This is a genomic window from Gluconobacter sp. NFX36 (assembly GCF_049887835.1).
Lineage (GTDB): Bacteria > Pseudomonadota > Alphaproteobacteria > Acetobacterales > Acetobacteraceae > Gluconobacter > Gluconobacter japonicus_A.
In genome coordinates this window covers 57,672-173,014 of the sequence record NZ_JAGEKJ010000007.1, presented here as the reverse complement: position 1 = coordinate 173,014, position 115,343 = coordinate 57,672, and the positions used below count along the sequence as shown (strand labels likewise).

105 protein-coding genes, 2 tRNA genes and 3 pseudogenes (2 of these 110 cut by a window edge) are annotated in these 115,343 nt (G+C 54.5%); 53 read left to right on the top strand and 57 right to left on the bottom strand.

The annotated features are described in order from the left end of the window. From J4P41_RS09425 to J4P41_RS09415, 3 genes are all read right to left on the bottom strand, one after another. Positions 1-73, bottom strand: partial view of a hypothetical protein gene (locus tag J4P41_RS09425; RefSeq protein ID WP_007283870.1) — the beginning only. 146 nt of this gene lie to the left of the window's left edge; only the first 73 of its 219 coding nucleotides appear in the window; its start codon is at positions 71-73; its stop codon lies off the left edge, out of view. A gap of 72 nt (positions 74-145) precedes the next feature. Then, on the bottom strand, positions 146-928 hold the full coding sequence (locus tag J4P41_RS09420) for an ABC transporter ATP-binding protein (RefSeq protein WP_426066899.1): 783 nt from the start codon (positions 926-928) through the stop codon (positions 146-148). A gap of 2 nt (positions 929-930) precedes the next feature. Then, positions 931-1,812 (bottom strand): ABC transporter permease, encoded by an 882-nt coding sequence (locus J4P41_RS09415; protein ID WP_023943556.1) that lies wholly within the window; start codon positions 1,810-1,812, stop codon positions 931-933. Positions 1,813-2,024: 212 nt separating this feature from the next. Here J4P41_RS09415 and J4P41_RS09410 point away from each other — a divergent pair, with 212 nt between their 5' ends. The 3 genes from J4P41_RS09410 to J4P41_RS09400 are packed head-to-tail and all read left to right on the top strand — an operon-like array spanning position 2,025 to position 4,616. Further along, a complete protein-coding gene (locus J4P41_RS09410; RefSeq protein ID WP_426066898.1) occupies positions 2,025-3,401 on the top strand; it encodes a transglycosylase SLT domain-containing protein in 1,377 nt (458 codons plus the stop codon). A 28-nt stretch (positions 3,402-3,429) separates the two neighbouring features. Continuing rightward, positions 3,430-3,975: a peroxiredoxin gene (locus J4P41_RS09405; RefSeq protein ID WP_061929549.1), complete on the top strand. Its 546-nt coding sequence runs from the start codon at positions 3,430-3,432 to the stop codon at positions 3,973-3,975. A gap of 32 nt (positions 3,976-4,007) precedes the next feature. Beyond that, entirely contained in the window at positions 4,008-4,616 is a 609-nt protein-coding gene (locus J4P41_RS09400) for a DUF1643 domain-containing protein (RefSeq protein WP_426066897.1), read from the top strand. Between the two features lie 12 nt (positions 4,617-4,628). Here the strand turns inward: J4P41_RS09400 and J4P41_RS09395 are convergent, their stop codons facing one another. Next, positions 4,629-5,276 carry a POTRA domain-containing protein gene (locus J4P41_RS09395; protein ID WP_426066896.1) on the bottom strand — a complete coding sequence of 216 codons (648 nt, stop codon included), beginning with the start codon at positions 5,274-5,276 and terminating at the stop codon, positions 4,629-4,631. A 301-nt stretch (positions 5,277-5,577) separates the two neighbouring features. Here J4P41_RS09395 and J4P41_RS09390 point away from each other — a divergent pair, with 301 nt between their 5' ends. Then, complete coding sequence (locus J4P41_RS09390) at positions 5,578-7,146, top strand: carbohydrate porin (RefSeq protein WP_426066895.1); 1,569 nt, start codon at positions 5,578-5,580, stop codon at positions 7,144-7,146. A gap of 173 nt (positions 7,147-7,319) precedes the next feature. Further along, on the top strand, positions 7,320-9,560 hold the full coding sequence (locus tag J4P41_RS09385) for a TonB-dependent receptor (protein WP_426066894.1): 2,241 nt from the start codon (positions 7,320-7,322) through the stop codon (positions 9,558-9,560). Positions 9,561-9,640: 80 nt separating this feature from the next. On the opposite strand, the gene J4P41_RS09380 is transcribed toward J4P41_RS09385, so the two are convergent. The 11 genes from J4P41_RS09380 to J4P41_RS09330 all read right to left on the bottom strand — a co-directional run bounded on the left by J4P41_RS09380 (position 9,641) and on the right by J4P41_RS09330 (position 18,823). Beyond that, entirely contained in the window at positions 9,641-11,188 is a 1,548-nt protein-coding gene (locus J4P41_RS09380; protein WP_062016756.1) for a carbohydrate porin, read from the bottom strand. A 192-nt stretch (positions 11,189-11,380) separates the two neighbouring features. Beyond that, a complete protein-coding gene (locus J4P41_RS09375; protein WP_426066893.1) occupies positions 11,381-12,892 on the bottom strand; it encodes a peptide MFS transporter in 1,512 nt (503 codons plus the stop codon). A 34-nt stretch (positions 12,893-12,926) separates the two neighbouring features. Further along, positions 12,927-13,076 carry a hypothetical protein gene (locus J4P41_RS09370; protein ID WP_169925623.1) on the bottom strand — a complete coding sequence of 50 codons (150 nt, stop codon included), beginning with the start codon at positions 13,074-13,076 and terminating at the stop codon, positions 12,927-12,929. A 2-nt stretch (positions 13,077-13,078) separates the two neighbouring features. Continuing rightward, a complete protein-coding gene (locus J4P41_RS09365; RefSeq protein ID WP_426066892.1) occupies positions 13,079-13,987 on the bottom strand; it encodes a DnaJ C-terminal domain-containing protein in 909 nt (302 codons plus the stop codon). Then, on the bottom strand, positions 13,984-14,142 hold the full coding sequence (locus tag J4P41_RS09360; RefSeq protein ID WP_426066891.1) for a hypothetical protein: 159 nt from the start codon (positions 14,140-14,142) through the stop codon (positions 13,984-13,986). The genes J4P41_RS09365 and J4P41_RS09360 overlap by 4 nt, the downstream gene beginning before the upstream one ends. 50 nt (positions 14,143-14,192) lie before the next feature. Beyond that, positions 14,193-15,158 carry an alpha/beta hydrolase gene (locus tag J4P41_RS09355; protein ID WP_426066890.1) on the bottom strand — a complete coding sequence of 322 codons (966 nt, stop codon included), beginning with the start codon at positions 15,156-15,158 and terminating at the stop codon, positions 14,193-14,195. Positions 15,159-15,225: 67 nt separating this feature from the next. Then, positions 15,226-16,731 (bottom strand): efflux transporter outer membrane subunit, encoded by a 1,506-nt coding sequence (locus J4P41_RS09350; protein WP_023943584.1) that lies wholly within the window; start codon positions 16,729-16,731, stop codon positions 15,226-15,228. Between the two features lie 2 nt (positions 16,732-16,733). Then, a complete protein-coding gene (locus tag J4P41_RS09345; protein WP_023942144.1) occupies positions 16,734-17,645 on the bottom strand; it encodes an HlyD family secretion protein in 912 nt (303 codons plus the stop codon). Between the two features lie 12 nt (positions 17,646-17,657). Beyond that, positions 17,658-17,852, bottom strand: coding sequence for a DUF1656 domain-containing protein (locus J4P41_RS09340; protein ID WP_007284708.1), 195 nt, complete (start codon positions 17,850-17,852; stop codon positions 17,658-17,660). 171 nt (positions 17,853-18,023) lie between these two features. Next, on the bottom strand, positions 18,024-18,458 hold the full coding sequence (locus J4P41_RS09335; protein WP_426066889.1) for a hypothetical protein: 435 nt from the start codon (positions 18,456-18,458) through the stop codon (positions 18,024-18,026). A gap of 86 nt (positions 18,459-18,544) precedes the next feature. After that, positions 18,545-18,823: a hypothetical protein gene (locus J4P41_RS09330; RefSeq protein WP_426066888.1), complete on the bottom strand. Its 279-nt coding sequence runs from the start codon at positions 18,821-18,823 to the stop codon at positions 18,545-18,547. An 86-nt stretch (positions 18,824-18,909) separates the two neighbouring features. Between J4P41_RS09330 and J4P41_RS09325 the strand changes: the two genes are divergently transcribed. The 7 genes from J4P41_RS09325 to J4P41_RS09295 all read left to right on the top strand — a co-directional run bounded on the left by J4P41_RS09325 (position 18,910) and on the right by J4P41_RS09295 (position 24,470). Beyond that, positions 18,910-20,067, top strand: coding sequence for an ABC transporter ATP-binding protein (locus J4P41_RS09325; RefSeq protein WP_426066887.1), 1,158 nt, complete (start codon positions 18,910-18,912; stop codon positions 20,065-20,067). A 242-nt stretch (positions 20,068-20,309) separates the two neighbouring features. Continuing rightward, positions 20,310-21,305 carry an extracellular solute-binding protein gene (locus J4P41_RS09320; protein ID WP_010505721.1) on the top strand — a complete coding sequence of 332 codons (996 nt, stop codon included), beginning with the start codon at positions 20,310-20,312 and terminating at the stop codon, positions 21,303-21,305. Beyond that, on the top strand, positions 21,302-21,733 hold the full coding sequence (locus tag J4P41_RS09315; RefSeq protein ID WP_426066886.1) for a hypothetical protein: 432 nt from the start codon (positions 21,302-21,304) through the stop codon (positions 21,731-21,733). Before J4P41_RS09320 ends, J4P41_RS09315 begins: the two co-directional genes overlap by 4 nt. Further along, positions 21,730-22,218, top strand: a complete 489-nt coding sequence (locus J4P41_RS09310; protein ID WP_062021331.1) for a YcgN family cysteine cluster protein — start codon at positions 21,730-21,732, stop codon at positions 22,216-22,218. The genes J4P41_RS09315 and J4P41_RS09310 overlap by 4 nt, the downstream gene beginning before the upstream one ends. 10 nt (positions 22,219-22,228) lie before the next feature. Next, the gene (locus J4P41_RS09305; RefSeq protein WP_426066885.1) at positions 22,229-22,912 is read left to right on the top strand and encodes a M48 family metallopeptidase; all 684 of its coding nucleotides are present in this window, start codon (positions 22,229-22,231) and stop codon (positions 22,910-22,912) included. A gap of 7 nt (positions 22,913-22,919) precedes the next feature. Next, positions 22,920-23,005: transfer RNA gene (locus tag J4P41_RS09300), tRNA-Leu, on the top strand. An 88-nt stretch (positions 23,006-23,093) separates the two neighbouring features. Further along, positions 23,094-24,470 (top strand): DUF6538 domain-containing protein, encoded by a 1,377-nt coding sequence (locus J4P41_RS09295; protein WP_426066884.1) that lies wholly within the window; start codon positions 23,094-23,096, stop codon positions 24,468-24,470. Positions 24,471-24,579: 109 nt separating this feature from the next. On the opposite strand, the gene J4P41_RS09290 is transcribed toward J4P41_RS09295, so the two are convergent. The 5 genes from J4P41_RS09290 to J4P41_RS09270 form a co-directional block, all read right to left on the bottom strand. Then, positions 24,580-25,284, bottom strand: coding sequence for a LemA family protein (locus tag J4P41_RS09290; RefSeq protein WP_426066883.1), 705 nt, complete (start codon positions 25,282-25,284; stop codon positions 24,580-24,582). A gap of 108 nt (positions 25,285-25,392) precedes the next feature. Beyond that, positions 25,393-25,926: a DUF5384 family protein gene (locus tag J4P41_RS09285; RefSeq protein WP_426066882.1), complete on the bottom strand. Its 534-nt coding sequence runs from the start codon at positions 25,924-25,926 to the stop codon at positions 25,393-25,395. 24 nt (positions 25,927-25,950) lie between these two features. After that, positions 25,951-26,457, bottom strand: a complete 507-nt coding sequence (locus J4P41_RS09280; protein WP_426066881.1) for a hypothetical protein — start codon at positions 26,455-26,457, stop codon at positions 25,951-25,953. A gap of 302 nt (positions 26,458-26,759) precedes the next feature. Next, positions 26,760-27,104 (bottom strand): endoribonuclease MazF, encoded by a 345-nt coding sequence (mazF, locus tag J4P41_RS09275; protein ID WP_426066880.1) that lies wholly within the window; start codon positions 27,102-27,104, stop codon positions 26,760-26,762. After that, positions 27,101-27,343 (bottom strand): AbrB/MazE/SpoVT family DNA-binding domain-containing protein, encoded by a 243-nt coding sequence (locus J4P41_RS09270; protein WP_426066879.1) that lies wholly within the window; start codon positions 27,341-27,343, stop codon positions 27,101-27,103. Before J4P41_RS09270 ends, mazF begins: the two co-directional genes overlap by 4 nt. A 313-nt stretch (positions 27,344-27,656) precedes the next feature. Between J4P41_RS09270 and J4P41_RS09265 the strand changes: the two are divergent. From J4P41_RS09265 to J4P41_RS09245, 5 genes and pseudogenes are all read left to right on the top strand, one after another. Then, positions 27,657-27,824, top strand: a pseudogene (locus J4P41_RS09265) (DUF6538 domain-containing protein); the annotation flags it as partial. Positions 27,825-27,836: 12 nt separating this feature from the next. Further along, the gene (locus J4P41_RS09260; protein WP_426066928.1) at positions 27,837-29,306 is read left to right on the top strand and encodes a tyrosine-type recombinase/integrase; all 1,470 of its coding nucleotides are present in this window, start codon (positions 27,837-27,839) and stop codon (positions 29,304-29,306) included. A gap of 350 nt (positions 29,307-29,656) precedes the next feature. After that, positions 29,657-30,730: a PP2C family protein-serine/threonine phosphatase gene (locus J4P41_RS09255; protein ID WP_426066878.1), complete on the top strand. Its 1,074-nt coding sequence runs from the start codon at positions 29,657-29,659 to the stop codon at positions 30,728-30,730. Beyond that, positions 30,727-31,797, top strand: coding sequence for a serine/threonine-protein kinase (locus J4P41_RS09250; protein WP_426066877.1), 1,071 nt, complete (start codon positions 30,727-30,729; stop codon positions 31,795-31,797). Before J4P41_RS09255 ends, J4P41_RS09250 begins: the two co-directional genes overlap by 4 nt. After that, positions 31,794-32,867: a serine/threonine-protein kinase gene (locus J4P41_RS09245; protein WP_426066876.1), complete on the top strand. Its 1,074-nt coding sequence runs from the start codon at positions 31,794-31,796 to the stop codon at positions 32,865-32,867. Before J4P41_RS09250 ends, J4P41_RS09245 begins: the two co-directional genes overlap by 4 nt. 250 nt (positions 32,868-33,117) lie before the next feature. Here the strand turns inward: J4P41_RS09245 and J4P41_RS09240 are convergent, their stop codons facing one another. The 4 genes from J4P41_RS09240 to J4P41_RS09225 all read right to left on the bottom strand — a co-directional run bounded on the left by J4P41_RS09240 (position 33,118) and on the right by J4P41_RS09225 (position 36,391). Next, positions 33,118-34,989, bottom strand: a complete 1,872-nt coding sequence (locus J4P41_RS09240) for a hypothetical protein (RefSeq protein WP_426066875.1) — start codon at positions 34,987-34,989, stop codon at positions 33,118-33,120. 32 nt (positions 34,990-35,021) lie between these two features. After that, positions 35,022-35,417, bottom strand: coding sequence for a plasmid mobilization protein (locus J4P41_RS09235; RefSeq protein WP_426066874.1), 396 nt, complete (start codon positions 35,415-35,417; stop codon positions 35,022-35,024). A 224-nt stretch (positions 35,418-35,641) separates the two neighbouring features. Next, positions 35,642-36,076, bottom strand: coding sequence for a tautomerase family protein (locus J4P41_RS09230; RefSeq protein ID WP_426066873.1), 435 nt, complete (start codon positions 36,074-36,076; stop codon positions 35,642-35,644). Between the two features lie 123 nt (positions 36,077-36,199). Then, on the bottom strand, positions 36,200-36,391 hold the full coding sequence (locus J4P41_RS09225; protein ID WP_426066872.1) for a hypothetical protein: 192 nt from the start codon (positions 36,389-36,391) through the stop codon (positions 36,200-36,202). Between the two features lie 194 nt (positions 36,392-36,585). Between J4P41_RS09225 and J4P41_RS09220 the strand changes: the two are divergent. The 9 genes and pseudogenes from J4P41_RS09220 to J4P41_RS09180 all read left to right on the top strand — a co-directional run. Then, positions 36,586-36,762, top strand: a pseudogene (locus tag J4P41_RS09220) (DUF6538 domain-containing protein); the annotation flags it as partial. 63 nt (positions 36,763-36,825) lie between these two features. Beyond that, entirely contained in the window at positions 36,826-38,337 is a 1,512-nt protein-coding gene (locus J4P41_RS09215) for a tyrosine-type recombinase/integrase (protein WP_426066927.1), read from the top strand. 222 nt (positions 38,338-38,559) lie between these two features. Next, positions 38,560-38,979 carry a plasmid mobilization protein gene (locus tag J4P41_RS09210; RefSeq protein WP_064274737.1) on the top strand — a complete coding sequence of 140 codons (420 nt, stop codon included), beginning with the start codon at positions 38,560-38,562 and terminating at the stop codon, positions 38,977-38,979. Positions 38,980-39,000: 21 nt separating this feature from the next. Beyond that, complete coding sequence (locus J4P41_RS09205) at positions 39,001-40,839, top strand: hypothetical protein (RefSeq protein WP_064274736.1); 1,839 nt, start codon at positions 39,001-39,003, stop codon at positions 40,837-40,839. Between the two features lie 228 nt (positions 40,840-41,067). Next, the gene (locus J4P41_RS09200; protein ID WP_064274735.1) at positions 41,068-41,253 is read left to right on the top strand and encodes a type II toxin-antitoxin system prevent-host-death family antitoxin; all 186 of its coding nucleotides are present in this window, start codon (positions 41,068-41,070) and stop codon (positions 41,251-41,253) included. Between the two features lie 46 nt (positions 41,254-41,299). Further along, the gene (gene hsdR / locus J4P41_RS09195; protein WP_064274734.1) at positions 41,300-43,651 is read left to right on the top strand and encodes an EcoAI/FtnUII family type I restriction enzme subunit R; all 2,352 of its coding nucleotides are present in this window, start codon (positions 41,300-41,302) and stop codon (positions 43,649-43,651) included. After that, entirely contained in the window at positions 43,648-45,117 is a 1,470-nt protein-coding gene (locus tag J4P41_RS09190) for a type I restriction-modification system subunit M (RefSeq protein ID WP_064274733.1), read from the top strand. Before hsdR ends, J4P41_RS09190 begins: the two co-directional genes overlap by 4 nt. After that, complete coding sequence (locus tag J4P41_RS09185; RefSeq protein ID WP_064274732.1) at positions 45,114-46,766, top strand: restriction endonuclease subunit S; 1,653 nt, start codon at positions 45,114-45,116, stop codon at positions 46,764-46,766. Before J4P41_RS09190 ends, J4P41_RS09185 begins: the two co-directional genes overlap by 4 nt. Further along, a complete protein-coding gene (locus J4P41_RS09180) occupies positions 46,766-48,610 on the top strand; it encodes an AAA family ATPase (protein ID WP_426066871.1) in 1,845 nt (614 codons plus the stop codon). The genes J4P41_RS09185 and J4P41_RS09180 overlap by 1 nt, the downstream gene beginning before the upstream one ends. Positions 48,611-48,958: 348 nt before the next feature. On the opposite strand, the gene J4P41_RS09175 is transcribed toward J4P41_RS09180, so the two are convergent. The 3 genes from J4P41_RS09175 to J4P41_RS09165 all read right to left on the bottom strand — a co-directional run bounded on the left by J4P41_RS09175 (position 48,959) and on the right by J4P41_RS09165 (position 52,914). Continuing rightward, positions 48,959-50,275, bottom strand: a complete 1,317-nt coding sequence (locus J4P41_RS09175; protein WP_064274731.1) for a glycoside hydrolase family 28 protein — start codon at positions 50,273-50,275, stop codon at positions 48,959-48,961. A 113-nt stretch (positions 50,276-50,388) separates the two neighbouring features. After that, complete coding sequence (locus J4P41_RS09170) at positions 50,389-51,759, bottom strand: hypothetical protein (RefSeq protein WP_426066870.1); 1,371 nt, start codon at positions 51,757-51,759, stop codon at positions 50,389-50,391. Positions 51,760-51,810: 51 nt separating this feature from the next. Beyond that, positions 51,811-52,914, bottom strand: coding sequence for a Fic family protein (locus tag J4P41_RS09165; protein WP_426066869.1), 1,104 nt, complete (start codon positions 52,912-52,914; stop codon positions 51,811-51,813). A gap of 428 nt (positions 52,915-53,342) precedes the next feature. Here J4P41_RS09165 and J4P41_RS09160 point away from each other — a divergent pair. Beyond that, positions 53,343-53,462 (top strand): annotated as a pseudogene (locus J4P41_RS09160) (DUF6538 domain-containing protein); the annotation flags it as partial. A 247-nt stretch (positions 53,463-53,709) separates the two neighbouring features. On the opposite strand, the gene J4P41_RS09155 reads toward J4P41_RS09160, so the two are convergent. The 4 genes from J4P41_RS09155 to J4P41_RS09140 form a co-directional block, all read right to left on the bottom strand. Next, positions 53,710-54,984, bottom strand: a complete 1,275-nt coding sequence (locus J4P41_RS09155; RefSeq protein ID WP_426066868.1) for an LLM class flavin-dependent oxidoreductase — start codon at positions 54,982-54,984, stop codon at positions 53,710-53,712. Between the two features lie 56 nt (positions 54,985-55,040). Beyond that, positions 55,041-56,021: an ABC transporter substrate-binding protein gene (locus tag J4P41_RS09150; protein WP_426066867.1), complete on the bottom strand. Its 981-nt coding sequence runs from the start codon at positions 56,019-56,021 to the stop codon at positions 55,041-55,043. Then, the gene (locus tag J4P41_RS09145) at positions 55,996-58,554 is read right to left on the bottom strand and encodes a TonB-dependent receptor plug domain-containing protein (RefSeq protein WP_426066866.1); all 2,559 of its coding nucleotides are present in this window, start codon (positions 58,552-58,554) and stop codon (positions 55,996-55,998) included. Before J4P41_RS09145 ends, J4P41_RS09150 begins: the two co-directional genes overlap by 26 nt. 490 nt (positions 58,555-59,044) lie before the next feature. Further along, positions 59,045-59,130: transfer RNA gene (locus J4P41_RS09140), tRNA-Tyr, on the bottom strand. A 70-nt stretch (positions 59,131-59,200) separates the two neighbouring features. On the opposite strand from J4P41_RS09140, the gene rlmB reads away from it, so the two are divergent. Continuing rightward, positions 59,201-60,007, top strand: a complete 807-nt coding sequence (gene rlmB, locus J4P41_RS09135) for a 23S rRNA (guanosine(2251)-2'-O)-methyltransferase RlmB (RefSeq protein ID WP_426066865.1) — start codon at positions 59,201-59,203, stop codon at positions 60,005-60,007. A 591-nt stretch (positions 60,008-60,598) separates the two neighbouring features. Next, positions 60,599-62,347, top strand: a complete 1,749-nt coding sequence (locus J4P41_RS09130) for a Hint domain-containing protein (protein WP_426066864.1) — start codon at positions 60,599-60,601, stop codon at positions 62,345-62,347. Between the two features lie 56 nt (positions 62,348-62,403). On the opposite strand, the gene J4P41_RS09125 is transcribed toward J4P41_RS09130, so the two are convergent. After that, positions 62,404-63,477 carry an alkene reductase gene (locus tag J4P41_RS09125; protein WP_426066863.1) on the bottom strand — a complete coding sequence of 358 codons (1,074 nt, stop codon included), beginning with the start codon at positions 63,475-63,477 and terminating at the stop codon, positions 62,404-62,406. 95 nt (positions 63,478-63,572) lie between these two features. Between J4P41_RS09125 and J4P41_RS09120 the strand changes: the two genes are divergently transcribed. Further along, entirely contained in the window at positions 63,573-63,905 is a 333-nt protein-coding gene (locus J4P41_RS09120) for an ArsR/SmtB family transcription factor (RefSeq protein WP_062015885.1), read from the top strand. Here the strand turns inward: J4P41_RS09120 and J4P41_RS09115 are convergent. Together J4P41_RS09115 and J4P41_RS09110 are read right to left on the bottom strand one after the other, a co-directional pair. Continuing rightward, positions 63,878-64,354, bottom strand: coding sequence for a TspO/MBR family protein (locus tag J4P41_RS09115; RefSeq protein WP_415516317.1), 477 nt, complete (start codon positions 64,352-64,354; stop codon positions 63,878-63,880). The two genes, J4P41_RS09120 and J4P41_RS09115, sit on opposite strands and share 28 nt — an antisense overlap. 55 nt (positions 64,355-64,409) lie before the next feature. Then, on the bottom strand, positions 64,410-64,778 hold the full coding sequence (locus J4P41_RS09110) for a hypothetical protein (protein ID WP_211568210.1): 369 nt from the start codon (positions 64,776-64,778) through the stop codon (positions 64,410-64,412). On the opposite strand from J4P41_RS09110, the gene J4P41_RS09105 reads away from it, so the two are divergent. The 3 genes from J4P41_RS09105 to J4P41_RS09095 all read left to right on the top strand — a co-directional run bounded on the left by J4P41_RS09105 (position 64,777) and on the right by J4P41_RS09095 (position 68,522). Further along, positions 64,777-65,763 carry an RluA family pseudouridine synthase gene (locus tag J4P41_RS09105; protein WP_426066862.1) on the top strand — a complete coding sequence of 329 codons (987 nt, stop codon included), beginning with the start codon at positions 64,777-64,779 and terminating at the stop codon, positions 65,761-65,763. The genes J4P41_RS09110 and J4P41_RS09105 overlap by 2 nt on opposite strands. A 223-nt stretch (positions 65,764-65,986) precedes the next feature. After that, positions 65,987-66,880 (top strand): RNA polymerase sigma factor RpoH, encoded by an 894-nt coding sequence (gene rpoH / locus J4P41_RS09100; RefSeq protein WP_010504308.1) that lies wholly within the window; start codon positions 65,987-65,989, stop codon positions 66,878-66,880. A 463-nt stretch (positions 66,881-67,343) separates the two neighbouring features. After that, entirely contained in the window at positions 67,344-68,522 is a 1,179-nt protein-coding gene (locus tag J4P41_RS09095; RefSeq protein WP_426066861.1) for a hypothetical protein, read from the top strand. A 13-nt stretch (positions 68,523-68,535) separates the two neighbouring features. On the opposite strand, the gene J4P41_RS09090 is transcribed toward J4P41_RS09095, so the two are convergent. Beyond that, positions 68,536-68,988: a hypothetical protein gene (locus J4P41_RS09090; protein WP_426066860.1), complete on the bottom strand. Its 453-nt coding sequence runs from the start codon at positions 68,986-68,988 to the stop codon at positions 68,536-68,538. Positions 68,989-69,325: 337 nt separating this feature from the next. On the opposite strand from J4P41_RS09090, the gene J4P41_RS09085 reads away from it, so the two are divergent. Both J4P41_RS09085 and J4P41_RS09080 read left to right on the top strand, forming a co-directional pair. Then, entirely contained in the window at positions 69,326-69,568 is a 243-nt protein-coding gene (locus J4P41_RS09085) for a hypothetical protein (protein ID WP_426066859.1), read from the top strand. Further along, positions 69,565-69,753 carry a helix-turn-helix transcriptional regulator gene (locus tag J4P41_RS09080; RefSeq protein ID WP_426066858.1) on the top strand — a complete coding sequence of 63 codons (189 nt, stop codon included), beginning with the start codon at positions 69,565-69,567 and terminating at the stop codon, positions 69,751-69,753. Before J4P41_RS09085 ends, J4P41_RS09080 begins: the two co-directional genes overlap by 4 nt. A gap of 49 nt (positions 69,754-69,802) precedes the next feature. Here the strand turns inward: J4P41_RS09080 and J4P41_RS09075 are convergent, their stop codons facing one another. Then, a complete protein-coding gene (locus J4P41_RS09075; protein WP_426066857.1) occupies positions 69,803-71,017 on the bottom strand; it encodes a phosphoglycerate kinase in 1,215 nt (404 codons plus the stop codon). 3 nt (positions 71,018-71,020) lie between these two features. Then, complete coding sequence (gene gap / locus J4P41_RS09070) at positions 71,021-72,040, bottom strand: type I glyceraldehyde-3-phosphate dehydrogenase (protein ID WP_426066856.1); 1,020 nt, start codon at positions 72,038-72,040, stop codon at positions 71,021-71,023. A gap of 186 nt (positions 72,041-72,226) precedes the next feature. On the opposite strand from gap, the gene J4P41_RS09065 reads away from it, so the two are divergent. After that, positions 72,227-72,682 carry a hypothetical protein gene (locus J4P41_RS09065; protein ID WP_426066926.1) on the top strand — a complete coding sequence of 152 codons (456 nt, stop codon included), beginning with the start codon at positions 72,227-72,229 and terminating at the stop codon, positions 72,680-72,682. Between the two features lie 108 nt (positions 72,683-72,790). Here J4P41_RS09065 and J4P41_RS09060 read toward each other — a convergent pair whose 3' ends face one another. After that, positions 72,791-73,780: an exodeoxyribonuclease VII large subunit gene (locus tag J4P41_RS09060; protein WP_426066855.1), complete on the bottom strand. Its 990-nt coding sequence runs from the start codon at positions 73,778-73,780 to the stop codon at positions 72,791-72,793. Between the two features lie 142 nt (positions 73,781-73,922). Between J4P41_RS09060 and J4P41_RS09055 the strand changes: the two genes are divergently transcribed. Further along, entirely contained in the window at positions 73,923-74,321 is a 399-nt protein-coding gene (locus tag J4P41_RS09055; protein WP_023943663.1) for a DUF4186 domain-containing protein, read from the top strand. On the opposite strand, the gene J4P41_RS09050 is transcribed toward J4P41_RS09055, so the two are convergent. Together J4P41_RS09050 and J4P41_RS09045 are read right to left on the bottom strand one after the other, a co-directional pair. Next, a complete protein-coding gene (locus J4P41_RS09050; protein ID WP_426066854.1) occupies positions 74,303-75,616 on the bottom strand; it encodes an amino acid permease in 1,314 nt (437 codons plus the stop codon). The two genes, J4P41_RS09055 and J4P41_RS09050, sit on opposite strands and share 19 nt — an antisense overlap. A 23-nt stretch (positions 75,617-75,639) precedes the next feature. Beyond that, on the bottom strand, positions 75,640-76,101 hold the full coding sequence (locus tag J4P41_RS09045; RefSeq protein WP_010504285.1) for an Lrp/AsnC family transcriptional regulator: 462 nt from the start codon (positions 76,099-76,101) through the stop codon (positions 75,640-75,642). A 110-nt stretch (positions 76,102-76,211) separates the two neighbouring features. On the opposite strand from J4P41_RS09045, the gene J4P41_RS09040 reads away from it, so the two are divergent. After that, the gene (locus tag J4P41_RS09040) at positions 76,212-77,687 is read left to right on the top strand and encodes an aminotransferase class V-fold PLP-dependent enzyme (RefSeq protein WP_426066853.1); all 1,476 of its coding nucleotides are present in this window, start codon (positions 76,212-76,214) and stop codon (positions 77,685-77,687) included. Positions 77,688-77,765: 78 nt separating this feature from the next. Further along, positions 77,766-78,668 (top strand): delta(1)-pyrroline-2-carboxylate reductase family protein, encoded by a 903-nt coding sequence (locus J4P41_RS09035; protein ID WP_426066852.1) that lies wholly within the window; start codon positions 77,766-77,768, stop codon positions 78,666-78,668. A 44-nt stretch (positions 78,669-78,712) separates the two neighbouring features. Here the strand turns inward: J4P41_RS09035 and J4P41_RS09030 are convergent, their stop codons facing one another. Beyond that, complete coding sequence (locus J4P41_RS09030) at positions 78,713-79,603, bottom strand: transporter (protein ID WP_023943672.1); 891 nt, start codon at positions 79,601-79,603, stop codon at positions 78,713-78,715. Between the two features lie 79 nt (positions 79,604-79,682). Next, positions 79,683-82,154, bottom strand: coding sequence for a membrane-bound PQQ-dependent dehydrogenase, glucose/quinate/shikimate family (locus tag J4P41_RS09025; RefSeq protein ID WP_026017647.1), 2,472 nt, complete (start codon positions 82,152-82,154; stop codon positions 79,683-79,685). 407 nt (positions 82,155-82,561) lie between these two features. Here J4P41_RS09025 and J4P41_RS09020 point away from each other — a divergent pair, with 407 nt between their 5' ends. Next, entirely contained in the window at positions 82,562-83,467 is a 906-nt protein-coding gene (locus J4P41_RS09020) for a helix-turn-helix domain-containing protein (protein WP_023943676.1), read from the top strand. An 11-nt stretch (positions 83,468-83,478) separates the two neighbouring features. Here the strand turns inward: J4P41_RS09020 and J4P41_RS09015 are convergent, their stop codons facing one another. Next, entirely contained in the window at positions 83,479-83,838 is a 360-nt protein-coding gene (locus J4P41_RS09015; RefSeq protein ID WP_426066851.1) for an ArsC family reductase, read from the bottom strand. A 126-nt stretch (positions 83,839-83,964) separates the two neighbouring features. Here J4P41_RS09015 and J4P41_RS09010 point away from each other — a divergent pair, with 126 nt between their 5' ends. After that, the gene (locus tag J4P41_RS09010) at positions 83,965-84,807 is read left to right on the top strand and encodes a glycerophosphodiester phosphodiesterase family protein (RefSeq protein WP_426066850.1); all 843 of its coding nucleotides are present in this window, start codon (positions 83,965-83,967) and stop codon (positions 84,805-84,807) included. A 5-nt stretch (positions 84,808-84,812) separates the two neighbouring features. Here the strand turns inward: J4P41_RS09010 and J4P41_RS09005 are convergent, their stop codons facing one another. From J4P41_RS09005 to ggt, 3 genes are read right to left on the bottom strand one after another with little or no spacing between them, the layout of a single operon-like run. Continuing rightward, a complete protein-coding gene (locus tag J4P41_RS09005; RefSeq protein WP_426066849.1) occupies positions 84,813-85,547 on the bottom strand; it encodes a copper homeostasis protein CutC in 735 nt (244 codons plus the stop codon). A 47-nt stretch (positions 85,548-85,594) separates the two neighbouring features. After that, positions 85,595-86,902: a lipase family protein gene (locus J4P41_RS09000; RefSeq protein ID WP_426066848.1), complete on the bottom strand. Its 1,308-nt coding sequence runs from the start codon at positions 86,900-86,902 to the stop codon at positions 85,595-85,597. A gap of 28 nt (positions 86,903-86,930) precedes the next feature. After that, a complete protein-coding gene (gene ggt / locus J4P41_RS08995) occupies positions 86,931-88,688 on the bottom strand; it encodes a gamma-glutamyltransferase (RefSeq protein WP_426066847.1) in 1,758 nt (585 codons plus the stop codon). A gap of 134 nt (positions 88,689-88,822) precedes the next feature. Between ggt and J4P41_RS08990 the strand changes: the two genes are divergently transcribed. From J4P41_RS08990 to J4P41_RS08980, 3 genes are all read left to right on the top strand, one after another. After that, positions 88,823-89,719, top strand: a complete 897-nt coding sequence (locus J4P41_RS08990; RefSeq protein WP_426066846.1) for a LysR family transcriptional regulator — start codon at positions 88,823-88,825, stop codon at positions 89,717-89,719. Continuing rightward, the gene (locus J4P41_RS08985) at positions 89,716-90,984 is read left to right on the top strand and encodes an MFS transporter (protein WP_426066845.1); all 1,269 of its coding nucleotides are present in this window, start codon (positions 89,716-89,718) and stop codon (positions 90,982-90,984) included. Before J4P41_RS08990 ends, J4P41_RS08985 begins: the two co-directional genes overlap by 4 nt. Positions 90,985-91,121: 137 nt before the next feature. Continuing rightward, a complete protein-coding gene (locus J4P41_RS08980) occupies positions 91,122-93,593 on the top strand; it encodes a TonB-dependent receptor (protein ID WP_426066844.1) in 2,472 nt (823 codons plus the stop codon). 77 nt (positions 93,594-93,670) lie between these two features. Here J4P41_RS08980 and J4P41_RS08975 read toward each other — a convergent pair whose 3' ends face one another. Beyond that, a complete protein-coding gene (locus J4P41_RS08975) occupies positions 93,671-94,873 on the bottom strand; it encodes an MFS transporter (protein ID WP_426066843.1) in 1,203 nt (400 codons plus the stop codon). 328 nt (positions 94,874-95,201) lie between these two features. On the opposite strand from J4P41_RS08975, the gene sodC reads away from it, so the two are divergent. From sodC to J4P41_RS08950, 5 genes are all read left to right on the top strand, one after another. Next, positions 95,202-95,729 (top strand): superoxide dismutase[Cu-Zn], encoded by a 528-nt coding sequence (gene sodC / locus J4P41_RS08970; RefSeq protein ID WP_426066842.1) that lies wholly within the window; start codon positions 95,202-95,204, stop codon positions 95,727-95,729. A gap of 182 nt (positions 95,730-95,911) precedes the next feature. Further along, positions 95,912-96,208, top strand: coding sequence for a transposase (locus tag J4P41_RS08965; RefSeq protein WP_426066841.1), 297 nt, complete (start codon positions 95,912-95,914; stop codon positions 96,206-96,208). Between the two features lie 550 nt (positions 96,209-96,758). Further along, positions 96,759-97,928: a glycosyltransferase family 2 protein gene (locus J4P41_RS08960; protein WP_426066840.1), complete on the top strand. Its 1,170-nt coding sequence runs from the start codon at positions 96,759-96,761 to the stop codon at positions 97,926-97,928. Beyond that, on the top strand, positions 97,921-99,300 hold the full coding sequence (locus J4P41_RS08955; RefSeq protein ID WP_211568187.1) for a hypothetical protein: 1,380 nt from the start codon (positions 97,921-97,923) through the stop codon (positions 99,298-99,300). Before J4P41_RS08960 ends, J4P41_RS08955 begins: the two co-directional genes overlap by 8 nt. Positions 99,301-99,302: 2 nt before the next feature. Further along, positions 99,303-101,111: a glycosyltransferase family 2 protein gene (locus tag J4P41_RS08950; protein ID WP_426066839.1), complete on the top strand. Its 1,809-nt coding sequence runs from the start codon at positions 99,303-99,305 to the stop codon at positions 101,109-101,111. Positions 101,112-101,594: 483 nt separating this feature from the next. On the opposite strand, the gene J4P41_RS08945 is transcribed toward J4P41_RS08950, so the two are convergent. From J4P41_RS08945 to J4P41_RS08935, 3 genes are read right to left on the bottom strand one after another with little or no spacing between them, the layout of a single operon-like run. Continuing rightward, the gene (locus J4P41_RS08945; RefSeq protein ID WP_426066838.1) at positions 101,595-101,753 is read right to left on the bottom strand and encodes a hypothetical protein; all 159 of its coding nucleotides are present in this window, start codon (positions 101,751-101,753) and stop codon (positions 101,595-101,597) included. Further along, on the bottom strand, positions 101,743-102,276 hold the full coding sequence (locus tag J4P41_RS08940) for a hypothetical protein (RefSeq protein ID WP_426066837.1): 534 nt from the start codon (positions 102,274-102,276) through the stop codon (positions 101,743-101,745). The genes J4P41_RS08945 and J4P41_RS08940 overlap by 11 nt, the downstream gene beginning before the upstream one ends. Positions 102,277-102,312: 36 nt before the next feature. Further along, on the bottom strand, positions 102,313-102,828 hold the full coding sequence (locus J4P41_RS08935) for a DUF1826 domain-containing protein (protein ID WP_426066836.1): 516 nt from the start codon (positions 102,826-102,828) through the stop codon (positions 102,313-102,315). A gap of 180 nt (positions 102,829-103,008) precedes the next feature. On the opposite strand from J4P41_RS08935, the gene zigA reads away from it, so the two are divergent. After that, the gene (zigA, locus tag J4P41_RS08930) at positions 103,009-104,211 is read left to right on the top strand and encodes a zinc metallochaperone GTPase ZigA (protein WP_426066835.1); all 1,203 of its coding nucleotides are present in this window, start codon (positions 103,009-103,011) and stop codon (positions 104,209-104,211) included. 334 nt (positions 104,212-104,545) lie between these two features. Here the strand turns inward: zigA and J4P41_RS08925 are convergent, their stop codons facing one another. Continuing rightward, positions 104,546-105,478 (bottom strand): LysR family transcriptional regulator, encoded by a 933-nt coding sequence (locus J4P41_RS08925; protein ID WP_426066834.1) that lies wholly within the window; start codon positions 105,476-105,478, stop codon positions 104,546-104,548. Positions 105,479-105,583: 105 nt separating this feature from the next. Between J4P41_RS08925 and J4P41_RS08920 the strand changes: the two genes are divergently transcribed. Next, positions 105,584-106,606 (top strand): isocitrate/isopropylmalate dehydrogenase family protein, encoded by a 1,023-nt coding sequence (locus J4P41_RS08920; RefSeq protein ID WP_062504768.1) that lies wholly within the window; start codon positions 105,584-105,586, stop codon positions 106,604-106,606. Positions 106,607-106,640: 34 nt separating this feature from the next. Then, positions 106,641-109,331: an aconitate hydratase AcnA gene (gene acnA, locus J4P41_RS08915; protein WP_426066833.1), complete on the top strand. Its 2,691-nt coding sequence runs from the start codon at positions 106,641-106,643 to the stop codon at positions 109,329-109,331. 62 nt (positions 109,332-109,393) lie between these two features. On the opposite strand, the gene J4P41_RS08910 is transcribed toward acnA, so the two are convergent. The 6 genes from J4P41_RS08910 to J4P41_RS08885 all read right to left on the bottom strand — a co-directional run bounded on the left by J4P41_RS08910 (position 109,394) and on the right by J4P41_RS08885 (position 114,902). After that, complete coding sequence (locus tag J4P41_RS08910; protein ID WP_010504230.1) at positions 109,394-109,729, bottom strand: YegP family protein; 336 nt, start codon at positions 109,727-109,729, stop codon at positions 109,394-109,396. 106 nt (positions 109,730-109,835) lie between these two features. Further along, a complete protein-coding gene (locus J4P41_RS08905) occupies positions 109,836-110,501 on the bottom strand; it encodes a LysE family translocator (RefSeq protein ID WP_426066832.1) in 666 nt (221 codons plus the stop codon). 27 nt (positions 110,502-110,528) lie between these two features. Beyond that, complete coding sequence (gene ahpF / locus J4P41_RS08900; protein WP_010504226.1) at positions 110,529-112,109, bottom strand: alkyl hydroperoxide reductase subunit F; 1,581 nt, start codon at positions 112,107-112,109, stop codon at positions 110,529-110,531. Between the two features lie 101 nt (positions 112,110-112,210). After that, complete coding sequence (gene ahpC, locus J4P41_RS08895) at positions 112,211-112,774, bottom strand: alkyl hydroperoxide reductase subunit C (protein ID WP_023943720.1); 564 nt, start codon at positions 112,772-112,774, stop codon at positions 112,211-112,213. Between the two features lie 167 nt (positions 112,775-112,941). Continuing rightward, the gene (add, locus tag J4P41_RS08890) at positions 112,942-114,060 is read right to left on the bottom strand and encodes an adenosine deaminase (RefSeq protein WP_426066831.1); all 1,119 of its coding nucleotides are present in this window, start codon (positions 114,058-114,060) and stop codon (positions 112,942-112,944) included. A 113-nt stretch (positions 114,061-114,173) separates the two neighbouring features. Continuing rightward, a complete protein-coding gene (locus J4P41_RS08885; RefSeq protein ID WP_426066830.1) occupies positions 114,174-114,902 on the bottom strand; it encodes an SDR family oxidoreductase in 729 nt (242 codons plus the stop codon). Positions 114,903-115,048: 146 nt separating this feature from the next. Between J4P41_RS08885 and J4P41_RS08880 the strand changes: the two genes are divergently transcribed. Then, a protein-coding gene (locus J4P41_RS08880) for a hydrogen peroxide-inducible genes activator (RefSeq protein WP_426066829.1) crosses the window boundary here: on the top strand, positions 115,049-115,343 show its 5' end (the start). It continues 638 nt past the right edge of the window; 295 of the gene's 933 nt are visible here — the first part of the coding sequence; its start codon is at positions 115,049-115,051; its stop codon lies beyond the right edge, outside the window.

The following is a 115,343-nucleotide window of genomic DNA, read 5'->3' as shown; positions in this document are numbered from 1 at the left end:
CCGTGGAGAGCGTCTGCAGGGCAGACTTGGCGGCCTTGGCAACGCGGGCTGCATCAATTGCGGCATAAGACATGGTCTGTCTCCATGAGGGTGATAAACTCGCCCAAGACTACCGCACCCTTCGGGTCAGACCAAATCGCAGAACTCAGGCCAGAGACGCCTCATACGCATCCAGAACCGTCTGGGTCGGCCCATCCATGCGAACCTGCCCGCCCTCCATCCACAGAATCCGTGTGCACCATTTCCGCAGAACCGGAAGGGAATGCGACGTGACGATAAGGATTTCGGCAGCATCCACCATGCCTTCCAGCCGGTTCTTTGCCTTGTCCTGAAAGCGCTGATCACCGGCCATGAACCATTCGTCCATCAGAAGAATGCTTGGACGGGGCACCGTCGCCAGTGCAAAACCTAACCGGATTCCCATGCCAGACGAGTAAAGCCGAACAGGCAGATCGAAAAACGGTCCCAGTTCGGCAAAAGCTTCAACATCCGCTTCAAGCCCGGCGATATGCTCCTTGGCCACCCCCATCCGACATGCAAACAGATGAAGGTTTTCACGGCCTGTCAGTTCAGGGTTCATGCCGGACTGCGGATCAATCAGGGCATGGCTGTCCCCTTCAATGTCCAGCACACCGTCTGTCGTTTCATAAATTCCGGCCAGAACGCGAAGCAGCGTGGACTTCCCCGCCCCGTTATGACCGATCAGGCCAACACGCTCACCGCCTTCAACCTTAAACGTCAGACCGGAAAGCGCCTGAACCAGAACAGCATCAGAAGCAGCAGCACCAAGGCGCATCCGACCGCCCACACTGGCAGGCTTCGTAACGGTCGCTTTTGCGCGCGCCAATAGCGTCTTTTTCAGCGACCGCGAGGCGCCATGCAGAACGGGAAATGACAGGGACAGATTTTCAAGACGGATATGGGTCATGCTCAGATCCAGAACACCAGACGCGCCCGGACACGCACAAAAACCCAAACTGCCAGAGCGCAGAACACCGCACTCGTTCCAACGGCCACACCCCATACACCCGCTGACGGAACGTGCCCCAACAAGGGTGCACGAACGATTTCCAGCAAGGCATAGAACGGATTGTAAAGCAGGAACCTGGCCTTGCCCGCGAGTTGTTCCGGCTGCCAGATGACCGGGGTGACGTAAAATACGATCTGCATCAGGGCACCGACGATCGGCGGAATATCCCTGAAACGTGCACAGAGCGCACCAAGCAGCATTGAAGCCGCGAAACCGTCGATTCCCCACAACACCAGCGAGGGAATAGCGAGCAATGCCGAAGCACCTGGCCAAACATGGTAGAGGGCAAAAACGCCAATCGGCACGATGATGTTATGCCCGAACACGATGGCATTGCGGACCACAACCCGAACAGCCTGAAGCAGGAGAGGCAAACGGCTGGACCGGATCATACTGTCCGCATCCAGAAAGCTCGTACAGGATTCCTGTACAAGACTGGCCAGCCCGGTTTGCCAGAGCGTCAGGGACAGTGCCAGAAACGGCAGATAAACCTTGAGATCCTGATGAAACAACCGCCCGTACAGAACACCCATGGACGCCACCATAAGGACGGACGTAATGGTCAGCCAGAAGGGACCGAGCGCTGACCCGCGATAGCGCAGTTTGATATCCAGCCAACCCAGCATGACACCCAGCCGCCAGAGCTGCCGCGTTTCGCAGAAATCATTCCAGGCGCGCGCGGCAGGGCTGCCCCGACGCTGATCGAACTTCATCAAGCCGGAAGCAGGCGTCGACAGACTGTCAACGTGAGGTTCGGTCGGGGCCGGAGACAATGCGCTCATATGGTCCGCCTAACCCATGGACCCTTTTCCCGCAAGCTGGCAGCCCCTTGATGGCTCCCTGCGGTTTCCCCATGTAACGGTGCACATACCCTCAAGGTAGAGAGGGTTCCCGGAAAACGTCTGGTTTTCGTCATTTTTCCTAGTTTTGCCGCAATCCCTGTGTATGCTTTGCAGGTTGCGACAGTTCTTCCCTTGTCAGGTACCCTGCCCCGATGCCCAGCTCCGCCGTGCCGCCCCAGACTACTCCACGTTTCAAGACCGTCCTCCGTTCCGGTCTGGCACTTGGTCTGATCGGCCTGCTCGCGGCGTGCGCTGACACAGCCGACATGAGCTCGACCTCGCGCCTGCCCGTAACGCAGGAAGCTGCAAAATACCGGGCTCACGCCAAGTCATATTACGCGCCTCCAGGGCCGCCGGATGATCCGTGGGGTCCCTATATTGAAGAGGCATCCGCACGTTTCGACGTGCCGGGACAGTGGATTCGGGCCGTCATGCAGCAGGAATCCGGTGGCCATCTTTTTGATCACAACGGCAACTTCATAACCTCGACGCCCGGCGCCATGGGTCTTCTCCAGTTGATGCCACCGACTTATGACGACATGCGTCAGCAATACGGCCTCGGGGACGACCCTTTCGATCCGCACGACAATATCCTCGCCGGGACAGCCTATCTCCGGCAGATGTACGATATTTATGGTTCTCCCGGATTTCTGGCCGCTTATAACGATGGCCCGGGAAGTCTAGACAGCTACCTCCGCCGGGGACGTCCGTTACCGCGTGAAACACGCCGGTATGTTGCCTCCATCGGACCACGGATTGCTGGCATAACGCCTCATAACCGTTCGGCAGCAGATCTTCTGGTCGCCCAGCATGATCCGAACGCCCAGATCCAGATTGCGGAAAACAGTGCTCCGGCCTCTCCGACCAGTCAGGCTGTCAGTGCCGCCTGGTCGCACAAAGACACTGCTGATACGAGCGCGTCTTCTGCCGCTCCAGTAGAAGTTGCCGAAGTTCCAGAGACGCCTGTTGCCGTGGCTTCCGCAGCGACACCTGCCGCAGGACCGAGCAGCGTCAGCGCCGCATGGGCAGCACGCGGCATCACCTCCCCCACACCAACGGTTCAGGCAGCAGCCTATCGACCAGCCGTTGCAAACAGCATGGATACCGAACTGGCTGATAGTCAGGTGACCGCGCAGGAAATCCCCATTGGGCATCGCCTGAAGCCACAGCCGATCATGGCCATCATGCCTGCCACCAACCAGCAGCAATATCGCCTGTCGCCAGGTCCCGCGCCCATTGCCCGGCGTGCGGCACCCGTTCAGCAGGATACATCGGGGCCGCGCACATGGGCGATCCAGGTCGGCGCGTTCGCCAATGCCAGTCAGGCCAATACGGCCGCCTCTCAGGCACACAGCCGCGCCGGTGCCGCCGTTGCTTCTGCACGAACACAGGTTGCCAGCGTCAAAACGGGCAAGGGCCATCTGTATCGCGCACGTTTGACCGGTCTGACGCATGAAAGTGCTCTTGCAGCCTGCCAGCATCTGCCGCACGGTTCACCCTGTGTCGTGGTCCCCCCCGGCACATTCTGACACTCATTCAGGAAACAGAACTGACCCTATGCGCCTTCTGCTGCCAATCTCCGCTTTCTGCGCCCTCGCTTCGATTGGCACTCTTGCCTCCCCGGCCCATGCCGCACTGGAAACCGGAGCCCACGCTCCTGATTTCACGGCTCAGGCCAGCATGGGAGGACATCAGTTCAGCTATCATCTTGCCGATGCCCTGAAGACAGGCCCGGTTGTCCTGTATTTCTATCCTGCAGCCTTCACCAAGGGATGCACGATCGAAGCACATGATTTCGCGGAGGCCATTCCGCAGTTCAAGGAAATGGGCGCAACCGTTATTGGCATCTCCATGGATCCGATCGACAAGCTGACAAAATTCTCTGTCAGCGAATGCCGCAGCGCCTTTCCTGTTGCAGCAGACCCAAACGGTACCGTAACGAACTCTTATAAGGCCAAGATGCCCGCAAAGCATCTGGCCAGCCGTACGTCCTATGTGATTGCTCCGGACGGACATATCGTTCTGTCCTATGCCTCCATGTCACCGGATGAACATGTCGAACGGGCACTGGCTGCCGTGAAAGCCCTTAAAGCCGGCCACTAACGCCGTCACACCATCCTCCGGATTTCCCTGCCATGTCCCGTTCTTCCCACCCCGCTCCTGAAAAGGAGCTGGCTGGTTCTGCCGACCTGTTTGGTCAACATCATGTTGGACACGCACGCCCCCTTCGCCTGTCAGAAGACGTGCGCAGCACAGCCCTCTATGCAGGTCCCGGCGACTGCTACCGTTACACACTTGAGCGCGTGTGGGACGACAGCAAACCGATGATGATGTGGCTGATGATGAACCCATCTGTCGCCACAGAGATCGGAGACGACCGAACGGTCGCCAAATGCCAGCGCTATGCTCGTGCATGGGGGTATGGCGGCATTTTTGTTGGAAACAGCTTTGCCTATCGCTGTACGGATCAGAAACGTCTTCTGGAAGTTGACGATCCGGTCGGGCCAGACAATGACACCCATCTTCTGACCATGGCGAAAAAAGCAGATCTGGTCGTTCTAGCCTACGGGGCCCCACAGGCCAAAGCCCTCAGGCCCCGTGGAACCGAAGTGGCCCGAATGCTGGGCCATCATGGCATCAAAGTCACTGCGCTACGGCTTAGCAAGAGCGGCAGACCGGAGCATCCGCTCTACCTGCCTTCTGTTCTAACCCCACAGCCACTCGACCCAGAAACCCTGTCCTGACACGAAGCCTGATCAGTACGGGGTCCTCTCTCCCTCACGTTCCTTGATCTGCCAGACCAGAACCAAATGGTTGTCATGATTGGGGTAGACAACCTGAGGCTGGATTTCAGCACCCAGCTTCTTCTCCTGATAAACCTTCTGGATCGCCGCTTCGTCAGCAGCCAGCGTCTCGTCTGAAATAGTCGCACCTTCCTGCAGATGCGTTGCCGCCGCCAAAGCCGGTGTTGGAACGCTGCTGTTTCCGTCAAAGGCGACCTTGTCGAGAATGAGTTGCCGCGCCTCGCGATTCCGTGGAACTTCCTCCCGAAGAACAAGCTTAACGTCCACCTTGTCAGCGGAAATATGCATCTGCTCGCCAAGATCAGTCCCTATGCCCCGGGACTGATACAGATCTGCAACGCGCTTTTGCGCCGCAGAAAGCTGAGCACGGGTCACGCTCTGGCCGGACTGATAACCAAACGTCTTGAGGATATCCTCTGATGGAACACTCTTATTGCCCTGCACAGAAACCGTTCCAAGCTGCAAAGGAGCGTCCATTGCGGGAACAGGAGGCGGAGCCGGTGGTGTAGCCGTATCGGCCGCAGCCGATCCCACCAATAATATCGCTCCCAGGCCAAGCCCTGAAGCTGCCTGTTTCAGCATGGAACGAGAAAACATCATGCTGCCTCCTGTGTCTTGAAAAAAATAAGAGACCCTCCTTTACGCTATAGAAACCCCGAGGTTGCCAATTATTCAGACCCGACAAGTCTCCATCCACACAACGTCACAATCCAACAGATCCCATCATCCCAACCCGGCTTAATCCCTTCGACGCATTGACACTGGGGGGACCGTTCTGCGACACACCATGTCTCCCTCCCTAAATTGGAATTCATTTTCTTCGTCCCATCACGGGAACAACAACGAAGAAAACATGTTTTCCACCCCACCATCATCAGACAGAAGAGAGACCTGCTGCCTCATGGTCGTGCTGCCTATTTCCGCTCGCGTTCCTCGTTCCGGATCTTTTCGTTCGGCCCTGCTCGGCGTCCTATCCGCCACGACACTGGCCTTCCTGCCCGGACACGCCTTCGGACAGGCGGCTTCTCCTTCCGGTTCTACACCCACAGCAGGTCCTTCTGCGGAACCGTCTGCTGGCGACAGCAAATCCGAACTCACGCCTCACCCCATGGACACGGGCCGCCGCGTTCCCCTTTTGCAAAAAAACATGCGTGGTGTTCGCAGTGCAGGAGCCTCCGACGATATCGCAGACCCCGGCTCCTTCTTTGCAGCCCCTATGGGCTCACAGCATTTCTTTGGGGACTGGGGCGGCATCCAGCCCTGGCTGATGGATCACGGCATTCACCTTCTCGCTTCCATCAACGAAGAATTCGCCGGAAACATCACTGGCGGAAAGCAGCGCGCCTATTCCGATACAGGTCAGGTCGGCGTTGAGCTGGACGTCGACTGGAACAAGCTGGCAGGCATTCCGAATTTCTGGACCCACACCCTGATCGTCAACGGTCACGGTCAGAACGTGTCGCGCATGTTCGGAGATTCCATCGCGCCTGTTCAGGAGATTTATGGCGCCCGCGGGAACGTGGTTGCCCATCTGGTCTCGATGTATGGCGAGACGTCCTTTTACCATAACCGCATCGACATCAGCGCTGGCTGGATTCCTGTAGGCTCCTTCTTTGCAGCGTCTCCCCTGTTCTGCGACTTCATGAACGTGGCGGTATGCGGCAACCCGGCACCGAACAAATATACGGAAGGTAACCGTGACTGGCCGTCCGGTAATCTGGCAGCCATCGTTCGCGTCATGCCAACCGTCGATACCTACATCATGGGCGGTCTGTTTGCGGTCAGCCCTCATGCCTATAACGGCGGCATCTCCGGTTGGTCATGGGCCCAGTCCGGGTTGGGCAAGTTCTCCACACCGATTGAGATTGGATGGGTGCCACATTTCGGGAAAAACCGCCTCGTTGGCCACTACGAACTTGGTTATTCCTACGACAACTCACGCTATCCCAATCTTTACGAAGACATTCACGGCAACTCCTGGCAGCAGACCGGCCTGCCTCGCCGCTACGAAGCGGGCCGAAACAGTGCATGGCTCATCATGGACCAGATGCTCATGCGCAATGGCCCAGGCGATACCAATGGTCTGATCCTCATGGCAGGCGCCATGTATAGTGACGGCCAGACGGTTTCCATGCGCGATCACACATGGGTTGGAATGCTGGATACAGGCAAAGCGTGGGGGCGGCCTCTCGATACCGTCGGCGCAATGTGGCAGCATTTCGACATGAGTACGACTGCCGCCCTCCAGCAGGAATCTTCCAAAAACCTCAATCTTCCTTATCAGGATACACAATGGGGCGCGGTTTATGGTCCGCAGAGTCATGAGAACGTGTACGAACTGTTCTACAGCGCCCATGTCGCCCGTGCGATGGCGATTCAGCCTGACTTTCAGTATATCCAGCGCCCAAGTGCCACGACGACATTCCATGATGCGGCGGTACTGGGAGTCCAGTTCACAGTCGTGCTCTGACGCAGTCCACTTTGCATCTGACGATATAGCAGAGCCTCTTTTAGGCTCCGCTTGTTTTATGGCGCAAAAGCCACGCTGAACCCGAAATCATATTACGTTACATCAATCTATTTGAGATTAATTCTCATTCCCGTATGTAGCGCTCACCTTCTCCTCCAATCGAGGCTTCCATCGTGCGCGTACATCCGATCTTCCACACCAGACCTGCCCGATCCCGTAGCCGCCTGGCCTGCATCCTCCTAGCCGGCACCACCTTCCCTATCCTTGCGACAGCCGCGACCAGCTCTTCCGTTGCATCGCAGCAGGCTACCCAGGACACAGCCCCCGCTTCAAAAACGTCGACTCCGAATGATGAAGAAATCGTCGTCAAGGCGAAGCGCCGGAACCAGATGGAAGTCACAAACGGTGGTCAGCTTGGTGTTCTGGGAAACAAGAAAGGTCTGGACGTGCCTTTCAACATCCGCAGCTATTCTTCCAGCATGATTCTAAACCAGCAGTCCCAGACGCTCGGACAGGTTCTGGAAAACGATCCCTCTGTCCGCACCACGTATGGATACGGCAATTTCTCGGAGATGTTCGTCATTCGTGGCTTCGCCGTGAACGGAGACGACGTCGCCATCAACGGCCTGTACGGCATCACCCCCCGCCAGCTCGTCTCTCCACAGCTTTATGACAGCGTGCAGGTTCTCAATGGAGCCAGCGCATTTCTGAATGGGGCTGCACCGGGCGGGTCAGCCATCGGCGGCAACATCAACCTCATGTTCAAACACGCCACGGATGCACCGATTACACGCCTGAGCGCAGGGTATACCAGCAGCGCCATGGGAGACGGCAGCATCGACGTCGGGCGGCGCTTCGGAACGGAAAAACAGTTTGGCGTCCGCCTGAATGTCGCAGGACAATCGGGCGAAGATTCCATCAATAACGAATATCGCCATTCGACGGCTCTGGGTGCAGATTTTGACTGGCACAGCCGGGATAACAGCACCCGTATCTCAATGGACATGAATTATCAGAACCAGGGCGTCGATGGCGGCAGACCCGCAATCTTCCTGGGTAGCGCAGTCACGTCCGTGCCGCGTGCCGTTTCGCCATCCCATAATTACGGGCAAAAATGGGCTTATAACGATCTGAACTACATTTTCGGGATGCTCAATATCGAGCACGACCTCTCGAAAAATGTCACGCTATACGGCGCATTTGGTGCCCTTCACGGCGATGAAAAAGGCAACTACTCCACCCCGACCATCACAAATCCCACGACAGGCGACGGAACAGCCGGAGCCATGTATGTGCCGTATTCTCAGACAAACGAAAGCACGCGCGCAGGCGTTCGCGCGCATTTCCGCACAGGCTTCATCAAACATGAAGTCAACGCCGGTGGATCGGCCCTTTGGGAAGATACCGGTGCAGCTTATGCGATGTCCCTGACCCCTCTCACCACCAATCTTTACAACACGACGCAGAAAGCCGCCCCGGCTGAGACATTTGTTGGCGGCGTACTGGATAACCCACAGACAACAAGCTGGACGCGGCTTTACAGCCTGTTCTTTTCAGACACGATGACGTTTCTGAACGGTCGCGTCGCGCTGACCGGTGGGTTCCGCTACCAGAACATGCTGATCAACGGATACGCCTACAGCAAGACCGGTCGCGGCGCGCAGTCCAGTCATTACGACCAGGACGCCATCACACCGGTTGTGGGGCTGGTCATTCACCCAACGCGCCAGACATCCATATATTTCAACCGGATCGAAGGTCTGACCAAAGGAGCAGTGGCCTCAGGAAATGTCATCAATCTTGGGGAAGTCTTTCCGCCTTACAAATCCACCCAGTACGAAATCGGTGCGAAATACGACATCGGGCGGTTCAGTGCGGGTCTGGCCTTCTATCAAATCGCACAGCCCAATGCGTATTCTGAAGCGCTGGGAACAACCGGAAACTACATCTATCGTGTCAACGGGCTCCAGCGAAACCGCGGTATGGAACTGACCGTCAACGGCCAGATCCTTCCCGGACTACGCTTCAATGGTGGCGGGACTCTCATCCAGGCCGCTCTACGCCGCACAGCCGGCGGGACTTATAATGACAACACGGCGATCGGCGTGCCCAACTACACGATCAACGGCAATCTGGAATATGACCTGCCTTTCCTGAAGGGTGCAACGGTGGTCGGACGCGTCGTCAACACGGGTAAGCAATGGGTCAATCAAGCCAACACTCTTCATATCCCGGTCTGGACACGCTTTGATCTGGGCGCACGCTACACGTTCACAACCTATCACAAGCCCGTCACGCTGCGCTTCGGCATCGATAACATCGCCAATACCCGTTACTGGTCTTCAGCGTTCAACGGCTATCTGCTTCAGGGCCTGCCTCGGACGTTCAAGTTCTCTTTCACAACCGATCTCTGATTTCCAATCAGACATCAGGCACAAAAAAACGCCCCCCCATTAAGAGGGGCGCGTTTTTCATATCTGCTCCGAGCCGGAACTTAGAACGTAATACCTGTCTCGAAATCCATCAGCAGCGCATTCTTGTACCGGTTGGTACCACCCGGATGCATGATGTACTGCGCACCAGGCCGGATCACGAGCCACGGCGTCGGGCGCCAGCCGTAATTCAGTTCGATGGCATGTTCTTCAGAAGGCTTGTACAGCCCTGTTGCCCCCGCCGCCTGCATCTGGCGCGCCCAGATGGTCAGCTTCGGGTTCACCCACAGCATTTTCATGCCAAGGCTGATCGTATCGTTCGGACGATCCTTGAAGGTGCCCTTGCGCGTAATACCCCATGTGATGAAATAAGGCGCAATCGCCGTACGCGGATCACCCCAGGTAAAAGAGCCGAAGAACGATGTTCCACGGTTCGGATCCGCCTTGTCACGCTCCAGCATCCGGTCAAACTGGAACCAGCCACCAAAGCGACCACGCACCTGCTGGACTGGCGCCGAAATCAGATATTCCGTCGGAACGCCGAATGTTCCAAGCTGACCATAGACATTCTTGACCTGAGAAGAGTCCCAGTAGCCGCCAATCTTGATATTGGTCTGAAGCGGGCCGCTGTAATCATCCTTGCCGCCCTGATGCCAACCAAGCTGGAACGGAACGTACGTGCCCGTTGCGCCATGAAGGTTCATCTTCCAGCCGTTATGCGTATTGGCAATCGTCGGATCGACCGAATACGCACCAAACTGGATCAGATAATGATTGTTCCCGGCGGGGTAGAACTTCACCCATGCACCCGGATGTGCTGTCGGGTAATATCCATAACCCGAGTTCATCGCGACAGACTGCGGCATACCGCAGATGGCGTTGGACTCGAATTGGCAGTACTGGCTCATGCCCCAGTACATGGAGGACTGTTCGAAATCGTTCTCGGTATTGATTTCACCCACTTCCGTAGAGACATACCGGTTCCACGGCATTTCCCATGACAGACGGGTCAGACGGACGGTTTCACCCGATCCAAAGATCTGCTGGGGACTATCCAGGGCCGGAAGCTTGGCCCCAATGCCCAACCCCTGTCGGGCCGTACTCAGGAAGTGGAAGAGACCAAGGTTCCAGCCCGTCAGCCGCTTCAGATCAAGGTCAATATTCAGGCCAAACTCATCCGCATACCGAACGGTCTTGGCCTTGCCCCCCATAGGGTTGCCAGCACTGTCCTGCAGGAAGTGCCCGCCGATATTGATACCTTTTTCCGTCAGCCAGGTCCGATAGCCGCCCCAGTCCCCTGTCATGGTGCTCTGGGTCAACCAATCGTGGAAGCTGGCAGGGAAGAAACGGCTTTCCGTTGTATCCGAAGGCTGCGCGGCTGCCAGATGTGAGGGCGTCGGCGCAGGCTTGACCAGCAGAGGGCTGGGCTGGATGGATTTCGTGCGTAGAACCGGGTGACCCGCACTGTTATGGGCACGAGGCTGCTCTGCCGATCCTTGAGAAGATGCAGAAGCCGTTTCGGCGTGTGCAATCTGGAATGTGGACAGAGCCGTACTCAAAAGACAGGCCGTCCCCAGAGCCTTCGTCAAACCGCTTCTAAACCTCTGCATTTCTTTTCGCGTGTCCCTCTCGCGTGGCCTGTAGCTGGAAAATCGTGAACGACTGTCCAATACAGGCCGATACCGGTCCGGAATAGAGAGAGGAAGACGCTTGTTTTCCTAATCGGCACCCTCGGGAGATTTAAGACAAATGATGTCCAATCATTTTCCTAGGTTTTCTCCCGAATTACAAAAGTTTCACGTTCAAGAAATCGTAGAAAGTTTCTTGTTCACAGTTATGTGTTGTCGATCCCAACGTCGCGTCAAAGGCTCGATACAAGCCAGAATCACGACAATCGCAACAGCGATCTCACAAAGCGTCCGGAACAAACCCGCATAAAGAACATTGCCAGCAGACGTCGCCACATCGGCCGGCATGGCAGCCTCATTCGCAATAACGCTGCCCACATACATGGCAATGCCCCAGAGCAGATAAAGACCGCCCATCATGAAACCACCAAGCCTTGCCGGAGCGTAGCGGGCGATAATGGCCAGGCCCAGACCATTGGTCAGCAATTCCGCAAAGGACAGCAGCCCGTAGCCCACAACCATGATCCATGGAGAAACAAGGCCCGTCGTTGCCGTCGTCGCAAACCACCAGACACCAAAGGCCAGTGCGACCATCGCATATCCGATCAACATCTTGCGGGCGATAGACAGATCCCGGCCCTGTGCACCGAAGCGATTGTACACGGTGGCCAGTATCGGGCTGAGCGCCATGATCCAGAGCGAGTTGAGAGCCTGAAACTGTCCGGCAGACATGTGCAGGATCGTGACGCCAGCAATTTTGAAATCACCGGACACATCCCGCAAGGCATAGAGCGTGAGGGACGTAATCATCTGCTGATAATAAATCAGATAGATCGTTCCCTGCAGGGAAAGCAGATAGGTCAGTTTCAGCCCGGGCCGTTCTTCTGCCGGCGCGCGGCCGTATAATACCGCCCAGATGACAGCCAGGCCAATCCCCGCAACAATGACGCAAATTCTTGCAAGCCCATCACTGCTCAAGATCCACGCGTTGAAAAGCGTCAGGAGCAGCAACCCCAGTCCCACCAGCCCAAAGCGACTGAGCGGGATACCTTTCTGCTCGATCGGACTCGCCGTATAATCCAGCCAGTTGGACCGCCACAGATAATAGAGCAGCCCAACAACAAGCCCTCCGGAGCATGTGGCAAACGCAACTGGTGCCCCATAATGGACCTGTAACCACGGCGTCAGCAGCATCGAAACGGTCGAGCCGACATTTACGGACATGTAATAGAGCGTAAATGCGGCATCCAGCGCCGCATCATCCCCTTCATAAATCCGCCTGACCAGATTACCCGCATTGGGCTTGAACAGACCATTCCCCGTAGAAATCAGAGCCATAGCCAGCAACAGAAGAGTCGTGGAATTCAGGGACGCTGCAAGACAGGCATAACCAAGGGCCAGCGACACGGTCCCCATGACGACGGTCCGCCGCGTTCCCAGAACACGGTCTCCCAGAACGCCACCCAATGCTGGCGTGATATATGTCAGAGCGGAAAAAGCGCCCATCATCAGATTGGCCGCTGTGTCTGCCATCCGAAGCTGTTGCACCATAAACAGCGTCAGAACGGCCTGCATCCCGTAATAGCCGAACCGTTCCCACAGCTCGATTGCCAGTACGACAGTAAAGGCCCGGCGGCGTTGCGCCCCGGTATCCTGAACAGCGGGAGAAGAAGAAAAGGACGCCATGAAATACCCGTCAAAAGCAAAGACGGGCCTTACTTTAGGGCAAATGCCACTCCCCGGCGAGGATGAGCGCATGCGCCCCCATGATGCTTAGAGCCACGACAAAAATAATCGCGAAAATACCGCCAATGATCTGCCGCCATGGCCAGTCTGGCAGACGCGCTTTCGCGCGCCGGACCATGCCCATTTTCAGACCTCCTGAGCAGCAAAAAAGGCTTCAAGCTCAGGCGAGACAGTCCCGATATGCACTTGAAGGGTCACGAACAGATCACCTGCCGGATGCTTTTTGTCTGCACCAACGCCACGCCCCGCCAGCCGGAGAACCTTCCCGCTGTCAGAATGCTTGGGCACCTTGACCGCAACATCCCCCTTCGGCGTCGACACCGTCACCTTACCGCCCAGAACCGCTGTTCGCAGGTCCACATTCTGGGTGATGCGCAGATTACGCCCGTCGCGGGTGTAACGCTTGTCAGGTGTGACACTGATGGTCAAAAGCGCATCGCCCGGAACACCCGGCTGTCCATCCATCCCCGGACGACCGAGAGCCCCCTTGCCACGAACACGCAAGGTCTGGCCGTCTTCCACTCCGGGAGGCACTCGCACTTCCGTATGCCCTCCTTCTCCCAAAGCAAGATCAAGAGATGTGCCCAGAACAGCCTGTTCAAAACTGATGGTTACGGAAAACCGCCGATCCGATCCTTTTGAGGCCCGCCGTCCGGCAGCGCCACCGGGACGAAAATCCCCACTGAAGCCACCGCCCCCGAACATATCGGAGAAGAACGACCCCAGGTCTTCCTGACTGAAATTGCCCTGGAAGCCATGCGCGCCGCCGCCCGGCCCACCACCGAACCCTGCGCCACCAAATGGCCCGCGTTCCTGTCCCTCAGCATCAATCTCGCCACGGTCAAAACGCTCGCGCTTTTCCTTGTCTCCGATGATGTTGTAGGCCTGTCCGACAGCCTTGAACTTTTCCTCGGCATCCTTGCTGTCAGGATTGTGGTCAGGGTGATACTGCTTGGCCAGCTTCCGGTACGCGCTGCGGATTTCCTTGTCCGTCGCTGTCTTGGCAACACCGAGAACCGAATAAGGGTCTTTCATCTCACCTCCGCATCATCTGCCGGGCCATCATCCAGCAGGTCAATCAGGACTGCGATCACGACGTCACGCGCAAAACCCGCCTTCACGCCGTCTGCAATCAGGCTTTCCAACCTGGGGTTGAGGTAGTCCTCAGCCGGATGTCCATCCTGTGCCATATGTGTTGTTCCTCCGTTATCCCCAGATGTGTGACGCCCGTCGCTCCGGGTCAATGACTGAGGACAAACTCTGCAATATGCGGGACAAGTTTTGGGTCCAAAAGCACAGTTGAGTCTGTATAGGCCTTCATAAAATCCGCTTTGCCAGTACCTTGCACATCCTTCAGCATATGATTGGCCTCTGGCAGATACTGTACGTCCGCTTTTGGCGCAGCGGCTTTGAGGAGATCAAAATCGGCCGTCGGACTGATCTGCGTGTCCCGTCCACCCTGAACCAGCATCGTGGGACCTTGATAGGCAGCCACCAATTTTGCCGGGTCATAACGCATTTCATCCATCAGATAATGCTGAACATTAGACCGGAAAAGGGTGCGCAGGCCCGGATGCAGCGTCTGGGGATCAACAGTTTTCCCTGCTTCAAGATCATTCAACGCTCCATCAATCTGAGGCAGAAGGCTTTGTGTGCCGGGGGCCGCATGGAGCTGACTCCGAAGAATTTCTCCTATTGATCGCCCTGGCGCAGACAGCAGGATCAATCCGCATAGAGGCTTCACCGAGGACGCCGAAGCAAGGGCGACAAGCGCACCTTCACTATGACCTGCGACCCACATACAGGAAATGCCAGTTTGATGCTGGATCGTGTTTATCCAGCTTTGCACATCCGTGACGTACTCATGGATTGTGACGTTATTGGCATCAGGAATAGCCCGCGCGCTTCCGAACATACCCCGCTTGTCGATACGGACAGAAGAAATCCCATGCTCTGCCAGCCCTTCTGCAAGCAGACGAAGCGTCGCAGGTTTTATGGAGGTCAGGCTGTCTCCGTTGCGATCAGTTGCGCCAGAACCGGGAATGAGAAGAACAACCGGCCTTTTCGCTCCCGCATTCAGGAAGGTTCCTGCCAAGACACCCTGCGGACCCGGCGCTTCAACAAGACTTTCCGTCGCAGCCAGCGCAGTCGAAGGCGGGAGGGCAAGCACCCCCAGAAGAAACAGGTAGCGGCGGAAACGATACATCTCAGTCCCCTTGCGTGACACACCCCGAAACCTGCCACGGACAACAACGCACCGCCACGTTTTTCACTCAGCGCGTAAAGGCGCGCGCCAGAGCGTTCTGCTTCCCGATTTCAACTGGCAGACGCGTATCCGTGAGCTGACGTCCCTGCCAGCCAGCGCCCATGGCTGTATAAAGTGCAATAGCATCGCGCAGGCGCGCCGTGCGCCCGACAACGGCCTGATCCTGCGCGGTCAGAGCCGTCTGCTCGGTGGTCAGGACATTCAGATATCCTGTCAGACCAGCACCAAACAGCTTCTGAGCCCTGTCACGGGCCAGACCGGAATCCCGGGCAGCATCTTCAAGCTGACTGACCAGTTCATCGTCATGCCGCCAGTCGCCCAGTGAGTCTTCAACTTCCTCGAATGCCTTGAGCACTGTCTTGCGATAGACCAACCGGCTGGCTTCTGCTTCTGCACGGGCCTGAGCAATCTCGGCGGTATAGCGACCACCATGAATGACCGGCAAAGACGCCATCATCATAAAACTCCAGGCCATACCACCCATCTGGAACGCCTGATAAGCCGCCGAGGCATTCGGGTTGAACGTCAGTGGGATCATGAACTTCGGATAGAGGTTCGCGACCGCTACACCCACCTGCGCGGTATCAGCAGCATAATGCGCCTCAGCCGCCCGAATATCCGGGCGATTGGCCAGAACAATCGACGGCAGGGATGCAGGGAACGTCGGCACTGTTGGCAGCGGTTTGCGAACATCCAGCTCCTCTTCCAGCTTGCCGGGCATTTCACCCAGCAGCACGGAAATCGCATGGATCAGTCGCTCTTCCTGAGAATGAAGAGGGGCAAGCCGTGAGCGTTCGAGATGCTCTTCGGTCTGCGCCTGCGCTACAGCCAGTGTATTGCCAAGACCGTGCGTATAAAGCTTTTCCGTTAATTCACGAGAGCGCTGTGCCACATCAATGCTGCGCTCCGTAACGGCCAACCGCTCCTGCACGCCGCGAAGCGATACATAATCCGATGCCAATTCAGACAGCAGCGAAACCAGAATGGCGCGACGGTTTTCAATGGACTCTTCAACCAGCCGCTTGCGCTCTTCCACCTGACGGGAAATATGCCCGAACAGGTCAATTTCCCAGCTCGCACGCGCACCATAGGTTAGGACAGATGCCTGAGGACGGTTTGCAGGATTACCAGGACGGAGCGGCCAGTTGTCCACATTGATGGAATACCGATCATCACCGCCGCCCATGGCCGCATCAAGCTGCGGATACCAGGCTGCCTGCGCCTGTCGACGGACAGCACGCTCGGACACGATATGCTGGGACGCAATCTGAAGGTCGTAATTCCCTTTGATCGCCTGCTCGACCAGTTCGTTCAGCATGGGATCGTGGAATTGCGCCCACCAGTCCTTCATGTCCGCTTCCGTTCGGGCAATCTCCTCTGCCGTCACCGAGTGAGGCTGCTCAACGAAAGAGTCAGGCACCTTGATCCTGTCTGGCTTGAAATTCGGCCCGACGGTGCAGGCCGTAAGCGACAGACAGGTGCTGAGAGCGAGGGTAAGGAGTTTGCGGGACATGATCAGAGATGATTCTGCAGCCAGGTGGTCAGCTTGCCACGGGCGCCGGGCGTTTCGCGGCCAATCGTGACAGTCGCGGTCATACCGGCCGCAAGGGTGATTTCCGGCGGAACGTTATCCAGTTCCAGACGAACCGGAATACGCTGCGCCAGTCGGACCCAGGTAAAGATCGGATTCACGTCCGGCAGACCCAGACGGTCAGACACACCGTTACGATCATTAATACCACGACCAATACTGACGACGTGCGCAGGAAGGATTTGTTTGTATCCCATCAGCTTCACACGGGCTTCGTCACCGACATGCACGCCGTGCATCTTGGTTTCTTCAAAATATCCGTTGATCCAGTAACTGTGCGCGTCAATGACAGCCAGACCGGGCTGACCAGCATGGGCATAGTCACCAACCCGAAGATTCAGGTTGGTAATGTAACCGTCAACGGGTGAATAAACCGTCGAACGCTGAAGATTGAGCAGAGCCGTATTCAGTTCAGCTTTCGCCGCATTAACCTTGGCCCGCTGCGTCTCGACATTCGAGTTGAAGTCTTCCTGCTCTTCAGCAGAAACAATGCCACCCAGTCCCATACGGCGCTTGGCGTCGGAGGAGCGAAGCTTCAGGTCTTCTTCCGCACCAGCAAGACGGGCACGGGCCGCATCAATATCAAGGCGGAAACGCACAGGATCGAGCACGAACAACGGATCGCCACGATGTACGAACTGGTTATCCACAACGGGAACCGACACAACCGTCCCGGACACTTCGGGAGCGGCATCGACCACATACACACGGACGCGTCCATCACGCGTCCATGGTGCAAGAACGTAAATGTCCCACATGGTCCGGCCGAGGCCAATGGCCATCGCCAGTACGATGAGAGTCAGCAGAACGCGGATCACACTGCGGGTCCAGTTCATAGCCGACCCCTCCTAGACGTAAAGGATGAGCAGACAGAGAACACAGACATAGAGCGCTATTTCAAATAGAGCGACGTGCCAGAACCAGCTTAAGGCGCCGGTCCGCCACAGAATGCTTCTCAACAACAATGTTACGAACACTGCTGCAACGGCATAGATTGAAAGGGGTGCGACAAAGACGCCGAAGAGATTAACTTCCGTAAGCATCAGGTTGTGACCTTACTGCCAACTAACGGACTGTTCGACGAACTTTCCACGGGACTCCTCGCAAGTCCGTGACGACTCCCACAAGGGCGTGATCACGGCACAGGCGAAGTCCTTACGCCATTAACCCACGGGTGGCCAGATGGCTTTGACAAAAATCAGTCATAAAATGTCTTATTTGGAATAACTGAAAAAACTTCTGATGAGTGAAAAGAGTTTCCGGCCTGTAAAACGTCCTGCCGGTCCAAGCAAAAGCCCCGTCACGGCGGTGACTGCAATAGACTGCTTCAGTTCGACGAGCTTACGGTCACGGCGGATACGAGCCTCGATTTCAACCACATCGGGGATGGACCAAGCCGCCAGCGCAGCGAAGATCACCACAAAAAGCATATCCACACCAATGACACAGAGACTGGCTTTAACATAGCTCAGTCCTGCAACACTGATAAAGAAAGCCCAAAGGAAACCGTGAAAAGAAATGGCGGCGAACAGCAGGAAGACGACTGCAACAAGAGCACAAGCCACCCGACGGCCGATTCGCATCGCGGAACGTGAGAGGATCTGGCCTTGGGCGGACAGGACTTCCTGACCGAGTTCGATAGGCTTCATGGAGGATCGTTCGCCTTTATTCTAAACAGGACGGGTGCAGGCCTGCGCAAATCGCCTGCTTCCCGCCTGAAAAGGTTACGTGCCGATTATTTGGAAAAACGGCCCGCCAGGAAACCGACCACAGCCGAGATCAGAATAGCGGCGATAGGCCGCGACTGCACACGCGTCGATACATTTTCGATTTCATGATCCGTGATTTTACGGGCATTTGCAACGGCGTGCTCCGTGCGATCAGCAGCCTGTAGCAGCACAGGACTGACATAGTCGTTCAGGATCTGCTCAACCTGCTTGCGAAGACTGTCAATCTGCTCCTGCGTGGTTTCTGCAGCGACTTCGATGTTCTTCTTGACGGTATCACGGCTCATGTTCAAACCCTCATTGCAATATAGTAGGGGCTTGGGAATCAAGCCCTGTATCTCACTTCAAACGCAAAACCATTATCAGAGGTTGCATGCCCCGCCCACCCGGCGCTCCACTTACCAACCCCAGAGGTCAGGCCGCTCCCCGTGTGACGATGGCCCTTCAACTGGAAGCACTTCGTCCCGGTTTACAGGCGGAAGCCTTCGATCTGTCTGTTCCTCAAGGCGAGACTGTGACAGCGTATGGTACAGACATAGCCGTGCTGTCCGGTATTCTGGATCTGATCGCCGGGTTTTCTCCTTCAATGGGCGGCCGCATTCTTGTACGTGGCACCGACATCACATCACGCCCGGCTGGTCAGCGCGGTGTGGCGTTGATCAGCACACGGGACCCGCTGTTTCCCCACCTGGATGTGCAGAGCAACATCGTTTTCGCACTCCGCGCCCAAGGGCAAAAACACGCAGAAGCTGACGCCGGTGCAGGTAGAATGATGTCCCTTCTCGGGTTGGATGGCCTGGGGAAAGCAGCACCTCGCACCCTTTCACCAGAACAAACACTTCGGGTCATGCTTGCAAGAGCACTCGTTACATCCCCCGCCGTCCTCCTGCTCGACAATCCGTTCGCCGCACTGGATCCACAGGCAGCACGTCGAATGGCATCCCTGCTTTCAAAACTGACGCGCGCCCGTGATCTCAGCATCCTTCAGAGTGTTCCCAGCAAAGAAGACGCCTTACGGGCAGGAGGCTCTATTGCGTTTTTCCAAAGTCAGATGCTCCTTCAGTCTGGTTCTGCCGCAGACCTCTACGACCGTCCGGCAAGCGTCGAGGTCGCTACACTTTTCGGGGAGGCTAACTGCCTGACCGGGCAGGTGCTCGATATCGGGGATGATATTGCGCGCATCCACCTTGCGTGCGGCGGAGTTGTTGAAGCCCTTGCCTCCGAGAGCGAATTGGCTGAAGGACAAGCCTGTCTGGTCTGTGTCCGGCCTGACCGGATTTCTCCTTTCTTCGGCACACAGTCTCTTGGACTGGAAGATGAGGATATGCCGCCTGTACGCGGTACCCTGACAGAGACCGTGCATCTCGGGGACCATATAAGAATGCGAGTCCGTTGCCCGGACGGCACCGAAATCGAGCTTCGTCGCCCTCCCCTTCAAACACAGAAACTCCCCCGCCCCGGCTCCCCCGTCCAACTAGCCTGGCCAGCGGGACATGCGACGGCCTTTCCGCTTCGGCCCGACCTGTATTAAAGTGCCGCCGCTTTATGGTGGGTTTCTGGCCCGCTCTCGTTTCTCCCTGAACTAAGGATCGTCATCTGTCCCGGCCCGCCTCCCTTTTGCGACAAACGCTCCCGGTCTGTATCCGGGCGGGTCTCGGTCGTGCCTTACGTCCTTCACGCCTGCTGACGGGTCTTCTGCTTTTTCAGTGCCTTCCGCTGAATATGCCTGCCCATGCCACTACATCCAGCTCCTCGCAGAGTGCATCCGCGAGTGTGGAAAGATTCTTTTCGCATATTGGCCAAAGCGTCACGTCTGTTTTTTCAACGCCCGAAGCCTCGGCTCATGCGCATAAACATTCCAGAACACACTCCGTCGCGAAACACCGGAAAAATACAAAACCAGCCGCCCCACCTGCACCCGGCTGGGGTGTCCCGGAAGGAACTGTCGCTGCCAACGCTTTGGCAGGAGCAGACAGCACAATACGACTGATTGAGTGGGATGGTCAGAAGACAACTCTGGATGTTGGCGTCCATGCTGCAAGAGCGGACTGGGCGGCAGTCCTGTTGAACGGAAGCCAGCTTTCAGAAGCCTGCCAGAAGAACTGGGTTCGCCCTATTGAGAACAACACATCATGCGGCGTTCCTGGAGGCCAGAGCACACTTGCCCTCGCCTGGGACAGGTCCCGCCTGCCGTCCGCTCCTGGCTGGAAAGATTTCTGGGATGTTGCCCGCCATCCTGGCAGACGCGGCCTTCGCCTGAGTGCACGTACAACCCTTGAAATCGCGCTTCTTGCTGATGGTATCGATCCAAGAGATATCTACACAGCACTCTCCACGCATGCTGGTGTGGATCGTGCCTTCCATAAGCTGGATCTGCTGCGCCCCTATATCGTGTGGTGGAAAACGCCAGACGATGCCGCACGCATCATGGAACAAAGCAGCGCGTTGATGACCAGCGCTCCCATGGCAGAAATTTCCAGCGTCAGCACAAAAGTGAAGGCTGGTCCGGCATCCTCGCTGTTTGTTGCCCAACCAGACGTCGTCCTTCGTACTCCCCTTTACTGGGCGATTCCTGCCAACACGCCAAACGAAGTAGCCACAAAGACGCTTGAGCACCTCAACAAAACGTCCCTTCATCTGGATGACACCCCTGACAGCGCAGTAGCGCCTAACGGGATAATATTACCCGTCAACGAAGCATTCTGGACAAAATACGGGGATCAACTGGAACAGAGATTCCAGGATTGGTATGGCAGCAAGCAGCCATGATGGCCCTCTCCCTCCGCCTTCATCTGGCTCCCATTCTTTCAGGACTGCTTCTGGGGTGCACCGTCATCACACTGTTGATGCGCCTGCTTCCCGCCAGATATGTACGATTATTAGGTCTTCTGGTTCTTTTGCCAGGGCCCGCGCTCGCCTTCGCCCTTCCTGAGTTACATAAGGCAGGCGTGATATTCACCGGGCGATATTATGATGTGCTTCAGGGCGGCTTAATCTCTCCTGCCGTTATGCTTCCATTCGGAGCTACACTTTTAGGTATGCCTGCTGGCACAACGCGCGCAGCAATAGGGCTAGGCGCCAAATTCTCAACGCGTGTACGACTGATCTGGCTGCCCCTTCTGCTCCCAGCCGCACTTCTGTCCTGCACAATGGCAGTTCTCCTGACAGTCGGGTGTGTGATATTGGATCGTCCATGACGTCCGTACCTTTTTTCTGGCAGACCACGCCTCTGGACCAGATGACACCTGAACAATGGGAATCCCTGTGTGATGGATGCGGTCGCTGCTGCCTGAACAAGCTACGCGATGAAGACACGGAAGAGGTCGTCTATACAACGGTCGCCTGCCGCCTTCTGGATACGCAGACCTGCCGGTGCACGAGTTATCTCAAGCGCCATCGCAAAGTTCCAGACTGCATCACACTGACACCGGAACTCCTTGCGGACATCGACTGGCTTCCCCCAAGCTGCGCATACCGATTACTGCGTGACGGCTTTGACCTGCCTGAATGGCACCCCCTTCGCAGCGGCACCCGTGACAGCGTCCACACGTCCGGTGCATCTGCTGGCGGTCGTTGCATCAGCGAACGGCAAGCGGGCTCATTGGAAAATTACATTGTTGACTGGCCTGGAGAGTGGCCTGAAAACTCGCCCCCCTGCATGTCCTTGAAGCAGTCCGGCTAGAACACCTTTCATGCTTCCTCCGACCGTCCCCCTTGTCTGGCGACGTTCGAAACGTGCCCGCCGCATGACCCTGCGGATTGATGCCATGCAAGGCAGCGTCATTGTAACAATGCCTGATCGTATAAGTCGCAAACAGGGATTGGCGTTCGTCCAGCAACATATGGACTGGATTTCGACGTCTCTAACGTCCTTGCCTGAACAGCCGGTTCTGGCGCATGGGCATGACATCATGATCGAAGGCAACCTCGTCCCCATTCTCCATGAACCGACTGCACGTCGCGGTACATGGTTGGACGATGACGGACTTCATGTGAGCGGAGATGCCGAGCATACCGAACGCAGAGTGCGGGACTTTTTGCTTAAACTTGCAAAAGACCGTCTGGATACCGCTGTAAAACGCCACAGCGAAAGAATGCAACTTGTTCCTTCCCGTCTGGATTTACGAGACGTTCGAACACGATGGGGCAGTTGTACCCGTCAGGGTCGCATCATGCTGAGCTGGCGCCTGCTAATGACCCCGGTTGAAATCCGGGACTACGTCATCATTCATGAGCTCGCCCATCTCAGACATTTTGACCATAGTTCCGATTTTTGGGCTCTTGTTGATCATTTTTGCTTAAATGGTCGCCCAGGACGCCTTGCAGCGGAGCGCTGGTTGCGCGAAAACGGGACCGCCCTGCTGCGCGCAGCATGAGGCGTGTGCGAGCTTGGCGGAATGGTAGACGCACGAGACTTAAAATCTCGAGTCCGTAAGGGCGTGCGGGTTCGAGTCCCGCAGCTCGCACCACAGACTTCCCGGAAATGAACGGTTTTTCGGCTTAAATGGGGCAAAGGTATCCTTTGCTCCACCGTCCTTCCCCACTGAAGGACGTCTCATGCTCCGTATTCGCGGCACCACTTATCACTTCCGCCGAATCGTCCCCCCTGCCCTTCGCTCGACGCTGAATCAGCGGGAAATCTGGGTTTCTTTAAAAACCGGCTATCAGAACGAAGCCCGTAAACGGGCCTCTTTGCTTCATGCGAGGACAACAGAACTGCTTGAGGAGACTTCTCGGGCGTTGGCTGAGGGACAGGAGCGACAAGCTGTCCCGCACGTGCGGGACGCACTGAGTGACCTGCATCGCCTCGTCGACAGTGCGGCAGGCATTGAAGCGGTTCCTTTGCCCGCCTCAAGACGGAGACCACGACCGCAGAACATGCGGAAAACCCAAAAGAGGCAGAGCAAGCCACAGCCCTTGCTCCTGTCTGAAGCTCTGACGCGGTTTGTGCTCAAAAACCCACATGCCAGCGCCGATACCAAAAAAGCCACCCAACGAGCCGTAGAGCTGTTTCTGCAAGCCTTTGGAGACGCGCCTGTCTCTATCATTGGCGGCGAGAAGGCCGGAGCCTTCCGGGACTTGCTCTTTTCCCTACCTGCGTCTCTGGGAAAGCGGAAAAGCCGTCTCACACTCACAGAAGAAGCAAACCGTGCCAGAGAGGACGGACGCCCTACTCTAAGCGGCAAGAGCGTGAAGAACCATATGATGCGGCTGTCAGCCCTGTGGAAGCAGTTATTGCAGCGAGAACTGGTAAAGAAAAACCCCTGGACCGGATGGAGCTTTGAGATTGGGTCCAAGACCATCCGCAGGGGGTGGAGCAATCAGGAGCTGCACACCTTGGTGACAGGCGACTGGCCCAGTAGTTCTGTCCCTGAAAGCACATTCCGCATCATCACAATGATAGGGGCCTACTCCGGCATGAGGCTGGGGGAAATCTGTCATCTGAGAAAAGAAGACCTGAAAACGGTTGACGGTATTCCGTGCTTTGTCATCCAGCCTCATTCAGAAGACGGATGGTCCCCCAAGACAGACGCCGGAACACGAATTGTTCCTGTGCACTCCAAACTCATTGAGGCAGGACTCCTCACCCCGAAAGACACCCCGGACGGCCCGTATCTCATTCCTGACCTCAATACGTCGAAGGACGGTGTTCGAGGAACAGTCTTCGGGCGGTCGTTCTCGACCATGAAAACCCGCCTCGGGCTTCCTGCAGAAATTACGTTCCATTCGTTTCGGCATAGCGTTTCCACGCAACTCCGAAACGCTTCGGCTGACATTCGGGAAATCTGGATTGATAGGCTTTTGGGACATGAAGCAACGCATAAGAGCCAAGGCACTTCGACCTATCTCAGTGGCATCACAACGTCCAATCTCAAACAGACCGTTGAGGCCATTGTCTATCCCGACGACCTTTTCAGGAAAGGCTGGAGTTAGGCGGGAGCCAGCAGTGCTCAATGGCTACCCATTAAGCATCTGGCAAGGGGGATTGCATCCCCCGTTGACCCCCTCAAAGAGCCAAAATATTCAACAAAAAATATTAATTCTACTTTGAATTCTCATCATCTTTATCTTGGTCGTTTTCATGAAAATTAGACGCGTTTTTTACTTCTCTAAAATTTTCAATTTGCGCTCCAGCACGCTGCGCCAGAAGCTTTCCACGCTCCGTCGCATTGTCTCCAATACGCTTCATCGTCTCTCGGAGAATAGCACCATCGTCAGTTTTGAATTCAATTTTTGCGTCTAAACCGTCCTCATTTGTTTGATAATATGGTGCCTCTGGGAATCCTAGTGTATCGGAGAAGAGCACTGCAGGGAACGTTGCGCGCTGCGTATTATACAATTCAACCGTTCTATTGTATAATTCTCTTTTTTCTTGGATTTCTCCTTCTATAGAATGAAGTTGGTCCATTAATTTCTCATAAGTACGATTTGCTTTTAAATCAGGAAAATTTGATGCTATTGCGGTTACTCTATCAATAACAGTATTTGCAGCACGTGCTATGCTCGCGCTTTCAGCAACGTTAGTGGCACCTTCAGAAACCGTGATATGAGTTAATTTCTCATGCTCACCATAACCTTTACAAATATCTATCAACTGGTTCACCAACGTAACGCGTTTACGCAACATTCCGATTAAATCAGAGTTAGACCGCTTCACTCCTTCAGATCGGAAGCGCAAACCATTATATGTTTTGATAGCGTATCCGAAAATTCCACCCAACAGTAGTAAAACCAGAAGCCCGAACATCAAAATTTATCCTTCTTGAGACTTGATATCCCAAATTTATGCCCGTTTTTTTAAATGGAAACATATCAAAAAATAAAAAAGGGAGATTACTCCCTTTGGAAAACACCCTTAATGTCCGAACCAACCAGATTCTTTTTTGACGGCAGCCTGACCTTCAAGCGCAGCTTTATCACCATTTTTTTCGAGTAAAGTTTTTTCACCAGTACTTATGTTTCTATTAACATCGGCATTAGATTTAATAACGTCTGTTTCGGCATCTTCTTTATGTAGATCGCGATCAATAAATTCATTTTCGCGAGCAACGCGCGCCTTTTCAGCCTGAAGGCGCAGCTGTCTTTCTTCTAAATCCAAATCACGATTTTTATCTTCAAAATCTTGATCTCGTTTCTTATCAGCTGCGGCTGCAGCCGCACGAGCACGCACGTTAGCATTGACTATCGCTTGTTGGCGCTCGACAGCGCGCTCCCTCGCAGCTGCAGCTCTTTGATAGGCCTCTTGTTGCGCTTGATACTGGGCACGCTCTGAAGATTCCTCCTGTGCCTGAGCATTAGCTACAGCATTAATCTGATCGCTTAACGCCGGCTGAGCAATTGCTACAGCAGGAAAGGCCAAAAAAACGGTAGCAACAAATAAAGTGCGCATCAAGAAAACCCTAAATATAATAAATTAAGACTTCTGAACAGGGCAAGAGGCATTGGCTTGAATGCGGGTTACATTCGCATTAGTCATAACCATAATAGCCTGACCCGGCTTATACTCACAAATTTTTCCAACTTGAGCAGAATTATAAGTATGCCCATCTTGAGTATAAGTTAGAGAGACACCATCGACCATAACTTTCCCCGGCACCAAAGAACCAGCACCAGCACCAGCAGCAGTCCCGCCAACTCCACCCAAAGCACCCAAGCCTGCGGAATGGCCTACTCCTACTCCAAGCCCTACACCCAATCCTGCCCCCAGAAGAGCACCACCGATCTGAGCTGCTCTTTGGTTCTGCGCATTGCTCACTTGAACTCGTGCGGGCAATACAGCCAAAATATTGACGACCTTAGCTTCCTGGCGAGAATTTACCTGATCCGCAGTATACGAATTCGCCCGATCCTCTTCCCCTGGCGTTGCGCATGCAGACAAAGCAAAAAGAGAGAAGATGGCAAATGTAGATTTCTTAATCATATTACGATTCCATATCACTCCACACAAAACAATGTGGACACAAAAATGCCATTATCTCAAAAATAATAGCCTCACAATACCAATAAATTATGTACTATATTGGTACTATTTTTGCGGCATAATCAATTCAATAATTATACAAAATCTCCAAGTTTCAATATAGATCTCTAATAAATAAAGGGGGTCAACGGGGGAAAAATTCCCCCTTGTCTGCTGCTCAATGGGTAGCCATTGAGCACTGCTGGCTCCCGCGTTCTCCCGCGTTCTTTCGCCTTCAAAACCCTTGAAAAACTCTCGACTTTTCAGCCGACCAGAAGCCGAACGCGTTGACGGATGGCTTCCAGCTCTTCTGACGTTACCTTCCCCTTGAGTTTTGCCTTCCGAACACGCCAATCCAGACTTCTCACCTGGTCAGACAAAGCGACACTCGCCGTCTTGCCCGCAATAGCTACTTCAAACGGATAGGCTTTGATTTTCGTAGTCGTCGGACAACACAGCATCATGCCTGCCTTGGCGTTGTAGCTGGCAGGACTGAGCACAACAGCAGGACGGTGCCCCGCCTGCTCTCTTCCCGCCTGTGGGTCAAACTCCAACCAGACAATCTCCCCGCAATCTGGAACCCACGAGGCCTTACTCTTTCCACTCACCAGACTTCACCACCCACAGCAGGTCCGTAGCTGGCTTCTTCGTGTCGATTGCTGTCTGTAATGCCAGACACCAAGGCATCCAGACTGAGGGCCGCAGCACGAACAGGCTCGATGATAATCCGTCCGTCTTCTTCACGGACGTCCACAGCCTGATCAACCTTCAGACTGACTGCCTCCAGCACAGAGGCAGGAAGACGGACAGCAGCACTGTTTCCCCATTTTCTGACGATACCATGCATAGGAGCCTCCAAAGGAAAAGTTTATACGATGTATCTACTTTATTCTTCAACCTGAGAGCAATTCCTTTCGCAAAGCTTGACTGCTCCACCGGGTTGCCCGCAGGTTGTGCGGGATTACCAACCTTGAAGGACGGTAACGGCTGAAATTGTCGTTCGTTTTCAGTGTGTTGTCTGCTTGGTATTTTGCAGAGCGTGAGGGTTCGAGTCCCGCAGCTCGCACCACTAACCTATTGAAAATGCATATAAAAACGCGCCTCGGCGTTAAAAAGGGCGTTTGTCCCACAGTCTTTCCCAGAATGGGGAAACTGACGGCATGCTGCGAATCGTCGGGTCGCAATATTATTTCAGGCGTTCTGTCCCTCTGGACCTACGGAGTTGGCTAAGCCGAAGCGAGGTCTCGCACCCGCTCAAAACGTCCAGTAAGTTGCTGGCACGACAGAAAGCAGCTCTGCTCTATGCTCGTACCGGCCAGTGCTTTGAGGAGATTCGGCGGATGACGACAGAGCCAGCACAAAAAGCCCTAACCGCTGTCGATATCATTCGCTTCTACGAGCAGTTCGTGAAGGATTGGGAAAACTATCACAACGTTCGCCTGCAAGAAGAACAGACCAAACATGAGGTCGAAATGGCCCAACAGGCGCTCCAGATGGCGGCGTACCTGCAGCAGGTCGACACTTTTCTGGACATCATCGCAGGACATTTCGAACAGACCGATGCTTTCCTCAACGGCTTAAAGCAGACACAGGCTGTGGGTACGGCCGTCGCGAAGACCCGTGAGGCTATGCTGCGCGATGAGATTGCGGGGCTTCGCAAACTGGTCGTCGATATCAAAGCTTCAAGCGGCGCTTTAACGCCGGTGCCTGCCCTCTCTGCTGAGAAGAGAGCAGAAGACGAACCGCTTCAAGCCTTGCCGTCTCCGGCTCAAGAGAACCGTAAGAAGGCCAAGGCCCGAACTATCAGCGCGATGACTCAACGCTTTATCCTGAATGACGCAAGCAAAAGCGCAGACACGATAAAGGGAACGAAAACAACGCTCGACCTGTTCATCGAAGCGTTCGGGGATCTGCCTGTCAGCCAAGTGACAGGCACAACGGCCGGAGACTTTCACGATTTGCTCCTCGGGCTGCCTGCAACACATGGAAAATCCAAGAACCGCCTGCCCATTCGAAAAGCGGTAGAGGCAGCAAAGGAGCAAGGGTTGGAGACGGTCAGCGGCAAGACCGTGAAGAACCACTTCTCCCGCTTGTCTTCACTCTGGTCCGTACTCATGCAACGCGAAATTGTCGCCAAGAACCCTTGGGCGCAGTGGTCCTTCAATACGGCCAAGAAGACAGAACGACGCTGTTGGACCGATGAAGAGCTGTCAGTGCTGACACAGGCACCATGGGAGCATCGCGGCATTTCCCGTCGAACCTATGCAGGGATGGTGAATGTGGCCCTCTATACGGGCCTCAGATTGGGAGAAATCTGCAATCTGCGCTGCCAGGATATCGAGAATGTGCAGGGGGTGGCGTGCTTCCACGTTCGCCCCCATCCAAAGGACGGGTGGTCTCCGAAATCTGCCGCAGGAACGAGACTGGTTCCAATTCACTCCCAGCTTATCAAAGCGGGCATCATGAGCTTTTTGAAACCGGAGCAGCATTTCCTGTTTCCCGACCTGCTGACATCAAGTGAAGGCGTCAGGGGCGCTGCTTTTGGCCAGGCGTTCTCAAAACTCAAAACCAAGCTCGACCTTCCAGCGGAAATTACGTTTCACAGCTTTCGGCACACAGTCTCAACGAAACTTCGCAATCAGCATGCGAGCTTCCGAGAACTATGGATTGACCGGGTGCTAGGACACGAAGCCTCACACCGAAGTCAAGGGACGATGAACTACACCAGTTCCATTGATGTGCAGAACCTGAAAAATGTCATCGAAGCGCTGGAATTCCCAACGTTCAAATTAGACATTCCGGAGAGCTGACGGCGGTTATGGGGGGGAAAGCAGTAGGTCGGCTGTTGGACGCATGACAACCTGAGAGGACATTTACATCGAAGGTCTTTACGACGACTATGTGCTAATTTATGCCATATCTTTGGTTAAACTTGGATTCTGAAAGCCGCCGCATCGGCTTTAGGTTCATCTGCCAAGCGACGTCACTCCGTCGGGGCTTGTATCTTCTTGCCGGAACAATAGACTATTATTCTAGGATGCGGAGCGCAGGGTTGATAGAGCGGATACGAAACAGACTGGCGAGAGCATTAGAAGCTCAAGGCTCCGGTAACGCCACTCGCACGCACAGCGGTGTCGCAATTGGATCAAGCGTTGGGCAGGTGCGAAAGCGCAATGAAGATTGCTGCCTCGTCGCACGAGTGTCCTATGCACATGATTGTCGTGAGAATTTTACTATTGCGATGATTTGTGACGGTCTTGGTGGCATGAGTCAAGGCCGGGAGGCCGCGATTCTTGCTGCCAGTTCCTTTACTGCTTATTTATTTTCTACCCCGCTTATCGGCTGGAAAGAGCGCCTTTCTAAGGCAATCGCATTTGCGAACACACAAATTTATCAGCGACTACATGGTGCCGGTGGCACAACGCTGTCTGCAGTAATTTCATTCAATGATGGGGCAATATTTTGTCACGTGGGCGACAGCCGCATTTACGGTGTCATGCCCGACCGCGTGGTAGAGCAATTAAGTCGCGATGATACTATTAATGCTCTTTTGAAGCGGCAAGAAGGGCAAGGGGAAGCCCCGAAGGACTCGCGATTGCTTCAGTTCGTCGGGATGGGCGAGGAAATGGAGGCTCAGATTGCCCCCGTTCCAGGCTATTGTCGTTCGGTCCTCTTGACATCCGACGGTGCGCACGATGTTCCCCACTCTGTATTCCAACGTGTCGTAAGTGCCGCTGCGGGAGGGGGTGACCTTGTCCGAAAATTGCTGATGCTGTCCGACATGACGGGCGGTCGCGATAACGCCTCAGCCATTTTCTTTCCCATAGGAACCGAGGCGGAACTCTACGACGCGAGAGGGGATAACGAGCTGCTTGCCATCCTGCCTAACGATACCTTGGCGATCCATATCACGGGTCCAGACGCATGGGAGCGTTCGGAACACATACGCAATGCGTCCTCAAACTATCAGCCGCCTGAACCGAGCAAGCGGATCGAAGAGCGACCCGCTTCGAAAAAGATCGCCGCTCCGGACCGCGCCGTCAACAATGAACAGGAGATCAAGCCTGCTGCCTCCAAAGCGAAATCGCGGGCAAGCAAGGCACGCAAGACCAAACGGCGACCCACTACTCCAAAAGCTGAAGCTGCTGCCCAGTTGCAATTTGATGGACCCAACAACGAAGTCGATGTTCAGTTTTCAACGCCCGCCAGCCCACCCGAAGAGGACAAACAATGAAGTTGCCCACTCGCTATGAAAAAGATGGAGCTTCCTTTTCCGGCGGTGGGATGTCGACCGCGTTTAAGTGCAAAGACAAGCATCTGGATCGCCCTGTACTCGTCAAGATGCTCCAAACGGGGGTAGACAAGAAGCGTATTCTCGATGAAGTCAAGGCTCTAAGTGCCATCCGATCCAAGCATGTTGTTCAGATTTATGATGTACTGAAAGATAGCTCAGGTACGGTTACTGCGCTTGTGGAAGAGTTCCTTCCCGGCCAAGATCTGAATGACGTCATCCCAATCAATGAGGTTGGAGAATTTCTACGCCACGTTTATGCGATCGCTTGCGGTCTCGCTGACATTCATGCAGTCGGGGTGGTACATCGCGACATCAAACCAAATAATATGAAAATCGACGCTGAGGGCTGTCTCCGAATTTTCGATTTCGGCTTGTCTCGAACTGACGGTGTAAATTGCGAGACTATCGGAACAATCGGAACACGGGGTTATATCGCGCCAGAACTTTGCGTTCCATCGGATCAAAAGGTTAACTTCACGTCGGCTGTTGACGTCTTTGCCTTTGGAGCCACGGCCCTAAAGCTCGTCCGAGGAAAACTGCCCAAGACGCTTTGCTCAATCCCGCCCAGCTTACCCAGTGTGGAGACTGATTTCACCAAGCAAACGCTCGCCCTTCCGCCAGCAATTGCCTCTATCCTTAATCAGTGCTTATCAAAAGAGCCTGCTAATCGACCGAACATGGACACAGTCCGGGACACCATTGGTCGTCATCTTCTGCATGGTCAACACAAGGCGACCATGATCGTTGGTGAGAAAATTCACTACATTGAGCAGATTGGTCAAGCCGTGAAATTGAGCGCCGGTTCGTTGGGATCGGTAAATGTAAGTTACAACGGATATGATTTTATCGCCACCAATGTTGTCGGTGATGTTTTTATCAATAATATGCGCATTGTTCCGCCACAGAATTTACCTGGCGCGTGCGTGATTACGTTAGGAGCACCCACTCTTGGCATCAAAAGGCGATACATTACTTTTGATGTAACGCATCCGGAGGTAATTCTATGAGTGGTGTGCTGCATGCGATCGGCGATCTTGTAGGCGGTCGGTACCGAATAACCAATTATATCGGTCAGGGCGGTATGCAGGAAGTCTACCGCGTCCACGATCAATTACTCGAACGTGACGTTGTTCTCAAGTCTCCCAAAAACCCAACCGCAGAAAAGCGTTTTAACAGAAGTGCTAATCTCAGCGCTCGCGTTAACCACGATAATGTGGCCAAGACGCTTGACTATGTCGAAGAAGGTGCTCGCTTCTATCTGGTCGAAGAACTGATTGAGGGCTGCGATCTTGGCCATTTCCTGAAAAACTATGTCGGGATGCTTGACCCCTTTGCAGCCGGACGCGTGATGCACCATCTAGCCAAAGGATTGGCGGCATCTCACCATGTCAATGTGATCCATCGCGACCTCAAGCCGACTAACGTCATGGTCGTAGGAGGCCAAGATTTTGTTGGTTTCAAGATTACGGACTTCGGCATCGCAAAAATGGCTCAAGAGGAGATTGAAGAAGCCGTGGCAGGTGATGAAGACGGCCTCACCAGTTCTCAAACCGCGCTCGGTGCTTTGCCTTACATGGCACCGGAAACGATTGACGATATGAAGCACGCAGATAAGCCCGCCGATGTTTGGGCCATTGCCGCACTAACCTTCGAGATTCTGACCGGCAAACGACCATTCGGCGCTGGTTACAAAGCCGTACCGCTAATTCAAGCAGCAAAAGTGCCCCCACCTCCTCCTCTTCTAGTAAGAAAAAGCCAGTTCGCTCCATTTGTTACTGCGATATTCGAGCTTATCAAATTATGTATGCAGAAAGATCCTGCATTACGCCCAACTGCTGACCAACTTGTGATGGCCTGTGAAGGTCTCTATTACTCGACGGCTCCTCGCGAATTTGGGACTATCAAAAAATTCGACAACAATAACTGGGGATTTGCTTCTACACTGGGCAGCGATATCTTCTGCCACGTGGAATCGGTCTATGCCGCACCCACGTTAGCCATTGGTGAGCGTGTCTGGATGAGTCCATATCCGGGTTCGCCCTCGCGCCGGGCTTTTCCAATTGTAAAGGCCAGATAGGTAGACGATTGATGCTTAGGTAATCGCCCAAGTAGCCCAACTTTAGGTAGGCGTTACCTGTCTCGCCATAGGACAGTACGTCGACCTGCGGGCGTTGTAGCAAACGGTAGGTCTTGTCGTTCGAGTTCTCAAAAAGAGACATATGCCGATGCTCGAACCCGGCAGCGACACTTTGTCGGCTTAGAGGGCGACTATCAGAAGATCCATATGTCCGACATGAGGCATCAGCAATCGCAAGCTCTCCCATTTCCTATGGAGCTAAAGAAGATGTGGGTGACGTCTTCTTTAGCAATGCCATTGGCTGAGAGCGTCGAGTGACATCAGAGCGATGAGCAGGTGTCGGCGATACCAGGGCATGCCTGTTGTCGAAACGCTCCAGCTTCCTCAGGGCCATCTGAAGCTGCCCCTGTCGTTTCAAATCCCTGATTTCCATGCGAACATCCTCGGGAAGCGACCATGACAGCCGGTGCAAGCGCTCAAGCCTTGCAATGGTCTGCTGTGCCTGCTCACATTCCGACACACGCTCCACATGCCATTGGGCAATCATCCGGGCCCGTTTGTGCTCTGCCTCCCGGCAGCGATCCTTGATCCACAGGCGGCGAGCTTTCTCATCCAGCAGGGTCTGAAGCAACTCGCGTCTCTCTTGCAGATAATCCTGCAATGTCATTTCTCGTTCTATCGGAACTGGACACTGGATCGGATCAGGCTTCTGACTGCTCAGCCCCAAATGATACAGAATGAACTGGACGAGATAGCGCAGGATTTCGGCCAGTTGAGCCAGCGCCTGGCGGTACTGCTCCTCTGCTTGCGACAATCTTTTCTTCCGGGAGAACAGGATTTTCCGAGCTTCCAGTTCATCCAGCCCCTGTCGCGCCTGCTCAACGGCCTGATGGGCCTGCTTCAATCTGCTCCATCCGTCTTTCATCATCCGCATGATGCATTCGCTCTGGATATCGAGCGGACTGTCCGGCCCATAGCGCCGTTCGAGCGGATGCCGGGCATTCAGAACGCGTCGGGCAGCCTGCATCTCCTGCTTCCAGTCTTTCAAATAGATCCCGAACCCCTCGCTGAACTGTTCGGGGTATCGAAGCGAACCGATGGACGGCAATCGCTTTCGGATCACGGCCGCTTCTCTTCGGCCCTGTTCATGGAGCCTCTGGCGATCCAGGGCTGGTAATGAGGCTGGCGGAACCCAGATCAGGTCCTTCACGGCACGTTTCCGCCCTGACCGCTGCTGATGCCGTCTTTCCTGTTGCTCCAGTTGTCTCACGACAGGACGAAGATCCAGAGGGGATGGTCTCGACGCCTCTGCTTCCAGAAGAAGACGAAAATCTTTTGTGCGGACCTTTGTCAGGCGTGTGAATGATCCGATCAGCAGACCCTCAGCTGTCTCAATCACATGAGCGTCCCGCCGTCGGTCCGTGCGGTCTCCGGGGCGCATGCGCCAGTTTTTCTCAGCAAGAAGGCGGCGGAACGTCTTCAGGTCATTTCCCGACTTTTCCCAAAACGCCATGATCTCGCGTCTGGCCGCAGGCAAATCGAAATCCTGACGTTCTGTCATTCTCCGCGCTTGTGATGTGTAAGCAGAGACTGGACGTGCCGAATTGTCTTCAGGAACCAGAGCCGCAACCTTGTCTGCGGCCTCAGAGTTTCCGGCCTCTCTCAAAGCTTTCGCAATAGCCCGGTCATGACGTCCGGGAACGAGGGCGTGACCCAATCTCAGCTCTTCCAGACGGGCGATCTTTTCCAGACGCTGCCATGTGAATTTACTGCTCAGCACATGATCCTCCTGCCATTCGGGCAATAAGAGGTGGCCATGGGTGCCGCCGTCTTTCTGATGGATCACCAGAGTCATGCGCTCAGGGTCAGCGCCCAGTTCTCGGCAGATGTCTCCTGCAAAGTCAGACAGTTGCTGATCTGTCATCGGTTCGGATGGATTGAAAGCGATATGCCGCAAGCCGTATCGAATGTTTTCGCGACGCGCTTCCTTCATCCAATCTTTTAACAGGTAGTCACTGCCTGCAATCAGGCGAATGGCTTCGTTCTTTGCGCCAGACAGAACATGACGTGAAACCGCTTGGTGTCCGCTGCTGCTCTTAATTCTGGTTTCCTGAACAATCATGGCGTCGCACCTGCGAGAACATGACTATTGGTTCAGTGCGTGAGAGGCACGGAAACAGACCGAGCCCTCTGGACACGAACCGGACGCAAATTTCGCAACAGATGATCGGTCCGGTCTTTCAGGCGGTCGATATCCTGCAAGGTGTCACTACAGGAAACGGCATCACCGAGATGCGCAGCGTGAGCGAGTTGGTTCAGGTTGTTGCCAATCCGTCCTAATTCGCCACGCAACTGACGGAGTTCACGGCTGACCGTTCCGCCGCAATGGTGAGACAGGACCGCATCTTGCAACAATGCCCGGACCCAGTCAGCGGTCGTAGCATGGCCGAGAAACCGGGCGCTCTGGCTCCACCGTGCCAGTTCGTCAGGAGACGCACGCACGGACAGGCGGGAAGATCGGATACGGGATGGAGATGAAGCATCGGGCATGAGGGGGCATCCTGTTTTCTTTTTCGTTTGTGGGGGTCAACGGGGGAGGCACTCCCCCTTGCCAGCTGTTGAATGGGTAGCCATTCGACACTGCTGGCTCAGCTCAAGAGAACCTCAGAAAACAGGATAGCAATTCAGAAACTGAATTTCAGAAAACGACAGAAGAAAAATGAAAATACTTCAAATTTTATTATTTTCTCCCATCGTTTGACTGAAAATATTTTCTACACAGGCTCAGCATTTTCTGGTGGATGGCGCAGGTCATTCAATGAAATCGTTTGTCCAAAAACACCCCAATTTTCGGGGGGAACATCCCGTAGAACAATATAGACAGGCACCAAATCATCAGCGGCCAAACCCGCTGCTTCGCGGACAGCCTCTGTAAACCCGGCAAACAGTTTTTGTTTGGCAGCGGTGTTAAAGCCGCCTTCGAAGGCATTGACCTCGATACCAATCACATTGCGACCGTCTGTTTTGCCGCCGTGATAAACCATGCCCTCGGCGTATTCCCGAAAATAAATCCAGGTCGTACTGCGAACAAAAGGCGTGTCGGGCAGCTGTTCTGCATCCAGGGCAATGGTGGTCAGCGTCTCTGCCAAACCGTCCTGTTTCTCTTTGCTGAAGGTCCCAACCGGGTAATTGATATAAATGAGGGGCATCGTTTGTCCTGACATCAACACAGCGCAGAAAGGCGCTGGGACTTCGGACCGAACGTTAAACTGCGAGACGATACCCTCACAGCTTTGCTGTCGTCACATGCCGGTGAAGACAATTGGCGGCTCTCAACGCTCATGGTCTTGAGGACGTTCGAAACGAAAATCAGCGGGTAACTTCCGGCCTATCGTTTTCAGGGACTGCAAAGCCTCTTCCTGGCTTTTGCGCAAAGGCTCCCGAACGTCCTTATCGTTGTCTTCCGGCATCTCAGCCCCCTTCCCTCTGATGAGCTTCCAGTCGTCCAAACACATGCGGCTCATATCGCTTCCATGGCGTCTTGACGTTACCAGAATGTCTGCCAGACTCTCGTTAAGTATATGGCAATGGAAAGACTGGCGTCGGCGTTTTCGACGTATTTTCAAGGGTTTGGCTGCGGGACGCGTCCCGCAACATTGGGTTCGAGTCCCGCAGCTCGCACCACATAACTCTCTGATTTCATTAGAAATTTGAGGATATGACCCGCAATCTGCGGGTTGGTTCTCCAAAGCTCTTCTCCAAAATCTGGAGAAGCTTCGTGCTCAAGCAAGTCGGTTCACGATTCCACTTCCGCCGTGTTGTGCCTCAAGCGCTCCGTCCGATTCTCGGAAAAAGCGAGATCTGGATCTCGCTGGGAACAGCAGGCAAAGTTGAAGCCAGACGTCGCGCAGCAGAGCTGCACGGGCAAACGAGTGATTTATTCAGAGGACTTCGCAGCGTGAGCCGTTCCAAACCGCCATCTGCAAACGATAGCGCTGACTTCATGACGAAGCACGGCTTCAAAACTAAAGACGACGTCTATCGGGCGCTTCTGGAAAAATACCAAAACATGCTCGCAACGCAGGAGACCACTCGAAAGAACGACGTCTCATCTGCGGAGATGGCTGGACAAATCAAATACTACAAAAGCGTTATGCAACACGCTCACGACGTCCGTGCCTTGAGCGCGGGCATCGAAAAAGTCATTGCCGTCGCGCTCGACAGCCAGAATCACATGACGACAATGACGCGAAAACTGATCGAGGCCTCCAATATCAGCGCCGCTGAGAAGAAAGGTCTTGAGAACGAAATCAAGCGTCTTCATGAGACGCTCTTGAGTACATTCACAAAAGCGCTCGATGGTCGGAGCGCTGCAACCGAGACCTCAGCGCCTGCGACCAATGAAACTGAGACAAAGCCCAAAAAGGGCGTAGCAACACCGAAGACACGGCCCGCCATTTTGCTCACTGAGGCTCTCAACCGCTTTTTGAACAGCAAGCCTGCGAAAAGCCTCGAAACTCAGAGAGACACCAGCAGAACCGTAGCGCTTTTCATTGAGGCTTTTGGCGACAGGCCTATTCGCGAGATTGATGGCAAAGTCGCCGGTGATTTCAGGGATGTCTTATTCTCGTTGCCTGCCTCACACGGCAAGACCAAGAATTTGTCTCTGCAAGAAGAAATCGAAAGAGCCGCATCTCACGATGTATCGACGCTGAGCGCAAAGACTGTGAAGAACCACTTCATGCGCCTCTCCTCTTTGTGGAACGACCTCCTGCGCCGAGATATGGTTGAGAAGAATCCCTGGGGAAATTGGGACTTCAATCTGACCAAAAAGACCTCACGTCGTGCCTGGACAGCAGAGGAGATGGGCAAACTTCTGCAAACGCCATGGCCCTTGTGCAGTATCCCCGCTGATACTTTCAAAGGCATCACGATGGTCGCGGCGTATAGCGGCATGCGTCTGGGAGAAATCTGCAATCTGCGCAATGGGGACATTGAGACTATTGATGGCGTTCTATGCTTCCGCATTTGTGCTCATCCTGAAGACAACTGGTCGCCCAAGACAGAAGCTGGAGAACGTCTCGTTCCTATCCACTCCGCTTTGCTTGATTGGGGTATTCTGAATTTCCAGAACGCAGGCGAGAAATATCTCTTCTCTGAGTTGAAGATATCAACGGATGGCAATCGTGGTGCTGACTTCAGTCGAGCCTTCTCACGCTACAAAATGATGATGGAGCTTCCCCCAGCAGTCACATTCCATGGGTTCCGGCATACAGTCTCAACACTTCTGCGAAACCAGAACAGCGATATCCGGGAGCTTTGGATTGATGCCCTACTCGGGCATGAAGCCAGCCATAAGAGCCAAGGTGCCACGACATATTTAAGCGGCATTGAGATGCAGAACCTCAAGAAAACTGTTGAAGCGATTCAATATTCATCTTTCGCATTCCGAAAATTCGACGTTTCCTGAATATAATTCAGGATGAAAATTTCTTCTATTTCCTCACAAATAACTCTGTAGTTAAAAATTTTTAACGTTCATTTCTGAAATCTGAGCTTCGAATTGGTATCCTGTTCTTCAGAGGTTCTTCTGTCTTTAGCCAGCAGTGTCGAATGGCTACCCAAGGGTAACCATTCGACAGCTGGCAAGGGGGAGTTCCTCCCCCGTTGACCCCCTCAAAAGGATGCCGTCATGCCTTGCACGCCTTCCCAACCAGCGCCGTCGCCCCCTCGTTCTTCTCGTCTCTCCATCAGAGCCCATCCGGCTGAACTCGAGGTGTGGGCCAGAACAGCCCAACGGCATGGCCATGCGACCACGGCTCATTATGTTCGGTCGCTGCTGCAAGAGCATGCGATGACTGGACAGCAAACGTCAGAGCTTGGCCCTGAACTTCGCCTCCTGCGCCTCGAGCTCAGCCGTATTGGCAACAACCTGAACCAGCTTGCCCATGCAACTCATTGCGGAGAGGCTGTTCGCTGCGGTGATGTTCTCGATGCTATCGAGACAACCAAAGACCGAGCTGACCGCTTGCTCCGCTCTTTACCTCTGCCACGGCGTCGACGCTTTTTCTCTCAAGCTGAGGCCCAGATAGCAGGCCCGGTCTTGCACTGAAAGCGATGCAGGTGCCTCGCTATGATTGTGCAAGAGACACGCATCAAGACGTCGAGTGGCCATAAAGCTGTCTCTAAGCATGTTCTTGCGGGAGCAAAGAATGAAGCCATCCGCATTCTGTCCGGGAGCGATTACCTCCTCAAAGACTGGATGAAAGAAGCGAGACGCGAGGGTATCCACTACGGCCTGCGACATATTGCCTTCAATCCCGCAGTGTCCGTAACGGATGAACAACTGGCGTCTTTTGCGAAACGCATCTGTGCAGAGCTATCCGCTGATCCTGACCGTATGACTCTCGTCATCCATCAGAAGGACGGCCGCACACATGGCCATCTTCTCCTGCCAGAGTGGCAAGACGACCATGTTCTCAGCAGTCGTTTTTCTTGGCAACGCCTTGAGAAAATCGCTCGAGTTGAAGAGCTGCGATTAGGCCACTCCCTCGTTCCCGGACGGCATGATCACGCTATCGCTAAGGCGCTGAGGGCAGATGGCAACCATGATGCTGCTGACAGGATTGCGGCATTGGCCCCTCAAGATGGGGCAGCCCGCCCGGTTGCAGCCTATACATCACAAGCTCGCAGGATAACGGAGCGGCAAGATTTTGACCTCCCGACAGCCAGGCGAGAAATCCTGAGCTTCTGGCAAGCCTCAGACAATGACCTGACAGCCTTTCGAAATCTGTTAGCCACCAAGAACTGGCGTATGAGATCAGGGGATCGCACAGACGGGCGTCGGGATGCCCATATCATTGAAACCCGTGACGGAATGCTGATCGGTTCCTTCACGCGACTGACAAAAGTCAGGATGAAGGACTTTCGGGAGCTTTTAGAGAAAGAGGCCACAATCCATGCTGCGATTGACTTACGTCCCGTCGCACGACGGCTAAAACGCTCCGATCTTCGGCGTCAGCAGAGAATTTCCGTCAATCAGACGGAACAAGACCTGCTCTGGACCGAACCATCACTCTTGTCAGAACAGCAAAAACAGAGACTTGCGGAGCGTGCTCAGGCCGAAGTGAAAGCCATACAAAAGCACCTCCCGTCCATTGCCTCGCCTTTGGATACGGAAAAACTCAGCGAAGGCTTTCAGATCTATCTGAAAGATTGGAAACGAGAAATGCAAGCCGCACGGGCGGTTCTGAATGCAAAGCACCCACTGGAAAAGCGCTATGGGCCGGAAAGTCCTTTGGACATTCAGACACACTGCATAATCCTGATGATGCAAGACGGCTGGAAAAGGCTCAAACACGCCAATCACGCGGTTCTTCAAGCACGCAAAGACCTGAATGATCTTGAGGCCCAGCAATGGGTTTTTTCAAGGCAGAAGAAGATTTCGGAAGCTGAAAAGCAGCTCCAGCAGGCTTTAGCCCAGCTGGCTGAGATCCTGCGCTATGTGGTCGAATTTATCCTCTATCATCTCGGACTAAGCAGCCGGAAACCTGCGCCGCTTCAGATCCCGGTTCCTATGGAACAGGAAATGAGCCGCCAACAGTATCTGGAGAACAGGCAAGAGCTGCTTCAGACTTTACTCAGCGAGAAAACCCGACGTGATTGGATTAAAGACCGTTGTCGGGAAGCGGAGCAGCAGCGTGCACGTGTTATTGAGAAATGGCACGACGAGCGTCAGCCTGAAAAAGATCAGGCTGAGGCACATATCGCTACGTTACTTGACGTCGCGCGCTCCCCAAAGGCACTTCCCGACACTGTCCGAAACACCATCAGAGATCTGAAGCAGCAGGGGCAGTTACGTCAGTCTCTGGACGCAATGGCTGCATTTAACAAAAGGGACGCGACGGCACCTGTGTCACACACGCCAAACAGCTCCCGCTCGATTGGCCGGCATCACAATCCAGAACCTTGATGACTGGTCAGACAAGGGGGGAGAGCAGAAAGTCTGCTTTGTGTCGGGCGACCGGTAAAACCGGACATTCACATAGACGACGTGTAGCGAAGTCGATCATGATCGCGGCGGCCAGCGCGGAGACCTCATATATCGCAGCTCCGCTCGCCATCGCGTCCCAGTTTGTTATTGTCCAAAAGAGCCATTTCGCCTTAAAATGCGTAACAAAGGGGCATGCGGGAAACAGCCATGAAAATCATGTCGGCGCGGGAAGCGAAGAACGGATTCGGGCTGATGATCGATACCGCGCGCGCGGCTCCCGTGCTGGTCCAAAAGCACGGGCGCGGCGTCGTGGTGGTAGTTGCGGTTGAAGAGTACGAGCGATTAAAACGCCTCGATTGTCAGAGGGCCTCGAGAGACGCGGTCCGGGATTAAAGCGGCGTTTTTGGGGGGGTAAAGTGAGGTTTGCTGAGGGGGTAATATGGACAAGGCCGAAAAGCAAAAGTTGAGCGAAAGCGATATTTGCGACTTGTTCATAACCCCTGCCATCAAGCAAGCGGGCTGGGATCAATTCACGCAAGTTCGGCGAGAAGTCACGTTGACTCCTGGCCCCATCATTGTGCGCGGCAACCTTTCATCGCGAAATAAAAAGAAGAAGAAGTTTGCCGATTATGTTCTGTCATGGCAGCCGGGATTACCGCTCGCCATCGTCGAAGCGAAGGACAACAAGCATGGTGTCAGCGATGGATTGCAGCAGGCGCTAGGCTACTCCGAAATTCTCGACCTGCCGAGCGCTTTCAGCTCCAATGGCGATGGCTTCGCGCAACATAACCGTGCCGCCGCCGATGGTGAGGATATAGAAACATCGTTCGGCATGAACGACTTCCCAGACGCGGAATCGCTTTACGCTCGCTATTGCTTGTTTCACGGCGTTGAGCCTGACGAAAAACCATTAGTTGAACAGCCTTACTATCTCGACAGTTCGGGCAAAGAACCGCGCTACTACCAAGTCGAAGCCATCAACCGCACCATTGAGGCAATCGCTAAAGGACAGCGCCGCGTGTTGTTGGTCATGGCGACGGGCACAGGCAAAACCTACACTACGTTTCAGATCATCTGGCGCCTTTGGAAGGCCAAGCAAGCAAAGCGAATTCTTTTCCTCGCGGACCGCAATATCCTAGTGGATCAGACCTTGGTGAACGACTTCAAGCCGTTCGGCGAAGCCATGACCAAGGTGCGGAACCGCAAGATCGACCCTGCTTATGAGATTCACTTGGGACTGTATCAGGCGCTGACTGGCCCTGGGGAAACCGAAAAGACCTTCAAGTCGGTATCCCGTGATTTTTTCGACCTTATCGTGATCGACGAATGCCACCGGGGCAGCGTTTCCGAGGACAGCGCGTGGCGTGAAATTCTCGATTATTTCAGCGGTGCAATTCAGGTGGGTATGACTGCCACGCCGAAAGAAACCGAATATGAGTCTAACATCACCTATTTTGGAGACCCTGTTTACACTTACACTCTCAAACAAGGAATCGAGGATGGCTTCCTAGCCCCGTATAAAGTCATCCGTATCGACATCGACAAGGATGTGCTAGGCTGGATCCCTCCCGCTGGCATGGTCGATGACCTTGGCAATCCCGTGGAGCAGCGCGAATACAACCGCGCCGATATGGATCGCATCCTTGTACTTAATCAGCGAACCAAGCTTGTTGCGACACGGGTGATGCAATACCTCAACGCCACCGATCCGATGGCGAAAACTATCATTTTTTGCGAGGACATCGACCACGCCGAACGGATGCGGAAAGCCATCGTTAATGCGGCTGGCAAGATCGCGCGCGACAACCCCCGTTATGTCATGCGGATCACAGGCGATAGCGTCGAGGGCAAAGCCCAGCTCGATAACTTCATTGATCCAGAGCAACCATTTCCGGTTATCGTCACCACATCGCAGCTATTAACTACAGGCGTCGATGCAAAAACCTGCAAGCTGATCGTGCTGGATCAAACGATCAAATCCATGACAATCTTCAAGCAGATCATCGGGCGCGGAACGCGGATCGATGAGGACAACAACAAGTTCTTTTTCACCATCATGGACTTCAAGAAGGCGACTGAGCTGTTCCGCGATGACGCCTTCGACGGTGCGCCGGTCGTCATCTACGAACCTGACGACGATGATGATCCTGTTCCACCTGACCCCGAAGAGCCGGACGACGACGATGATAATGTGGATGACGATACCGGCAGCGGCACAACCAAGATTGTCGTGTCCGGTGTCACCGCTCGCATCATTGCCGAGCGCATCGAATATGTCGGCAGCGACGGAAAGCTGATCACCGAAAGCTATCGGGATTATGCGCGCACTGCGATCATGTCCGAGTTTAGCTCACTGGATGATTTCATCCGGCGGTGGAACGAAGCTGACCGCAAACAGGCGATCATTGATGAGCTGGAGAAACACGGGGTCGTCCTTGCCAACCTTCAGGAAGCGGTAGGGCGCGACATTGGCGACTTCGATCTACTGGCCCACATTGCCTACGATCAGCCACCATTGACCCGGCGCGAACGAGCGGAACAGGTCAAAAAGCGTAACTACTTCACCAAGTATGGCGACACGGCACGTGCAGTTCTGCAGGCGTTGCTCGACAAATATGCGGATGAAGGTATTGCCGCCATTGAGGACACCAAGGTACTGCGCCTCCAACCGTTTCATGGCATCGGCACTCCGCTAGAAATCATCAAGGGTGCGTTCGGCGGCAAGGCCGGATATGACGCGGCGCTCAGCGAACTAGAACACCAGATTTACGAACAGGCATCCAACGAATGAGCAATGTTTCCGGCGCAGTAAAATCAATTCAGGACATCATGCGCAAGGACGTTGGCGTCGATGGCGACGCGCAGCGCATCAGCCAGATGGTCTGGATGATCTTCCTCAAAATCTATGATGACCGGGAGGAAGAGCTTGAGCTGACTGAGGACGGCTTCACCTCGCCCATCCCCGAGCGCTTTCGCTGGCGCAACTGGGCGCAGGACCGCGAAGGGATCACCGGTGACGCTCTGGTCAAATTCGTAGAAGAGCTGTTCGTTACCCTCAAGACCCAGCTCCCCACGATCGGCAATGTGGGCAAGCGCGCGCAGATCATACGCGACGTGTTCGAGGATACCTACAACTACATGAAATCCGGCACGTTGATGCGGCAGGTCATCAACAAAATCAACGAGATCGACTTTAACAGCACCCATGACCGCCATACCTTCGGCGCGATCTATGAGCAGATTCTAAAAGACCTTCAGAGCGCGGGCAACGCGGGCGAGTTCTACACCCCCCGTGCTGTTACCAAGTTCATCATCGACCGGCTGGCGCCGAAGTTGGACGAAGTGGTGCTAGATCCCGCCTGTGGCACAGGTGGCTTTCTCGCTTGCGCCATCGACTACAAGCGGCAGTTCGTGAAGTCGCCAGATGATGAGACGCTGCTGCAATCGACCATCCGAGGCGTCGAAAAAAAGGCTCTGCCGCATATGCTGTGCGTCACCAACATGATCCTGCACGGCATCGACACCCCATCAGGCATCGTCCACGGCAACACGCTCGAAAAGCCCTACCGCGATTATGGCGAGCGCGACCGCGTGCCCGTTATCGCCACCAACCCTCCGTTTGGCGGCATGGAGCAAGACGGCATTGAAGGGAATTTCCCGTCCAACCTCCGTACCCGCGAAACCGCTGATTTGTTCATGGCGCTGATTATCAAGCTGTTGAAGAACGGTGGCCGTGCCGCAGTGGTGCTACCCGATGGCTTTCTCTTTGGCGAAGGCGTCAAGACCACGCTCAAGCAAAGCCTGATCGAAGAATGCAATCTGCATACCATCGTTCGTCTGCCCAATGGCGTGTTCAATCCCTACACCGGCATTAAGACCAATATCCTTTTCTTCACCAAGGGCACCCCGACCAAGCAGACGTGGTTCTACGAGCATCCTTATCCGCCAGGCGTCACCAGCTATAACAAAACCCGGCCCATGCAGTTCGAGGAGTTTCAGACCGAACGCGAATGGTGGGGCAAAGAGGCCGATGGGTTCAAGCATCGGCGCGAAACCGAACAGGCGTGGAAGATCAGCGCGAAGGACGTGGCCGCACGCGGCTATAATCTCGACTTGAAAAACCCGCATGTTACCAACGGGGAAAGCCACGACCCTGATGAGCTTCTGGAGCGCTACGCGGCGCAACAGGCGAGCATCCAGTCTCTACGCGATCAGTTGAAAGCCATCCTGTCCGATGCGCTTGCAGGTGACGCATGACAGTCGATATTGCATCGCTGGTTAGCGATAATCTGGACATTTGGACGACGTCAGTTGAGCGCAAATCTGGCACAGGGCGTGGCGGCGGGAAGCGTATCAACCTCTATGGAATTGATAGCCTTCGGGCGCTGATCCTTGATCTTGCTGTGCGCGGCAAGCTGGTTTCCCAAGACTCAAACGAAGAACCTGCCGCTGATCTGTTGAAACGAATCAGAAAGGCAAAAGCGCAGCGCGTTCTTTCTGGCGAAATACGGAAGCCCCGTAGGCTAGATAATGACCATAACCTAAAGCCCCCGTTTTCGATTCCTGATACTTGGCAATGGATCCGGCTGGACGAGGTCGGCGCGATTGTCGGGGGTGGGACGCCGCCCGCCGGAAACGCAGGCAACTTTGTCGATGGCGGGCAAGGCGTCCCGTGGCTGACTCCGGCTGATCTTGGGGGGTACAAGGGGCGGTTTATCTTCCACGGCGAACGAGACCTTACTGAGGCCGGACTTAAAGCCTCGTCCGCGACGGTCATGCCTACCGGGTCCGTATTGTTCACGAGCCGTGCGCCAATCGGCTACGTCGTAATTGCAGCCAACCCTATTTCGACAAATCAGGGCTTCAAGTCCATCGTCCCGTATATTGCCGAATGCTCGCCCTTTATTGCTACTGCGATGAAGTCTTTTGCCAAGACTATCAACGACAATGCGCCCGGCACAACCTTCAAGGAGGTGTCCGGGAAGATGGTTGCCGCACTTCCGTTCCCTCTGCCCCCCATTGCCGAACAGCGGCGCATCGTCGCCAAGGTCGATGAACTCATGGCGCTGTGCGATGCGTTGGAAACGGAGAGCGCATCGGCAATAACCGCGCATCAGACGCTTGTTGAAGCTCTGCTAACCACCCTGACCACCAGCACCGACGTAGCCACCAACTGGGCACGGCTGGAAGCCCATTTTGACACTCTCTTTACCACCGAAGCCAGCATCGAAGCCCTCAAGCAGACAATTCTGGAATTGGCCGTCCGAGGGAAGTTGGTGACGCCGACAAACGCCACCCCTTGGAATGAATGCAAATTGGGGACCGTTGTTAGTCGTATGGACTCTGGATGGAGCCCAGCTTGCCACCCGTTTCCTGTTCGCACAGCCGAGGTATGGGGCGTGTTGAAAACAACGGCCATTCAAAACCTAGATTATCAACCAGAACAGAACAAGGAACTACCAGACAACCTAATACCTCGTCCTGCTGCAGAATGTAGGGTGGGGGACATTCTCATTACGCGGGCGGGGCCAACCAACCGCGTTGGCATTTGCTGTTATGTGGGCGCGACCCGCCCGCGTCTTATGATCTCAGACAAGATAGTCCGGTTCAGAGCCGCTTCAGACCAATTAGACGGAGCTTTTCTTGCCCTGATTCTGTCAGTCGGCCCTGCGGCAGCTCAAATCGAAAGAGCAAAATCAGGCATGGCTGCCAGCCAGGTCAACATCTCGCAAGCAAAACTGCGCGAGGTTGTGGTGTCACTCCCAATTCTCGCTGAACAACGACGCATCGTCGCTAAGGTCAGTGCTCTGATGGCGCTCTGCGACGCGCTCAAAGCCCGCCTCGTCGATGCCGCCCAAACTCAGTGCGACCTCGCCGACGCCATCACTCAGCCGGTCGCCTCCTGATGCGTCTCCGCTCGGTCTGGATCAGTCAATATAAAAATCTCCGAAATTTCTCGATTGCGTTCGATGGCGATGGTTTCATCGACATCTTCGTCGGCAAAAATGGGTCGGGTAAGTCAAACTTCCTCGAAGCCATGATCGAGATTTTCGACCACGTCTTCGGTTTTGATCCTGATGCAGTCGGGCCGGGGTTTGACTATGCGATCAGTTTCGAGATCTCCGGGACAGAAACCCGTATCGAATGGCGGGATGGCCTGCTGAGCATCAACGATGATGCTGGGCGCCGGACTATTGGAACAACGCCGCTGCCAGACAATGTGTTGGTCTACTATTCGGGTCAGAACGGTAACGTCGCCGCGCTGGTTGCGCGGTATGAGGACCGATATCGCCGCCGCCTTCGTCGAGCGGATGCGACCATGATCTCCCGCTTTGTCGGCATCGGTCCGGCCTGCAAGAAGCTGTTGATCGTGGTGTTGATACTATTGCCGGAAGATAATTTGGCGAGGCGCTATCTGTGCCAAAAGCTCGGTATCCTCAGCAACAGCCGTATCGTCCGGATCATGCTCAAACGTCCCGAATTCGCTGGAACTGGGGATTTTGACCCGTTCGAGAATAAGCAACTCTTCTGGGGTGCAACCGGCGTTGTCCGGTCCTTCCTCGATCAACTGGTTACCTGCCTGGAAAGTGACTTTACACCCGGCACACTCTACGATCGGGAAAAGGATCGCTATGTTCTGGAATGCAATCTGGACACTTTTCGAGAGAAATATGGCGACCTTACGTCCGAGACGATCTTTCGGTCGTTCGATGCTCTGCGTATTGTCGGGATGCTGGATGACATCGGCATCCGCATCGCGCTGGACGGTCTGGAAATTTCGGAACTGAACCATTTTAGTGATGGCCAGTTCCAATCCGTCTATGTCTTTGCAGTGTCAGAACTGTTCAAACAGCGGAATTGCCTGACCCTGCTGGATGAGCCGGATGCATTCCTGCACCCTGAATGGCAGTTCAATTTCCTGGATCAGGTCAGCGCCATTTCTGCCGAGGCGGCACAGACCAATCATATCCTACTGAGCAGCCACAGCGCATCAACTGTGGCCGCGCCATGCGACAATCGTATCCACCTGTTTTCGTCAAGTGCTGCGGGTGTGACCACAGACAAACCGGACAAATCCACCATCGTCCACTCGCTGTCGGCAGGGTTGATCACGTTTTCCGAGATGGAGGCACGGCTAAGCATTGATTTCGTGCTCACCAACACAACCGGGCCGGTATTGTTTACTGAAGGCATTTCGGATGTGGCCATCCTCGAAACAGCATGGCGCAAGCTTTACGCCGATATGAGCTGCCCGTTTGAGATAGTTCAGGCCTTCGACTGCTCATTCCTGCGCAATCTCATGAAGCGTCAGACGTTGTATGACGGGCATCCGGGACGGAAGTTCTTTGCCTTGTTCGATTTCGACGGAGCCTACAGTGACTGGGTCCAACTGGGGAATGAGATTGAAGCCGACGTGGCCCGTTGTCTGACAAGGCAACGTGCGAACTGTCAAAGCTACGCCATGCTTGTTCCTGTCGCAGCAACTCATGCCTTGCGAAATCAGGTCATCCGGCCAGATGGTCAAGTCTTCGGCGCTCAGGCTCGGTTTGCGATTGAGTCGCTGTTTTATGGAGTTCCTGGGCTCGAAGACTACTTTGCGCCTGATCTGACCGAATTGGCGCGACCGGTAAAGTTCACGGGTGACAAGGTGCCATTTGCTCAGCAAGTGGTTCCGGGTCTTGATGTACAATATTTCGAACCATTCCGCCCGATCTTCGATTTCATCCAATTAAAGATTGCGTCTGCATGATGGGAACGGGAGTTCATCACGTTTTACGCGATCGACCTGATCGTCGGCTATAACAGAAATCCCAGGCACGTTAAGTAAGCTATAGGGATATAGCGTAAACGTAGTGATCATTACTATCGGCCGCAGCCCTCCAGCCTACGTACGCCATGGCTGATGAGCTTTGAACATCGACTAGGTAGAATGGTGCGCAAGCACCACTATCAGCCTTTGCCGGCAGAGCACCCGATGATTTATGGCGGCTTTTGGGAAATTCTCCTAACCGTATGTGTGTCAGACATGTAGGCGATTGCCGCCTGTCTGCTGTGTTTTTTCTGAATCTAAAGCCGCTCAATCATGACAAGTAAAAACTCATTCATGAGCTCTTCTCTCATCCGGGCAGCGCAGGTCTGATCCCTCCATGTGCACACCAGATCCACACTGAAGAACTGGAGGCGTCTGGACTGTGAACGTGCTTCCAGAAGCACTTCCGCTAACATAACTAAGCTGAAGGCCTTTCCGGGCCGACAGTCGAATATTTCCCAAAGTGAGCTCCTCAATCGGCGCCTCGGGCAAACCCAACACAACGCCAGCCGTCTCCGCATTTGTCGCCGTCAAATCTGTAATAGTGACATCATGAATATGCGGGGTCGTTGACGTTACCGGAGCAGCGGGATCGGCCATTAACGCAGTCTGCTGCGTTCCCCCGGGCTGCCCTGCATAATAATCACTGATCGACAGCGGAACCCGGACATGATCCATCGTCAGATGCTCCGCGCTAATCCAGCCAATATCTCCGCCACGATCCCGCCCAGACTTAATTCGCAGTCCAGACAGCGTGTTCCGAAACGAGACGTCAGAAATTCTAATATGATGAGCCCCATTGGCCAGTTCGCTACCAATAGACAGACCGTGCCCTTCGCCAAAGCGAGACTGTGTAATGCTAATATCGCTCGCAGCCCGACCCGGCTGCATCAAACCGGACTTGATGGCGATGTTGTCATCTCCTGTCGCAATATCGAGAGTGCTCATCGTGACATGATCCGAGGAAACAAGATCAATACCATCGGTATTCCGAGACGAGGCCGGGTTGCGGATCGTGAGATGATCGATCCTGATCTGGCTGGACTCCCTGACAACGACCGTCCACATCGGAGAATTGGTCGCCGTAACGCCTGAGATCCGTCCATGCTGCACATGCGAAAACTCAATCAACCAGGGACGTGGCAGACCATTCGCAGCAGGCACTCCCGGATAGTCTGGCCCGTAAGGTAAAGGGCCTGAGGTCTGCGTCTTATGTGCCTGCACGGCTTGAGGCCACCAGACAGCAGCGCCATTCCCATCAATATGGCCCTGACCGGTTATCGCCACGTCCTGAACATCAATCGCAGAAACAAGGGCTTCACCAGACTGCGCTGGTTTCCCCAGAAAGGCCCAGTGGAAAAGATGAGTGTCCGAACTCCCCAGAAGGGTACTTCCCTTCTCCAGATTCAGCGTGACATGGTTTTTGAGAGATAAAGGTCCGCTCAACCATGTTCCTGACGTCAACGACACCACGCCACCACCTGCCTCGCTACAGGCTGTAATGGCACGTTGAATAGCCGGGCCGTCATTGGTGCGGCCATCATGCCGTGCACCATAGGTAACAGGATCACAGCGAGACGAAGCGGCATGACTGGGTATGGGCATGCACAACAACGCCGCGACTATCCCACCTAAAACGAGGCGTGTGTCTCTCATAGAGCGGCTGCCTAAAACACATCTTTGGTCCGACTGGTTGCGTTTTTGAGCAGCGCTCCCCGTCACTTCCGCAGCCCCTTGATACCCAGCTCTTCCCACATCCAGTCAAAGCTGAAAGAGGCCCCTGCCCCCTCACGCCCTAGACCTGCTGTCGTGGCTTCAATCTGCTTCAACCAAGCCGCGACTTTCTTCTTCCCCGCCGCTGTTTTAACAGCCTGCCTCGGCGTGACATGCCCAAGCCCCGGAACAACCTCATCCAGAACACGGCGATAATGCTGCTCCAGAACAGCAGCCAAAACTTCCGCCTCTTCTTCGAGCGGGATCTCGTCTTCAAGCACGTCCCCCCGGCCAGAGGTCCGCTGCTCTTCTATAGCCTGCTCGGCGGTCATAATCTGTGTCAGAGGAGATCCAATCAGACTTCCCAAGGCGTTGCGGAGTAAAGCCGTGCCTTGCTCAGCCCGCGTTTCTGAGTTGACCTGCAATCTCAGCTGACGGCCTTTCAGTTCCAGCGTCCCCAGAACAAGACCACCATCATCCAACGTCGTACTCAAAAACTGAGCTTTGCTGTCTCCTGCCTTAGAATGGGCCTCAGGAACATGGTCACCAGCCTGACGCGTCCAATTCCAGATCATGCGCCCCGCATGCTGCAAACAGGGTATCGTCTTCAAAACCTCGGCAATGTTCTTCTGAGTGCTTCCCTTACTGAGAGGAAAACACACGTCATGAAAGACCAGGTCTTCGCCATCGCTGTTAAACAAGACAGGTGGCTCGGAGGCGCTCACCATGTTTTCCATGGTTCTAAAGAGCCAGGTCAGCGTGAAGACCGGAGCCAGATCACGGAGCACCTCTGTTTTGATCTTTGGAAACTCAGCCTGACCTCGCTTACGTTTGAGAACATCGCGCAAATTCTCAGCCAGATCTTCGCAAGCCTGCTGAGAATATGCCAACAGACTCCCTGCCAAAACCATTTTACCGTCTTCGGGAACAAGACGTGCCGCGATGCGTCCCCAGGGTTTCAGGGACTGTGTGGCTGAGCGTTCATGCACCAGAACGGGATCACCACCCCGCAACAGGTCACGCACCATCATGCTTTGACCCGGCACGATCTGCGAAACCTCATACAGGCTCATGACGGCCTCTTTGAGGCCCCGCATATAAGCGCTTTTGCGTGGACCTTCTTTCCAGCCCCGTCGTTTCAGATAAACCTCAACGAAATTTTCGTTATCCCAGTCCTGTCCCAAGAAATCTTCGAAGGCACAGCCCCAGAGTGACATCGCCGCACCTTGCCCCAGGATATCTCCCAGATCTTCGAAGCTGATATCCGCCGCCTCTAAAGCCGGTCCCAGATGCTCACCCAACACCTCTTCAAAGCAGGATTTCCACTGATCCTGCTTCAGATATCCGATAAGCCCTGTCAGATTGTCAGCGTCCATAAATGCGATGACCTCCACTATTTTCCTGCGGCGGAACGGCAAACACCCTGTTTACCCGAGACAAAGAGAATATCGTGCATAGCGGTTTTCTCCCGTCCGATTAAGGGCCCCGAGAAACACCAGATCGGCCAGATCACGTGTCGCCGTGGCAGATGTGGCGCCTGTGATCGAACGATAGTTTTGAGCACTCAGACCGCCTTGGAAGCCGTCAGGCCCTTCTGCCAGCATCCGAAGCAGAGCCTTTTCCTGACGAGTGTTCAGCTTGTCACGGAGGCGATCCAGAAAACGCGTTTTCTCAATTAAAAAACGAATATTCTGAAGTGTCCGAGACTGGGCTTCCAGAACGACATTTCCAAACCACCCCATCCACGCATCAATGTGATTGGTTTCGCTGGCACGATGCAATTCGAGATAATAGGCTTTCTTGTGTGCATTGATGGTTGCAGCCAGTGCCGTAAGCGTCGGGGCCTCAAGGCTTTGCGCTAATGCTTTCTCAGCAAGAGCCCGTCCGATACGTCCATTGCCATCTTCGAAAGGATGGATGGTCTCAAACCACAAATGGGCAACCGCCGCCCGTTCGATAGCAAGGAGAGGCTCCGCTCCGGTTGGGGCCGTTCTGTTAAACCACTCAATAAACCGCGCCATCTCAGACGGCACATTTTTCGACGGCGGCGCTTCAAAATGAATATGTGGAGCATGGAGAGGGCCTGAGATAATCTGCATGGCTTCTGCATGCATCCGATATCCACCGATGACGTCCAGATCACGGCGACCATTCATCAGCATGGCATGCCAGTCGAACAGGATTTGGTCGGTTAAAGGAGCCGCATAATGTCGATAGAGATCGACCATCAATTCCGCAGCCCCAGCCTCCGCTGGCGTGGAGCGCCACTTGTCTGGAGCAAAGCCCAACTGTCGAGCAATCGAAGATTGCACACTCGCCCGATCAAGAACCTCACCTTCAATGGCAGAACTCTCGACCATTTCCTGTGAGATCAGCTGAACAATGAGCTGCTGATTGGCATCTTTGTCCAGATGTTGCATTGCGCCCACGACAACGCCCGAGCCTTTCAGGAACTGCGCTTCAGCCTCACGCAAATGGCTTTTCTCAAACTGAAACTGCGGCCAGTCCGGACGCTGCCAATTCCAACGCATGATCGATACCTCAACCTTCTATCAATCACTTTAACTACAAAATATGATTGATAGAAGCGCAATCTATCCATCACCCGACCTGACGGATTATCCCGCACACAAACCCGAAGCGCCCCGCAGCTCCCCGGAATGATTTCAGAATGAGACGCGCCTCCCTTTACGCCAGTATGACCATCACAACAGAACCCTTGACGGGCCTCAGTTTTTCTCCAAACTTGTTCTCCATAATATTTACTGAGAAGAGCGTCATATCCGCAGTTTTCTGCTGAAATTAAGAGCCTCCCAACATCCCAAAAATGTTAGGGAGCAGGTTCGAGTCCCGCAGCTCGCACCACATATAAGTTATTGAAAATAAACGGGTTTTATGGTTTTCGGTAACCCGGAGTCCCCATTCTTCTACAAAGGGCTTCTACAAAACGAGCCCTGTTGTGCTGATTCGTCTGCAATCCGGTTTCCATTTCAGACGCGGGATTCCCGTTCGTTTTCGGCCCGCTCTGGGAAAACGGGAAATCTGGCACTCGCTGGAGACCCTCAACAGAAATCTTGCCAGAACCCGTGCCTGTGCCATGTATGGACTGACCTCTCAGCTTTTCGAGTGCATCAGTCTGGCCATGTCTCACCCGGAAGAAACATCCTCGCTCAACGCTGTGGTTGAGACGTTTCAGGAAGCTCTCTCCACCTCGAACCTCCATCCTGTCCAGCAGGACCTGTTCCAGTCCATTGTCCAGACTTACGACAGTGAGATTCAGGCTCTAAAGGCACGCTATAAAACAATGAATCCGGCATTTTGTAACTTCAAAGAAGCGGCAACCCCAAATTCTCACGCAACGTACGGCCAGCATATTCCCGACGCAGAAGCCCACGTTTTTGCAGTTCGGGAACAACCAATATCACAAAATCCCGAATACCATCCGGAGCAGACGTGAACATGATATTGAAGCCATCCGACGCTCCCGTCCGGTACCAGCCCTCCATATCATCCACAATGGACTGAGGGGTCCCCACAAGAATACGATGGCCACCTTTGGTGAAGGTTTTAAGGACATCCTTTGTCGTCGGAGCTTCACGCCTGATCCAGTCCACAATAAGAGATTGTCGGCTCTTGTGGCTATTGGTCTCCTCCACGTCTTTTAGTCGGATGGGTTGTCCGTCTGGCCACTGAGACAGATCAATCCCCAAGCTGGCATAAGCGGAAAAACTGCGCAGAACTTCCGCTCGGTTCAGGTAACTTAAATAGGTTGCGAATTTCCCACGCGCTTCATCTTCCGTTCGCCCCACGAAAGGCGCTACCCCCGGAAGGATCCGCAAATGCGTGTCTGTTCGGCCATAGCGTCTTGCCCGATCCAGAACATCTGTCCTGTAATCCTGTCCAGCAGCAGGATCATATTCTGCCGTGTAAATGACTTCACCAATGCGCGCCGCCAGTTCCTTTCCTGCCCCGGACGCACCTGCCTGCGCCAAAACGGGACGGCTCTGGACCGGAGGCGGTGAATTCAGCGGACCCGCAACACTGTAAAAGCGCCCTTTGTGATTAAGGGGATGAATCTTGGCCGGATCGAGCCATCGACCGCTTTCTTTGTCTCGCAAGATTGCATCAGGTTCTACGCTCTTCCAGAGCCCAGTCACGACATCCACGAACTCATGCGCACGCTCGTAACGCTCCTGATGATCGACATGTCGTGGCAGATTGAAGTTTTCGCCTCCACCCGTCGCAGTCACGACATTCCAGCCAGCACGTCCATTACTCAACCGATCCAGCGAGGCGATACGCCGGGCCACATTATATGGCTCATTGAATGTTGTGCTGGCCGTACCGATCAGGCCGATATGCCGCGATGTGATAGCCAGCGCAGACAAAAGCGTAAAAGTGTCCCACCGAGCCAGCGTAGGCGTGTCAGCGATCACTGAGGGGTCAGGGATTGGCAGCACGTTGTCGTACAGAAAGATACTGTCAAAGCGGCCCTGCTCCAGCAGATCCACGTATGAGCGATACCGTTCAAAACTGATATCTGCGTCCACATCTTCACCCGGTGCCCGCCAGGCATCCCCATTCGTTGCGGAACCGGTCAAATATGCTCCAAGTGCGAAGCTGCGCCCTGGTGAATAAGACATCTGCAACCCTTTTGTCAGAACGTGAAACTGCCATCCATGACGGCCTGTGCATTCAGTTTTCCAGAGATCATTCCCGTTTCAGTCATAAAGTCAGAAACCTGCTGTTGCTTGACAACGATGTCTGGCGTCAGGGGAATAATCGTCCCTCGCATCGTGCGTACGACATCCTTCGCTACAGGAAGGGATAGGCCGACTTCTTCTGCCCACACCTTGGCATAATCGTCTGTATGGGTTTGCATCCACTGATGCCCGGCCTTGAGTTGCTGCACATAATTCACCAGGCCGGCCGGGTTCTTTTTCAGCGCTTCACGAGTGGCAACGACGTAGCTCAGACCGCTCATCAGCTGACCGCCATTCACAATTTCCCGCGCTCCGTTGGAGACCTTGGCGTCCGAAATGTATGGCCCCCATGTTGCCCAAGCATCTACGGCGCCCGTTTGTAAGGCCAGTTTTGCCGCTACAGGTGGAATGAAAACAAACCGAACATCGGTCGCTTGAAGCCCTGCCGCTTTCAGTGCCGCCAGAACAAGATAATGTCCGGTCTGTCCCTTCAGGGTCGCAATACGCTTTCCTTTCAGATCCGCGACAGATCGGACGGTACTGTCTGGCTGCACGACGACAGCCGTTGTCGTTCCATCCGTTTGCACACCGGCGATAGCCCTGATTTCGTCAGACCCACTCTGGGCAAAGACCAGCGGCGCGTCCCCAATCACCCCGGCGTCAATAGCTTTCGCCGTCAACGCCTGTATCAGCATCGGAGCCCCGGCAAACAGACTCCACTGAAGGGGTGACGAAGCGTTATCCCCTATCCCTGCGGCTTTCAGAAGAGAGCGTGCCCCTCCTTTCTGATCCCCTATCCTCAAAGGTTCTGCGGCGTAAGCCCCCAAAATGCCATGCTGGTTGACCGCAGCAAGGGAAAGGCCTGTCAGCCCGAGCATAAGGCTGCGTCGACGTGTCAGGATCATGAATTCACCAGCTCCAGGCAACTTTGCCATAGTAATATCCTCCCTCCGCCCCGTAGATGGCGGCGGAACTGTAGTTCGGGTTCACCTGAAGAAGAGACGCAGCACTCTGAGCTGTTGCACTCAGGGTCTGCGGGCGATGATTGAAAACGTTATTGCCGCCAACAGACACTTTAATACGGTTGGGGAAGCGATAGGTCAGATCGAAATCCACCAGCCATGCCGGAGCAACGGTTTCATCATAAGCCGCCCCTCGATCACTCAGCAGCTTGGTTGCAGAGTACCGCGAAAGCCGGAGCGTGGTGGACCAGCGCTGAATATTCCATGTCGCATTCAGGCGAATGGTATTGCGCGGATAAAGCGTTGTGATATTTCCGATCTGACTGCGGAACAGGGCCGTAATACCAGACCCTAGATTGACGTTAAGTGGATTGACCCGAATGATCTGATGCTGCTGCTGGTTCATCATCAGGCTCCATGTTACAGAGCCCGCACGGCCGAAGCGCGTCAGATAATGAGCCTGAAGATCGAGACCTGTCGCTCGCGTATGCGCGGCGTTTCGTTCGTAAGTATAGCCGTAGTAACGGCCATCATTGGGGACGACACCTGCGGCATGCAGAATCTCCAGAACGCGCGCCCCAGCAACGCCTGAACCTGCGACAGAAATTGGTACGATCTGATTAAAAATGTCAATCCGATAGGCATCCAGCGAGACATCCAGGTTTTTCAGAGGCGTCAGTACAAAGCCAACGTTAAAATTATGGGATGTCTCAGGCTTCAAAGGCGTGGCGCCCAATGCACGGGCTCCCGGATTATTCACTGAGGCATAAGTCGTGTAAGACTGGACAAGCTGATTAGTGCTTGGCAGAACGGAGTAATAAAGGGCAGTACTCTGGAAGTATTCCTGCTGGAGTGTTGGCGCATGAAATCCGTTACTAGCGGACCCTCTCAGGGCTAACCAAGGCGTTATCTGATACCGAACCGAGGCTTTACCGCTAAGCGTGTTCCCAAAATCGCTATACTGCTCGTCACGGCCGGAAAGATTAACCGTCAGATTTTTCGTCAATTTTTGGGTTAAATCTAGGTAAAATGCCCCGTTCATGCGGGAATGGGTTCCCGCCTGTGAAGGTGACGTAAAACCCAACCCTGAGGCTCCCGGCAATGCTGGGCTGGCATTCGGGAAAACATAGCTTGCAGGAAAGACGTATCCTCCGTCAGCGTAGGACGCAGGCTCACCAGCCGACACGCTGTATTCGTTGTAGCGATATTCAATTCCTCCAGCGACCTGAAGCGGGCTGGAAAATATACCGGTGCGAAAGCTACGCTTGAGATCGAAATCTGCGGTCAGTTCCGAATTATCCAGTGATTGGAGATGAAACGCGTGCTGGCTGGTGGGTCCAAGGGAATTGTTCAGTGTATTCTGAATACCGATACTGCTGAAATTTCGCCCGTAATTGACGCTTGCATCCCACTGCCACCCGAAAAAATCTCGACCACGGACGCCATTGGTCATCTGAAAATCATGATCTTCCGTTGTATCAGTTGGCAGGTAACCATTCGGATAGACACTCATGATGTTCTGCTGGGAATTGGAAGGTCGATACCAGGCAGATGCAAAAATCGTGCGATGGCTGTACGTTCCATAAGAATAGAACATTGCTGCATCCGAGAGTGGAACCTCCATGTTATAGGCAGCGCTCTGTCGTTGTGATTCAGGTTGTCCTGAAATCTGGCGATAGCGATCGCCGTTTTCTCGCGGATCCTGCTGGCCGTTTGCCAAAAGCGGATACAGAAGAACAGGTTTTCCGCCTTGGGTTCTGGGAACAGATCCAGCATTATTCGTTGCCTGGTTGCCCACAAACTCTGCCGTAATGTTCAGGAAGCCATGATTTCCGATCTTGAACCCCTGATTATAATTCAGGCTACCCCCACGCCCGTAGTCTCCCAAAGAACCTACGGTCCAACCATACTGATTGTACCCTAACTCAGCACTTCCTCCATGATTGGCAGATTTGAGGATAATGTTGATCACGCCCGCGATGGCATCCGACCCATATTGAGCAGCAGCACCGTCCTTGAGAATTTCGACGTGATCCACTGCGGAAAAGGGAATCAGATCCAGATCGACAGGTGACTGCCCTTGCATGGCTCCTCCATAAAATACGGAGGACATGATATGCCGACGCTTGCCATTGACGAGGACTAGCGTCTCGTTAGCAGGCAGCCCTCGCAAGGACATGGTTTTCGTCGTGAAACCAAGCTGACCGGGATATCCAGGTGTATTATTAATAGACGGGTCAAGCGCTGTGAGGGCATTTCGAAGGCTGGTCTGCCCGGTTTTTCTCAGATCATTGGCCGTAAAAATGGCGATGGGCGCCATGCTTCTAGAAGCTTTAACCGCCGTGCGAGTGCCCGTTACAATAACATTTTCAGACGAAGCACTGATGTCATGATCTGTATCATTTCCCTCGCGCGCATCGGCGGAAAAGGAAATCAACGATGTGCAGCAGGCCCCAAGTATCGGGCCACATAGAAGACGCCAGCGATATGAATCCTTCCTGAACATGAAAACTGCTTTCCTGCACTCTGGTTGAGTTACAGGAGGTAAGAAAATGTCATCGCGAGTTAAAACGAAATATTATTATCTCACGTATGAATAGAGATAATATAGAAATTCTTTACATTAAATTTGAATAGAAACAAATTTTCTCACATTGATTTTAAGGCTGGAATGCGTTGACGAAAGACCTGTCCCTTGCGGCGGGGCACTTGAAGGAATTCAGAAAGACAGAGTGACCTTGATCGCAATAGGTTGCGATGCGGCATATGTGCTTGATGTAGCTGCGCTTTCTGTAGCGGCACCACTCTGTTTTTATGGATTGCTGTGGTCTTCGTACGTAAATGCGCTGGCACGCGACACCTGAACGAATAGGTATCGCCGCGACGATAGACAAAGCTGCCAATGCCCATCGGTGCTACAGCCCTGTGCTACAATGAGCACAGACTGACCCATTAGGGAAAAGACAGTCAAAATAATCAGTTAGATGGAAGGGACCTGGTGGAGAGAGTTGGATTCGAACCAACGTAGGCGTACGCCAGCGGATTTACAGTCCGCCCCCTTTAGCCACTCGGGCACCTCTCCGGGTCGGGGGTTGGAATATGGCGGATAGACGGCTATGTCAATTGCCTATCGTCGATTATATGATTTTTTCATGTCCAGACGACCTTCCCCCCGCTCCGCTGCCCTGTCCCGCCATACGGACAAAGGCCCACAGCGCCCCGGCAATGCCGAACGCGCCTCACGTTCAGGAAAACCAGCTTCAGGCTACTGGATTTACGGCCATCACGCCGTGGAAGCTGCTTTAAACAATCCAGACCGTGTTATTCTTGAGTTTCTTGCCACGCGGGAAGCAAGCACAACATTCAGTCAGTCTTTCCGCGCTCAGCCGCAAACTGTTGAGCGTGAACGGCTGGATCGCCTTTGCGAAAGAGACGCCGTGCATCAGGGTGTCTGCCTGCGCGTAGAGCCCCTCGATCCCCCAACCATCCATGATGCCCTTGAGCGACCAGGCCCGATCCTTGTGCTGGATCAGGTTACAGATCCCCGCAATATTGGCGCAATCCTGCGCTCTGCCGCTGCGTTCGGCGCATGCGCCCTCCTGGTCCAGGATCGCAACACGCCGCAGGAGAGCGGCGCCATGGCCAAGGCCGCCTCAGGCGCGCTAGATCTTGTTCCCATCATTCGCGAAGTCAATCTGTCACGCGCGCTCGCCACACTTCAATCTCAGGACGTCTGGGTTGTGGGCCTGGACGCTGGCGGCACCCGCCTGGATGGCACAAGCTTTGGAAAGCGGCGGGTTGCCTTGGTTCTCGGAGCGGAAGGCGCAGGACTACGCCGACTGACACGCGAAACATGCGATGAGATTTCGAGTGTTTACATGCCTGGGAATATGGAAAGCCTCAACGTCTCCAACGCGGCAGCTGTTGCTCTGTATGAGTTGGCTCGCCCTACGGAATAAGCCATGATTTCCGCCTTATGACACGCCCCGATTATCCATTCAGACACCGCCTGCTGGATGTCTGAACAAAAGCGGCGTCCTGTCCTTTGTGCAGAATAAGCAGTTTTACGGCGCCATCGAGAGAGATGGCGCCGTTTTTTCATATTCAGACCACGGCACGGCAAAACACATATCACTGCGAATGCTTACTCGAATACTGACTTGAGCAACCTCTCACGACCAGCGCCAGATCCTGTCGAACAGACAAAGCTATGCATTCATTCAAATGTAAAAAAAACCCAAATAATCCAAAGTAATCCCAAAATACCCCGAGAATATCAAATCTCTTATTTCTCAAATTATTAACGAATAATTCCTCATTATAACAAGATCGTGAAGATCGCAAAAACAACCCAAGAAATCTTACGACATAATAAATTTCATATTTTTCAATACCTTAATATAATAACTTTGTTAATTTCTAATTAATTTTGATGTTAATTTTTTCCTTGCGCTCGAATCGTTACAGGTCATAAGGTGAAAAATATCTTTAATGGTAAAGAACGTTAAATGCGATTATTATCCGTTAATTAAAATATATGGGGGTCCAAGATGGCAGCTTCATTGGTCAGCGTGAATGCAGGTGTCGCTACAGTCTATAGTTCTGGCGACCTATCTTCTTTAGCTGGAGTTTCTGCACTTAGTTCTATTGTTGTCACAAAGAACAGTAGTACTCCTTCAGGGGATGACGTTGTTGTAGATCTAACAAGCGGACTTGCTGGCGTAAGCGCCCTCTCATCCATCACAGTCCAGAATGGGGCAACCGCCAAAGTGGGCGGCGGCTTGCTAGATGCTGGCGTCGGAACGTCTTTTACTGTCAACGGCGGCATTCTTGATGTTCAAGGAAGCCTGATTGGCGCCAACGTCCTGAACAGTATTAAAGTCGGGCCTGCAGGCGGAGAGGTTAAGATTGAACCGACCGGACTGAGTGTCGGCGTTCTCAAGCTTCCCATTACATTCGTTGATGCAAACGGGAACACCACAACGACCATCCCAAAGAATTTTGTGATGGATTTTCCAAACTCTTCTTCAATTCCAGCCTCTTACGACATTGCAACAAATACAACTACAATTGGCGACGGCGTAAGTTTGCTTGGAATTCTTGGAGCTGGTCGGACAATTACTCTTTCCGGAGACCCTTTCAATCTCCAAACAACAGGGACAGCGAATTACGGGCTCATTCCTCAGTGGCTCGGCGGAACGCCTGTTTCCTACTCAAAATCCTTCACCCAGTCCGACGGAAGTGGCGGCGTCATCACCTGCTATCTCGCTGGGAGCATGATCCAGACTCCCGATGGCGAAAAAGCCATTGAAAACCTTCAGTCAGGTGATCTTGTCAAAACATACCTGAACGGTCAGGAAGTGATCGCGCCTCTTGTCTGGACAGGTAAAGCTCGCATTACAGTGGACACAAATCTGCCTGATGACACCGCAGGTTACCCTGTACGGATCATCAAGAACGCAATTGCAGATGGCGTTCCTTCACGTGACCTGCTCGTAACCGCCGAGCATTGCCTTTTCCTGAACGGAGCCTTTACGCCCGTACGAATGCTGGTCAACGGACAGTCCATTTTCTACGATCACAGCATCACCGAGTATGATTATTTCCACATCGAGACCGAAGCACACGCCATTATCAAGGCAAACGGTGTATTGACGGAAACGTACCTCGACACAGGAAACCGGTACGCCTTTCGTCAGGGCGGAACAGTAATCCACCTTGGAAGTCAGGCGCTGAACTGGGACACGGATGCTGCGGCCCCCCTTTCCACTTCACAAGACAGCGTTCAGACACTTTTCCAGAAAATCTGTGACAGACTGCCTCTTCTTGGCCTTTCCCAGGCCGAACAACGAGCAAACCTCGTTACAGACCCTGACTTTCATCTGGTATCCAATACGGGCGTTGTCATACACAAGACACGTGAGGTCGGTGGCCGGAGCATGTTCATGATCCCGGCTTCGGTCAGGTCTGTGCGCTTGGTTTCCAGAGCAAGTTCTCCGCATGAGACAATCGGCCCATTCATGGACGACCGCCGCACACTCGGTATCTGCGTCGGAGACATCACATTCTATGACTCTGGTCGCTCCGTCTGCCTGACAGCCGTGAATGACGCACATGCACAGAATGGCTGGTACGCACGCGAAGCGGGTGGCCGTCGCTGGACGAACGGGAACGCCCTGCTCGTTCTCAACGACAGACAGCCGAACAGCCTGGGTATGCTAGCCATCGAAGTGGTCGCTGGAGGCCCATATCTGATCGAGAGCGAACAGACAGCAGATCTGATCACTCTGTCAGCCTGATTACCGCAATCACGAGCGGTCATGCCGGGGGCCTCTTTCCCCCGGCATTTTTTTAGTCAATCTGCAAAAGGATAATCGGTATAGCCATGCTCTCCACGGCTGTACCAGGTTGCCATATCATCCGGCTGCAAGGGTAATCCCTTGGCGAAGCGGATCGGAAGATCAGGATTCGAAATAAACTTGCGACCGAAGGCGATTGCATCAGCACGGCCCTGCTGAACGTCCTCTTGTGCGGCTTCGAAAGTATAATCCTGATTCAAAACCAGCGGTCGGCGAAACACCTTCCGAATTTCCGGGGACAATTTGGGCTGGTCCGTACTTCCGAAGGTTCCTTCCGAACCAACTTCGCGAAGCTCAAGCCACGCCACCCCCAAACGCTCAAGCTCTGCAGCAGCCGGGACGAAAACAGTTTCAGGCGCTGAGTCCAGACATCCCTGTGTATCTCCATTGGGAGAAAGGCGAACACCGGTTTTTTCCGCACCAATCGTCGCGACAATACGACTCACAACCTGCGACAAAAAACGAATACGGTTTTCAGGCGAGCCGCCATACTCGTCAGTGCGATGGTTCGTCCCATCCCTCAGAAATTCATCAATCAAATAGCCATTGGCCGCATGAAGCTGAATACCGTCAAAGCCCGCTCTGATTGCATTCCGCGCTGCCGTTTCATAATCCGACATTATCCGCGAAATGTCCTCCAGTTGCAGAGCTCTGGCTGTCTCGTATGGCACCTTTCCATCATATGTATGGGCATAGCGTGGGGCCGTCGTGGCAGAAGGTGCAACCGGCTGTAACCCCGTCACTGACGAATGGACCATCCGGCCCATATGCCAAAGCTGACAGACAATACGGCCGCCCTTGTCATGAACAGCTTTTGTAATCGGTTTCCAAGCCTCAACCTGTTCATCAGACCAGATTCCCGGTGCATAGGGCCACCCCAGTCCTTCCCGGGAAATGCCAGTTGCTTCGGAAATGATGAGACCTGCGCCTGCCCGCTGCTCGTAATATTTTGCCATGATCGGCGTTGGCACAGCATCACGACCCGCACGAGCCCGCGTAAGGGGAGACATGAAAATGCGATTTTTGGCTGAAAAGTCACCAAGTTCAATGGGATCAAAAAGATCGGGCATGAAAGGGTACTCCTTGATCGAAACTTCTATTGTTCGATAACGATCGAACTATAGAAGTGTTGCGTCAATTCTACAAGGAAGGGATAAGACGCCGTATGCCCTGCCATGACTCGCCTGATCTGGAAAAACTTGACCTGATAACGGTCCTTCGCGCCCTGGCAGATCCTGTACGTCTGGACATTGTCCAAAGACTGTACGTGCTGGGCGAAGCGAATTGCGCCGCCCTGATCGGATCACGCCCTAAATCCAGCATGTCCCATCATTTTCAGGTCCTAAGGGAGAGCGGCATTCTGCACACCCGGATCGAAGGTGTGCAGCACCATAATTCTCTGCGCCTTCAGGAACTGGAGACCCGCTTCCCGGGTCTCATGGATTCCATTCTGAAGAACACCGAAGCAGCTCAGTTGCGGCGCCAGACTTCTTCCTGAACAAAGACGGCAAATGTCAGCCAGACAAAGAACGGGATCTGAAGCTTTGCAGCACAACGATCCACCTTTTTGGCAGTACAGATTGACGCCCCAGACGTCACAACCAAACCAATACAGATCGCAAGACCAGCATCAAGCCGACGTTTACGGAAGACGGCAAACGGAAACCCTGCAACACCCGCAACACAGATCGCCCAGAGACATAGAGCCAGCGTCCGTCTGCAAGAGGACTTCGCTCTAAGCAAGCGATACCCCGACCACGCCAGAAGACCGTCAAGTAATGTCCAGACGACAGCGTAAACAGGAGCCGGCGGCGAAAACGCTGGCTTATTCAGATGATGATACCAGCGTCGCGTTGAGCCATCTTCGACAGGGCTGATTTCCCGTCCGAAATACTGCGCGCCGAAAACAGTTGCCGTTGCCAAAGCGGCGTCAAGGATGCGTCCCATAATCTCTGTCCCGATATAATCTCGAACATGGGAAACGCATCAGCGCCTGGAATGTTCAGGGGACTCCTGCAACAGACCCAAAATCAAGCTCCGCCGCCACATTCCCGGCTTCCGGATTCCACAGCAGAACGCGCTCAGCTCCAGGTCTGCCAAGGGTCACAGCCATCATGCCATCCCCGCGCGCCGTCACACTGAGGATATGCTCCCCCTCCCCCAGCGGCAAAGCCAGACGAGACAGCCCTCTTGGGGCCTGCGCTTCAAGAACCGGGCCATGGTGCGGATGCATGGCACGGTAGCCAATCACGCCAATCATGACGGCAACCCCCACGACAATCATGACACCCATAATGATGACAGCCGCAAACAACGCTTTTGACGCCCCTGACTCGCTGCCCGTCCGATCCTCGGCTAAACCTTGATTCATGTCAGATCCTGAAACCCCGTTCCGCCTTGTTGTTGATGCCAGTCTGGCCGGTCAGCGCGTTGACCGCGCCCTTGCTGACGCCATCGGCACGATTTCCCGCTCCCGGGTCAAGACCCTTATCGAAGAGGGGCATCTGACCCGCAACGGACAGATCGTTCGCGAACCTTCCGATACGCTGCGTGAAGGAATGGATCTGATCCTGTCCTTCCCCACCCCGCTTCCCGCCCGCCCGATGGCCGAGGATCTCCCCCTCACGATTCTTTATGAAGATCGGGATCTGATCGTTCTGGACAAACAGGCCGGCCTCGTCACGCATCCGGCTCCGGGCAATGAAACCGGCACTCTGGTCAATGCCCTTCTGGGCCATTGTGGCGAAGGGTTCGAAGGCATTGGGGGCGAAAAACGGCCGGGAATCGTACATCGTCTGGATAAAGATACGTCCGGACTGATGGTCGTCGCAAAGAACGCCATGGCACATAATGCTTTATCTGAGGCCTTCGCAGCGAGAGATATAGACCGCGCCTATATGGCTCTGGCCTGGGGCCTCCTGCCCGCGTCTGGCGAGTTCGACGGCGCCATCGGGCGAGACAAAAAAGACCGCAAGCGCATGACAGTCGTACAGTCCGGCGGAAAACCTGCACTGACCCGCTTCAAACTTCTGGAGCCCATTCATGCGAGCGTATCGCTCATTGAGTGCAAGCTGGCCACCGGACGGACGCACCAGATTCGTGTGCATCTGTCTCAGGCCGGACATCCACTCCTGGGAGATCCGGTTTATCTGCGCCGTATCCCTGCTGCGGCCCGTGGGTTGCCACAGGATGCAAAGGATGCTGCTCTGGATTTTCCAAGGCAGGCCCTTCACGCAGCTCGACTCGGGTTTATCCACCCCCGGACGAAACAGCTCCTTTCTTTCGAAACTGCGCCTCCTCAGGATTTTCAGGACTTGAAAAATCGCCTGACAGGCTCAACCTTTAAAAATTCTTGACCTTTTCGGCTATACCTGTCATAAGCTGAGTTATCCGACGAGCTGACGCGCCGCCGGAACGGATCGTACCACCGTACGTCGCCCAATTCGGGGGCAAACGGCTGGGGACGTGATAGTCCTTCCCAATGCGTCACCTGGGTGTGAGGAACCTTCCTGCCGCCAGTTCGTATGAGTCATCACCTCATCGAGCCAGGCACACCCCGGGCGAAAGGAGTCGAAGACCATGGCATCTCCAGCTGTCATTTCTGTAGGTCCTGAAAACAACCTGACCCGGTATCTTCAGGAGATTCGCAAATTCCCCCTTCTGACACCACAGGAAGAGCTTGATCTCTCCCGTGCCTGGCGGAAGAACGAGGACACCAACGCCGCACATCGACTGGTCACATCTCACCTGCGTCTCGTCGCCAAGATTGCCATGGGCTATCGCGGCTACGGTCTGCCGGTGAATGAACTGATCAGCGAAGGCAATATCGGCATGATGCAGGCCGTCCGCCGCTTCGATCCGGAGCGCGGCTTCCGTCTTGCCACTTACGCCATGTGGTGGATCCGCGCCGCCATGCAGGAATACATTCTGCATAGCTGGTCATTGGTAAAAATGGGCACGACTGCCTCGCAAAAGAAGCTGTTCTTCAACCTGCGTCGCCTGAAGGGGCAGATGCAGGCCATTGATGACGGCGATCTCAAGCCTGAGCAGGTCAATTCCATCGCAACAACGCTCGGCGTGCCTGAGCAGGATGTTGTGTCCATGAACCAGCGCCTGTCCGCACCGGACCATAGCCTGAACGCTCCTTTGCGCATTGACGGCGAAGGAGAATGGCAAGACTGGCTGGTAGACGACACGGAAAACCAGGAACAGACTTACGCGGCTTCTGAGGAGTTCAGTGGGCGGAAGGCTCTGCTGGATCAGGCAATGATGACCCTGAACGAGCGTGAACGTCACATTCTGGCAGAACGTCGTTTGAAGGAAGAGCCATCAACGCTCGAAGATCTGTCACACCACTACAATGTTTCCCGTGAACGTATCCGACAAATTGAAGCCCGGGCCATGGAAAAGCTTCAAAAAGCCATGGCATCTGAGGTCGAGCACCGCCGTCGCGAAAACGGTCTTCAGAACTGATCCTACATTTCTTCCGCAAACGGGCTGCCAGATATTCTTCTGGCAGCCCGTTTTTGTTTGGAGTTCAGAATACATTTTTGAAAATTTCATGAAACACTCTCACATCTGATCAACCAAGCCTCAACAGAGAGTTACAAAGAAATATACAAGGACACAGAGATATCGATAAATCTGAAATGACATCACAACCTGAATGTTCTGGCCCATGCTTTCCCGTTATAAGATACTTTTATTAAATATTATTCTATTCGCCTTTATTATTGCGAGCCGGTTCCAGACCTTCGGCAACCCTCTTATCCACGTAGATGAGGAATTTTATCTTTTTGGCGGTGGCCGCCTGCTCCATGGAGACCTCCCCTACATTCAGATCTGGGATAGAAAACCGTTTGGCATCTTTCTTCTCTATGCTTTCTTCCATCTGTTTGGCCCGTACAGAATTATAGCCTATCAGGCGGGCGCCGTAATGGCCGTCTGGGGAACGGCCTGGCTGCTGTTTCGAATGGGACAGACCATAGCTCCAACGGTTGGAGCCTTTGTCTCGGCTCTTCTCTATGTAGCGCTGCTGAACCTCTCTTTGGGAGAAGGTGGCCAAACACCCATTTTCTACAATCTGCTTGTTGCAGGGGCTGTCGCGCTTATCCTGCGTCGCCTTATGCGTCCTGGCCAACTGCTACAAACGCGAGATATTCTTTCTGCAATGCTGCTCTTCGGTCTGGCCATGCAGATCAAATACACCGTAGTGTTCGAAGGCATTTTCGTCGGGCTCTATTGTGTATTCCACCGCTTTCTTGCTTCTCGTTCCCTCTCCGGGATTCTGAAAGATGTCAGCCTTCTGGCGGGGGCAGGTATTCTGCCAACTGCTATAATTTTTACGTTTTATGCAGCGCTTGGACATCGATCAGAGTGGATTTTCGCCAACCTAGAGTCAATTTTCCTTCGTGGACACGTCCCGACCAAAGAAATCCATCATCTTCAAAAACGGATGCTTGTCGATATTCTCCCGCTGATCCCTGGTCTTGTAGTGACAGGGGTTCTGGCGCACAAAAAAGCTTCAGAGCCTCAGTATCTTTACCTGACTCTCTGGGCATGCACTGCCGGCTTGGGCATTGTGATCTTCGGAGGGTGGTATGTTCATTATATCCTACCTCTTTACGCCCCCCTCGCTCTGACCTGCGCCCCGCTCTGGTACAAAAAAGCAGGTCGGATATGGGTCGTGGCACTTCTCTGCGTTGTTTCACTGATCGGCCAGTACAGTCTGCGGAAGCACAGGCTGGATCATGGGGACCGGCAGACATTTCAGGCTATGCTCAACGTGATGAAGCAGGCTCCTGGATGCGTCTTTGTCTATCAGGGGCCACCAGAACTTTACGATACGCCCTATTGGTGCCCTCTGACCACTCATCCGTTCCCCGGACATTTTCATGAAGCTGTTGAAGTTCACGCAACAGGAATAGATGTCATGCTGGAGTTACATCGGGTCTTGTCAAAGCGCCCTGAATATATTGTCACTCAGGACGAATTTCCCGTGAACGAAAACAGGGCCATCCGAAAGGAACTCTTCAGGGAAATTTACGCCAGCTACGAACTTGTCTATAAATTTCAGGGGCCGAACAGCTCAATCTACCTCTACCGGCACACCTGACTTCAGCCGACGCTTATTGTGAGAGTGGAACGGCTAGTGCAAGCCCTCCAGCAACTGTACCTGCGCCTTTCCGATGCTGGTCTGCATGATTGTCTACCGCGGTATCATCAATGCGACCAACCTTCTCCGAAAAAAAATCAGGCTTGAGATACGCATCCGGCTGAGCCGCATCCCGGGGGCCTTCAATATTTTCGTCTGGCAATGGAGCGGCGCCAAAACTTGAAGACATCTGCTCCGCTACCATGCTGGCTCGATGCTTTTGCAGCCCTCTCATGAGGGCCGCGCCCTGTCTGGGATCGGCGGATACCGTCTGAGACAGCGATGCGTCAAAAGGATGAGCAAAAGCCGAAAGCGGCTTCTTATTGGATAAACCCGATGAGGCAGCCTCAGCAGCAAGTGCATTGCAAGAGGTCGTCGCCAGAACAACTACGGGAAAAGACCTCAACAAGGCAGATATAAGGCGCATCGGGTAGATTCCAGCAGAACAAAAAGCTGAAATCAGTGTGCTGAGTCGCAGCCTCAAATTACAATTAGAAAAATTAGAAAGTTTCGTGACGTCACAAAACGTGATCGATGTGTACGAGAGGTTGGAACTCTTGATGTAAAGTCTATTTGACATTCTCACATAAAAAGTAAAGCATCCTTTACACAAGAAGGGATAAATAATCCTATATGGTCGACGCTATCTCATTGAACTTGGCAGTGCTGTGATCCTGTATGTTGTGTTGCTGTTCGGAGCAAATTATCTGGAACGCGCATTTCACCCCGGGTTCCCCGCAAGAACGGTCCTGGCGCTTACACCCATGCTGGGAGCTCTGACCGCGGCATGGGCCATCATGCGCACAATCTGGCGAATGGATGAATTGCAACGACGCATTCAGCTGGATGCGATCGCAATGTCTTTTCTGGGAACTGCCCTGCTGACTTTTGCTTGGGACTTCGCTGAAAGTACTGGCCTGCCTCATCTCAGAGCTTTTGCGGTCTGGCCGATTATGTGCGCGTTCTGGGGGATCAGTGGCATTGTCGCTCAAAGGCGTTATCGGTGAACAATTACCTTAAAGAACTTCGGGCGGAACGCAGCTGGAGTCAGGCAGATCTGGCCGCAGCGCTGGCTGTTTCAAGGCAAACGGTCAATGCTATCGAAAAAGGGCGCTATGATCCGAGCCTCCCTTTAGCTTTCACGATCTCGCAGCTTTTCGAGCGCAAAATTGAGGAAATTTTCTTTCCGTAAGGCCAAGGCAAAAAAAGCGGGGGAGATCACCCTCCCCGCCTTCTGATAATCAGTCCAGACCGAGTTGCTGGCCTGTCGTACGAAGCACTTCGATACCCGGAAGAATTTTGCCTTCCAGCCACTCCAGAAACGCACCGCCAGCCGTTGAGACATAGCTCATCTGGCCAGCCACACCGGCATGACGCAGAGCAGAGACCGTGTCACCACCACCTGCGACAGTCCGCAGCTTGCCGTCCTGTGTCAGACGGGCCGCTTCCTGTGCAACCTCAACAGTTGCGCGATCAAACGGCGCGATTTCGAACGCCCCCAGAGGACCATTCCAAACCAGCGTCTTCAAAGTCGCCAGACGCTCGTTGATCAGTTCCACCGTGCGCGGACCGGCATCGAGGATCATGGCATCAGCCGGAACTTCACCAATCAGGCACACTTCGCTCTCGGCGCCAGCCTTGAACTCACGCGCCACAACGGCATCAACCGGCAGAACGATTTCACAGCCCTTTTCCTGCGCAAGATGCGCGATCTTGCGGGCTGTTTCGTGCATGTCCGCTTCCTGCAGGGACTTGCCCACAGCAATGCCTTCAGCCGCCAGGAACGTGTTGGCCATCGCACCAGTGATGAACAGCGTGTCCACCTTCTCGATGACGTTACCAATCAGATCCAGCTTCGTGGAAATCTTGGAGCCACCAATGATGGCGCCAACCGGACGTTCCGGGTTTTCCAGCGCGGCCGACAGAGCCGAGAGTTCGGCCTGCATCAGACGCCCGGCGAAGGACGGCAGATCATGCGCCACACCTTCCGTGGAGGCGTGGGCGCGATGAGCCGCCGAGAACGCATCATTGACGAAAATATCGCCATTTTCTGCAAGAGCCTTGGCAAAAGCCGGGTCATTGGCTTCCTCACCCGCATGAAAGCGCGTATTTTCCAGAACCAGCACGTCGCCATCCTTGAGGGCAGCAACAGCCGCCTCAACGGTTGGGCCAACACATTCCGGAACGAAAGCCACCGGCTTACCCAGCACTTCGCCGAGCTTCTCGGCGATGGGGTGCAGAGACATGCTCGGAACGACCTTGCCCTTCGGGCGATCGAAATGGCTCAGGACCACAACGCGCGCGCCCTTGTCGGCGAGTTCGCTGATGGTCGGGGCAACGCGCTCGATGCGCGTGGCGTCAGTGATGACGCCGTCATGCATCGGCACGTTCAGATCAGCCCGGACGAGCACGCGTTTGCCGCGTGCCTCCAGGTTATCGAGCGTGCGGAACACCATGGCTTAGAGGCTCCCGAAAGCGGCGGCCGTATCCGCCATACGGTTGGAGAAACCCCACTCGTTGTCATACCAGGCGCAGATGCGAACAAGCTGGCCGCCATCGACCAGAGCCGTCTGCGTGGCGTCGAACGTGGAGGAAGCCGGAGAGTGGTTGAAGTCCGTGCTCACCAGCGGGTCCGTGTTGTAATCCAGAATACCCTTGAGCTTGCCTTCAGACGCGGCACGGAGGGCTTCGTTTACAGCCTCGACAGAAGCCGGAATAGTCTTGGGCACGAAGTCGAGGGAAACGAGAGAGACGTTCGGCGTCGGAACACGAATGGCCGTACCGTCCAGCTTGCCCTTCAGGTGTGGAAGCACCAGACCAACAGCCTTGGCAGCACCCGTGGACGTCGGGATCATGTTCAGAGCCGCAGCGCGAGCACGACGCGGATCCTTGTGGAGCGTATCCACCGTGCGCTGATCACCTGTGTAGGAATGGATCGTAACCATGTAGCCACGCTCGATGCCGAATGCTTCGTCCAGAACGGACGCAACAGGTGCAAGGCAGTTCGTGGTGCAGGAGGCGTTGGAAATCACCTTCATATCCGGCGTCAGAACGTCGTCGTTCACACCGAAGACGATGGTCGCGTCCACATCCGTTGCCGGAGCGGAGACGATCACACGCTTTGCGCCAGCTTCGAGCAGGGCAGCAGCCTTTTCACGCGTCGTGAACAGGCCCGTGCATTCCATGGCAACATCAATGCCTTCAAACGGTACCTTGGAGGGGTCGCGCTCGGCGGACACCGTGATCGGACCATAGGTGCGACCATTCGCTTCGATGATGAGCGTATTGCCTTCAGCGCGGACCTTGCCCGGCAGGCGGCCGTGAACGCTGTCATGACCCAGCAGATGAGCATTTGCTTCTACCGAACCCAGATCGTTAATGGCCACGACTTCAACGTCCGTACGGCCACTCTCAATGATGCCGCGCAGAACGAGACGTCCGATACGTCCGAAACCGTTGATTGCGATTTTTACCGCCATGCCTGCCTACTCCGCTATTCTGACGAAAGGGCATCATCCATAGCATCGCTACAAAGAAGCAACAGGGGGTTGGCACAGTTTTTAATGAACTTGATGCGCTTAATCTTGCCCAAACCGTCCGTTCCTGCGACGGTCCCGCACAATATGGCTGCAATTCTCCGCAATTTTCGTTCCTTTCGAGGCATCATGGCTCCACGTGCCCTTCTTCTGGCGGGAAGCATCCTGCTGGTGACTCCCCTGCTGGCTGGCTGCCAGCTGATCGATCAGCGCACGTTCAACCCACAGGCTGGAAAACCACCCCGTCCGTATATCCCCCCCGCCCCGCCAGCCCCCAAACCCAAACCCCCGTTCCTGCAGATTGAGGGCGGAACGCCGGAAGCAGAATATGGCCCTGCCGTGGACAAGGCTGTGAAAGCAGCTCTTGCCCGTAAGGAAAACGTTCTGTTCATCGTGCAGCTTCTGGTTCCGTTACAGAACGATCCCTCAGCACAGGCCAAAGCCATGACTGAAGCAACTCAGTCAGATCTGCAGCCCGTCGCCCATCGGATCAACACGGCAGGGGCACAACAAATCCAGATCGAAATGCACGCTGTGGCAGACGGTTCAGTCACGCACCCTGTGATTCGGGTCGACGTTCGCTAACACCGCCAACGCAAGAGTTTTCCCGCCTGCTACTCCACACAGCCTGACACACCTGCCTCGGCCTTTCGAGGCAGGCGTTATCCAAAGACAGATGGGGCTTTCCAAAGATCAGAAAAACCTTGGGAGCAGCCAACCAAGTAGCACCCCTAATCCCAGCAAGATCAGAGCATTTCTGAGCCTTGTTCCCAGAGCCGGACCAGGTGGCGCCACCGCCATGGATGCGGCACTTTCTCGCAGGGCGACAATTTCTTCCTGCTGTGCGCGCGCTTCCTCCTGCTGCTGCCAGAGGCGACCGCTCATCCTGCGAATATAATGCCCTGCATCAGCCGGCGTCGTGGCAGCATGGTCGACGAGACGCTCGGCCAGCGTCCGGTTGGCGGTGTGTCCCACACCCAGAACCCGGTGCGCCTGACAGGTGGCCAGTGCTTCCAGAACGAGTGGATGCTCAAACACCGCAAATTCTGACATATCTCCGCCACCACGGATCAGAACAATAATGTCTTCCCGACACGTCCCAATAGCATCAGCAATCCGATGCGGGTCCGTCATGGCTACCGGCAAAGACCGAATACGTTCTGATCGCCATCCGCCTCCGAGACCCTGAAGAAAGTCTTCCGCCACAAGAGCATTGGAGGACGCAGAGTGAATCAGCAGAAGCCTTGCCTCCCGCCGCTCAGGATACGGATGGAACTCCCAGCTCAATCCCCGAAGAACATCCAGAAGCGACTTTTCAGCGCGATCAACCTTCTGTCGTCCGGGATCGTAAGGGTCAACCGCCAGCGCTTCAAACCGAAGAGCCACCTGTCCCCTGAGATGTCGCGCTCTCAAAAAGCCCGTCACCCGTACATAGTCACCCGCGCGAACATCTGCCACGGCCAAAATGGACTTGGTCGCCTCAAGCAAAATAGAGGTTCCAAGCTGCGGGTCGATTAAGGGAAGCTGATAGTATTTCCGGTAAGCATTCGGCGCGACATCACCCAGTTGCCCGGCAACAACAAGCGGGAAACCCCACTCTTCGAACCGGGCACAAATCTCATCCAGACGGGCCGTGAACAGATCCTGAACCTGAAGAGGGGACAGGACCGGCAGGCTGGCCATATCGCCAGATGCAGAATCAGTTCGGGTGCGTCTCGGAAAAGCGTCCATCCGGCACCATATGGAGTAAGAACAGATGTTCTCACAGAGGGTGAAAGTGCCCTCACAACATTTTTTTTGCGTATTTTCAGAAGGTTGATCCGTCTTGAGCGTTTCTTCTCCCGAAGAGCTTCTCCTGAGACTTCAGAAATCCCGGTTCCGCGCCCGGTTCCACCTCGATGAACAGGCGCAGCAATATCTGGAAAGCCGTGGGCTTGATGCCGTCATGGAACATGGCGCGACATTCATCCGGGATCGACTTGCTCCGGCTTTCCCTGCGCAGGACGGAAAACAAACGCCCATGCGCGGCCACCCCATTTTCATTGCCCAGCACGCTACGGGGTCGTGCTGTCGTGGCTGCCTTTCAAAATGGCACGGCATCCGCTCCGGCAAGCCTCTGACCGAAGACGAGCAGCAGGCTATTCTGGCCGTTCTTCGCGCCTGGATTTTGAAGGATACAGGCGCGGACGTTCCATTATCGCCGGCTCAGGGCGCGTTATTTTGAAGGCGTTTAGCCCGTGGCAGAAAGCGCTCTGCCAGCAAAATTACTATAATCGCAAAAGCGCCCATCTCGATCTGTGAGCGCGTCTCAGGCTGGATCATCATGGCGATAATCGCCATGGCAATCAGAGCCAAGGCCACATAAGCACCAACAGGTTTCTGGGGCATGATTTTCAAACGCCCAAACACAAGAAGCGCGTTATTGAACAGCATGAAACCGCCCGTCAGGCTGACAAGAACAGCAAAGATCAGACCCGGCGACAGAACAGCCGTTGCTGCAACAAAAATGGATGATCCTACACTCGCCAGAAGGGCACGCCGAGGAAGCTGCGTTTTAGGTTCGACGACCAGAAAAGTGGATGGTGCATCGCCTGTCTCCGCAAGCTCATACAAAATACGGGATGTCACGTAGATCCCGGAATTTAGGCTCGACAAAGCCGCGACAAGAATAACAATTCCCATAGCGAGTGCTGCAAAGGGCACATGAAACCGGTTTAACACCAGCAGAAACGGAGACTGTCCCGGCACAATATCGGTCCATGGGACGAGGCACAGGATCAGCGAAATGGTGACGAGATAAAAAACACCGATCCGCAACGGAATGGTGCGGGTCGCGCGCGCGATATTCCGCTCCGTATTGTCGGATTCAACCGCAGCCACCGTCGCGATTTCGCTTCCCCCCATGGAGAACAATACGGTTGGAATAACCGCCAGAAGAGCAAGAAGCCCGTGCGGCAGAACACCGCCATGACTGAACAGGTTCTCCTTCACGGGAATGGAATGAACCCCAAGCGCCCAGAAACCGATCCCGCTGAATACGATGATGGCCAGAACCTTGATGGCTGAAAACCAGTACTCGAATTCGCCATAACCTTTGACGGACAGAAGATTGACAGCCGTCATGGCACCGAGAACCAGAAGTTCCAGAACAGCATAGGGAACGGGAATATAGGGTGTGAGCATAGACGTGACAGCAATCGCTTCCACACCAATGACCGTCACCCACGTCAGCCAGTATGTCCACCCCGCCACGAAGCCAAAACGATCCCCGAGAGCGTGACGGATCTGCCCAAGAAAAGACGCACGTCCTGGCGTGACAGATGCCAGATCCCGCATCATGCTGTTGACCAGCCAGACCAGAAGTCCCGCCAGAACATATGACACAATGACCGCCGGACCACCCATTGAGAGAGCGGCTGATGAGCCGATGAAGAAACCCGCACCGATCACACCACCCAGAGCAATCATGACAATATGCCGCATTCTCAGGCTTTGGGCGAGCTGGTCCGGTTCAGTCATGAAAGATCCCTGTCAGTAATGTATCAGACCGGAAGATCCCTGTTATCCGCCAGGGTTTCCATGGTCATGTATGAGGTAATGGCATCCAGCTCGACCTTGCTGATGATCTGCTGATAGACACGATCGAAATCGTTCATGTCACAGGCCACAACCTTGAGAAGATAATCATACTCACCGGCAATCCGGTAAAAATCAACGATGTTTGGGATCGAAACGACCACTTTGCGGAACGTTTCGAACCATTCGCGTGAATGGTGGCGCGTTCGCATCAGAACAAAGACCGTCAATGTCAGCCCCAGCGCCTGCGCATTGAGGCGCACGGTGTCGTGGCTGATAATTCCGCTCTCCCGCAGGGCGTTCAGGCGACGCCAACAGGCATTCTGGGACAGGCCGACCTGTTCAGCCAGTTCACGCTGGGAGGGCGTTCCCTGCTTCTGGAGGATACGGAGGATGGCACGATCCGTTTGATCGATGATTCTGCTCATATCGATGTAAATGACAACAAAAAACCCATTCTCGTCTACAATAAAGGCACAGTTTTCCCCATTCCGGTGAGGTATTTTTCTTTTATCGGCTCAGGGAAGGATCAGGGACCATGGAAACGATCGGCAGTCTTGAAAACAGCGCAATAGCATTGGCGCAGTTCGAGCAAACCCTACGCGCAACAGGACGGGATGCCCTGCGCAAGGGCGTGCTTGGAGATGGCACGAAGTTCATGAGCCCCTTTGGCGTGCAGTCCATGCTGTATGCAGATTATGTTGCATCGGGCCGTGCACTGGTTCAGGTCGAAACCTTCGTGATGAACGAAGTTCTCCCTTACTATGCCAACAGCCACACCGAAGCTTCACTATGTGGCGCATACATGACCCGGATGCGCAATTCAGCCCGCGCCATGATCGCCCGTCTATGCCATGCGCCGGAAGATCGGTTCACGACCATCTTTATGGGGAACGGCGCCACCGCCGGTCTGAACCGTCTTGTGCATCTTCTGGAAATTCCCGCTCGCTGTGCGGTTGGCAATCGCCCGGTCATTTTCATCGGCCCCTACGAGCACCATTCCAACATTCTGCCCTGGCGGGAAAGCGGTGCCGAAATCATCGAGATCCCGGAAGCCGCAGAAGGTGGCCCGGATCTGGCCATTCTTGAAAAAGCCCTGACCTCCTGTGACGAGGAGCGCCTAAAAGTCGGTTCGTTCTCGGCTGCATCCAACGTCACCGGCATCATGACGGACGTGGACGCTGTCACGGCTCTCCTGAAGACACATGGCGCGCTTTCGATCTGGGATTATGCCGGTGCCGCCCCCTATCTGCCCATCGACATGCAACCCGGAACAGCCGTGGAGAAGGATGCCGTTGTTGTCTCCTGCCACAAGTTCATTGGTGGACCTGCAGCCTCTGGCATTCTGATCGTTCGCAATGACGCCGTTACGCGATGTGGTCCTGTCCTCCCGGGCGGGGGGACGGTCAAATTCGTTTCTCCCTGGAACCATGATTACTCAAACAGTCTGGCCACTCTTGAAGAAAGCGGAACACCCGACGTCATTGGCGATATCCGCGCAGCGCTGGCATTCATCGTCAAAGATGTGATTGGCCAGGACTTCATGGACGAACGTAATGCCGAACTGCGGGCACGGGCTATCGCGCGCTGGAGTAAAAATCCAAATATCAAGATTCTCGGTCACGCTACCGTAAAAGCCCTGCCGATTTTTTCGTTCCAGATCCGCGACACCGTAACCGGCGGCCTCATCCACCAGCAGCTTTTCACGCGTATGCTGTCCGACCGTTATGGCATTCAGGTCCGCGGCGGCTGCGCCTGTGCTGGTCCCTACGCCCATCGTTTGCTGGATATTGACGAAGCTGCGTCAGATGCGATCCGTCAGGCCATTCTTTCCGGGCAGGAAATCGAAAAACCAGGCTGGACGCGCCTGAACTTCAGCGTACTGATGGATGATGCAAAGGTCGAGCGTATCCTGGATGCGGTGGACGAACTGGCGCTTGATCCCCATTCCGTTGCTGCAGCCTATGAATGCGATGTCTCGACAGCTCGCTTCCGACCCAAAATCGCCGCCTGATCCAAACCGACTTCCCCACCCTCTTCATTTTTAACTCCGAACCGGGCACCTTCCCAAGCAAGAACAGGAAGGTGCCCCGTGAAGACTTTGACCGCCGCTGAAACACGCAAGCTGCTTCCATTTTCTCATCTCGTGGAAGTGCTTCGCCAAGCAGTCGTGGATTATCATAACGATCAAATCTCCTGCCCTGAACGTATGGTTGTCCCAACGCTTGATCGCACTGGCGCGGTCATGTCCATGGTCGCCTGCGCACCAGATATTATCGCGACGAAATTACTGACGCTTTATACGGACAATGCAGCGAGGAACCTTCCGGCCATTCAGGGCCAGGTCACGTGCATGGATGCCATTAACGGGCGTTTTCTTTTCTCGCTGGATGGCGTTACCACAACAAAACGTCGCACCGCTGCGATGTCTATGCTTGGGCTGGAGTGCTTCCGCCCCCTAGTGCTGGAAACAGTTCTTCTCATTGGCACCGGCGTACAGGCCAAAGCCCATCTTGAAGCCCTGAATACGTTTTATCCGGGTCTCATCGTTTATATTCAGGGCCGATCTTTTGAGCGCGTCAGCACCCTCATAAAAAGCAACGCATATCCAGCGCTACAACTTCGCGTTGCCCCTCTGGAACCCTTTGAGCCGGATGTCGTGATAACCGTCACCAGTAGTCAGAGCGTTCTCTATGATGAGCCTCCGGTTTCTACCCGACTGGTGATTGGCGTTGGTGCTTATCGGCCTGAAATGATTGAAATTGGTCCGACCATCGTCAACGGAAGCACCTGTATTGTGGATGACCCTATCGGAGCCCCCTCTGAAGCTGGTGATATCCTTCAGGCAGGCAAAGACTGGAGACAGGTCAAGCCTCTGGCGGCTTATCTAACAGGAGAGAAGAAACCGGAAGAACCAGTATTTTTCAAAAGTGTCGGATGTGCGGCGTGGGATCTGGCCGCCTGCCGTCTTGCACGCCGGGCGCTTCATATTTAAAACATGCGTCTGTCCGGTTCTAAAGCCGGACAGAAAAACAGATCTCACCAGAGATAAACAAGCTTCATGTAATAAGCATTCGTCTCCGGCACATTCCGACCATCAACGGAGTGTGAATACCGCCCGGTCAAGGACACGCGCTTGGAAATGTTGACCATAGCACCCACGCCAAGCGCCACTTCACGACCACTGGATTCACTTACCCAGCTATTTGCCGTATTATCACGCATTCCGGCAGTATTCTGCCAGTCAAACGCGAAGAATGGTTCAACAATCTTGCTCGCTTTCCAGCTAAAGCGCAGGTTGGAATGGAAAACCGTCCCCGGCGAGAAGCTGTGTTCGCCCGTCTTATGCTTGGTAGAAGCTACGATTGCACCTAAATCGCCATCAAAGCTGAAATGCTTCCATTCATAATCGAACATAAAACTGGACAGGTTTGACCAGTAGTTCGGAGACAGCGCATCTCGGGTGCCGACCGGCGTTTGCATGAAAGTCTGGATACCAAAGGTGCTGTGCGCGTTCGGCTTGAACCAGACCGCAGGCCCTACGATGGTTGGACCCAGACCTCCATAATTTGTGCCCTGCGCCAGCACAAAACTTTCCGACTGAATGACTTCAAACGCAAATCCGACATGCGGGATCGCATCAAAGCTTCGGAAATGCACATATTTGGTCATGCCTGCCCAAGTATGACTTCCACCAGTTGGCTGGCGGCGACCGCCGCTGTCATAGGTATTACCCGCAGCATTCCCGTCACCATACTGCACCAGGACGTTGAACGGCTTGAAATCGACTGGCAGATCGTATTCGTGAGGCCCAATGATGGCCAACGGAATATCGGCTGCATGGGCCGCAACGGCTGGCAAAAGGGATGACGCGGGCAATAGGATACTCAGGGCCCGGAGACACCCTCCGGACCAGATCGTGCGAACCATGACAATTATTTCCGCTGGAGAAGTATTGAGTGTGGAGCGCCTCTCCTAAGAGACGCGCTCCACGGTAACGTTGGTCAGATCAGTTCGCGGCTGCGCCCTGCTGTCCGTCAATCGTGTAGGCGATGATATAGTCACCGCTGCGGGTGCCAAGACCCCCATGACCACCAGCGGCGATCACAACATATTGCTTCCCGCCCATTTGATAGGACATCGGGGTTGCCTGTCCACCAGCCGGCAGACGGTCACGCCAGATCACCTTACCGGTCGAGACATCAAAGGCACGCAGATAATCATCAGCCGTCGCACCCATGAAGGATACGCCACCCTTTGTGATCACACTGCCACCGATGTTGTACATGCCGGTCGGAAGCGGGAGGTTGTTATGCGTCCGGAAAGGACCCGTGTCGCGCGTCGTGCCGACAGGATGCTGCCAGACGATCTTCTTCGTCACCAGATCAATTGCCGTCACCGTACCCCAGACCGGGCCCTTGCAGGGGATCTGAAGCGGGTTCAGCCATGGGCTGGTGTAAGCGATGTACGGCGTACCGTAGTCAGGAGAGACACTGAGAGCATCGCCCTTGGCTTCCGGCTTGTCACCCTTGCCATCCCACTTCGGCAGAATGCCGGAAGCTTCAGCATGGTTACGCTTTTCCAGACGGATCCGGAACGGCAGGTAGCTGGCATTGGCGATCAGCAGCTTGCGCTGCGGGTCGATGGATGCACCCTGCCAGTCAACCACACCATAGAATGCCGGATAGACGATCGTCGTCTTGCCAACATGCGGCGGCGTGAACTGACCTTCATAAGCGGACTGACGGAACTGGATGCGGCAGATCATCTGATCCAGCAGCGTCGCGCCCCACATGTCGCTTTCCTTCAGGTCAGGCGGCGTCAGGGACGGCAGACCAACAGCGAAAGGCTGCGTCGGCGTCACATGGTCGTCCGGTGCAACACCAGCGGTCGGAACAGGACGTTCCTCAACCGGGTAACCCGGAACCGGCTTGCCGGTACGACGATCCAGAACAAAGAACTCACCACGCTTCGTGCTCTGGACGAGAGCCGGAATGGATTCACCGTTCTGGCCAGGCAGGTCAACCATGGACGGACCGATCGGAAGATCCATGTCCCACAGGTCATGATGAACAGTCTGGAAGGTCCAGCGACGCTCACCCGTCTCGATGTCGAGAGCAATGGTTGCGCTGGAGGTTGCATCGTCGAACGGACGACGTGTGCCACCCCAGTTATCCGGCGGAGAGTTACCCGTCGGGATATACAGCAGGCCGAGGTCCGGATCTGCCGTGTAAACGCCCCAGGCATTCGGGGTGTCACGCGTCAGCTCGTCGTTCGGGCCGGGCTTCCAGTTTTCCGGGTTGTGACCAGCGTCCCAGGCCCACTCGATTTCACCGGAAATCGGGTTGAACGCACGGATTGCACCGGACGGCTCGAAGTTCGCCTGGTTATCGAAGATCCAGCCACCGAGAACCACACGATCCTTCACCACCAGCGGCGGAGACGTCACGAAGTGGAAGCCATGCGGCACATGACCCAGATACTGGCGCAGGGAGATGAAACCATGCTCGCCGAAGTCTTCACAGGGCTTGCCCGTTTCCGCATCGACAGCAAGGAGACGAACGTCACCGACCGGGGAGAAAATACGCTTCTGGCAGGCCTTGGAGCCATCAGGAGCTGTATAGTCGTCCGGAGCCTTGTAGTAGGAAACACCACGGCAGGCGAGATAGACGTTGGCCGCCAGATCTTCAGCCGCAGGCTTCGGATCGAACTTCCACTTCACCTTGCCGGTTGCAGCATCAAGGGCCATGACCCAGTTGTGCGGCGTGCAGAGATACAGGGTGTCATCGACCTTAATCGGTGTGACTTCGAGGTTGAACTCATGTCCCTGATCCGGACCAGCGACAGTGCCTTCGTCAGCCTTCTGGACATCACCTGTACGGGTCACCCAGGCACGCTTCAGATTGCTGATATTGGCCGGGGTGATCTGGCCCAGCGGGCTGTAGCGATCACCACCAACCGTGCGACCATAGGCCGGCCAGTCGGACGCAGGCGTTCCCTTGCTCGTCTCATCGACCTGATTGGCAGCCGCCATACGGTCAGCCGGAAGCGTGCCGTCGATGGAATAGGACGTGAAGCAGCTTGCAACCAGAGCCACAACCGCAATAGCAGCAGAACCAACAAGTTCACGCTTGTCAGACATCCAGGATGCACCCGAACGCCAGACCCACGGCAGCATCATCCAGCAGGCAATGCCGATCAGCGTGAACAGACGGACTTCAAGGCCCCAGATGTTGAAACCGACTTCAATGACGGACCAGATCGTCGCAACCAGCAGCAGGCCTGCGAAAATGCGTCCTGCCTGAGCCGGGTTCTTCAGGCCAACGACCGCTGCCACAAGCATGACAACGCCCATCAGCGCGTAGAACCAGGACCCACCGAGTACGAGCAGGTAACCGCCCCCACCCAGCAGGAAAAGCCCGACAAGTGCGAGCAGGATAGAGGTTACTGGCGAGAGCACCCTCTGGAGAGAAGAAGACATGACACCTCTGTTCTTCTGAAAATGGAAAACCACTTCTTCTGAAATAGTTTGTCTCTCTTAATTGTTCTGGAGGCAGGATATGGTCCGTGCCCCAAATAGCTTTGCGAGCGAGGAAAACTGGCTCGCAGGCTTAAGCCTGCTGACCGGATGATTGCCGTGAAAAGCTTTTTTCTCATCCATGAACCCATCCCCCTGCTCAAAGCGTTTCGTCAGAAAAGTGAGAGCCTTCACAGATTTGGAACCTCCTGGGGAAGCAACAGCATCTGGTCAGGCTTACGCTCTCGTTGCCTTGTTCCCGCTGGGACAGTCCGGGGGCTATCCTCAATCACGCAACTTTCACCCGAATGTGACTGCATCCCTCGCACCTGTCGCAGTTTTGGGACAGTTGGGCACGTTGGAGGCCCATCATGAACAGAATGACTCCACAGCCAGGCCTTTCCGACTCATGGGATCGTTGCTCGACCAATTATAATCTGGACCCTGCAGAACGTTGGGAAACACGCCTTCTCAGCGCGCCTGAACTCCGCTTCATCAGCAATCGAACCCGCCTGCTGATCCAGCACGCCCTGCCGGAAATGGAGCGCCTGCACTCACTGGTCATGGCGCTCGGTTTCACCGTCATGCTGGCAGATGCAAATGGTGTCGTGTTGTCCCGGCAGACAAGTCGGGATGATCTGACGGGATGTCGCCGCTGGGGCTTTCAGGCCGGAGCCCTGTGGGATGAGGAAAATGCCGGGACAAACAGCATCGGCACATGCCTGCAGGAGAAAAGGCCGGTCATGGTGTTGCAAAGCCAGCACTGGCGTCTATGCTTCCGCAATCTGACTGGGATTGCCTCTCCGCTCTACAATGCCAATGGCAAGCTGGCTGGTGTCCTGAATATCTGCTCATTTGCAGGCAATGACATCATGCCATTCTCAGGCCTTCTGATGGAAACCATGATCACAACGGCCCGTCAGATCGAAGAAAAACTGTTCCGGGAGTTCTTTCCGAACGACACCATCATTACGCTCGGCCTTGCCACGGAAAGCTCCACGCCCCTTGTGGCCCTGGACCGGGACGGACATGTTCGGGGTGCCACCCATTCCAGTCGTGTACGGATGCATTGGCCAGAAGGGGAACTGGAGCATCTGCCCGCTCTTATGAGCTTCCTGGACTCAGAAGACGAACTCAGCTTCCGCAAAGCAGAGGTTCACGTCATCCGTTCCGCATTAGCAACCACACAAGGCAATATCAGTGCTGCCGCACGCACACTGGGGATCAGCCGCTCAACGCTTCACCGCAAGATCAGAGCTCTCAACCTGATGCTCTGACCTTTCCCGATTCAGGTCTCAAACGTCCCTTCATAATCTACAGGGCGGAACCCGATACGCAGAACCGTTCCGTCGCGCGTCAGAACTGGACGCTTGATCATGGAAGGTTGTGCCAGCATCAGGGCAACAGCGCGGTCTTCCGTCAGATCGTCCTTTTGTTCAGGAGACAGTTTACGGAACGTCGTACCAGCCTTGTTGAGCAGACTGGTCCAGCCAACCTGAGAGATCCAGGCGTTCAGGATGTCTTCTGAAATCCCATCCTTTTTATAGTCATGGAAAGTGTACGGAATAGCCCGCTCTTCCAACCATGCGCGCGCCTTCTTCATGGTGTCGCAGGCCTTGATGCCATATAGCACGACGGATGAGGTCATTCCGGATCTTTCCCTAAGACTATTCAACTCACATTCTAGTGGCTCCGACTGACCCTGACCAGAACGGGCGTTCAGGGGAACCATGACTTCTCTTTCCGGCACGTCTTTTTACCAGGGTTTTCCGTCATGAAGCGCCGAAATGTCATCTTCAACGGAGTTGTGGCGCTAACAGCCCTGTCAGTCGTGCCCACTGCCATGGCTCAATCCTTGCAAGCTGTTCTGACAACGCCGCCTCCCCTGATCTGTGCCCATCGAGGCTGGACTGATCCATCGGAAACCGAAAATAGCCTGAGCCAGATGCGCCGCACACATCAGGTCGGTCCGTTCATGATGGAAATTGATCTGGCGACAGATGCCAGTGGCCGAATTGTCCTGCTGCACGACCAGAACGTGGATCGCACCACAACGGGACATGGTTCTCTTGCGGCACTCAACCCGGCAGATGTTCAAAAACTGGCCCTGAAAAACGCATCTGGTCCAACACAGGAGTACATTCCGGCCTATGACGCCGTACTTGACTGGGCCGCCAGAACGCCAGACGTCCTTCTGATGTTGGACATCAAAGATGTTCCTCCTGCCGACGCTCTGAAACCCGTCCGGCGCCAGCACCTTTCAGACCGGGTGGTCGTTCTCACATTTCAGGAGAAGCAGGCCCGCGAGGCCTTCAAAGCTGATCCGGATGCCTTGATCTCCGTGCTGGTCACAACACCAGATGACCTCGCAACTTACCGCCAAATCGCAGGACACCGCCGGTTCGCAGCTTATATTCCAAAGACCTCAAAACCGTCTTTATTCAGAATAGCGCATCAGGCCGGAGCCATCATCATAACGGATCTTCTGGGACCAACTGCCGTGACAGACATCATGTCCCCAGAAGATGGCGCACAGCATGCACGGTCCCTGCCCATTGATATTCTGGTGACCAACACTCCGCTCCAGCTTCAGGCAGCCCTTAGAAAACATCCCTGAGCGCATTATGCCACGGGAAGGGCGGCATCCTCCGCCAGAATAGCCAGCATTTGGTCAATGATCTTACCGCTGGTTCTTGACGCAAGACGCCCGAACCCCAGTTCCCAGACGCGGCAGGCCTGACCCACCGATGGCCCTCGACACGACGCATGGATGGCCGTGACACCCGTTTCCTGAACCAGTTCCCGGACATTCCCGACACGCACACCGCTGCCCGCCATAATCTCAATACGGCCAGCCGAATGATTCACAATGTTCTTCAGAACAGACTGCCCCTTGGGCGCAATCACCGCCTGACCAGACGTCAGAATACGCTCGAACCCCAGATCGACTGCCTGATCAACTGCCGTCAGTGGATTAGGTGTGAGATCGAAAACGCGATGAAGTGTTCGTCCCATGCCGCCACAGGCATCAGACAGCAGCTTCAACGTCTGCACATCAAGGGTACGGTCGCTCGTACATGCACCGAGAACGACCCCCGCCAGACCTGCAGCACGAGCCGCATCAATATCCGCCAGCATCTGATCGATTTCTTCAGCGGTAAACACGAAGCCGCCCTCTCTCGGACGGATCATGGCATAAACCGGCACTGTGGACTGGCCTGCCAGACGCATCAGTCCCGCAGAAGGGGTCAGGCCACCGAGTGCCAGAGCAGAACAAAGTTCAATGCGCGTCACTCCGGGACGCTGTGCCGTCCGCAGGCCGACGGCATCTTCAACACAGATTTCAAGCGTCGGCATACCCGTCTCCCTCCTCTGCGGCGAAAACGTTTATGCCGACAGAGTTCTCAGTTGTTCCAGCGAATTCCCGGCAGCGCCTTCTCCACTGTGGAAACGGGTTTGATCGTCCCGCAGTTTCCTTTCGGATGATGTCCTTTCAGGAGCGCCAATGCAAACGGAACGGAATCTTCGGCCGAACCATTGACGGCACCGTTATGGGTCAACCCCGAATAGGTCTTCCACGTCACGTTCGTCCCAGCATCACACATGGCAGCAACGGCATTATACTGCTGGGCCACACCCGCTTCGTTGTCCGCAAGTCCCGTGCCAACAAACACCGGCATGGTCATGTGAGCATCAGGAATGGTGAAGGCTTCCTGGAAATCTGCCTCAAGCCGGGATGTATCCCCCGCATAGGCATTGTCTTCCGTAATGTCGTGCGCTTCCGTGTAGCGAAACAGATCGCCCAGACAGGACTGACGGGCCTGATGAGACAGGTCCTTGCCCTTCTCCGTCATGTTCGCACGAACATCGACGTCCGGGTGCAGGCTCTTGCGAGACCCTTCGATCGTCAGGATTCCGAACGCCGCAGCCATGTGAGGCGGCTCCACATTCAGACGTGGCAGAGGCGTATGCTTCGGATGCTCAGGCAGTTTGAACTGTGTCACAACGCCGGTCGCAACCGTTCCAAGCACATGCAGATCCGGCGCATAGTGCGGAGTCAGCCACGCCGTTCCAAGGGCTGCACCGCCACCCTGTGACTGGCCCACCAGAATGATGCGGTTCTGAAGCGTCCCCTTGTACTGCGCCAGCGCAGCCCGCAGGCCATTCAGAACACTGTAGCCTTCCGGACGATACATCAGATACGGATGCGGGCCAGGCGTTCCCAAACCCTGATAATCACTGGCAACGACCGCGAAGCCAGCCTTCAGCCAGTGATCCAGATAGGCGCGGTCACGCGACAGATAGCCTCTCCAGGAGGGCGCGCAGATATCCGCAATACCTGTTGTGCCGTGTTCCCATGCCACAACCGGCCAACCACCCTTCGGCGGCGTCCCTTTCGGGAAAATGATCTGTCCGGAAACCGTCACCGGATCGGGCGCATTCACGCCACTGATGGACGTATAGAGCGTCCGCACAGCCTTGGCGGCGTTTTCCGGCAGCGGACGGTCTGTGATGTCCTGCGTGCGGATCATCTGACCAACCGTTGCAGGCACCTGCGCGGGAGGTGTGTAGAAATCACTAACCCCGCCGTCCCCAAGATCCCGGTCAACCTCGGCAGCCACCTGCGGCTTTTCCGGCTGGGACGGTGTCGCACAGGCCGAGAGGGACAGAAGGGTTGCAGCGCAAAGCGCCGAACGGAATGAAAGCTTCATGAGTGTCTCCAGCAGATCGAGGCAGATATTACTGACCGACGGCAACGCCGTCACGGTGCGGGTCGCCCCAGCCCTTGAGGCCCTCGGGGCTGATGGTAATGCCCTGAACGGCTGCGTTCATGACGTCGATTTTGGGGTGATGTCCCATGGCACTCAGCGCCGAGGCCAGCCCGGCAGCAGACGTCCCCTGTTCAAGTTCCTCGGTATGGTTCTGGGCACCGATACGGGGCTGCTCGATCGCGGTACGGATATTCTGCCCCCAGGCGAGATACCCCACCAGCGTCTGCACAACAGAATCAATGATCCGCGCACCGCCCCCTGCCCCGACAATCACTTCAGGCTGACCGTTTTGTCCGAAGACGATCGTCGGCGACATCGTGGTGATCGGGCGCTTTCCGGGTGCTGCAATATTCGCGGCAGGATAGCCGTTCACAAAAGGATGGCTGGCAAAATTCGTAATGGCGTTGTTCAGCACCACGCCATCCACAACAATATCCGAACCAAAATTGAGGTTGATCGTCGTCGTGAAAGAGAGCGCGTTGCCAGACGCATCACGGATGGAAAGATGCGTCGTGGCTGGCACGGTCATCGGGTCGGAGGATGGCAGAAGCGCCAGCGTTCCCTTGAGCGTCCCTGCCGTCACACGATCCGCGGCCTGTCCCTTCGCGACCAGCGCTGCACGGCCATCCAGATAAGACGGATCAAGAAGCGCAGCCGTATCGACACGGGTATAGTCCGGATCAGCGGCATATTTGCGCCGGTCAGCCTCAGCCAGACGGGAGGCTTCCAGAAGCAGATGTGCAGCTTCAACGCTGCCCGGCGCATACTGGCCAATCTTCAACCGATCCAGAATGGCCAGTTGCTGCAATACGGACAGTCCACCAGCAACAGGCGGAGCGGAAGAACAGATCCGACGATTGAACGCCGTCACGCACAACGGCGTACGTTCATGAACCTTGTAAGCCTTCAGATCTGCCGAGATCAGTGTGCCGGGGTATGGGCCACTGGCCACGGCTGCTGACAGCTTTTTCGCAAAATCCCCCGTGTAGAAATACTCGGCTCCCTGCCTGGACACCTGCTCCAATGTTCCTGCCAGAGCAGCATTATGCAAAAGTGTTCCTTTGGGGAGAGGCTGCCCCTCTGCATCGAAATAGGCCGCAAACTGCGGTTCATGGGCCAGTTCAGGGCGCTCGGTCAGAACGAGATGGAGATAGCCTGCCAGCGGAAAACCATCACGAGCCGCAGCAATCGCAGGCTGGAACAGATCCGCCCATGGAAGCTTGCCGTAACGGTCATGCAGCAGGGCTAATGTCCGCAGTGTGCCAGGAACGCCAACGACACGCCCGCTCCGCTGAAGCTTAGCTTCCGGAATACGAACGCCATTCTGATCATGCATAAAATCACGCGGCATCCGCATCGGTGCGCTGGCCAGGCCATCAAAAAAACTCAGGCTCCCTGCACCCCGATCCCAGTACAGGATGGTCGACCCTCCACCAAGGCCAGATGCCTGCGGTTCCACCACAGCCAGAACCATCTGTGCCGCAATGGCGGCATCCACAGCACTCCCCCCTTTCGCCAATACATCCGAAGCCGCTCTGGACGCCATGGGATTGGCTGTCGCAGCCATGAATGTGCTGGCGACGGATGGCTGCGCGACAACAGACACAGGCGGCAGATGATGCGCACATGCACTCAGACCCAGCGCGGTTGCTCCCAGCAGTCCCACAAGACCGGAGGTCCGGGCATAAACCTTTCTTTGGGAGAGAGCCGCACTTCTGATACGCATAAACACTGCTAACCTTTAGTTTCTGGGAGCGGAGAGATCTCTATCAAACCGTTACGGTCTTAGATCTTCCCAATAAATGCTGTTATAGTGCGATCATTATCAATCTTTGGTTTGCAATGAACGTTTTCCAGGCCATGACGACCTTTATTGCCGTCGTCGAAACAGGAAGCATGACAGCCGCCGCAGAGCGTTGCGGCATCTCACCCACAATGGTGGGAAACTATGTGCGCCTTCTTGAAGAGCGGCTTGGCACCAGCCTGTTGCGCCGCACAACCAGACGCCAGAGCCTGACGGCCTTTGGGTCAGTCTACTTCGCCAAATGCCAGAAAATTCTCAGCATGCTCGACGAAACCGAGCGTATGGCAGAAGCTGCCCAGAGCCTTCCCGCAGGGACGCTCCGCATCACCGCGCCCGTCACTTATGGCACGCAAAGCATTACGCCCTGCATTGCAGCCTATCTGAACGAACACCCCGCGGTCGACGTGGACCTCGTCCTGACAGAGCGCAGCGTCGATCTGACCCATGAGAAGTTTGACATTGCCATCCGCCTGGGAGTGCCGGAACCGTCTTCTCTGATCTGTCGTCGCTTGTCTGACTACACCATGACGCTCTGTGCTTCTCCGGCTTATCTCGCCAGACGGGAAGAACTTCTGTCTCCCCATCAACTCGCCGCACACGATGCGCTCGCTTTTTCCTACACACCCGCCTCCCCCTGGCACTGGGCACGACGCGAGTGGCATTTTGAAGGTCCGCAGGGGCATATCGCCGTCGAGATGCAGCGCAAAGGGCTGTTCAACAACACACAAGCCATGCGACGGGCAGCCCTGTCAGGCATGGGCATTGCCATGTTGCCGTCCGATCTGGTCCGGGAAGACATCCGGGAAGGCAAACTCACGGCTCTGCTCCCAGAGTATACACTCCCTTCCCGCCCGATTTATCTGCTGTATCACAAGGAGCGCTACAGTGCCCCGACGCTGCGGTCGTTCATCCAGTTCCTGATCCAGTCTCTCAATAGTCCGCACGCCGGATGACGGGCGCATGGCCATCACGCAAACCCAATCAGGCGGTGATTGCCTCCATTATCGGCAATATCATCGAGTATTATGACTTCGTCATTTATGCGTATTTTTCAGCGTCGATAGGCCGTACGTTCTTCCCAGACAACTGGCCACTATCCCAGATTGGGCTGTCCCTCGCTACGTTTGGGCTGACTCTTCTGGCGAGGCCGCTCGGCGCCATTATTCTTGGAAATTACGCAGACAGGCGCGGCCGCGTCTCTACAATGATGGTCTGCATTCTCCTGATGGCCATGGGCAGTCTGCTCATCACCCTGACGCCATCCTATCAGGACATCGGTATCGCCGCTCCCGCCCTGATCATCCTGGCCAGACTGCTTCATGGCTTTTCGCTGGGCGGCGAATTCGGAAGCGCTACATCCTATCTGATCGAACACGCGCCCAGACATGAAGCCCGGGCCGCAAGCTGGCAGGCTATCGGGCAGATCACGGCTTCGCTCTGCGCCGCAGTCGTCGTTCTGGCCCTCCAACTGACGCTCTCCCCTGCGATATTCGATACATTTGGCTTCAGGATCGCAACGGGTCTGGGTGCTGCGGCAGGAATAAGTGGTCTGATCCTCCGCATGATGCTGACGCCGGAAAACTCCGAAATACCAGCCCGCCCCCACTCTGCACCAACACCATTCCTGCAACCCGATACACTTCTCAGGACAGCCCTCATCATGGGCTCTGTCGCTCTTGGTAGCGGCATTACGTATCTGGGGCTCTACATGCCTCACTATGCCCGCAGTCAGTACAGCCTCTCCGGCCTCAGCACATCGCTGGCCCCTTTACTCACATATGGTGGTCAACTTCTCTTCACCCCGCTGAGATGGAAACTGGCAGACCGTTTTGACAGAACACACAGTGTCAGACCAATGCTCTGGTCCTGCGCCTTCCTGACACTTCTGCCGATTCCTGCCTTCCAGTTAATCAAAACCGTTCCTGCAACAGTTCTGCTCATGCCCCTTCTGTTCAATCTGAGCGGCCTGTTCTATTTCGCTGCTCTAGACGGCTTCATCGGCCAGCTCTTCCCAAGGGAACGCAGAGGGCGCGGCCTGACGATGGGATATTCTTTCGGTGTTGTGCTGTTCGGCGGTCTAGCCCCCCTCACAAACGCGGCGCTTCTGTCCTGGACCGGCCTCTCTCATGTCCCGGCTCTCTATATGATCCTAACAGCGATCATCTCGTTCATCAGCGTCCTCTCGGCACGGTCGTTTCTGGAGCGCCGCACGCCCTGAACATCAGAATTTTCCTGACAAAGATTGAAACTATCAATTTTTTCTTTGGAATGTTCTTATCATTACCTCCTTTATCTTGGCTGAACTGTTTCGTAACGAAATCGAACCATTGCCGTTCCGTAAAACGAGTCCTCGACATGCTTTCCTGCGCTTTCTCTCCTCTGCGTTCCACTCGTCCCGGAACATCCGTTCCGCTTAACGCTCTTTTCGGACAAGGAAAGAAATCTCTCGCAGCAGCAACATTCCTGAGCAGCCTGTCCTTCCTGACGCCGGCTGCCCAGGCGGCAACTGCTCCAACGACAGAACCCGCCAGACACAAGCACCACAACACACAGACGGTTGAGGCTGGCAAGGAGTCCATCAGCGTTACAGGCACGCGCCACCAGCCGGGCGGCGGCATGATGCGGGTCGAAACAGCGGCCCGGGCCGTACAGACCGTGACGCAGAATTACATTGAAATGCAGAGCCCTACGAGCAGCCCCCTGGACCTGATCTCCAATCTGCCCAGTGTAAATATTACAACACCGGACCCGAGTGGGAATGAAGGCGGCTCCATGCAGAGCCGCGGACTGTACGATAACGACATCGGCATCCTTCTGAACGGTATGCCAATCGCGAATGGTGGTACGTCGTCAGCAGCCAACTTCGTGCAGAACTATATCGACAGCAACAATATTACCTCCGAAAGTATGAGCCCTGGCTCGATCTCCGTGGAAAATCCTGTCACATCCGCTGGTGCTGGCGCCCTGAGCATCACCACACGCGCACCCTCCAAGACATTTGGTGGTCTGGTCTCTGGCAGTTACGGCTCTTTCAACCGGACGCGCGGTTTCATCCGCGTAGATTCAGGAGAAATTGGCCATACAGGCATCACCACCTATGCCTCGTTCTCCAACACCCACTCCGACGCATGGCGCGGCTCGGGGGACAGCGACCGCAAACATATGGATTTCCGTGCACAGAAGCAGATTGGCGCACGCAGTTCCATAGATCTGTTCGCTGGATACAACCATTCACATTATTATCTGAACCGGTATCCGACGCAGGCCAACTTTCAGAACGACAAGCATGACCGTCCAGTCTCAACCCCGTTGAACTATACGGCTGAATTCAATGCGACGTCACCAAGCGGTTATTACGGTGTACACGGCACGGACAAGAGCCAGTTCTATGTGTCCGCCCCCATGAAGTTCGTTCTGAACAATACCTTCACCCTGAATATCTCGCCTTACTACGAGCGTTCGGACATTACGCTGAACAGTGCATCCCGTCTGCAGGAAGGCCGCACGTATGCCGGAACAGCACTCCAACGCGTAGATTTGAACGGCGACGGTAAGATCAGCACCTCAACGCGTGCAGCAGTATCCACGAATTCAATGTCCGTGACCCAGCAGGGCGGTGTGGTTGCAGCCCTGGGCTGGCACTCCGAAAACAACGACGGACAGATCGGCTACTGGCATGAGGAGTATCGTTATTCCCTGCGTACCCCACTGTCGCGCATGAACCAGACGACTGGCGCACAGCCATCTGATACAGACAAGTCATCCTATTACCGGACCACAAGCGGCAGTATTTATTATTCCGTCGATTACCTTGGCTCCTACAGCCTTAATTCTGGTTTTCTGGAAGATACCGTCCATCTTCTGAACCATAAGATGTCCGTGACCGGCGGCATCAAAGTAACGTCCATGACGCTGGAAGGACAGGATTACCTGCCCAGCACGGCCAGCCACACGAACCACACCTACGTCTCGCCAACGCCACGCTTCTCATGGTCATACAATTTCGCGCCTCATCATCAGCTTTACATCAATGCTGAAGGGGACTTCCGCGCTCCGTCTCCAATCAACATGATCTCCCGCTACAGCACGAGCAGCGGCATCATGACGACTTCAGGCGCTGGCGCAAAACCACAGTATTCCATCAAGGAAGAACTGGGTTACCGCTACAATGACGACCTGTTCCTAGCGGATATCAGCTTCTTCAACATGAATGTCTCCAACCGCCTGCTCTCCATCAATACGTTCAGCAACGATGTTCAGGTCAGCCAGACGATCAATGCAGGCGGCGAAACAATCCGTGGCGTCGATGTCATGCTGTCCACCCGCCCGCTGTTCCATCGCTTCAGCCCATATTTCGCATTCGAATACCTACATACGACGATGGACAACAACCTCCAGACCACAGCAGACGATGGTGCAGTGGACTACCTGCGGACCAAGGGCAAGACGGCTATCATGTCACCGAAATTTTCGGGTAGCGTCGGGCTGACGTATAATGAAGGACCGTTCTTTCTGAACGCTAGCGTACATTATACTTCGCGGCAGGCTGCGTCCTTCATGAACGATCAGTATATGCCGTCCTACTTCTCGGACTCCCTGACACTGGGCTACCACCTGCCAAAATTCTTCATTGCCCAATCCCCGGTCTTCAAGCTGAACTTCACGAACCTGACCGGTCAGTACAAATTGGGAGGTGTCTATTACTTCGCGAACAACGCCAAGCCCACAACAGGCGTGTACGGACACAAGATCAGCGCTGACACGGCGCCCACTTATTATATCATGCCGCCCTTCGCCATGATGGGCACATTATCCACATCGTTCTGATGCTGAGTGCTTTGGTCTTGAAAAATCGCATTTTCTGAAAAAAGCGGGAGACTGAACCATATCTCCCGTTCTATTTTTCAGGCAGATGCTTCGTCTTCGTGCGGTTGCAGAATACGAGGAAAAGCATCGGGGCTGAACAGGGCCAGCAGGATTGCGGCCAGTGCCATGACTACAGCCAGAGGCGTCAGGATATTAAAGCCACTCCATGTCAAAATCTGCCCTCCCAAGGCAGATCCAAGAAGGATACCAAGATTACTGGCCCCATTGATGGCAGCGCCCGCAACATCGGGGCGCGTTGCCCGTGCACGGATTGCTCCCGACATAATGAAAGGAATGATGGCCGAATATCCCGTGCACCATAGTCCGACCGAAGCAACAGCCTCCCATCCGGTTATAATATGTCCGGACATCAGCCCCATACCCACCAGCATGGCGAAACCACCACCGAGAAGCCCAGCAGCTGGCCAACGATCCACAATCTGACCAGCCGCCCACAATCCGGAAATACTCACCACTCCTGTCAGAAGCAGCGCCACGCTAAGGGCAGGTTTTGGCAAGCCATGCAGAAGTAGAAGCGGTGTAACATAAGTATAGAGCAGATTGTGTGCCACAAAGAACAGAGCATCAATTGCAACGACAACCATAAAGACCCGCATCGCCTTGCGAGACCCGATAGAGGGGAGTTGTGCACTGCCCGTTCCTGTAGGGGCCACAGGGGGCAGGAAAAACGCGATACAAACCGTCAGCAACACGGCAAGCCCCGTCATGACGAACATCGCAATCCGCCAGTTTGCAAAATGTCCGATAGCCGCAGCCCCTGGGACGCCAAGAATGGCTCCAAGAGATGTCCCTCCATACACGAAAGAAATTGCCCGACCGGTCATGTTCGCAGGAACAAGCCGAGCAGCGTAGGCTGAAACAATCGACATCAGCAGCGCATGGGCAATACCACCAACGGCTCTTCCAGCACATAAAATCAAAAATGTTGGCGCAAGGGCGACAATCAGATTGGACAGGACATACCCTCCCAGAGACAGGAGCATCAGCTTCTTGCGATCAATCGCAACCGTCAGAATGGTCAGAGGTACAGCCCCAAGTGTCACCATCAGAGCAAAAGCACTGACAGCCAGGCCCGCCTGTCCTTCAGCAATATGAAAAGCCTGCGCCATATCGATCAGCAGACCCACAGGTGCAACTTCACTGGTCAAGGCAGTAAATGTGCATGCGAAGAGTGCGCACAGACCAATAATGGTCTGCATGGGCAGAGTTTTGAAAAGCATAATTTCCCTGGTCAATGTGATGACGCGATCACGCGGGATGAAACCGCCTTCTGCCACGCTTCCGGCAGGAAGAAAACGAAAGAAACAGAACCGTAACCCGTTTTCGTTCTGTCATCTTCCGATCATTGAAATCCTGCCCTCGAACCGAGTGTTCCGCACGTCGAAAGCCTTGTGACAACGCGCTGGGAAAGAACGGATATCGCATTCCTGAATGCTCGCGAAGAAGAGAAGAGCGTTCCCGTAAAGGTTGTTGATATTCATTCTGGTTTGCGACACCTTCAAAGCCAGACAGGATTCTATTTGCTCATAATCAGGAAAGAATTTTTCAATGAACCCACTGAAATCAGCACTTCTGGCCATCACTCTGATCGCCGTACCCTCCATGGCATTCGCGGCCGAAACCGCCACGGCGAACCTGATTGATGCCAGCGGCAAACCAGCAGGCACCATTCAGGTAACAGAAGCCCCCAAAGGCGTTCTGCTGCATATCGAAGCCAAAGGCCTCACCCCAGGGTGGCATGGCATTCACTTCCACGAAAAAGGCGACTGCGGCATTCCCAAGTTCACCAGTGCCGGCGCGCATGTCCATACGACAAAATCCGTTGTTCATGGTGTTCTCAACGTCGATGCCAACGATTCCGGGGATCTGACTAATATCCATGCAGCAGCCGACGGCACGGCTTCAGCAGAGATCTATGCGACTTTTGTATCCCTTAAAGGGGCTTCCGGTCGTCCAGCCCTCCTGGATGCTGACGGAAGCTCCATCGTCATTCACGCACAGGCTGATGACTACAAGACTCAACCGATTGGCGGCTCCGGCGCCCGCATGCTCTGCGGTGTTCTGAAACAGGACTGATTCCTTACAGGATATGCCTCTAAAGTGTTTAATAATTGGCGCCGGAACCTACTAGCGTATTAGACTGAACTGTCTGTTACGCTTCACAGGCTCGCCAGCGGAAGACGAGCCTGTGAATGGGTGGTTTTTGCTGCGTAAACAGCAGATGAAGAAGATTAAGCCGCTTCCTACTGCCCCAGTGTTTGCCTCGGGTCGATGACCGTCATATTCTGGGCGGGATTGTTTATTTAATCCGCAACGGCCTTCAAGTAAAAGATGCCCCGAAAAAGTATGGCTCACACGAGACTTTATACAACTGCTTTATCCATTGGCTCTACCTCAGTATCTTTGACTCGCTATTCATCGCACTAACGGAGCAGGCTCGCCGCTCAAGGCAACCAATAATTGATGCAGCATATTATCGAGGCATACAGAACTGCAGCGTCTCTGCTCAAAAAGGGCTTTTCTCTTCCATATCCGACGCCGAGGAGGCAGGCTGAATTCAAAGCTCCATGCCCTATGGTAATAACAAGCCTGTCCGACCTCATCTGACTACGAGCCAGATCAGTGACTGCAGGGGCGCAGACATTCTCCTGTTTGGTAGTTCTCCTCTGTGAGACACAAGAGAACATTGGAAATCCGCGGGGTGTGATAGCAATCAAATCATGCATCTTCTAGTCGGACGAAATATCACCGCCCGTATTCCGACAAGAAAAAGAAATCGCAAATGCCTTACAAGTGACATCCATATAAAAATCGTCACCTGATCGAAAATATGTTTGCAAAACTGAAAGACTGACAACGTACCGCAACGCAATACGATCACTGCGTTCGTACTCTCGTGTCAGCAGTTTATATCGCAGTAAGCATCCTCCTTTACATTAAGAATGTGTGTCCTGAACCTAATGTAAACTCAGTGTCTTGCGAGCAGGCATCGGAGCCATCCTGTCCGATGTAAGTTGATACACAGACGCTCAAATTCTGCAAAAGAGTCTGTTGATATCTTCTGCCAAGCATGAGAAGCGTGATAGAAAGAGGGGAGAGCGATGGATGAATGGCATGATCAGTTCAATTGAGCGCCGCAGAACGTTTTACTTAAAGAAACTTTCTATTGATTGTGGCTCTTTAAAAGTTCATGGAAGTGCTTGGAATGGCGCTTCTGTCGCTCGCAGTATCCGGTTAATTCCCGAAACTTGTTATGCAGCACCTTCGTCTATCCGCCTGAACAGATCCTCCCGGCAGGAAATCGAAGCGCTTGACGACGCCGATACTAGCTTCGAAATCGAAATTCCACTTATTTCTCCACAAAACCTTACCAGTATCATCCTGTCATCTGTCGTGTTTGAATTCAGTGAAACACAACAGGAAGTTGTTCCTCTCTTCCCACAAAAAATTGTCGACATTGTAAAGCAGGCGGGAGGCTTCGCTAACCTTCGGGTCGGTCTTGGCATTACGACGTGGAACAGACAGGGCCTGATTGCCGACACTATAAATCGCTTGAAAATAAGTACCTTTTTCCCTCTTGAAATTTTTGTCTCCGATGATGGCTCATCGGATGCCACTCCAGATATATTGAAATCCATTCCTGACATCTCATGGAGTAGCGCAAGAAACCGCGGGATCGCTTGGAACAAAAACCGGGCGCTGTTCTATCTGCATCAGGTTCGTAAATGCGACGTCGTGCTCCTGATTGAAGACGACGTACAACCCACGAAAAATGGGTGGGATCTTGATTGGATTCTTGCCTCTCTTCTGTATGGCCATGTCAATCATGCTCCCAAGTGGTACCTGAAAGATGGGAGCCATGCTCTATGGCATGACCCACTAAAGACAGGGCTACTTAGCGGTCAATGTTCCGGCTTCACGCGTGAAGCCTTGAACTATGTCGGATATATGGACACACGCTTCGGCCGATATGGGCATGAACATGTCGAGCATACACTCCGCATGGTTCGGGCTGGCTATGGTGGGATTGTGCTCCAACCTGGAACAAGAGATTGTTTGTTTTTTCTAATCAATAGCGATCTTCAGATACTTGATGCTCAATCGTCAGGCAATCCGGACGCGGTGAAGGAAAACACCGTTATCTTCGATGCGATTTGGAACGAAACCATTTACCGCGCCGCATGGCGAAATGACACAGAAATGACCGCTCTCAGAGAAGAAATTTTACAAATTTCATTCAACCCTACTAGCCGGGGAGGCACATTCCATGGCTGAATTCATCCTTTATGATCATGCCGGATACATCCTTTATTATGACCGAACGAATGAATCCATAGTCAAAGGCTCTGGATATTATCCATCTCCTCATGTTGTTCCCATTTTTTACAGTCAATCGACCTTGTATATTTTTTACAATGGCGAAAAACAAAATCTTGAGGCGTACACTAGCCATTCGGAAGAAATTATCGGTGGGATCGAAAAAATCAGCATCTCCAAAGATAACTTTTTCGGAGCGGCAGAGCCAGGATCACCTGCGATTGTTTTTTCACGCAAGACAGTCGCTGGTTGGGAATTGTTCCGTTGCTCGGAAATTTTCTTTGAAAATCCTCTGAGCACACTAACTCGCTCCACTTGGCTGTCTCTGCACGATGGAACACTACACGATAAAACAGCTATAACGTCTCACGATAACGGCTTCTTCATCTCTGACCGGTATTATGACAGGTTGGAAAATAGCAAAGCTCTTGAAGCTCTGTCTCTACATGACGAAAGCGTCGTTTTGATGCGCGGTATGTCAGCGGAGCGCTACGTCCGGTATACTCCCCTGATTTATTTCGTAGCTTTCGGCTCCGACGAACAGCGCGAAAGTGTTATTACAAGCATTCTTTCGTTGGTTGAGATCGGGCAATACAGGGGAGATTTCTGCATCATCACAGACCGTGATGACATGCACAGCGTTCTGCCGGACAATTTCCCCGGAAAGCTACATATTTTCAGAGCCTCCGCCCATTCTCGGATCGAAATGTGGAAGGCGCGTTATCGCATTGGCGAACTGTTTCAAATCGGACGTTACCAACCTATCCTTTACATGGACACGGATGTTATTTGTAACGCTCCCATAAACACACTTTTACGGGCAGTGCTGATGTCCCCGCAAATCAGTGTCGGCACAGAGGATCATCCTGGTGTCGTTATTATTCCTTCACTGTATCGAGAATCCGAAGCTGTTGGGAAAGCATTTTTTGAGCATGAAAATTTTTTCCCAAATAAAATATACGGATTTAACTCGGGAATCATAGGATTTCCAAATATAAATGTTGCTCAAGCCGCATTCAATACAGTCATAGCAATCATTGATCGAATGATTTGCTTAGGAAACACAAAGGGATGGGTCGATCAAGCGGTTTTGAATTACGTCCTCCATAAACAGGCCTGCGTAGACGATACGGCCATTTCTTCCATGATTGCCGTAGGAACTGGTGAAGGCGTTTTCCCCTATAAAAATGCAACGCAAGATCCGGTTCTCATTCACTTTTGGTCTACACATGCACATGATCGCTTGCCTCGATTAAAGCGCTACCTCCAAATGCGCATCGAGCAATTAAATAAGAGTCAGGATACCGCAGACCTGCCAGAGATTCTCTGACCATGGAAAACAAGATGGAATTGTCTCTGAGCGCGTTGAAGGACTGGCATGGTCGGTACCTGGGCATCGATATATCAAAAGGACACCTGGTATCCGGGAACGGCATTATCTCTACCCGGATGGTACGTCACAATGACCGTCCAGATCTCGCATTTCTGCTCGCCCTCGAGAACATTCAGTCGTTCTCGTGTGCTTCCTATAACGCTCCGGCTAGCCCCATCTTGTCATTCCGCGTTGTTCAGATGGATGACAGTAAAATAGCCCTCCGACATCCCTTGGAAGAACGTTATTTAAGTTCAGAGCCCCGTGAATTACAGCAGCTTATTTGTGATAGGAAATCCGTAGCAGGGTGGGAGCAGTTTACTGTCGAACTTACGCCACAGGACGAACCTCTCCCTTGCTGGGCCCAAGCCATTAACGATGTCGTCGGAAATGGCATGAACGCTTGCGCCCTGCGTCGCTGGTGCCTGAGAGCAGATAACCAGACGTTGGCCGGTGCCTTCGGAGCTTTTCTGTGTCTGCTGACACGTGATGAGATGGAACGGTTCGGAGCATTTCTTCTGGAAGACGCGGATCTTCTGGAGCGCTTGCGTTGCACTGTTTCTGACGATTACTGGATCAGCAGCGTTTTCCCGAAACTTGCTTCATGGTGCCGTGAACGCGAACCGCTCTCTCATACCCGGCTGGATGGCTCAACGGACTTTCTGGGGCAAATAGATTACGGCGTTGAGCGTGCGCCACCTGCTGGCCTTATTCTGCTTGGTCAAACACGCCGCCTGATCGAACCCCGCAAACGCGCCTGTGTTTTGGCTACAGCCCGGAACGAAGGTATTTATCTGCTCGAGTGGGTCGCGTGGCATCGGATGATTGGCTTCGACCACATTTTCCTGTGCTCGAACAACAATACTGATGGCTCGAATGAGCTACTGAGTACTTTAGCCCGACACAGCATCATTACGTGGATCGATACCAATCCCGAAAGCCCTACCCGCATTCAGGCAAAATCCTATTCCGCAGCACTCGCCTGCACGCCACAAATGCTCGACTATCGTTGGACGCTCGTTGCGGATCTGGATGAATTTCTTGCTCTCGACTGGAAGCATTACCGACATATTGGTCCATTTTTCGATTTGCAGGAGGCTCGTGGAGCGGATGCCATAGCCTTTTCTTGGGTAATGATGACGCCAGACAGCCAATTACAGCATCGGGATATACCGATGGTATCACGCTTTCAGCGTCGAGAACCGCCAGAAAACGTTTTGGTTAAAACTGCCTTCCAGACACGTTTGGCACCGTTCTCGCATGCCCACCACCCGCAATGGGCTTATCAGCATTCTTTTCGTACGTTTGATACTCGAGGAAAGCTTTTACATACGGAGCAATCAGGACACCAAGCCATTGGACAGCTTTCTGAAAAAAACGCTTGGATCGGACACTACTTCCACAAATCGCTGGAAGAATATGTATGGAAGTGCAGCCGCCCGCGCGGTGGTACGACATCGCCACAAACCGCCACGCAAATGGAAGCGCGCTTCCTTGAGCCCTTTATCGATTTTTTCGGGCCGGAAAAAACACTTCCAGATGCTCGTCTGACTCCATTTTTTCCGGCTCTGGAAGCTGAGATTAACCATCTACGCAGCTTCCCTGATATCCGAGAAGCCGATCAGAATATACGCCTTGGCTTTCGCCAAAAAATCGGAGGCCTGGTAAGCCAATTTTCTCAGGACATTGAAAACTCACACCGTCCGACACCACTTAAAAGCAAGTGGGAGGAGCTTTACGCACAATATAATGAAATGGCATCTCACTGAGTCAATTTTCAGCAGAAATGTGCCAGTTCCGCTTAGCGCTGCAGTTACGTTTTCATTTTAAGACGTATGATTGTCAAGAAAAGTGATTGGCGCTGTCACCAGCACAAGGCCTTTTCGGAACGACGCAGCGCTATTCCCAATTCGTTAACGCTATACGTTATTATTCACGCCCAGACCAACGGCACTTCGGGCATATCCAGCCGATCTTTCACAGCGCATTACCCAAAAGCGTCTTCGGAGAATGTTTCGCCGATGCCACGATCCGCTCCTACCCGAATACCGGACGCATCCGTCTCTTGGCATCCAGCAGCACCTCAAGCATCAGCGCCGCGGCATCCTCAATTAACTTCCTACCATTCATCTCGCTTAGAAGCATGGTCCGGGAATTCCTGAGCCAATGGTCAAGTGGAACGCATAAACCAAATAATCAGACAGGCTATCATTAAACGCTTCCTTTACGACAGTCATAAGCGGGCTCATGCCTTACAAATACATCTGCAAAATCTGGCCTCCAATATCCAGAAACCGCATCTTCAACCCAAGCTCCAGCTCCAGCTCCAGCTCCAGCTCCAGCTCCAGCTCCAGCTCCAGCTCCAGCTCCAGCTCCAGCAATAAGGAAATCCAACCGGCCTCAAAGAGCAATCAATGTCAGAAAGAGAATTGGATTTTTGGCCTTCTTCTGGATGTGAAGCCGATCATTGCTCCAGAAAGGGATAAAAGCCACTGCGAAAGGCTCCAGAAAACTTAAAAAGTCATCTTCGTATCCTGGCCCCGAGCCCCACCCCACAGAGCTTGCGCCATAGCAACAAAGGGCTTTCAGCTTTGCTAAACTGGTTATCTGTGCGGTATCCGGTTCGGGGCCTAGGTGAAGCGTTAGTCTGTCAGACACTGCAAACGCCGCGACAAGCGCAGCAATCTGGGATACGTCTTCAATCACGAAGTCAGGATATTCTGCACAAAAATCCTTATCCTTCAATTTACTCAAAATCTTCGTGAGGGGGCCGGACAGGACAATGCTCTTCACCGAAGCATAATGATCATTCGAAGCGTGTTTCCACTCAACCGGAACCTGCCTTGTCCAAATCACAAGATCCAGATCCGACCGAACGAGATCAGTCAGGATACCCGTCCCCCCCGATGCACGAACACGAGGTCCATGGCCCACAACAGGATCAGGCCAGCTTTCTATCGCAAACACAGATCAGGCGACCAGATCAAAGGGCGCATTAGCACAAGCATTCGCCTCGTCAATCGTCAGAAGGAGCCTGAAACGCTCTGAAGCCGGACGGTCTGAAAGAGGTGGAGAGCGATGAAGGAGCTTCTCGGCATCACTCCATCCAGGGAAATGCTTCCCCTTCAGGAAAACAACAGCACCTGTCGGAGCCTCCCGCACTGTACGCCCCTCATCACGGGTCCACTGAACGCCTGGGCCTACATAGGTTCGCAGCAGACGAAGATCGACACAGTCCACATGAAATTTCCGACAACTGTCTGTCGTTATCTTTTCCAGTCGAACAAGTAATTTTTGGTGTCCTGAAATACTACGGTAAAGGTCGGCAAGAGCAATCATGTCGGTCGCCAGACACCTCGCCGGTTCAGGACAACGAACTTCCAGCTGCGCTGCTATTTCCGGTATTGTCCCATTGACCATGAGCAGGTGGGAACCCTTCGCAAGATACGCTTCCACAGCCTGTTTCAGAGCGAAGGACATATCCATCGACTGCACCTCAAGGCTGCAATGCGATGACAAGATGCCTCTGTATGGCAACTGGCGCTCCAAGCGGCACCGTGTCGGGCATGCAGACATGAAGACAAACCTTCCTCACTATTGATATGTTATAACATAACTTATAATAAACATATATCAACCCCTCTTCCCCCTAAGGACCCTCCTGTCATGACGGATGCACGATTGCCTGTAACTGTCCTTTCTGGCTTTTTGGGAGCTGGAAAAACAACACTGCTTAATCATGTTCTGAATAATCGTGAGGGACTGAAGGTGGCAGTCATTGTCAATGACATGAGTGACGTGAACATTGATGCGGAACTCGTCCGCAACGGAGGGAGTAACCTCTCACGAACGGACGAAAAACTGATAGAAATGACCAATGGATGCATCTGCTGCACACTACGGGATGATCTGTTAACCGAAGTGACCCGACTGGCACGAGACAATCGTTTTGATTATCTCCTGATCGAATCAACCGGTATCGCCGAGCCTTTACCGGTCGCTGCGACCTTTGAATTCCGCGATGAGGACGGCCACAGCCTGAGCGACATAGCGCGCCTCGATACCATGGTTACAGTCGTGGATGCCGTGAATCTGCTTAACGACTATGGCTCAACCGACTTCCTTCGGGACCGAGGAGAAGTGGCAGGAGAGGACGATGAACGGGCCCTTGTGGACCTTTTCGTTGATCAGATCGAGTTTGCGGATGTCATCATCCTAAATAAAATTGATACAGCCTCTCCGGAGCAGGCAGAGGCTGCGAGGTTGATCATTCGTTCTCTGAACGCCGATGCTTCTCTCATCGAAACGAACCAAAGCCAGGTTGACACTCATCAGATCCTGAATACGAAACGTTTCGATTTTGACCGGGCGCATCAGCACCCTACATGGTTCCGGGAATTGTACGGACATACCGAGCATCGCACAGAGACTGAAGAATATGGCATTACCAGTTTCGTTTACCGCGCCCGTCGCCCTTTTAACCCGGAAGCTTTTGCCGCTTTCATCGAACGATCATGGCATGGGGTTGTGCGGGTCAAAGGGTATTTCTGGCTTGCGACCCGGCCAGACTGGGTTGGGGATCTGAGTATCGCGGGCGCTTTGGCCCGGCATCAGGCTGCCGGACGCTGGTGGGCCAGTGTTCCGCATCAAAACTGGCCAGACGATGAAGCCTGGAAAACAACGCTAGCAGGATACTGGGACAACGTTTATGGCGATCGTCGGCAGGAGCTCGTCTTTATCGGCGCAGCAATGGATGAAACCGCTATTCGAACTACGCTGGACGATTGCCTGATTCCAGATTCACAGGACGATGCTTTCATGCCCCGGCATTACAGCCATCTGAATGATCCGTTCCCCCAGTGGGCATAGGGGAAGTATCTCTGAATCTCACAGTAAAAATATTCACGAAATTGAAAAAGCCTAGACAGCCCTCCCCAACGGATAAGATTATGATTGGAATGTCTGTTTCAAACCCATGTACCTGAAAACAGACATTCCAATTCCCTGGGTAGGCGGAATGCTCAATCCTCTCTTTTGAACGCATTGTGTACAAAGAATATTTCGTTCCATATTCGAATCTATGTGCATAAGCGCCAACCCGCCTGATAAGAGCCGCAACGCGTTTCTTTTGAGAAACACACATCAGATCTAACTCTTGCAAAAATGACCTGACACCAAGAAGGCAAGAGACGCAGACCCTTCGTTAGGACGCGGCTTTAGAAACCCCAAACTGGCGCGTCCGCATCTGACGCGCCTGATGAATGAAGTACAGCTTAGCGCCTGTCATCCGCACAGACCGATACACAAGATAGACGGGTGCCGTCAGAGCTGTCCGCGATGAGAGGGGAATGTAAGTAATCTGCCCTGCATGATGCTGCTGCATTGAATGGGGCACGACAGAAATCCCCAGTCCTCCGGCTACAAGACTGAGCGCCGCCATAAGCTGAGGGCCCTTCTGCCGGATGTTGGGCATGAAACCTGCACCCAGACAGGCATCCACGATCGTTTTGTAGAGACCGTTGTTATACTGGCTCTGATAGAGAATGAAGTCTTCGTTCTCGAGATCCGCCAGTCTCAAGCCTTCCGCTGGCGAGTTCAACGCAAGTGGGTGTGCACGAGGAACCGCCACCACCATCGGCTCTTCCAGAATCAGTTCCACCATCACATCCGATACATCCGGGATGGAGGCACGCACGAACGCCACATCCACAAGATCATCTCGCAAAGCGCCGAGAAGCTGGCTCGAATTGCCTTCCGTCAGGGTCAGCGTCACATCCGGCCAACTCTCCCTGAAGTGCCCTAATACGGCCGGCAAGCTGGGATGACACATGGCCGAATTGGTAAAACCCACAGACAGTTCGCCACTTTCGCCACGCACGACCCGACGAACATCTTCAACTGTCTCGTCCACCCGGTCGAGAATGTCATATGCCCCCTTGAGCATACTCCGCCCGGCAGCCGTCAGACGCATCCCTTTGGCATGGCGCTCAAAAAGTTGAACACCCATCGCTTCTTCGCAGGACCGTAACATCCGCGTCAGGGGCGGTTGCTGAATCCCGAGCCGTTCTGCGGCCCGTGTGAGATTCCCTTCCTCGGCGATGGCCACGACGGCGCGGAAATGACGTAACTCAACCATGCAATACCTTTAAGGTATGATGAAACCTGCAACGAAATATTGGACCTAGCAGTTTTCGCCTCTAAAGTCCGCACGCCTTCTAAGTATGGACAGACAGGATACGCCATGACCAACAAGATTCCCGCCACGCTCATCGCCGGTGACGGTATCGGACCTGAGATCATGGCCTCCGTCACGACTGTTCTGGATGCACTCGGCGCGCCCTTCGTCTGGGATCATCAGAATGCAGGAATGGGCGCTCTGGAAAATCAGGGCAGCGCTCTTCCCGATGCGACGCTCGACAGCATCGCCCGCACGGGACTGGTTTTGAAAGGCCCTCTGACAACTCCGGTCGGCAAGGGTTTCCGGTCCATCAATGTGACGCTGCGCCAGCAGTTCGATCTGTACGCCAATGTCCGCCCAACACAGACGATCGTTCCAGGTGGCCGTTACAGCAATGTCGATCTGGTCGTGATCCGCGAGAACGTCGAGGGTCTCTATGCCGCCATGGAACATTACATGCGCGTTGGCGACGATCCGGAAGCCGTGGCCTATGGCGCAGGCTTCAACACACGGGCGGAATGTAATCGTATCGTAAGGTTCGCGTTCGAATACGCTGTGAAGAACGGTCGCAAGAAGGTCACGCTGGTTCACAAGGCCAATATTCTCAAGATCCTCAGCGGTATCTTCCTGCATGAAGGCCGCCGCGTTGCTGCCGAATATGAAGGCCGTATCGAACTTGAAGAGCGTATTGTCGACGCCTGCGCAATGGAACTCGTCATCAAGCCGGAAAACTACGATGTTATCGTCACGACTAACCTCTTTGGTGATATCCTCTCCGATCTGACAGCCGGCCTCGTGGGCGGTTTGGGCATGGCTCCGGGAGCTAATATCGGGGAGAAGATGGCCGTGTTCGAAGCCGTCCACGGATCGGCTCCGGATATCGCGGGCAAAGGTGTTGCCAACCCCCTGGCGCTCATGATGGCCGCCAGCATGATGCTGGCCCATGTGGGCCGTCAGGACCTCTCTGCCCGTCTTGATGGCGGCATGAAGCAGATCCTGACGACAGATGGTATCCGTACCCGCGATCTAGGCGGCACTGCCACGACCGAAGACGTTACGCAGGCTCTCCTGCGCGCCATTCACTGAACAGACGACACGACCAGCAGGGAACACAAACATCATGAAACAGGTTGGACGCGATCTTCTGGGCAGCCAGCGCGACCTGTCCGTTGACGGACAGACCTATCGCTATTTCTCCCTTCCCGTGGCCGCGGAGAAGATCGGGGATATTTCCCGTCTTCCCGTCAGCCTCAAGGTTCTGCTTGAGAACGTCCTGCGTTTTACAGATGGCACGAGCTACAAGGTGGAAGATGCACAGGCCATCGCAGACTGGCTGCGTTATGTCGGCTCGACGCAGGAGGTGCCGTTCAAGCCATCCCGCATTCTGATGCAGGATTTCACGGGTGTTCCGGCTGTTGTCGATCTGGCCGCCATGCGCGACGGTATCCTGTCCCTCAACGGAGACCCGCGGAAGGTCAACCCGCTTGTCCCGGTTGACCTCGTGATTGACCATTCCGTTATGGTCGATGTCGCAGGCCGGGCAGATGCGCTTCAGCAAAACGTATCGCTGGAATTCGAGCGAAATGGCGAGCGTTATGCGTTCCTACGCTGGGGGCAGCAGGCATTTGACCAGTTCCGCGTTGTGCCGCCTGGTGCGGGCATCTGCCATCAGGTCAATCTGGAATACCTGTCTCAGGTTGTCTGGACCAGCACGATCGACGGCGTGACCTACGCTTATCCAGACACGCTGTATGGCACGGATTCCCACACCACCATGGTCAATGGTCTGGGTGTTCTGGGCTGGGGCGTCGGGGGTATTGAAGCCGAAGCCGCAATGCTTGGCCAGCCGATTTCCATGCTCATCCCGGATGTCGTCGGCTTCCGCCTGGACGGCAAACTCCCGGAAGGCACGACGGCCACAGACCTTGTCCTGACCATCACGCAGATGCTCCGCGCCAAGGGCGTTGTCGGAAAATTTGTCGAGTTCTATGGTCCTGCGCTGGATCACCTGCCCGTTGCAGACCGCGCAACCATCGCCAACATGGCCCCGGAATACGGCGCAACCTGTGGCTTCTTCCCTGTCGATGCGCTGGCACTGGATTACCTGCGTCAGACCGGCCGTGACGAACACCGTATTGCGCTTGTCGAAGCCTATCTGCGGGCTCAGGGCATGTTCCGCGACGCTTCCACGCCAGAACCAGTCTTCTCTTCCACGCTTTCGCTGGATCTCAGCACTGTCACGCCATCTCTTGCAGGCCCCAAGCGCCCGCAGGACCGCGTAGAACTGCGCTCGGCCTCCGAGGCTTTCGAGAAAGCTCTGACAGAGACGCTCGGCGTCAAACCGGAAAATACCATCGTCACCGCTCCGGTCGCGGGAACGGATTACGCGCTGGAACATGGCTCGGTCGTCATTGCGGCCATCACGTCCTGCACCAACACATCCAATCCCGCTGTTCTCGTGGCGGCTGGTCTAGTCGCCCGGAAAGCGCGTGCACTTGGCCTCAAGCCCAAGCCCTGGGTCAAAACCTCCCTCGCTCCCGGCTCTCAGGTCGTGACGGATTATCTGGATCGTGCTGGCCTGTCCGCTGATCTGGACGCGCTCGGTTTCGAGACCGTAGGCTATGGCTGCACAACCTGCATCGGCAATTCCGGCCCGCTGGACCAGCCGCTGGTTGATGCAATTGAAGGCCACAATCTGGTTGCAACGTCCGTTCTCTCGGGCAACCGCAATTTCGAAGGGCGCATCTCACCAAACGTCCGCGCAAATTACCTCGCCAGCCCTCCGCTTGTGGTCGCTTATGCTCTGCTGGGCACCATGCGTCAGGACATTACGACGGCCGTTCTGGGACATGCACCGGACGGAACACCCGTACATCTGAAGGACATCTGGCCGTCCAATCATGAAGTCGCGGAACTGGTCGGAACGGCCGTCACGCGCGAAGCCTTCGTCGATCGCTACAGCCGCATCACCGAAGGCACGCCGGAATGGCAGGCGCTCGGATCAGCCAGCGAGTCCGCAACCTTCAAGTGGCAGCCCGGTTCGACCTATGTGCAGGACCCGCCCTACTTCACGGACCTGAAGGCCGATCCCCAGAACCCGACGGATATTTCCGGCGCCCGCGTTCTGGCTCTGCTCGGTGACAACATCACCACGGACCATATCTCCCCGGCAGGCTCCATCGCCGCGTCTTCCCCGGCTGGTGAGTACCTTCAGGAACATCAGGTTTCGGTCAGAGATTTCAACTCTTATGGCTCCCGCCGTGGCAATGATCGTGTGATGGTTCGAGGCACATTCGCCAACATCCGTATCCGCAACGAGATGGCCCCCGGAACCGAGGGCGGCATGACACGCCATCAGCCCGACGGCACCCTGATGTCCATCTACGATGCCGCGACCCGTTATGCTGAAGAAGGCACACCACTCGTCGTCTTTGGTGGCAAGGAATACGGCATGGGCTCCTCCCGAGACTGGGCCGCCAAAGGCACACGCCTGCTCGGCGTTAAAGCAGTGGTTGCGGAAAGCTTTGAGCGTATTCACCGCTCAAACCTCGTCGGCATGGGTGTTTTACCCCTGACGTTTGAGGACGGCACAACCCGTAAAACCCTCGGGCTGGATGGTACAGAAACAATCAGCATTGCCGGCATCAACGACCTGACGCCCCATAAGACGCTGATCATGACCATTACCCGTCAGGATGGCAGCCAGCAGCAGGTTCCCCTGCTCTGCCGTGTCGATACCGTGGACGAGGCGGATTACTACCGCCACGGTGGTATCCTGCCTTATGTTCTGCGCGGCATGGCAGCAGCCTGATGGCAAAAGCCCCTCGGAACACTCATCCGAGGGGCTTTTTATATTGAAACCTACTTTACTCGTCAGTGGGTCAGATCAACCGTTGGGGCGACCGGGGCGTTCTTTGTAACGGACTGGATCCCAGCCTCTCTGGCGCTCTCACTGCCATAAAGCTGACTATTCCCGATAATTTGCCCGTTCGAAGCTTTCAGATTGAAGAAAGGCTTCCCGCTTGAAGCCGTTTTGCGCTCATAGAAACGGTCTTCAGCCGCATGTTTCTGTACGGAAGCAATGCCGTTCAGAGCACTGGCTTTCTGGACGTACCCCTCGCCTGAGAGAATAATTTCGCCATTGGCTGCTTTCAGGCGAAAACGGTATTCGCCAGCCGTATCCTTATACAGCTCAAATTTTGCACTCATCATCAGGCTCCTTCTGAACAACAGGCATTCTCGAGAGGCAGCTTCCCCCTGTTGCCGAAAACTGCCCTCTCACTTTGCCCGAACCCACGCAGGAGATCGAGCCCTCTCAGGCCCGTCGTGCCAAAGCCAGTTTCAGGCTGAACATCAGAAAAACGCCACCTGTCAGACGATCCATCCGCCGCACCACAACAGGGCTGGACAAAAACCGCCCCAGCGGAATGGTCAACGCGACAAGAAGCCCGAGCCATGCAAAGGACAGTACGGCCTGAATAGCCGTGAGGAGCAGGGAAAACTCCTGAATATTCACATGCGGGGGAATGAACTGCGGCATAAATGTCATGTAAAACACGCCGACTTTCGGGTTGAGCAAATTGCTCAGCAGGCCACGACGGAACGCAACCCCGATTTCGGGCCGGTTCGTCGGCTGTTCGGCAGCCGCTTCTTCCTGCTCATGGGCAAGGGACGTGCGTGGATGGAGCAGCAACTTGAGGCCCATCCATCCCAGATAGAGCGCGCCGGCCCATTTCACGGCCGTAAACGCCGTTTCAGACGCTGCAAGTAGAGCAGTCAGACCGAACGCCGCGCCCAGCCCCCAGACAGCGAGACCAAGACATATCCCCAGAACAGCCCCCAAACCGGCTTTCCAGCCGGATGTGGTAGCAGTTCGCAGTGTCATGGCCGTATCGAGACCTGGCGTAATGGTGAAAATCGCCGCCGTGGCGGCAAATGCTAGAAGGGGGAGCAGATAGGGATGCATAACCAGATCATACACCCGCTTCTTCCGCTCCCCAATCCCCGATCAGGCCAGCTCTACTTCCTTTTGAACAACTGGCATGCGGATCAGATAATCAAAGGCTGACAGAGACGCCTTAGCCCCTTCGCCCATCGCAATCACGATCTGCTTGTAAGGCACTGTCGTCGCATCACCAGCAGCAAAGATTCCCGGCACGGACGTCGCGCAATGATCGTCGATGACGATTTCGCCATAGGGGCTGAGGTCCAGAGAACCCTTCAACCAGTCCGTATTCGGCAGCAATCCGATCTGCACGAAAACACCATCCGTTTTGATATGGTGCAGTCCACCATCCGCATCACTGTAGGTCAGGCCAGTCACTTCCTTGCCATCTCCCTCGATCTTCGTGGTGAGCGCGCTCATCAGAACTGTGACGTTCGGCAGGCTCAGCAGCTTGTCCTGCAAAACCTTGTCCGCCTTCAGATGCGCCCCACGCTGCAGAAGCGTGACGTGAGACACGATGTTGGCCAGATCAATCGCAGCTTCCACGCCGCTATTACCACCGCCAGTCACGACAACCGGACGCCCCTTGTAGAACGGACCATCGCAATGCGGGCAATAGGCCACGCCCTTCGTGCGATATTCTTCCTCCCCAGGGACGCCAAGCTGACGCCAGCGCGCGCCTGTAGCCAGAATAATCGTCTTGGACCGCAGGGTCGCTCCGCTTTCCAGAACAATCTCGTGCAAGCCGCCCAGCTGCGTTGTCGGAACCAGCTTGGCTGCCTTCTGAGACGCAATGATCTGCACATCATACTGCCGCACATGGGCTTCCAGCGCCCCGGCCAACTGCGGACCTTCCGTCTCCTTCACGGAAATGAAGTTCTCGATACCCGCCGTATCCATGACCTGACCACCAAAACGATCAGCCACAAGTCCCGTCCGCAGGCCTTTACGCGCGGCATAGATGGCAGCCGATGCACCAGCAGGACCAGCACCCAGCACAAGCACATCAAACGGTGCCACATCCTTCAGCTTTGCAGCCGCGCGCTCAACGGAAGAGGCATCCAGTTTGGCGAGAATATCCGCGACCTCCATACGGCCCGACGCAAACGGCTCCCCGTTCAGGTACACCTGTGGCACGGAACGAATACCCAAACGCTCAACTTCTTCCGGGAAATCCGCGCCATCAATAGCCGTGTGATGGATCTTCGGGTTCAGAACGCTCATGGCGTTCAGAGCCTGCACAACATCCGGGCAGTTCTGGCAGGACTGGGAGAAATACGTCTCGAAATGGAAGTCCCCATCCAGCGCCTTGATCTGTTCAACAAGATCAGCCTCAATCTTGGGCGGATGCCCACTGACCTGAAGCAGGCCCAGAACCAGAGATGTAAACTCATGCCCCATGGGCAGGCCGGCAAACGTCACCTCCTCCACGGAACCGGCACGACGGATCACAAAGGAGGGGCGGCGCGATGCCGTTCCCGCATCGGAAAACGTCACCTTGTCTGACAGGCTGGCAATATCTTCCAGCAATCCGCGCACTTCAGCAGAGCGGTCGTCAGAGCCAAGCGTGGCTTCGAGCACGACGTCGCTCCGCAGGTACTCCATATAGGCGCGCATCTGGGTTTTCAGGTCGTCCTGAAGCATCGTTTTTCTCCAGCGGTTTTGTAAGAAAAAATTCTTGTTAAATCCTGCCTCTCAAAGAGAGGCAGGAGGATGGTGAGGCTGTCACGCCTCACCGGGCAGGATCAGATCTTGCCGACTAGGTCGAGGGACGGCTTCAGCGTTGCGCTGCCTTCCTTCCACTTGGCCGGGCAGACTTCACCCGGGTGGCTTGCGACGTACTGCGCAGCCTCAATCTTGGCGAGCAGTTCTGTCGCGGAGCGGCCAACGCCACCAGCCGTGATCTCGATGTACTGAACCTTGCCTTCCGGATCGAGCAGGAACGTCCCACGGTCAGCCAGACCAGCTTCTTCGATCAGAACACCGAAGTTGCGGGAGATCGTGCCTGTCGGGTCGCCAAGCATCGTGTACTTGATCTTACCGATTGCCGGAGACGTGTCGTGCCAGGCCTTGTGCGTGAAATGCTTGTCCGTGGAGACAGCGTAGAGTTCAACGCCCAGCTTGTCGAAAGCAGCCTGGTTGTCAGCGAGGTCTTCCAGCTCGGTCGGGCAGACAAACGTGAAATCAGCCGGGTAGAAGAAGAAAACGGACCACTTGCCGCGGACGTCTGCGTCCGTGACGGTCAGGAACTTGCCGTCGCGGAATGCGTCGGTCGAAAACGGTGCCAGCGGCGAATTGATGCGAACCATCAGAAGGTCTCCTGCTTTGTCGCTCGTGTTGTGTTGCGGAACCTATGTCCCACAGAATGAGAGGGACAGGAAACAGTTCCTGTCAATATGATTGATCGGTCAGACCGAATACAGATCAAACCCTCATCACAATTGCCTATCTCATATCAGAGCCGCTGGCCAGACCTTCAAGCCCATTGCCGCTGAAAAGCCTCAAGCTTTGCAAGGTAGGTTTTCCGTTGAGCCGAACCGATCCAGGACGCTTCAAAACTGTTGCGCGCCAACGTCAACAGATCCTGCTTGCTCAGGTTTGCATCCCCCTGCGCCACCACAAGGCTTTCTGCGACGTAGTTACCCTTCATGTAAGCCGGATCATCGGACGCTACCGTTACCTTCAGACCACAATCCAGCATCCCGCGGATGATGTTGATATTCTCGCCATTTTCCCGCAGCCACCCACACGCAACAGGACAGACCGTGAAAGCCGTTCCCCGGCGTTTGGCAATGGCGACAAGATCGGGGCGTTCCAGAATATTGCCGCCGTGATCGATCCGGTCTGCCTGAATGTCTTCCAGAACCTGGCGGATGTGCTCATGCGTATCGAGCTGATTCAGATCGCAGTGCATCGTCAGGTGGAAGCCTTCCTTCCTCGCCCGGGCAAAGACCTCCCGGAACTTGTCAGGCGGATTGTTCTTCTCATCTGAATCCAACCCAATCCCCACAATATGCTGGCGGTACGGAAGCGCAGTTTCCAGCGTCTTCATGGCGGATTCAGCACTCAGTTCCCGCTCGAAACAGAGCACAAGCTGAGAGTCGATTTTCAGGTTCTTTCGAGCATCTGCCTGCGCGCGGGTCAGGCCAGTCATGACCGTCGAAAAAGCAATGCCACGATCCGTATGCATCTGCGGGTCAAAGAACATCTCAGTGTACAGAACGTTCTGGGATGCTGCCTTCGTCAGATAGGCATAGGCCAGCTCATAGAAATCCTGCTCCTTGAGCAGAACACTTTTGCCTTCATAGAAAACTTTTAAAAAGCTCTGGAGATCGTGGAAGTTGTAGCTGTCCCGCATCTCTTCCACGGTTTTATAAGGGAGCGTCACTCCGTTCCGGCGAGCGAACCGGAATTTCATTTCCGGTTCCAGCGTGCCTTCAAGATGCACATGCATTTCGGCTTTCGGCATGGCGTAAATGAACGCCGTCAGATCATCACTACCGGGAGACGGCATTGCCGCTGCTCGGGCGCCAAGTGCGAAAGTCCCCGCAAAAAGCGTCGTATTTGCCAGAAAGGCCCTGCGCCCGAACGTCATCCTGTTTTCCTTCTCATCCTGCCAGCACACTCAGCCTGACCAGCTGACAGGATGTTGCGAAGGCGATCTGATAACAAGCCGAGAAAACAGGATGACCCGAATGGATTTTGCGATCAGGCGGTCAGGCCACCATCGACCGGCAGAGACGCGCCGGTGATGTAGGACGCAGCCGGACTAGCGAGAAACCCAACAAAATCAGCAATATCCGCTACCTTGCCGTAAGACTCCGTCGCCGTGAAGCTGCGGATCAGTGCAGCACCTTCGCCATCGGCGGGATTAAGATCCGTGTCGATCGGGCCCGGTTCTACAACATTGCAGGTGATGCCCTTCGGCCCCACGTCACGCGCAACGCCCTTCGCAAAACCTTCCAGAGCAGCCTTCGTTGCTGCGTACAGGGAAATTCCCGGGAAAGGCGCACGAGCACCGAACGCAGAGCCAATATAAATCAGGCGACCACCCTGCCCCATATGCTTCACGGCTTCCATGGTCTCAACCATAACGGCGCGCACATTGAGATTCAGAACCTTGTCGATCTGCTCAACGCTCATCTGATCAATCGGGCCATACGGATAAATACCGGCGTTACAAACCAGGGCATCCAGACGACCAAACGTCTCAACAGCCTTGGCGACAACAGCAATATTCCCTTCCGTTCCACCATGAGCCTTGATGGCCACGGCCTTACGACCCTTGGCCTCGATCTGGCTGACAACGGCAGCGGCAGCCGCCTCGTTGCTTGCATAGGAAATGGCAACATCATAGCCGTCTGCGGCAAGACGAAGTGCGATTGCGGCACCGATACCGCGGGAACCACCGGTCACAAGAGCTACGCGCTGGGACATGGTTCTTGATCCTTTCTCTGGACAATGTGTCGAACCTTATACGCCTCGTACTTCGGTGTGTCTTCCACGCACAGATGAACCTTTGAATTTTTTAACAGGTAAAACCGCACTTCCATATTTTTAAGTTCGATCCTATCTATAATTCCATGAGCTATGTTCCCCTTTCCGGCCTCTCCCTGCGAGACATCGAATATGTCGTGGCGGTGGACGACCTCCGCAATTTTTCCCGCGCTGCCGAACGCTGCGGCGTAAGTCAGGCGGGGCTGTCCGAACAGGTCCGGAAGCTCGAACAGCTTCTTGACGTCACATTGTTCGAACGGTCGCGCCGTCACGTCGCGCCAACCCCCGACGGGGAACGACTCATTGCACTCGGCCGCGACGTTCTGGCAGCCGCACGCAATCTGCTGGAAGCTGCAAGGGCACATACCAGCCCGCTGGATG

Coding starts and splice junctions, on each gene's coding strand:
- J4P41_RS09420 (WP_426066899.1), bottom strand. CDS start 928: ATGACCCATATCCGTCTTGAAAATCTGTCCCTGTCATTTCCCGTTCTG.
- J4P41_RS09415 (WP_023943556.1), bottom strand. CDS start 1,812: ATGAGCGCATTGTCTCCGGCCCCGACCGAACCTCACGTTGACAGTCTG.
- J4P41_RS09410 (WP_426066898.1), top strand. CDS start 2,025: ATGCCCAGCTCCGCCGTGCCGCCCCAGACTACTCCACGTTTCAAGACC.
- J4P41_RS09405 (WP_061929549.1), top strand. CDS start 3,430: ATGCGCCTTCTGCTGCCAATCTCCGCTTTCTGCGCCCTCGCTTCGATT.
- J4P41_RS09400 (WP_426066897.1), top strand. CDS start 4,008: ATGTCCCGTTCTTCCCACCCCGCTCCTGAAAAGGAGCTGGCTGGTTCT.
- J4P41_RS09395 (WP_426066896.1), bottom strand. CDS start 5,276: ATGATGTTTTCTCGTTCCATGCTGAAACAGGCAGCTTCAGGGCTTGGC.
- J4P41_RS09390 (WP_426066895.1), top strand. CDS start 5,578: ATGGTCGTGCTGCCTATTTCCGCTCGCGTTCCTCGTTCCGGATCTTTT.
- J4P41_RS09380 (WP_062016756.1), bottom strand. CDS start 11,188: ATGCAGAGGTTTAGAAGCGGTTTGACGAAGGCTCTGGGGACGGCCTGT.
- J4P41_RS09375 (WP_426066893.1), bottom strand. CDS start 12,892: ATGGCGTCCTTTTCTTCTTCTCCCGCTGTTCAGGATACCGGGGCGCAA.
- J4P41_RS09370 (WP_169925623.1), bottom strand. CDS start 13,076: ATGGGCATGGTCCGGCGCGCGAAAGCGCGTCTGCCAGACTGGCCATGG.
- J4P41_RS09365 (WP_426066892.1), bottom strand. CDS start 13,987: ATGAAAGACCCTTATTCGGTTCTCGGTGTTGCCAAGACAGCGACGGAC.
- J4P41_RS09360 (WP_426066891.1), bottom strand. CDS start 14,142: ATGGCACAGGATGGACATCCGGCTGAGGACTACCTCAACCCCAGGTTG.
- J4P41_RS09355 (WP_426066890.1), bottom strand. CDS start 15,158: ATGTATCGTTTCCGCCGCTACCTGTTTCTTCTGGGGGTGCTTGCCCTC.
- J4P41_RS09350 (WP_023943584.1), bottom strand. CDS start 16,731: ATGTCCCGCAAACTCCTTACCCTCGCTCTCAGCACCTGTCTGTCGCTT.
- J4P41_RS09345 (WP_023942144.1), bottom strand. CDS start 17,645: ATGAACTGGACCCGCAGTGTGATCCGCGTTCTGCTGACTCTCATCGTA.
- J4P41_RS09340 (WP_007284708.1), bottom strand. CDS start 17,852: ATGCTTACGGAAGTTAATCTCTTCGGCGTCTTTGTCGCACCCCTTTCA.
- J4P41_RS09335 (WP_426066889.1), bottom strand. CDS start 18,458: ATGAAGCCTATCGAACTCGGTCAGGAAGTCCTGTCCGCCCAAGGCCAG.
- J4P41_RS09330 (WP_426066888.1), bottom strand. CDS start 18,823: ATGAGCCGTGATACCGTCAAGAAGAACATCGAAGTCGCTGCAGAAACC.
- J4P41_RS09325 (WP_426066887.1), top strand. CDS start 18,910: ATGCCCCGCCCACCCGGCGCTCCACTTACCAACCCCAGAGGTCAGGCC.
- J4P41_RS09315 (WP_426066886.1), top strand. CDS start 21,302: ATGATGGCCCTCTCCCTCCGCCTTCATCTGGCTCCCATTCTTTCAGGA.
- J4P41_RS09310 (WP_062021331.1), top strand. CDS start 21,730: ATGACGTCCGTACCTTTTTTCTGGCAGACCACGCCTCTGGACCAGATG.
- J4P41_RS09305 (WP_426066885.1), top strand. CDS start 22,229: ATGCTTCCTCCGACCGTCCCCCTTGTCTGGCGACGTTCGAAACGTGCC.
- J4P41_RS09295 (WP_426066884.1), top strand. CDS start 23,094: ATGCTCCGTATTCGCGGCACCACTTATCACTTCCGCCGAATCGTCCCC.
- J4P41_RS09290 (WP_426066883.1), bottom strand. CDS start 25,284: ATGTTCGGGCTTCTGGTTTTACTACTGTTGGGTGGAATTTTCGGATAC.
- J4P41_RS09285 (WP_426066882.1), bottom strand. CDS start 25,926: ATGCGCACTTTATTTGTTGCTACCGTTTTTTTGGCCTTTCCTGCTGTA.
- J4P41_RS09280 (WP_426066881.1), bottom strand. CDS start 26,457: ATGATTAAGAAATCTACATTTGCCATCTTCTCTCTTTTTGCTTTGTCT.
- J4P41_RS09270 (WP_426066879.1), bottom strand. CDS start 27,343: ATGCATGGTATCGTCAGAAAATGGGGAAACAGTGCTGCTGTCCGTCTT.
- J4P41_RS09260 (WP_426066928.1), top strand. CDS start 27,837: ATGACGACAGAGCCAGCACAAAAAGCCCTAACCGCTGTCGATATCATT.
- J4P41_RS09250 (WP_426066877.1), top strand. CDS start 30,727: ATGAAGTTGCCCACTCGCTATGAAAAAGATGGAGCTTCCTTTTCCGGC.
- J4P41_RS09245 (WP_426066876.1), top strand. CDS start 31,794: ATGAGTGGTGTGCTGCATGCGATCGGCGATCTTGTAGGCGGTCGGTAC.
- J4P41_RS09240 (WP_426066875.1), bottom strand. CDS start 34,989: ATGATTGTTCAGGAAACCAGAATTAAGAGCAGCAGCGGACACCAAGCG.
- J4P41_RS09235 (WP_426066874.1), bottom strand. CDS start 35,417: ATGCCCGATGCTTCATCTCCATCCCGTATCCGATCTTCCCGCCTGTCC.
- J4P41_RS09230 (WP_426066873.1), bottom strand. CDS start 36,076: ATGCCCCTCATTTATATCAATTACCCGGTTGGGACCTTCAGCAAAGAG.
- J4P41_RS09225 (WP_426066872.1), bottom strand. CDS start 36,391: ATGAGCCGCATGTGTTTGGACGACTGGAAGCTCATCAGAGGGAAGGGG.
- J4P41_RS09210 (WP_064274737.1), top strand. CDS start 38,560: ATGCCTTGCACGCCTTCCCAACCAGCGCCGTCGCCCCCTCGTTCTTCT.
- J4P41_RS09205 (WP_064274736.1), top strand. CDS start 39,001: ATGATTGTGCAAGAGACACGCATCAAGACGTCGAGTGGCCATAAAGCT.
- J4P41_RS09200 (WP_064274735.1), top strand. CDS start 41,068: ATGAAAATCATGTCGGCGCGGGAAGCGAAGAACGGATTCGGGCTGATG.
- hsdR (WP_064274734.1), top strand. CDS start 41,300: ATGGACAAGGCCGAAAAGCAAAAGTTGAGCGAAAGCGATATTTGCGAC.
- J4P41_RS09190 (WP_064274733.1), top strand. CDS start 43,648: ATGAGCAATGTTTCCGGCGCAGTAAAATCAATTCAGGACATCATGCGC.
- J4P41_RS09185 (WP_064274732.1), top strand. CDS start 45,114: ATGACAGTCGATATTGCATCGCTGGTTAGCGATAATCTGGACATTTGG.
- J4P41_RS09180 (WP_426066871.1), top strand. CDS start 46,766: ATGCGTCTCCGCTCGGTCTGGATCAGTCAATATAAAAATCTCCGAAAT.
- J4P41_RS09175 (WP_064274731.1), bottom strand. CDS start 50,275: ATGCCCATACCCAGTCATGCCGCTTCGTCTCGCTGTGATCCTGTTACC.
- J4P41_RS09170 (WP_426066870.1), bottom strand. CDS start 51,759: ATGGACGCTGACAATCTGACAGGGCTTATCGGATATCTGAAGCAGGAT.
- J4P41_RS09165 (WP_426066869.1), bottom strand. CDS start 52,914: ATGCGTTGGAATTGGCAGCGTCCGGACTGGCCGCAGTTTCAGTTTGAG.
- J4P41_RS09150 (WP_426066867.1), bottom strand. CDS start 56,021: ATGGCAAAGTTGCCTGGAGCTGGTGAATTCATGATCCTGACACGTCGA.
- J4P41_RS09145 (WP_426066866.1), bottom strand. CDS start 58,554: ATGTTCAGGAAGGATTCATATCGCTGGCGTCTTCTATGTGGCCCGATA.
- rlmB (WP_426066865.1), top strand. CDS start 59,201: ATGTCCAGACGACCTTCCCCCCGCTCCGCTGCCCTGTCCCGCCATACG.
- J4P41_RS09130 (WP_426066864.1), top strand. CDS start 60,599: ATGGCAGCTTCATTGGTCAGCGTGAATGCAGGTGTCGCTACAGTCTAT.
- J4P41_RS09125 (WP_426066863.1), bottom strand. CDS start 63,477: ATGCCCGATCTTTTTGATCCCATTGAACTTGGTGACTTTTCAGCCAAA.
- J4P41_RS09120 (WP_062015885.1), top strand. CDS start 63,573: ATGCCCTGCCATGACTCGCCTGATCTGGAAAAACTTGACCTGATAACG.
- J4P41_RS09115 (WP_415516317.1), bottom strand. CDS start 64,354: ATGGGACGCATCCTTGACGCCGCTTTGGCAACGGCAACTGTTTTCGGC.
- J4P41_RS09105 (WP_426066862.1), top strand. CDS start 64,777: ATGTCAGATCCTGAAACCCCGTTCCGCCTTGTTGTTGATGCCAGTCTG.
- J4P41_RS09110 (WP_211568210.1), bottom strand. CDS start 64,778: ATGAATCAAGGTTTAGCCGAGGATCGGACGGGCAGCGAGTCAGGGGCG.
- rpoH (WP_010504308.1), top strand. CDS start 65,987: ATGGCATCTCCAGCTGTCATTTCTGTAGGTCCTGAAAACAACCTGACC.
- J4P41_RS09095 (WP_426066861.1), top strand. CDS start 67,344: ATGGCCGTCTGGGGAACGGCCTGGCTGCTGTTTCGAATGGGACAGACC.
- J4P41_RS09090 (WP_426066860.1), bottom strand. CDS start 68,988: ATGCGCCTTATATCTGCCTTGTTGAGGTCTTTTCCCGTAGTTGTTCTG.
- J4P41_RS09085 (WP_426066859.1), top strand. CDS start 69,326: ATGCTGGGAGCTCTGACCGCGGCATGGGCCATCATGCGCACAATCTGG.
- J4P41_RS09075 (WP_426066857.1), bottom strand. CDS start 71,017: ATGGTGTTCCGCACGCTCGATAACCTGGAGGCACGCGGCAAACGCGTG.
- gap (WP_426066856.1), bottom strand. CDS start 72,040: ATGGCGGTAAAAATCGCAATCAACGGTTTCGGACGTATCGGACGTCTC.
- J4P41_RS09065 (WP_426066926.1), top strand. CDS start 72,227: ATGGCTCCACGTGCCCTTCTTCTGGCGGGAAGCATCCTGCTGGTGACT.
- J4P41_RS09060 (WP_426066855.1), bottom strand. CDS start 73,780: ATGGCCAGCCTGCCGGTCCTGTCCCCTCTTCAGGTTCAGGATCTGTTC.
- J4P41_RS09050 (WP_426066854.1), bottom strand. CDS start 75,616: ATGACTGAACCGGACCAGCTCGCCCAAAGCCTGAGAATGCGGCATATT.
- J4P41_RS09045 (WP_010504285.1), bottom strand. CDS start 76,101: ATGAGCAGAATCATCGATCAAACGGATCGTGCCATCCTCCGTATCCTC.
- J4P41_RS09040 (WP_426066853.1), top strand. CDS start 76,212: ATGGAAACGATCGGCAGTCTTGAAAACAGCGCAATAGCATTGGCGCAG.
- J4P41_RS09030 (WP_023943672.1), bottom strand. CDS start 79,603: ATGGTTCGCACGATCTGGTCCGGAGGGTGTCTCCGGGCCCTGAGTATC.
- J4P41_RS09025 (WP_026017647.1), bottom strand. CDS start 82,154: ATGTCTTCTTCTCTCCAGAGGGTGCTCTCGCCAGTAACCTCTATCCTG.
- J4P41_RS09020 (WP_023943676.1), top strand. CDS start 82,562: ATGAACAGAATGACTCCACAGCCAGGCCTTTCCGACTCATGGGATCGT.
- J4P41_RS09015 (WP_426066851.1), bottom strand. CDS start 83,838: ATGACCTCATCCGTCGTGCTATATGGCATCAAGGCCTGCGACACCATG.
- J4P41_RS09010 (WP_426066850.1), top strand. CDS start 83,965: ATGAAGCGCCGAAATGTCATCTTCAACGGAGTTGTGGCGCTAACAGCC.
- J4P41_RS09005 (WP_426066849.1), bottom strand. CDS start 85,547: ATGCCGACGCTTGAAATCTGTGTTGAAGATGCCGTCGGCCTGCGGACG.
- J4P41_RS09000 (WP_426066848.1), bottom strand. CDS start 86,902: ATGAAGCTTTCATTCCGTTCGGCGCTTTGCGCTGCAACCCTTCTGTCC.
- ggt (WP_426066847.1), bottom strand. CDS start 88,688: ATGCGTATCAGAAGTGCGGCTCTCTCCCAAAGAAAGGTTTATGCCCGG.
- J4P41_RS08990 (WP_426066846.1), top strand. CDS start 88,823: ATGACGACCTTTATTGCCGTCGTCGAAACAGGAAGCATGACAGCCGCC.
- J4P41_RS08985 (WP_426066845.1), top strand. CDS start 89,716: ATGACGGGCGCATGGCCATCACGCAAACCCAATCAGGCGGTGATTGCC.
- J4P41_RS08980 (WP_426066844.1), top strand. CDS start 91,122: ATGCTTTCCTGCGCTTTCTCTCCTCTGCGTTCCACTCGTCCCGGAACA.
- J4P41_RS08975 (WP_426066843.1), bottom strand. CDS start 94,873: ATGCTTTTCAAAACTCTGCCCATGCAGACCATTATTGGTCTGTGCGCA.
- sodC (WP_426066842.1), top strand. CDS start 95,202: ATGAACCCACTGAAATCAGCACTTCTGGCCATCACTCTGATCGCCGTA.
- J4P41_RS08960 (WP_426066840.1), top strand. CDS start 96,759: ATGAATGGCATGATCAGTTCAATTGAGCGCCGCAGAACGTTTTACTTA.
- J4P41_RS08955 (WP_211568187.1), top strand. CDS start 97,921: ATGGCTGAATTCATCCTTTATGATCATGCCGGATACATCCTTTATTAT.
- J4P41_RS08950 (WP_426066839.1), top strand. CDS start 99,303: ATGGAAAACAAGATGGAATTGTCTCTGAGCGCGTTGAAGGACTGGCAT.
- J4P41_RS08935 (WP_426066836.1), bottom strand. CDS start 102,828: ATGGATATGTCCTTCGCTCTGAAACAGGCTGTGGAAGCGTATCTTGCG.
- zigA (WP_426066835.1), top strand. CDS start 103,009: ATGACGGATGCACGATTGCCTGTAACTGTCCTTTCTGGCTTTTTGGGA.
- J4P41_RS08925 (WP_426066834.1), bottom strand. CDS start 105,478: ATGGTTGAGTTACGTCATTTCCGCGCCGTCGTGGCCATCGCCGAGGAA.
- J4P41_RS08920 (WP_062504768.1), top strand. CDS start 105,584: ATGACCAACAAGATTCCCGCCACGCTCATCGCCGGTGACGGTATCGGA.
- acnA (WP_426066833.1), top strand. CDS start 106,641: ATGAAACAGGTTGGACGCGATCTTCTGGGCAGCCAGCGCGACCTGTCC.
- J4P41_RS08910 (WP_010504230.1), bottom strand. CDS start 109,729: ATGAGTGCAAAATTTGAGCTGTATAAGGATACGGCTGGCGAATACCGT.
- ahpF (WP_010504226.1), bottom strand. CDS start 112,109: ATGCTTCAGGACGACCTGAAAACCCAGATGCGCGCCTATATGGAGTAC.
- ahpC (WP_023943720.1), bottom strand. CDS start 112,774: ATGGTTCGCATCAATTCGCCGCTGGCACCGTTTTCGACCGACGCATTC.
- add (WP_426066831.1), bottom strand. CDS start 114,060: ATGACGTTCGGGCGCAGGGCCTTTCTGGCAAATACGACGCTTTTTGCG.
- J4P41_RS08885 (WP_426066830.1), bottom strand. CDS start 114,902: ATGTCCCAGCGCGTAGCTCTTGTGACCGGTGGTTCCCGCGGTATCGGT.